Source organism: Gemmatimonadaceae bacterium (genome assembly GCA_036003045.1).
Lineage (GTDB): Bacteria > Gemmatimonadota > Gemmatimonadetes > Gemmatimonadales > Gemmatimonadaceae > JAQBQB01.
The window spans coordinates 1-114,138 of record DASYSS010000033.1 but is presented as its reverse complement, the minus strand read 5'-3'; the positions used below and the strand labels follow the sequence as shown (position 1 = coordinate 114,138).

The following is a 114,138-nucleotide window of genomic DNA, read 5'->3' as shown; positions in this document are numbered from 1 at the left end:
TCGACGCGCTCGCGCAGCGCGTCGGCGTCGTCGCGACGACGCTCCACCGCCTCGACGCCGACGTCTCGGGCGCGTCGCTCGGCGCGCTGGATCAGCGTCTCGCGTCGCTCCCGTCCGAGCCGGACACGCCCGAGCGCGAGCGGCGCCAATCGCTTCTCCAGCGCCAACGCAATTCGCTGGCAGACCTGCTCGAGCGTCGGCGATCGCTCGCCAGCCAACTGGAGAGCGCCAGCCTCATGTTACAGAACTTGAAGTTCGATCTGCTCAAGTTTCGTTCGTCGGGGCTCGGCTCGCAGATCGAAGACAACACGCACGCGACCCAGGAAGCGCGCGCCTTGTCGCGCGACATCGGGCACGCGGTCGAAGCGGCCGAAGAGCTGCGCAAGCTCTAGCGGCGCAGAAGCGAGGCGACCGCGTCCGCCACTTGACGCGGCGTCTCTTCCGGCGTGAAGTGCTGGGCGTCGGCGATCACGTCGAGGGTCGCGTGGGGAATCCGGCCGGCGAGCGTTTTGCCGGTGTCGAGCGGCAGCACGCGGTCGCGACGTCCCCACACGACGGCGGCCGGGATGTCGAGCGACGACAGCCGCGCGTGGACGTCGCGGTCCGGCGTTGAGAGTCCTTTTATGTGGGCCGCCGCCGCGGCGGCGCCGTCATGCCCGGCGAACGGCCGCAGGTAAATGTCGATCGAGCGCGACGCGCGAGCGCGGTCGCCGAAGCCGCGCTCGACTTCGCGTCTGAGCCGCGAGACGAGAAATGGCGGCGGAAGGATCGTCGCCAGCGGGAGCATCGCGCGCGAAACGCGCAGGCGCGCGATCGGCCAGCGGTCGAACGCGATGCTGTCGATCAGGGCGAGGTGCGAGACGCGCTGCGGATGCCGCACCGCGATGCACTGCGCGACGCCGCCGCCGAATCCGTGGCCGACGACGCACGCGCGATCGATGCGCAGCTCATCGAGCAGCGCGACGACGCGCTCGGCGTGCGCGCTCGCGTCGACGCCGCGCGACAACGGGCGGTCGCTGCGTCCGTAGCCGAGAAGGTCGAGCACGACGAGACGGTGTCCGGGCGGCATGAGCGAGACGACTTCGCTCCAGAGGTGTCCCGACGTCGGGAATCCGTGGATGAACACGACCGGATTTCCGGAGCCGCGTGTGCCGGCGGCGTAGTAGTAGAGACGCGCGCCCGACAGATCGATGAACTCGCCGCGCACGCGTCAACCGTCTTGCATAGGGGCGGGGAAGATGCGGGAGACGGTTCTCGAATGCCAGTGATATGATGATGTCGGCGTGAAAAAACGCGGGCCGTCGGAGGACGGCCCGCGTTTCAATCGGTGCGGCCAGCGCGACTAGCGCGTGCCGCCGCCGCGACGTCCTTGCGGCATCGCGGCCATGATCTTGTCGAACTGCGCGGCCTGGTCAGCCGTGAGCAGCGCCTTGATGTCGGCCGTCTGCTTGGTGCGAAGATCGTTGAGCTTCGTGCGCGCATCCTGGTCACCGCCGCGCATGGCCTGCATCAGCGGCGCCATGTCCGCGGAGTACTTCTTCTGGATGGAATCGGCCTTGGCGAGAATCGCGTCGGACACCTTGAGCGAATCCTTCAGAACGCCGTCGATGCGGTTTTGACCGCGGCCACCACCGCCACCACCCTGCGCCTGACCAACACTGGTCACGGCCAGGAACATCACGGCCACCATCATCGCCATCCGAGTCATCGTCTTCATGTTTCTGCCCCCAAAGAATTGTGGAGAGACCTTCGCCGTGCGTGCATCAGACCGCGATCCCGCGTGTACATCTCATGCAACAGGAATGCGACATCAGCGTCGGGTGCGCCACGATCCCGCGCATCGACAACCATTGTGAGCGCAACGTCTTAGTTGGCGCCCTCTAGCGCAAAAACTCAAAACTGCTATCCTTACCGCCCCAAACGCAGGATGATCCTCGTTCCCAGCGCCGACGCTGGTTGGGTACCGCAGGCTCGGACTGAGCGACCTTCGTGACTCTGCCGCCCCTTCCCCCCTCCAGCTCGCCTTCGTCGGGTCCTACTCCCGCGCTGTTGCCGTCTTCCGCAACGCCACTGACCTCGGCTGCGGCGCCACCGTCACCACCGATTTCGTTCCCGATCACGTGGCTGCTCGAGCACGCGTCGGCGCCGATCAAGTTCCGATCTGTGACGGAAGTCGCAAAACCTGCAGGCGCGATCACAGAGCAGATCGCATCACTCCCGTTTACGTACGAGCCGGCGTTGACGTTGGCTGTGATGCAGCAGGCAGATGGAACGTGGAATCACGCGATGCTCTCGATCCCATCTTCTCGCGGAGAGCACTTCGACGGCATCGGGACCATCACCGCCGTGCGTCGCCTCCTCGAGTACGGATGGGACAAGGACACGCCGCCGCTCACGCACGCGCGCCGAATTCTTTTTCGTCTCCTCGCCGAAGACAACGATCCCGAATACCTGTTCGAGTTCGGTAGCAAGGGAACCTTCGACGAAGATCTCGCGAAACGATCTCGCGCGATTCTGCGCGAAGCCGCCGCGGCCGCGCTCGCGCAGGCGGGCTACGAGGGAGATCCCCGGCTTCGCGGCGCCGCGCGCCGCATTCTCGAGCGCGTCGTTGCGTACATCCGATCGCCGCTCGCGCAGAAGCCGTTCGTGCGCATGGGCAACCAGCACGTGCTCGCCGCCGAGGCGGCGCCGCCGTCGATCCACCTGTTGTTCATGCTTGCGTACATGCCGCTCTTTCGCAACGAGCACCACGACGCGATGGAGGCGATCTACCAGCATGTGTCGCAGCCGCTCCCTCGACAGGAAGGCATGCAGCTGGTCGGCACAAAGGCGATCGCTCAGCCGCAGCTCGTCCTCGGCGACATGCTCCCGAATCGCAACGCCGCCGACGACGACGTCGCGTTCGCCATCACGTGGCTCGAGCTGATGGCGCGCCTCGGCTATCTCCGGCGCAACGACAACTGGAGCAAGCTGTACGATCGGTTCCTCGACGATCGCGACGAACACGGCGTCTGGCATCCGCACAAGGGCATGTCGGCGGTTCGAAGCTCGAACCCGTATCTCTGGCCGCTCTACCCGCTCGAGGATCACCTCGCGGGCGACGAGCGCTGGACCGACGTGACCTTCCGACTCGGCCTCATCGGCCGGCTCGCGGGAAGAACGATCGAGCTCGTGTGACGCGCCCGCTGTCCCCGGCCGAGATGTTTCCGGCCGGCCACGATGACATCACCGTGCGGTTTGTGACGCTCGTCACGCAAACGCGCGTTCGAATCCTCGAAAGCGGATTCTCGGGCGACATCGACGTCGTCATGCTGCACGGGTGGGTTGCGTCGGCATATTCGTTCCGCCACGAACTGGAGTCGCTTCCCGCGCTCGGCGTGCATTGCTTGGCGGTCGACCTGCGCGGTTTCGGACTGTCGGACAAACCGTCGGCACGAGACTCGTACGCGCTCGACGCGTACGTCGCCGATCTCGACGCATTGCTCGACGAAGTCGCGTCGACTCGCGTGGTTCTGATGGCTCACTCGATGGGCGCCGGGATCGCGCTGGCGTACGCCTTGGCGCGACCGGACCGAGTTCGTGGTCTCGTACTCGTCTCTCCGGTCGGGATCGTGCCTGTCGCCTTCCTGTCGCTTCCACGACTAATGCCGCGCGCGATCGCGGCCCGCGTCGAGGGGCTTCTCGTGCCTCGTTGGGAGGCGGGTTGGATCCTCCGGCACATCGCGTACGGTGATCCGTCGCGCGCCACGGAAAGAGATGTCGACGAGTACTGGGCCCCGACACAGCTCCCCGGTTTCACGTTGGCGGCCAGGGCGTCGGCCGAAGAATTCGACTGGCGGCCCTTGGGCGCATCGCAGCTCGAACGGTTGGCGGTGCCGAGTCTGGTGATACTCGGTCGGAAGGATCGTCTGATACGAGACGCCGGCGCCGCCGCGTCACAGATTCCACGAGCGGCAGTGCACGAACTGGATGCCGGCCATGTGGCGCACGAGGAATGTCCCGGCGAGACACATCAGCTCGTCGCATCGTTCTTGAATCAGGTGCGTCGCATTGGCTAGCGCCAAGTCTGATAAGGAGTTATATTGAAGGTCGAAGTGCTGCGGCAGGGCCTCTACGGAGGCGCCAGTACAGTCGCGGCGGCGGGGAGCGACGTGCATTTCGGTGCGCGGGCCGCAACGCCCCTCGTTTCGTGGAGCTGGCAGCTCTGCGATGTAGCGCCGGCGCGTGCCGGCACAGTAGAAAGCACCGATCCCGGGAAGGCCCCGGGTGCGCGGCCCCGGTGCGCGATCAATGGAACCCATGGCAATACACACAACTGAAGTAGAGCAGGCGGCAGCCGCAGAGACTCGCACGTTTGATGAGCTCGGGCTGTCGGCGGAAGCGCTGAGCGCGATCCGCGACGCGGGATATCAGCATCCGACGCCAATTCAGGCGCAGGCGATCCCGCTAGTCCTCCAAGGGCGCGACGTGATGGGACTCGCGCAAACAGGAACCGGCAAGACTGCCGCGTTCACCCTCCCCATCGTCGACCGTCTGCTCAATGGCCCGCGCCGAACGCGGGCCCTGGTGCTCACCCCGACGCGCGAGCTGTGCGTCCAGGTGGAAGAGAGCGTGCGGAAGTACGCCCGGCACGCGGAGCTCGGCGCGGCGTCGGTCTACGGCGGCGTTCCGATCGAGCCGCAACAAAAACGGCTACGCGCCGGCGTCGACATCGTCGTCGCCACTCCGGGGCGGCTCATCGACCATCTCGAGCGACAGAACGTCGTGTTCGACGACCTCGAGGTGCTCGTGCTCGACGAAGCGGATCGCATGCTCGACATGGGATTCGCGCCGCAGATCAACCGAATCGTCGCGCAGATTCCGAGCTACCGGCAAACGTTGTTGTTCAGCGCGACAATGCCCCCCGAGGTCGAGGCGCTGGCGCGGAAATACCTGCGTAAGCCGGTCGTCGTGCAGGTAGGACGCCGCTCGCAGGCCGCGAACACGGTGTCACACGCGGTGTACCCGGTGCCGCGCGAGCGAAAGAGCGCGTTGCTCGCGCGACTCCTGCGCGAGGATCGTCTCGATTCCGTGCTGGTCTTCACGCGCACGAAGCACGGCGCCGATCGCGTCGTGCGGCATCTCGAGCGCGACGGCATCGAATCGGCGGCACTGCACGCCGACAAGACGCAGCCGCAGCGCGCGCGAGCCCTCGAGGATTTCAGGAGCGGTCGCGTACGTGTGCTCGTCGCGACAGACATCGCGCAACGCGGTCTCGACATCTCCGGCATCTCGCACGTCATCAACTACGACGTGCCGCAGCAAGCCGAAGACTACGTCCACCGCATCGGGCGCACCGGCCGAGCCGCGAAGGAAGGCGACGCGTTCACGTTCATGTCTCCCGACGAGATCGCGATGGTGCGTCTCATCGAACGCGTGATCGGTCAGCCAATCCCACGGATTTCAGTTCCAGGATTCGATTTCGGGACCGAGGCCGCGGACTGATTCTTTCGGCCGGCGAGCTTGGCGGGTTTCGCGGAGTGCCGCGGGATACTGCAGAGCAAAGCGGGTTGAACTGAACAACGAACTGAAAACTCTTGGCGAACTGCGATCGGGATGTTACCGAGGCAGTTCCCCTAGTGGCTGCCCTTGTCGCGCGTGATGACGACGAGACCGACTTCGCCGTTGAACCCGTCGCGAATGATCGGGACGCCGGGAGGCGGCGACCACGGGCCGCCGTCGACCCGCACGTTGAAGCTGTGGACGCCCGACGAGATCGGCAGCGTGAGCTCCCAGAGGTCGCGGCCGCGGCGGGTGAGGGTGAGCGGGCTCCAGTCGCTGAAGTCGCCCATGACTTCTACGCCTTCGACGCCGCCGACCCGAACGACGATCTTTTCCATCCCGTTTGCCGCGGCGTGCGCCTCGAAGCTGCGCACCAGCACCGCGTGAGGAAGCGAGACCGGCACCGCCGTCTTTGAGATCGGCGAATACGCGATTTCGAGACCGGCCATGCCGAAGGTGCGCGCTGGGAGACCGCGCAGTGGCAGCGCCGGCTGCCGTCCGCCGCCCGCGATGATCGCCACGCGGTCGCTGAGCCACATCGTGGCGCTCGCCGAGCTCCAGCGACGCGAGTCGGGCGTGACGTCGTACGAGTCGCCGAACCGGTGCCCCATCTGGCCGGTGAACTCGACCGGCCCGACGTCCCAGCGGACCGACGCCTCGAGATCGCTGAAGCGCGACTGCCGGTCGCACGCGTCGGTGCTTGCGGGAGCGGTACTCAGCGCCCGCAACGTGGCTACCATGCCGACAGAGTTGGTGACCGGTGGTTCCGACGAGCAAGACACGGCCGCGCTGACCGTGTCGTGGACCGCGGCGATCTTGCTGAACGAAAAATTCGTGAAGGTCGTGGTAAAGGTGGCGATGCCGAATGTGTTCGTGATGTCGCCGACCTTGGTCCAGAGCCCCGCGTCCGCTACGTCGGCGCTGGAAACGACCGCGACGCGCCACGGACGAGCCACGCCGCCGCCGAACCACATGCCGCCGTAGTCGTGGAAGAGCACGTGCACGCGCGTCTGAACGTCGACCTGGTCGGTGCCCAGCGAGCGATCGTCGAGCGCGCGGCTGGCGTTGCCAAGCATCTCGGCGCGGACGCCGTAGACGGTCGGCGAAGTGAACGTACCGGAGACGATGCCGTCGGCGATCTGGAGTTGCTGGTCCGCGAGCAGCGCGGAACCCCGCGCGGTCAACTTCGCGTATGGCCGCATCCACTCGAAACTCGGAGCGAACCGGATCGCACTGAGCGGAAGAGCGCCGTCGTTCACCGTATACTGGCTCGCCTCCAGCTTGGAGACGATCTGCGCCGCCAGTCGCGGTCCCGTAGGAGCCGCAACGAGCAGCGCAGTGGTCAACGTGACGATGGCGACCTTCGGTTCGCGCATATCACTCCGTTCGGTTCACTCCGACCCTTCGCGCTCCTGCCCCTCTGGCGGCTTGCTGGGTGGTGCCCGACCGGAGGAGGGGGCTTCTCGAATCCGGTTCTGTAGCGCCGTGCCCGGATTGAGCCCTCTAAGGATGTCGGACTGCACGTTGTTCCACAAGCTCACGAACGTCGCGTCATCCGCCCCGTCCTGCCACAACTTGGATATGGCCGAGGACGCATCTTCGGTGGGAACGCCGCGGAACATCAAGCTTGCCCAGGTTGTGAACGCTTGAAGGTCGCTGCGGTTCTTGACGCGCGGACGGAATACCGCAAGCTGCACCGGCTTTGCGCCGGCTTCGATGACCGCCGCGGCAGCTGCCAATTCGTCGTCGTCCACGTCGCCGAGCTGGGCGCGGGCCACACGAAGCGCGATTAGCTCGCGGCGCACGGCGTCTGCGATCAGCCGCCCGTCGGCCTTCTTGGCGATTCCCTCGTACGCCTTGAGCCGGAGGAGCCGGGCGGGGAGTCCTTCGGTGTTCGCCGAGTCGATCAACATCGTGATCCTGAGTCGGCTGCCGACGTCCAGCTTGGCCAGGCGGTCGGGCTCTGCGTCCTGGGCGCGCAACACCATTGGGGCCGCGACGGCGAGCGCGAGCGCCGCCGCGGCACAGCGCGCAGGGCGCGCCGCGACGTTGGCCATGCCGAAGGCAATGCGTGAAGCCAGACCGCGAGCGAAGGTCACGAGGTGGATCCTCTCCCTACGATCTTTACGGAATTCGTGTGACCGAACCCGTCATCGGGCGCGGAGGGGGCGTTCGGATCGCTGCTCCACGATTTTCCGTCCACCACGTACGAGTACTGATGCCGCCCTGCGGCCATCGGTACGACGACGGTCCAAACGCCGCCCGACTCCGCCATGGGCGTCCGTGACACGTCCCAATCGTTGAAATCGCCGACCAGCGTGACCGCCTTGGCCGACGGCGCCACGAACGTGAACTTCACGAACGTGTCTGAAACCGGGAGCCTGGTGACAGGAGCAGCAACCTGAGGTTGCCCGGCCGTCGGGCGGCCGTCCCGGTTAGTCATCACCGCGCCGGCAAAGACACCGATACCGACGAGGCCCGCCGCGAGGAGCGTGCTCCGCGCAGGCGACACACTGAACGCGCGCGGTTCGGCGAACCGCTGGAACGCGTTACCGATCTGGCGAACAAAGCCGCGGTGTGGAACAGGCTCGGCGCGGACGGCCGCCATGACGCGATCACGAGCGCCCGCGTCCATGACGACGGGGCGGCGTGCCTCGCGGGCGATCCATTCCACGTACGGGCTCAGGTCCGGCTCAGTCATTCTTGATCCGCTCCCACCGCTCGCGCAGGCGATCGCATGCGCGCTTCGCTCGCATCTTCAACGCGGAGACCCCAACGCCAGTCAGCGCAGACATCTCCTCGTAGCTCATCTCTTCGATGTACTTCAGGAGAAACGCCTCTCGGAGCAACGGGTCCAACTCGTTCAACACCCGCTGGACGAATTCCTCGTCCTCACCAGTCCAACCCTGCGACCGATCGGGTGCATTGGCGAGGAGAGCTTCCTCTCGCACGAACACCCGCTCCCTATGGGCCCTGCGTGCAGCAACACTACGACATTGATTCACCAGAATCCGATACAACCAGGCGCTGAAACGGTCGCGTTCCTGATACCGATCCAGCGCGCGGTAGGCTCGGACGAACGTCGCCTGCAGCGCATCTTCCGCGTCGTCGCGGTTTCCCAGCATTCGGACTGCAAAACGCGCGCACCGGTCGTAGTATCGGTCGACCAACGCGGCGTAAGCGTCAACGTTGCCCGCCAGCACGCGTTGAACGTCGGCGGCATCGTCGCTCATGTCCTTGCCTATAACCCACCCCCATCCAGCGAACGTCACATCGCAAACTGCCCAGCCACAAAACTAAGGAGCGTCACCACTTGGTTCTTCCGAGCCGGGACATAGTCAACGTGTCAATCAACGTCCCGCGACGCACCGTGACTGTGAGATTTGTCACGCCGTAACCCAAACCGCGGGCGTCGTACACGGCTGAATCCCTGTTCGACGCCAAAACGATCCCGTACACGGCTCGGAGCTCTCGGCGGGAGACCCGGGCACCCCCGGTTCTGATCTCGACGACGCCGGCGGCCGCGTCGATCACGACGGCCGACGCGACCCGGCGGGCGATGGCGGTCTGGCGAGCCAAGGCGAACTGACCGCCCAACTCGGCCATGGCCCCTCGCACGGCGGACGCGTCACGCATCGCGGCGAACCGAGGGGCGGCGATGGCGAACAGGATGGCGACGACAGTGAGGACGACTGTGGCCTCCAGCAGCGAAAATCCTCGGCGGAGGTGAGCGGGTCTGCGGGGCGAGCGCCGGGCAAAGGGCGGAGGAGACATCCCGGGAATTCAGCCTCGCCCGCCGACGCGACCGTCACCAATTTGCTGCGCACTGCCCCGTTTCCTTCCCGACCCTCAGTCTCGCATCGATCCCATGCGTCTCCAGCACGAGCCTCGAGATTCGTCTCCGTCGTCGGCGGCCATCCTATGGCGCGTTCCTGTCGCCCTGCTCCTGCTGGCGGCGACGAGCTGCGTGAACCCGCGCTCGCAGGCTGCGCTCATCCAAGAGCTGAACGACGCGGCCTCCGAAATCAGCGCCGTGAAAGGCGACATCTCGCAGCTGCAAAGCGACGTCGATTCACTTCGCCAGGTCGTGGCGAAACAGGATACGGTCATCTCGAGGCTCGTCGAGGTCACGCATGTCCCTCGCTAAGAATTCTCTCATCTCGTCTCGAGGCCGAGACTGTCGTCTCCTCCCCGCCTCAGCGGGGAGCTCCTCGGCGGAAAAGTCCGGCGGCCCCCCTTCAGGCCGCCGGACTTTTTTCCGCGCTACGCCTCGCGCTATGCTTCAAGCTTGAATCGTGACGCAACCCGGACCCAAAGGAGTCGCGACGTGCGCGTGAGGATCGAATACTGCACGATGTGAAACTACGAGCCGCGGGCGACCGGTCTGGCCGCCGAGGTTCGCAAGCGATTTCCCGATGCCGACGTCGAGATGACCCCGTCCAGCGGTGGGCGGTTCGAGGTGTTTTACGAGGGTCATCCGATTTTCGAGAAATCGAAATTGAAGCGCCACGCCGCGCCCGGCGAAATCGTTCGGCTGTTGGAGGCCCGTCGCGCCGCCAACGGTTAGCGCGCGCATGAGAATCGCCATCTCGACCGGCGGCGGCGACGCGCCGGGTCTCAACGCGGTCATTCGCGCGGCCGTCCTCTCGGCTGTCGATCGGGGCTGGGAAGTCCTCGGCATCAAGCGGGGATTCGCCGGGTTGATGGGCGAAGACGAGGTGATCCCGATGACCCGCGAAACGGTGCGCGGCATCGCGCATCTCGGCGGGACGATCCTCCGCACGACGAACCGCGGCAATCCGTTTCACTATCCGCGGATGCAGCCGGACGGCACGATCCTCAGTGAGGATCGCTCCGACGAGCTGTTTCAAAACGCCGCGCGCCTCGGCATCGACGCGATCATCTCGATCGGTGGCGACGGGTCACTCTCCATCGCGCAGAAGCTCTGCGACAAAGGGATGAAGATCGTCGGCGTGCCGAAGACGATCGACAACGACGTGAGCGGCACGATCACGACGTTCGGATTCGACACCGCGGTCAACACGGCGATGGAGGCCATTGATAAGCTTCATACCACTGCGGAATCGCATGATCGTGTGATCGTCATGGAGGTAATGGGGCGCGACGCCGGATTCATCGCGCTGCACTCGGGAGTCGCCGGAACGGCCGACGTCATTCTGATTCCGGAGATCCCCTACGACATCGAAAAAGTCTGCGAGAAGATCGACGCGCGCGACCGCGGCGGCCGGCATTTCTCGATCGTGGTTGTGGCCGAAGGCGCGTTTCCGAAGGGAGGAACGACGTCCACGCTCGGCGAGTCGCTGCCCGGAGAAGCGAGACGGGTCGGCGGGTTGTGCGAACCGATCGCGCGCGAGATCCAGGCGCGCACCGGGAAGGAAACCCGCTCGCTCGTGCTCGGCCATCTTCAGCGCGGCGGCATGCCGACGGGATACGACCGTCTATTGGCGACGCGATTCGGGGGCGCCGCGGTGCGGGCCGTGGCCGAGGAGAAGTGGGGGCACATGGTCGCGCTGCAATCGCCGCACATCGTGACGATTCCGATCAAGGAAGCGTTGCGCGACTCCAAGCGTGTCGATCCGGCGCATGATCTAGTGCTGACCGCGCGGGCGACGGGGATCAGTTTTGGAGATTGAGATCGGGTGCGGACGAGCGGAGAGAAATGCCAAAGGCCGAGACTTCCGGACCCCGAGGCTTCCGAACTCCGAGACTTCCGAAGTCCGAAAGGGCGAGACTTCCGAACTCCGAGACTCCCGAACACCGAAACTGCCGGACGCCAAGAGCATTGAGACCACAGTTTCAGAGTCGGGTAGTTTCGGAGTCGGGTAGTTTCGGAGTCGGGCAGTGTCGCAGTCGGGCAGTCTCGGAGTCGGGCAGTCTCGGAGTACGTCAGTTTCGGTGTTCGGCAGTTTCGGAGTACGGCCGTTTCGGAGTACGGCCGTTTCGGACTGTGGCAGTCTCGGAGCCCGCCAGTCCTCTTTCCGCTTTCGCTCGTCACTCCCCACGGACACCGGTTTCCCGCTCCGGTGACACCGACCGGGTTCCACTGTATACAGTGTTTCCTCCAAGTCATTGCAATCGTTAGTGTTCCGCTGGCGAAGCCGTCGATGGAGGCTGGCACCAGGCGTGCCCAGTACGGTTATCGCCGCCCGGCTCTTCGGGCAGCGGATGGAGGCCTATGAAGCGGGTGTTCGCAGTACTCATCGTCGGATTCGCGGCGCACGCCGCGCCTCTCATGGCGCAGCGGACGCCGCAAAAGGACAGCGCGAAGAAGAACGAATCCGCGGTGCCGGTCGAGTCGCGTCCACCAAAGGGCATGTGCCGGATCTGGCTCGATGGAGTGCCCGCCGCGCAGCAGCCGGCCGTGACCGATTGTTCCACGGCGATCAAGAATCGGCCGTCGAACGGCAAGGTCCTGTTCGGTGACGACTACGCCGACTCGACCAAGGGCAAGCAGGGCGACAAGGCGAGACTGCCACCCGGGGCAAAGGGCTTCACCGGCGTGAAGCCACCGGCGATCCTTCCGGGGCACCCACCGGAGTAATCGGTCTCCACGCCGTCGCCGTCTCGCGCGATCCGAGCGGTCCGCGACAAGTACGTCCCCGAACACGACGCGTTCGTCGCGGCCGAGCCGCCGACGGGACGCGTGATCGTGATCGCGCCGACGCGCGCGGCGTGTGAGACGATCGAGCTCGCGGTTCACCTCCGCGTTCAGACTTTTCTCGAGAAGCACCACGGCGAGCGGGTGCGCGAGTTGGCGCGCGGCGGGAAGGGCTTCGGCATCGTCGCCGGCACGGGCACCGGGAAGACCCTCGCCATCCGCCCGATCGCCGAAGAGATCTTGTCTGCGCGGGACCTGAAGGTCGGCGTGGTGAATCGTGAGCGTGAAGCGACGCCCGAGACGCCGACATGGAACGTCATCATCGTCACGACAGGAATCGCGCGGCGCTGGTTCGAGGAAGGCGACATCCTCCGGCACGACACGATCATCGTCGACGAGATCCACCAGACGTCCGCCGAGCTCGAACTCTGCTTGGCGCTCGGCAAGCGCGTCGGCTGCCGATTCGTCTGGCTATCGGCGACGGTGAATCCGAATTTCTACGCGCGCTATCTGAATTCGGCCGACGTCCTCCAGGTGCACGACTTCGATCCGGCGCGCGCCGCGCAGGTGCGCGTCATTCGAAAGCGCGCGCTCGAATTCCTCGACGACCGTTTCCTCCGGCAGCTCGGCAAAGATCGCCGCGGCGTAGCGCTGTTCGTTCCGACGCGGCGCGGCGTGGAGGAGGCGGCCGAGCACGTGCGGCACGCGGCGCCGCGCATCAATACGGCATTTTATCACGGCGGCGAGCCGATCCGGACAATTCGGCCATTTCTCGAAGGGGGAGAGCGGAAGCCGTTTTTCCTCGCGATGACCGCGGCGGGTCAGAGCGCGCTCAACGTGCGCGGCCTCGACACCGTGATCATCGACGACGTGAAGTTCTTCAACGCGATCGACAAGGGTCGCAACGTGCTGACGCAGGAGCATCTCGGCGCGAACGAGATCCTGCAGATGGCCGGGCGCGTGCACGGCCGCGTCGAGGGCGGACGCGTTTTCATCCTTTCCGATCGGAACATCGAGTTCGATTCGCTCGAACCGACCGAGCCGGAATTTCAGTTGGCGGGCGATTCGGAGCGCGTCGCGATCACCTGCGCGGCGCTCGGCGTTCGGGCTGACGACCTCGAACTGCCGGTCCCGCTCGACAAGACGGCGTATCGCCGAGCGATCGCCCTGCTCGAAGCGCGTGGAATTGCCGAGAACGGTCGGCTCACGACGTACGGCCGTGCGGTGGAGGCGATGCCGGTCGAGCGGCAGTGGGCCGAGCTGCTCGTGCACGGCGGCGACGAGTTGCTGGCGCAGCTCGCCGTGATGGCGTCGATCGAGTCGCTGCACCGCATGACGCGCGACGAGCGGGATCTCGAGGGGCTCGTCGTGCCCGGAAGCGACCATCTCACCGCATACAACCTGTACGCCGACGCGTACCAACATGCGGGAAGCCTGGGGATGGTCTATGATCTCCCCCGCCACGTGTTCGATGAGCAGCGCATCGAGCGGTGGGCCGAACGCCGCGGCGCGCTGGTGAAAGCCATCGAGGATGCGGCGCTCGGTATGGCGAGCGTTTATCGCGCGGTCGGCGTTCCGTTACCGTCGCGCATGGTGCGAGCCGGCGACGACACCGTTCGCGCGTTTCGCAGACTCGTCGCCGACATCATGCCGTTCTCGCTCGTGATCGACGAGCAGACGGTGTGGGGCGAAGAGGCGCGCGTCTCGAAGACGAGTGTCTGCGGCAGCTGGGGCGCGATCGCCGGCGACTTGCGGTATTTCGCCGACCGGTTCGGCAACCCGCGCGCGTCGATCGAGGGAACGCAGCTGCCGGCCGATGTCGTGCGGGAATTCGCGACGACGGCTGATCCGGACGTCGTCTACGACGCGGATCACAAGCGGTCGCCGCTCACCGTGCGCCGGCGCGTGGAGTATCACGGGTTCGAGCTCGAGCGCGACATCGAACCAATCGACGCATTTCCGGCGTCGTTGGCAGATCGGGCGCGACGAGTGTTGGCGGAAGCGCTCGCGCGCGGCGAAGCGCGCCATCCCGGCGCGCGGGAGAACCAGGCCGCGATCGAGTCGATACGAGAGACATTCAGACGCTCGGGTGGCGCGACTCCGCGTTTGAGCTTCGCCGATTTGGCGACGCTGTACGAACGGCAACTCGCGAACGTGAATTCGTTCACCGAGTTTCGGCGCACGCCGCTGGCGATCGACGCCGACGCCGTCGTGCCGCCGTCGGTGCGCGAGCGCTATGCCGCGCTCCCGTCGACGACGTCGCTTCGCGACCGCGAGGTCGAAATTCACTACGACGTCGAGGAGTCGGCTGAGGGAAAACCCTTCGGTGTGGCACGCCTTCGAATCCCCGAGAAAGTCGCGCGCAACCTCACCGAGTCCGAGCTGCCCGTTCTCGACCGCCCGCTACGCTTCATCGTGACGCGCGGCGCCCGCGGCGCCGCCCGCGCGTCCACGCTCGAGGAGCTGCAAGAGGAGCTCGAGCGCCCGTTCACCGCGCAGGAGCTCGCCGAGATCGACCGCGCCGAGGACGAACGCCGCCGCGAACGCCACGACCGCCGGCGTGAGAAACACGCGAAGCGCACGCCGTCGAAGTTCGAGCAGCACCGCCGTGGCGGGGGCAAACGCCGCCGCCGGCGTTAGTCGTCTATGTTCGCCAGATAGGTCTCGGTTCGAAAGCGCGCGAACCCTCTGGCCTCGTAGTTGGGCAGCGCATGGGGCGAGTCGAGCGTGCACGTGTGCAGCCATACGCGGTTGGGCTGGAGTGCCCACGCCTCGCGCGCCGCCCGGGTCAGCATCGCCTTTCCGACGCCCTTACCGACGAACGCTTCGATCAGTCCGAAGTACGCGATCTCAACCGAACCGTCGTCGCGCCGCTCGAGCTCGAAGTAGCCGGCGCTTTCGCCCTCGACGAGGCACTCCCACACGGAGATCTCCGTTCGCGCCAGGTGCGCGGCGAGCCGCTCGTCGCTCCATGCGTTGCGATCCCGCCAGTACCAACGATATCCGACCGCGCGATACAACCGGCGGTACTCGTCGACGCCGATCGCCGGCCGATGCACGAACGCCACCGACGGATCGGTGGCGTCTACGGGGCGGAGTTGCTCGGGCGACCGCAGCTCGAGATACGTGCGGGCGACTTCGACCTCGCGGCTCAATGGGACTTGAGCTTCTCCCGATGGCGCGCGGCCTTCGCGCGGTTGCCGCACGTGGACATGTCGCACCAGCGGCGACGTCCGTTCTTCGTGTTGTCGAAGAACACGCGCTGGCAGCGCGGGTCGGCGCAGCGGCGCACGCGCGACAGCTCGCCGAGAATCAACGCGTCGGCGGCCGACTCGACGATCGGGATCACGAGGCCGGCGAACGCGTCGCCGACGGGGACGAACGACCGAATGAACGTGCCGTCGGCGCGTTGTTCGACGCGCCGCGTGCCGGCGCTGCGGCCGAGGACGCGGTTGATCTCCCCGAGTCCGTCGAAGCGCACGCGATCGCTGAGCGGGCCGCGCTCCGCCAGCGCGCGCAGCGCCGACCGCACGCGCCGCGCGTCGATGAGCGACGCGGCCGCGCCCGCCGGCTGCTGTTGCGCGCGGCGGCGAATGCCGCTCGCGCGTTCCGCGTCGAGCACCGCGGCCGCCTCGAGCCAGCGCACCATCGAATCGAAGTCGCGGAGCGCGTCGAAGCGTCGAATGCCGAACTCGGAGTTCACGAAGTCGAGCCAGAGCCGCTCACCGACAAAGACGAACGGCGACCGTTCGCCCATCGGGCGCGGCACGTAGGCCAGGGTTCCGGCGTCGGAGGTGGAAGTGAACGTGAGCATCGTCGCGGCGAGGGACGACAAGCATATCGCTTCGCGTTTCGCGCAGCAAGAACGAACAAAGCGTACACGGCTTGGCGGTTACTGATCACCACCACTTGACGAACGCGTCGCGATTTGTATTCGGGGCAAAGCGGCGATTTCAACCGTGATCGATTCGTGTCTCGCGCTAGATTTGTGAGCATGTCTCCATCGCCCGATCCGTCGACGTACTACCGGCGAGGATTCGGGCTGGCCGCCGAAGTCCGCGACGATCTCTCGGCCGACTACGACGGCCGCGTCGTGGATCTGCTCAAGTCGAACGACTACACGCTCGTGGTCGGCGACGTCACGATCCGCCTCGCGCGCGAGTTCGGGTTCTGCTACGGCGTCGAGCGCGCCGTCGAGTACGCGTACCAGACGCGTCGAAAATTTCCCGACCGTCGCATCGTGCTCGTCGGCGAGATCATCCACAACCCGCACGTCAACGACCGCCTGCGTGAGATGGGCATCGAGATCTTGTTGCCCGGGACGACGGGCTTCGATTTCTCGTCGATCAAGCCCGAGGACGTCGTGATCCTGCCGGCGTTCGGCGTGACGATCGACGATTTCGCCGCGTTGCGCGACGCCGGATGCATCCTCGTCGACACGACCTGCGGCTCGGTGCTCAACGTCTGGAAACGCGTGGAGAGCTACGCGAAGGACGGCTTCACCGCGCTCATCCACGGCAAGTACTATCACGAAGAGACCCGCGCGACGGCGTCGCAGGTGCGGAAGTACCCCGACGGCCACTACCTGATCGTGCGCAACATGGACGAAGCGCAGATCGTCTGCGGCTACATCGAGGGCCGGGTGTCCGCCGACTCGCTCATGGAGACGTTCGCGCGCGCCGTGTCGCCGGGGTTCGATCCCGCGCCCCACCTGCGCCGTATCGGCGTCGCCAACCAGACGACGATGCTCGCGCGCGAGTCGCTGGCGATCGCCGCCGAGGTCGGCGACGCGATCGCGCGCGCTCGCGGCGAAGACGCGCGCTCGAGCGACTTCCGCAGCTTCGACACGATTTGCAGCGCCACGCAGGAGCGGCAGGACGCCGTGCGCGAGCTGCTCGACGCCGGCGTCGACGCGATGGTCGTGATCGGCGGCTTCAACTCGAGCAACACGATCTCGCTCGCCGCGCTTTGCGCCGAGCGCGTTCCGTCGTATCACATCGAATCGTCGGCGGGCATCGACCCGGGCGCGCGGACGATCCACTATCGCGTCGCGCAGGTGAAGCACGCCGAGGCCGACGCACGGGACTGGCTTCCCGAAGGCCCGGTGCGAGTCGGAATTACCGCAGGAGCCAGCACCCCGAACAATAAAATCGGCGACGTCGTCGCGCGTATCCTGGCCACGCGCGGACTCCACGTCTCGGTCTGACTCCTCAGGTGATCGAGCTCGCGCGGTACATCGCCCTCGGCGACTCCGTGTCGATCGACCTCTACCCGGCGCTCGACGCGGGCGATGCCGACGTCGCCGTCGCGCTCGAGCGGGATCCGGACGCGGGTCGCGTGGCTCCGCTCGGCGCGGCCTCGCTGCTCCACCACAACGCCGACGACCGATGGCCCGAGTTCGCGGGCGACGATCTGTTGTCGCGGTTTCCGGGGATCGAGTTTCGCAATCTCGCCACTGACGGGGCGACGATCGGCGAGGTCTTCGGTGAACAGATGTCGCAGCTCGAGGAGACGGACGAACCCACGCTCGTCACGCTCACGGTAGGCGGCAATGATCTCTTGAGCGCCTACGGGGGCGGCGGCCGCGCGCGCCGCTCGCTCCTCGACCGCATCGAGAACGACATCGCCGACGCGTACGATTTTCTGCTCGACATGCTGCGCGCGAAGCTCCCTGCGGGGACGTTCGTCATCGCCACCGTGTACGACCCATCCGATCGCAGCGGACGGATCCCGGGAGTGTACGACGACGCGGGTCAGTTGCCGCTCGACATCCTCGACCGCTTCAACAAACACGTCCGCGGCCTCGGCAACGGAACGCCGCGCACCCTTCTCGCCGACGTCTACGCCGAATTCCTCGGCCACGGCGTGAGCGCCGCCGATTCCGACCAATGGTATTGGCGCCGCTCACTCATCGAGCCGAACGCGAAGGGCGCGAGTCAGGTGAGAAGCGTCTGGCTCGAGACGCTGCGGCGTGCGAAGGTCGTCGAATAGCGCGTTCGCCGTTTCCAAAAGGCAGTCCATCCGGCTTTGTCAGTTCAATCCGTTTGAGTCCGCGTCGCAATCGTTAGGGCTTGTCGCGGCGCTCGGGGCTCGACGCGCGAAGTGGCATCAACAATTGGAAGACGGACACAAATGGAGTTGACTGACGCAAACGGAGAAACCCTTTGGGGATTCTCGTTGGAGCGCCGCGTCCGTTGGTGGGGCAACGCCAAGGGGGCACGGCATAGCCGGTTGTCTCCACGCGTGTCCGGGCACAGACTATGAGACGATGCCCAATGCGTTTGGACTGATCGATCCGAATGACCCGGAGCTGCGCGACGAACAGGCGGTCGCGCTGGCGACGCTCGTCGGCGGGTCGGGCGGCGGATCTGGGAAGAAGATCGGCGCGAAGATGATCGTCGGCCGCAGCGGGCGAATCATCGGCGGCGTGACGATCGGCGGCTGTGTCGACGCCCAAGTCGTCGAGGCGGCGGACGCGCTGATGACGGACGGCGGAGCGGGGCAGCGGCTGCTGTCGATCTCGCTCGACGACGACGAAGCGTTCGAGATCGGCCTCACCTGCGGCGGAACGCTCGACGTGCTGCTGACGCGCGTGATTCCGTCGTCGGAGTCGGATCCGACGGTCGCGGCGCACCGGCGCGCGTTGGAGCTTCTCGAGGCCGGCGAGGCCGCGGTCATCGTCACGCCGCTCGACGCGCCGGCCGAAACGCAAACGTTGCCGGCGTCGGAGATCCCTGACGCGGGCACCGATTCGCGCGTTTTTCTCGACCGCGTCGCTCCTCCGCTCACGCTGGTGATCGTCGGCGCGGGTCAGATCGCGATGACGCTCACGCGGCTCGCGCGCGAGTTGGACATGCGCACCGTCGTCGTCGACGGACGGGATCGGTACGCGACCGCCGCGCGATTTCCCGACGCCGGCGAGATTCGCGTCGGCATGCCGTCGGAGATCGTCGCCGAGCTCGCGCCGGGAAAGAATGCCGCCGTCGTGCTCGTGGCGCACGACTATAAGTACGAGCTGCCCGTCCTCCGACAGGTGCTCCGCTCGCCCGTCGGCTACATCGGTCTGCTCGGCAGTCGAAAGCGCGGGGCCGCCGTGCGAGACCTGCTCGCCGCCGAAGGCTTCACGGCAAACGAGCTGGCGCGCGTGCACACGCCGATCGGTCTCGATCTGGGCGGCAAACGTCCGGAGGAGGTCGCGCTGTCGATCCTCGCCGAGGTCGTGGCGGTGCGCAATGGAAAGCGGCCGTGAGCGCGGTGCGCGCCGTCGTCCTCGAGCATTTTCGGCATCCTCGGAATCGAGGTCGGCTCGACGGCGCGGACGCCTCGGTCGAAGGGGCCAATCCGCTCTGCGGCGATCGCGTGCGCGTCGAGCTTCGCGCGGAGCAAGGCACGATCGCCGACGCGCGGTTCACCGCCGACGCGTGCGCGCTTTGCGTCGCCTCGGCGTCGCTGCTCACCGAGCGCGTGCGAGGAATGCGGCTCGACGCCGTTTCGAGTGTAGACGAGCGATGGCTCTTCGCATCGCTCGAGGGTGAGCCGCCCGCGCCTCGCCGAAAGTGCGCGACCCTGCCGCTCGACACCCTGCGCCGCGCGGCCGCCAGCCTTCACCCGTCGGCGCAATGATCATCGGCCTGCTGCTGGCTGCCGGCGGCGGGAGGCGATTCGGATCGCAGAAGCTCGCGGCGCGCGTGCACGGCGTTCCGATCGTCGCGAGCGCGGCCCGGTCGCTGGCGACGCTCGTCGACAAAATGATCGTCGTCGTCGGCTCCGAGTCTCGAGCCGTGATCGACGCGCTCGACGGCATCGACGCGACGTTCGTCGAGAACCCGCGATGGGCCGACGGTTTGTCGACGTCGCTCAGGCTCGGTGTCGCAGCGGCGCCCAACGAGACCAAGGCGATCGTCGTCGCGCTGGGTGATCAACCGGGGATCGACGCGGCCGTCATTCGGAAAGTCGTCGCGCGTTGGCGCGAAACCGGTTGCCCGATCGTTTCCACGCGTTATCGGGGAAGTCGCGGCCACCCGGTGCTGCTCGGCTGCAGCGTCTTCCCGGAGGTCGCGGCAATTTCCGGCGACGTCGGGGCGCGATCGCTCATCGAGCGCGATCCCTCCCGCGTCGAGGTCGTGGACATCGACGCCGACGCTCCGCCCGACGTCGACACACCGGGCGATCTCGCGGCGCTCGACGCGTGATTGACGGCGGAACGAGGCCGCACCGTCCCCTCGCTCCGCACGGCGTAGCGCGATATCGTTGAGCGCCGTGCCGACACACCGACTCTCCAGTCAGACAGCCGGAGACCCATTTCGATGCTCGCTTCGATTTCACGTGCACTCCTCTGCGTCCTCTTCGTGTCCGCGGTCCTGCTGGAACCCGCGAACGCACAAACTCCGCGCCCGGTGACGATGGCCGGACGATCTACCGTCTACGCGCCGAACGGCGTCGCCGCGACGAGCCAGCCGCTCGCCACGAGCGCGGCCATCGAAGTGATGGAACGCGGCGGCAACGCGATCGACGCCGCGGTCACGGCGGCCGCGGTGCTCGCCGTCGTCGAGCCGATGATGACGGGTCCCGGCGGCGACATGTTCGCCATCGTATGGAGCGCGAAGGAGAAGAAGCTCGTCGCGCTCAACGCGAGCGGGCGAGCCGGATCGTTGATGACGCGTGAGGAGTTGCTCAAGCGCGGACGCACGCGAATGCCGACGACCGGCGTCGAGACGATCACCGTGCCGGGCGCCGTCGGCGGCTGGGACGCGCTGCTCAAGAAATACGGAACGATCACGCTCGAGAAGGCCGTGCAGCCCGCGATCGGCTACGCCGAGAATGGATACGTCGTGACGCCCGTGATCTCGGGCGACTGGGCCGGTGCCACGAGGCGGCTCCAGAGCGATCCCGGTGCGACGGCGACGTTCATGCCCGGCGGCCGCACGCCGAAAGCCGGCGAATGGTTCCGCAACCCCGACATGGCGAACTCACTCCGGCTCATAGGCAAGGAAGGTCCGGCGGCGATCTACGGCGGCGAGCTCGGACAGAAGATCGTCGCGCGCATCAAGGAGCTCGGCGGCTTCGTCACGCTCGAGGATCTCAAGAAGAACCAGCCGACGTGGGTCACGCCCATCTCGACGACGTTCAAAGGCTACCGGGTCTGGGAGCTGCCGCCGAACAACCAGGGGATCGCGGTGCTCGAGATGCTGCGGATACTCGATTCCTATGACCTCAAGGCGATGGGCGCGAATACAACGCCTTATTTGCATCACCTGATCGAAGCCAAGAAGCTCGCCTACGCCGATCTCGTGCGCTACGACGGCGACGCAGACCACCTCACGATCCCGCCGAGCCAGATTCTCTCCGATCCGTTCATCGCCGAGCGGCGGAGTCATATCGACGAGCACAAAGCGCAGACGCACGTCGATCCGGGTCCGGCCCGCACGGCGAGCGAGACGGTGTACCTGACCGTCGCCGACAAAGACGGCAACATGGTGTCGTTCATCAACAGCTTGTTCGACGAGTTCGGTTCGGGCATCGTCGTGCCCGGGACCGGGTTCGCGCTTCACGATCGCGGCGCCGGGTTCACGATGGAGCCGAACCTCCCGAACACCGTCGCTCCGGGAAAGCGCCCCTTCCATACCCTCATTCCAGGATTCGTAACGAAGCCCGGTCCGACTTCCGCCCCCGACGGCACGGGCGACGAGCCGTTCATGAGCTTCGGGTTGATGGGCGGCGCGATGCAGGCGCAGGGGCACGCGCAGTTCCTGATCAACCTGCTCGTGTTCGGCATGGACTTGCAGGAGGCGATGGATCAGGGCCGCTTCCGCCATATGGACGCCGCGCGGGTCATCGTGGAGCCGGCGATTCCGGACGGCGTGATCGCCGGCCTCAAGGCACTGGGACACGAAGTGAGCATTGCCAAGCCGTCACAGTTCGGCGGTAGCCAGGCGATCATCAAGCTTTCCCACGGCTACGCCGCGGCCTCGGATCCGCGAAAGGATGGGCACGCCGCTGGATACTAGATCCCGGAATCCCGCGGCGGACTGAAGTGATGCAAGGATTTCGTAGACGTCGTGGCAAGTGACATGGCGATGCACCGCGGGGTCCGTCATATTCGGCAACTCACGCGAACAATCACTGACGGGAGGGGGCAATGCGATTCACGATGGCAATGACGGGCGTGCTGGCGCTGGCCACGGTCGCGCCGCTCGCGGCGCAGCAGCAACAGAGCAAGGAAAAGGATCCGACCAAAGCCGTCGCACCCACGGCTCTGCCGGCCGGCTGGACGATGCGTCTCGACGACAAGGACGCGTCGAAGAACGCCAAGTTCGAGGCGATGGGCCCTGGCTTCCACGTGACGTCGGGCGGCGCGGGCATCTACTACCGTGCGGCCGACGCGCAGAAGGACAACTTCACCGTCTCGGCGAACTTCCGCCAAGCGGAGAAGGGTCAGCATGCCGAGGCATACGGGTTGTTCACGGGCGGCCGCGAGCTCAACGACCCCGCAAAGGAGACGTACCTCTACTTCGAGGTGCGCCAGGACGGAATGTTCTACGTCGCCCACCGTTCGGGCACCAACGTGCACAAACTCGTCGATTGGGCCGCTAGCCCGGCGATCCACAAGTTCGATGACACGCCGAACACGAACGACCTCGCGATCAAGGTCGCCCCGGACTCGGTTCGCTTCTTCGTCAACAACACGCAGGTGAGCGCGGTGCCGCGCAGCGGCATGAGCGCCGACGAGAGCGGCGACGTCGGACTGCGGGTGAATCACAACCTGAGCGTGCACGTCGCCAACTTCGCGGTGAAGCCGGGCGCGAAGTAGTCCATTTCTCGGGCGCGCAAGCGCTAGCGAGGGCGGTGCCCCAGACGACATCTTGGGGCATCGCCCTCGCGGCGTTTTTTTACGCCGCGTTTTATCGCAGAACCTCGACCAATCGACATGACCGCTCCGCGAACGTCCGCGGCCGTAGCGAAGCCGACCGCATACACGCCTCCGGAGGTCACCGGCCACCGCGCCGCCGTGGCCGCGAGCTTCCTCGGCTGGACGCTCGACGCGTTCGACTTTTTTCTCGTCACCTACACGCTGACGGCGATCGCCAAGGATTTCGGGCGCCCCGACAAGGCAATCGCGCTGTCGTTGACGATTACGCTCGCCTTCCGGCCAGTCGGCGCGTTCATCTTCGGCCTCATGGCGGACCGCTTCGGTCGCAAAATTCCGCTGATGATCGACCTCGTGTTCTACTCGGTGGTCGAAGTGGCGACGGGACTCGTACACTCGTACGCGGCGTTCCTCGTGCTGCGCGCCCTCTTCGGCATCGGCATGGGCGGCGAGTGGGGGGTCGGAGCGTCGCTCGCGATGGAGAAGGCGCCTGCCCACCGGCGCGGCGTGCTGTCGGGATTGCTGCAAGAGGGCTACGCGGTCGGCAACCTGCTCGCCGCTCTCTGCTTCTTCTTCGTGTTCCCGCGCTGGGGCTGGCGGCCGATGTTCTTCATCGGCGGCATCCCGGCGTTGCTCGCCCTGTACGTGCGGTCGTTCGTGAAGGAGTCCGAGGTCTGGGAGCGAACGCGACATCGGGACTGGGGCGCGTATGGACGCGGCCTCGTGTCGCACCTGCCGCTTTTCTTCTATCTGTTCGTGCTCATGATGATGATGAACTTCATCTCGCACGGCACGCAGGACATGTATCCGACGTTCCTCAAGCGCGACTGGAGCTTCACCCCGCAGCGGATCGCGGTGATCTCGGCGATCGCCAACGTCGGCGCGATCACCGGCGGCATTCTCTTCGGCTACTACTCCGACCGGGTCGGCCGCCGGCGCGCGATCGTGAGCGCGCTGGTGCTCGCCATCGTCGTGATTCCGCTCTGGGCGTTCTCGAAGACGGTGCCGCTCCTCGTCGTCGGCGGGTTCACGATGCAGTTCATGGTTCAGGGCGCGTGGGGTGTGATCCCGGCGCACATCAACGAGCTGGCGCCGGACTCGGTGCGCGGTTTCCTGCCGGGATTCGCCTACCAGTGCGGCGTCGCGGTGGCCGGGACGGTCGCGTACATCGAGGCGATCTTCGCCGACCGAATGACCTACGCGACCGCGATGGCGTTCACAGCGGCTACCGTCTTCATCCTCGGCGCGATTGCGGCATGGGCCGGCAAGGAAAAACGCGGCGTCGCATTCGGAGAAGTGGCAGCAGTAACGATGGAATAGGCTCATCGGTCCACCGATCCACCGATCCACCGGTCCACCGGTCCACCGGTCCACCGGTAAACGCCCGCCCTAGGCGTGACGTCACATGGACGTGTTCACGCAATCATCGGTGATCGCGGGCGACGACGGCGACCTGCCGTCGCTCGTTGACGAGGTCCGGTCGGGGAAACCCGCGGCCCTCGAGCGGCTCATCACGCGCGTACAGTCGCGTGTGCGCGGCTGGGCCGTCCGCTTCACCGGCGACGAGGACACGGCGGACGACGTCGCCCAGCAGGTGTTGATCGGCCTCGACCGCCGAGTCAAACGCTTCGATGGTGCGAGCCGCTTCACGACCTGGCTGTTCGCGGTGACGAGGAACGCGGCTTTATCGGAGCGGCGCAGGACGGAACGACGCATCGCCCTGGCGAACGAACACCAGTCGCTCGCGCTCGACGAATCGAGTCGAGCGGGGGCCACGGATCCGGACGCCGCGCGCCTGGCCGCGCTCGTCGTCAAGTACTTCGACGCGCTTCCCGGCCGGCAGCGCCAGGTCTTCGAGCTCGCCGACCTGCGCGGGCTCACGCCGACCGAGATCGCCGCGAAGCTCGGCATGGAGGCCGTCACGGTACGCGGACATCTGTTCAAGGCCAGGCGCGCGATCCGCGCCAAGCTGTTGGAGCATCACGAGCGACTGCTGGAGGAGTACACCGAATGAATTGCATCCAGGCACGTGAAGCGATGCTCGTCGCCGAGCCGGGCGAGCTTCGCGCCGGCTATCCAGGCGAGTCGGAGCTCGCGGCGCATCTGCGCGACTGCGAGGCCTGCCGGACGCTCGCCCGCGCGCTCACGGGTGACCTGAATCGACTGTCGCTGCGGGTGCGAGCTCGATCCCGGCGCCGAACGCTGATGCTCGCCGCTCTACCGATCGCCGCGGTGCTCGTCGCGGCGGTCACGCGCACGAGACATCGAGCGGAGCCGAGCGCGGTGGCTTCGCTTCCGAGCAACGACCGTCCGGCTAGCGTCGTCTCAGTCGACGTTCAAGTCGGACAGCACGCGACGGTGATCAAAACGGCTGATCCGAAGATCACCCTCGTTTGGATTTCCTCCGGGAGCAACTGATGCGATTCGCTCGACTCTCAGTCGTGGCCCTGTTGGCGCTGGCGAGCACACAAGCGTCGGCGCAGCAGCAGTCGGATACCAGTCGAAAAGCTCCGGGATCGGCCGTCCGCCAGAATGATTTCATCGTGAAGACGGTGGCGCTCCGCCACCTCACGTCGGCCGAAGCGGTGAAGCTGCTGTCGCCATATTCGACCTCGCCCGGCGGCGGCGTGTTCGACGTGCCCAACGTTCGCGCCGTCACGATCCGCGAGTCACAGCGGATCTACAACGACATGATGAACGTGTTGGAGAAGTACGACCGCGAGCCCGCCTCCGTCGTCCTCAACTTCCAACTCGTGGCCGCCGAGCCGACGAACACACGCGACCCCGCCGTGGCGGGCATCGATTCTCTGCTGCGCAATGTGCTCAAGTTCAACGGCTATCGGCTGCTCGGCACCGCGTTGGCGACGACCGGTGAGAACCACATGGTCACGCAGACGATCGCCGGCGACAACGAGATGCTCTCGCTGACGGTGGAAGCCCGCGAGGTGCGCGTCGAAGGGAACGACGCGAGCGTGAATCTCTACGTGTCTCTCGTCAGACCCGCCGTTCCCGCGCAATCGAACGGGACGGTGTCGGTGGGCGGGCGGGCGGCCGTGACCCTGCTCACGACGGGCGTCACGGTGCCCATTGGGCAGACGGTCCTCCTGGGAACGTCCGCCATCGACAACGGGAAGAGCAGTGGGCTCATCCTCACCGTGCGCCCGCAACTTGCCAGGCGCTAATCAGTCGGACCGCAGCGCCTCCATCGGATCGACCCTGCTCGCTCGGCGAGCAGGCACGTAGCACGCGAGGATCGCCACCGACGCCAGGAGTGCCGTCACCGCGACGAACGTGAGCGCGTCGTGTGGTTGGACGCCGAACAACTGTGTTCTGAGCATTCGCGTCGCCGCGGACGCCCCGACGAGTCCGATCGCCACCGCGACGCCGACGAGCTTCGCGCCCTCGGCGACGACCATCCGCGTCACCCGTCGCGCGTCCGCGCCGAGCGCGAGGCGGATTCCGATCTCCTGAACGCGCTGGCTCATCGTGTAGCTCAGAACGCCGTAGATGCCGACGGCGGCGACGAGCACGGCGACGACCGAGAAGATCCCGACCAGCCACATCATGACGCGCGGCGACGCGACGACGGCGTCGAGATCTTCCTGCATCGAGCGGAAGCGCCAGATCGGCTGATCCTTGTCGACGCGCCACAGCGCTTGCCGCACGCCTAGGGCGACGGCCTTGAGATCGTCTCCCTTCGTCCGCACGACGATGCTGGTGAAGATCTGCGGACGCTGCGCGTGCGGCACGTACGCTTGAAGAAGCGGCGTTTCGTCGAGCGTGAAGTGTCGCGCGTCGCCGACCACGCCCACGATCGTCCACCAATCGTCGCCGGCGAACTTGATTCGCTTTCCAATCGGCGATTGTCCCGGCCACATCTTCTCGGCGAATGTCTTGTTGACGACGGCCACGGGGAGCGCGCCGGCGCGATCGCCGTCCTCGACGTCCCGGCCGGCGAGCACGGGGATCCGCATCGTCCGGAAATAGTCGGTCGTGATGCTGTTGACCTGCACCTGCGCCGCGTCGCTCGCGGCGACCTCGCCGCGCCCCTCGATCGCGGTCGGGTACTGCTCGCCGTTCCCGCTCAGCGGCGAGGCGCGAACGAGGGCGGCCGACTCCACGCCCGGAAGCGAGCGAAGCTCGTGCACGGTCCGGTCGAACATCGTCCAGATCTTTTCCGGCGTGTCGTACTTCGCGGCGGGCAAACGGAACTGCGCCGTGAGCAGACGATCGCCGTCGAAACCGGGATCGACATGCTGGAGCGCCATCAACGAACGCGCCAATAGGCCGGCCGACGCCAGCAACGAGAGTGAGAGCGCGAGCTGCACGACGACGAGCGCGTTGCGCGTCGAGACGTGGCTGAGCCCCGCGCCGATGCGCGAGCGCAGCATCGCCGTGAGGTCGGTGCGCGACGCCTTCCACGCGGGAACGAGGCCGAACAAAACGCCGCACGCCAACGACACGCTCAAAGCAAATGCCACGACTCCGCCGTCCACGGAAACGGTTTTCGGGTCGACCGGCAGCTGCGAACCGATGAGCGACACGAGGACTTTGGTCAGCCCGAACGCCACGCCGAGACCAATCACGCCCCCCATGAGCGAGAGAACGACGCTTTCCGTGAGGAGCTGGCGCGCCATACGCATCCGGCCGGCGCCAAGCGCCGCGCGAACCGACATCTCGCGTGTCCTCGACGCGCCGCGCGCCAGCTGCAGATTCGCGACGTTGGCGCACGCGATGAGCAACACGATCAGCGCGGCGCCGAGCATGAGCAGCAGTCGGACCTTGCTCTGCGCGACTCCGAATTCCTTGAGCGAGACGACGTCGGCGCTCGTCCCGGTGTTCGTGATCGGGAAATCGTTGGCGAGTTGCTTCTCGATCGCTTTCAAATCGCGGTCGGCCGCGGCCACGGTCACGTCAGGCTTCAGCCGGCCGACGACCGAGATGCCGCGAGTTCCGCGGTCGAGTCCATGCGCGTTGGGATAGTACCCGATCGGGACCATCACGTCCGGCGCGGTCGAGTACAGCGGCACCGGCATGTTCGGCGCGGTGATGCCGATGACGGTAAAGACGGTTCCGTTGATCGTCAGCGGCTTTCCCACGAGCGATGGATCCGAACCGAATCGACTGACCCAAGTCTCGTGCGACACGATCGCGACCGGTGCTTTGGTCGCGAGCTCGGTCTCAGCCTCGGAGAAAAGCCGGCCGCGTTCGAGCTTGGTGTTGATGACCTTGAGGAAGCTCGCCGACACGAAGGCGCCGATGAGCCGGTCGGGCGTGTCGCTTCCCGTGAGGTTCACGCTTTGGCCGCGGAATGCGCCGAGGTCGACGAACGTGCGATTGAGCCGGCGCCAGTCGACATAGTCGGCGTACACGACGCCCTGATTCGACTGCGTGCCCTGTGAACCCCAGATGATCGTGAGGCGGTCGGGGTGGTCGTACGGCAGCGGACGAATCAGCGACGCGTCCACCACCGAGAAGATGGCCGTGTTCGCGCCGATGCCGAGCGCGATCGTCGCAGCGGCGACGGCTGTGAACGCCGGACGCCGCATCAGGCCGCGTGCGGCGAACCGGAGGTCCTGAATGAGAATGTCCATGTTGTCCTCGGGCCGTTCATTGGAGAGAGGAGTTCGCGCGGCCAGCCACTCGCGCGGAATCGTGGCGCCGAGATCGGCGAACAGACGAAGGACCTCGCGAGCATAGACAGCCCGTCCGCCAACGCGCGCCTCGCGCAAGCGATCGTCGGCCAACTCGGCGATCTCGTCGCCGAACCGTTCGACAAAGTCGCGCGGCAAGAGCCGGAGAGCGCCGCGATAGAGACGCCCCGCGCGAGACCGCCGCGTCACGCGACCCCCGGGTCGCGCAGAATTCGCTTGCCCCGAGCCACCCGCACGACGCGCGTCAGCCTCGACAACTCCGCTTCGAGCAACCGCCGGCCCTGGGGAGTCATTCGGTAGTAGCGACGCCGCTCGTCGTCGTCGGGACGCCGACGCCGCGGCGACTCATCGATGAGCCCGGCGCTGAGCATGCGTCGAATGGATCCGTACAGCGTTCCCGGACCCATGTGAATGTCGCCCTCTGTCGCCGTTTCGATTTCCTGCGCGATCGCGTACCCGTGCCGTTCTCCCTCGGCGAGAGCGAGCAGGATGTGCAGCACGGCCGGCGTGAGCGGCGTCTGCGCGGCGTTCTCTCGTATGGTCATGCCGAGACTATATCCGCCGCGGATGTAGTTGGCAATGGCGAGGTGATGAGCGGGCTGACGTCGTTCGCGGTTTGACCGATCCACCGGTCCACCTGTCCACCTTCGAATTTCCTTTGCACCTTCACGTGACTCCTGAATCAGAGAATTCGCCATGCGGGCGTTCACGGTCGTCGTTGCCGCATTCGCGCTCTCACCATCGCTCGTGTTGTCTCAAACGAAGCCGCGTGAAAGCGAACTCAAGCTCCCGATCGGCGGCACGCCGGGGCCGCTCGACGCGATCACAGACGTCGCTGGTGTCGAAGTCGGACACGCCACGATCATCTCTGGCAACGGCAAGTTGGTGGTGGGACAAGGCCCTGTGCGCACCGGCGTGACGGTCGTCCACCCGCGCGGCAAAGCCAACCCGGATCCCGTGTTCGCCGCGTGGTTCACGCTCAACGGCAACGGCGAGATGACCGGAACGACTTGGGTGGAGGAGAGCGGTTATCTCGAGGGCCCGATCGCCATCACGAACACGCACAGCGTCGGCGTCGTACGCGACGCGATCATCAAATGGGAGGTCTCGCAAATGAACGTGCTGCAGCCGTGGTGGCTGCCCGTCGTCGCCGAGACCTACGACGGAAGTCTGAACGACATCAACGGATTTCACGTGAAGGAAGAGCACGCGATGACCGCGCTCAATTCCGCGACCGGCGGGTTGCCGAAAGAGGGTGTTGTCGGCGGCGGGACTGGGATGACTTGCTTGGGCTTCAAGGGTGGCATAGGCACCGCGTCGCGCAAACTGCCGGCGAATCAGGGGGGATACACCGTCGGCGTGCTCGTCCAATGCAACTTTGGCGCGCGTCGCGATCTGCGGATCGCCGGTGTGCCCGTTGGCGAGGAGATCACGGACCTCCAACCGTGCATCGCGAACAACGAACCCGATCCGCCGACCGTACGGCGTCGGCATTGCGACGCGCCAGGGCACGACGACAAGGTCGACGACAGGTCGGAGCAGGGATCGATTATCGTCGTCGTCGCGACGGACGCGCCGCTCCTTCCGCATGAACTCAAGCGCATCGCCAAGCGCGTGTCGCTCGGCGTGGGCCGACAGGGAGGATTCGGCGGCAACGGTTCGGGCGACATCTTCGTCGCCTTTTCCACCGCGAACCCGAAGGCGTGGTCGTCGGACAGCGTGGTGTCGGTCAGGATGCTGACGAACGATCGGATTTCTCCGCTCTTTCAGGCGACCGCGCAGGCCACCGAGGCAGCAATTACCAACGCACTTCTGGCCGCTGAGACGACCACCGGCGCGAACGACTACCGAGTGTACGCGATGCCGGTGGATCGGATGCTCGACGTGATGAGGAAGTACGGCCGCCTGAAGTAGGGTGCGGCGCCGGCGAAGAGCTCAGCCGTCTCCGCTGCCCGCCCGTCCACCGGTCCACCTGTCCACCTGTCCACCCGACACGTAGCTTCTCCTCTCCACCCCCCCGTCTCCCCACGGAGGCAACCATGCGCGTCGGCATCCTTCGTTCGCTCCTCGTTCTTTCACTCGGTCCCGTGGCGGTTCTCGCCGCGCAGCAACCGGCGCCGGCAAGCGGCTCGGCCAAGCAGATGCAGCCGGCGGACCTCAAGGCGTGGAAGACCATTCGCTCGCCGGTGTTGTCTCCCGACGGCAAATGGTTCGCGTACGTGCTGGCGCCGAACGAGGGCGACGCGAACGTGATCATTCGATCGACGGGAACGGACAACAAGGAATACACGTTCCCGATCGGCAGCTCCGACGGTGGTCGCGGCGGTGGCGGCGGGCGAGGCGGCGCCGCGCCGGATGCCGGCGGCGGTCCGCTCGCGATCAGCGCGGATTCGCGCTGGGTGGCGTTCATGGTTTACCCAGCGGCGGCCGGTGGCCGCGGAGGGCGGGGAGGTGCGGGTCGCGGCGGCCGCGGTGGCGGCGCGCAGACGACCGACGGCGCCGCGCAGACGCCCGCGCCGCAGAACAAACTGGCGCTGGTCAATCTCGCGACCGGCGAGAAAAAAGAATTCGATCGCGTGCGGCGCTACGCGTTCAACGGCGACAAGCCGACCTGGCTCGCGATTCAAGCTCCCGCTGAAGCGCCGTCCGCTCCCGCGGGGAACGCGGCGGGTGGCGCGGCCCGAGGCGGTGGCGCCGGAGGAAACGCGGCGGCCGGACGCGCCGAAGGCACCGATCTGCTGCTCTACAACCTCTCGAACGGCGAAGCGGTGAACGTCGGCAACGTCGCCGAATTCGGATTCGACGACAGCGGCGACTGGCTCGCATACACCATCGACGCGCGCGACGCGATCGGCAACGGCGTTCAGTTGCGCAACATGAAGAGCGACGTCGTTCGTCCGATCGACTCCGACCGCGCGCTGTATCGCCACCTCGTGTGGTCCGACAGTCTCGACGCGCTCGCCGTGCTTCGAGGCCGCATCGATTCGACGGCGCGCGACACCGTCTACTCGGTCGTCGCGTTCAGCAACATCGCGGCGCAGACTCCCACGAAGACGGTCTTCGACGCGTCGCAGCACGCCGAGTTCCCGAAGGACATGGCGGTCTCGGTGGATCGGGCGCCGCGACTGGCCGAAGATCTCTCGGCGGTGTTCTTCGGCGTTCACGCGGCCAAGAAGCCCGCCGCGCTGCTCGCGGGCCGAGGTGGCTCGGTGATTCAGGCAGGCGCTCCCGGCATGGGCGGCACGATCAACCAGCCGCGCGTCAACGAAGCGACCGAGGAGAACCCGTCGCTCATTCTCTGGAACGTGAAGGATCCGAGGCTCCAGTCGCAGCAGATCGTGCAGGAAGCGCAAGACCGCGCGTTCACCTTCCTGTCCGAGTATCGCTTGGCCGACAACAGGTTCGTGCAACTCGCCGACGAGGCGCTGCGCAACGTCAACGTCGCGCCGCACGACCATTTCGCGATTGGCACCGACACGCGCGAATACGAGAACAACGCGTCCTATACCGGCCGCACCTACGAGGACGATTTCACGGTCGACCTGCGGACCGGCAAGCGGGACCTCGTGCTCAAAAAGCACCGCCCGTCGATCCGCATCGCGTCGCCGAACGGGAAGGAAGAGCTGTACTGGGGCGACGACGGCAACTACTGGGTGCTCGACCTCGCGACCGGCGCCAAGCGGAACGTCACGAAGGGAACTGGCGTCAACTTCTCGAACACCGACGACGACCACAACTATCTGGTTCCTCCTCCGCGCGCGCCCTTCGGCTGGACGAGAGACGGCGCGTCGGTACTGCTCTCCGACGGCTGGGACGTGTGGAAGGTGCCGACGAACGGCACCGGCTCGGCGGTGAATCTCACCGTCAACGGGAAGCGCGATCAGATCCGCTACAACCGTGTCTACGCGTTCGAGCGGGGCGTGACGACGGGTGGCGGTCGCGGCGGCCGCGGTGGGCGCGGCGGCGGTGGCGCGAGCTTGGGGCTAGATCTCTCGCAGCCGTTGTACGTCGGCGCCTACGGCGAATGGACCAAGAAGGCCGGTCTCTCACGCGTCGATCCGGGAACGCCCGGCGCGAAGTCGCTCGTCTGGGACGACGCGACCTTCGACTTTCAGAAGGCGCGTGAAGGCGACGTTTTCCTGTACACGAAGCAGACGTCGCGCGACTTCCCGAACTACTTCGTCGCGAACGCGGATTTCAAGGGAGGCCGCCAGCTCACCGACGCCGATCCGCAGCAGAAGGATTTCGCCTGGACGAGCGGCGTGAAGCTGATCAACTACACGAGCGCCAAGGGCGACAAGCTCCAGGGCGCGCTCTACCTGCCCGCGAACTACGAGCCGGGCAAAAAATATCCGCTCCTCGTCACCATCTACGAGAAGCGGTCGAACCTCGCGAACACGTACGTGACGCCGAGTGAGACGAGCACGCCGAACCGCAGCATCTACACGAGCCGCGGCTACGCGGTGCTCGATCCGGACATCGTCTATCGCGTCAACGACCCCGGTATGTCGGCCGTGTGGTGCGTGATCCCGGCGGTGAAGGCCGCGATCGCGACCGGAATGATCGACTCGTCGAACGTCGGTCTCTGGGGCCACTCGTGGGGAGGCTACCAGACGGCGTTCCTCGTCACGCAGACCAACATCTTCAAGGCGGCGATCGCCGGCGCACCGCTCACGAACATGGTGAGCATGTACGCGTCGGTGTATTGGAACACCGGCAACTCCGACGCGTCGATCTTCGAGGACAGCCAGGGCCGGTTCAAGGGAAACGTCGCCGAGAACACCGAGGCCTACATCCGCAACTCGCCGGTCTTCCACGCCGAGAAGGTGAAGACGCCGCTCATCATCCTCGCCGACGACAAGGACGGCGCGGTCGACTTCAACCAAGGCATCACGTACTACAACACGCTCGCCCAGCTCAAGAAGGACGTGATCCTGCTCGAGTACGTCGGGGAGAACCACGGCCTGGCGCGTCCGATCAACCAGAAGGACTACGCGATGCGTCAGAAGGATTGGTTCGACCACTACCTCAAAGGCGTCCCGGCTCCCGACTGGATGACCAAGGGAATTCCGCGCATCAAGATGGACGAGTATTGGCAATCTCTAAAGGCGCAGCAAGCGGGGCCGATCGTTCCGTGACGATCGCGCCCCCGCAGCAACCCGACGTCGAAGAACCCAAGGACCTTGGGTTAGGCTCGATCGTCGGCGGCGCCAACGAAAAGCGGCTGCTCAACCGCGACGGCTCGTTCAACCCGCGCCGTCGCGGTCTGCCGTTCATGACCCGGTTGGCGCCGTACCATTTTCTGCTCACGATCAGCTGGCCCAAGTTCCTCGCGCTCGTCGGCGTGGGATTCTTCGCGGCCAACAGCCTGTTCGCGTTCTTGTATCTCGCGTGCGGCGCCGGGGCGCTCGAGGGAATTCCGTCGAGCCAGACCGGCGGGTCGTTCGGGCGGGCGTTCTTCTTCAGCGTCGAAACGCTGTCGACGATCGGCTACGGCAACATCGTTCCGAACGGCGTGGCCCCGCACCTCGTCATGACCTTCGAGTCCCTCACCGGGCTCCTCGTCTTCGCGCTCGGCACGGGAATCCTCTTCGCGCGATTCTCGCGCCCGACCGCGGCGATCGTGTTCAGCAACAGGTCGGTCGTCGCGCCGTACCGCGGGATCACGGCGTTCATGTTCCGCGTCACCAACGCCCGCAGCAACCAGATCGTCGAGATCGAGGCGAAGGTCCTGTTCAGCCGTATCGAGGGCTCGGTGCGTAAGTACGACGAGCTCAAACTCGAGCGCTCGCGCGTCACCTTCTTTCCGCTCAGCTGGACGGTCGTCCACCCGATCGACGAAAAAAGCCCGATGCGCGGCTACACGCACGCCGACTTCGTGGCAAAGGACGCCGAGTTCCTCATCCTCCTCGCCGGCATCGACGAAACGTTCTCGCAGACCGTCCACGCCCGCTCGTCCTACAAGCCTGAAGAGATCGTCGTGGGCGAGAAGTTCGTCAACATCTACAACGACGTCGACGCGGACGGTGTCATCAGCATCGACGTGCGCAGGCTGAGCGAGACCGAGCCGCCGCCCGAAGACGATTACTCACAGACTTCGACGTGGCACCACACGGGGCACTTCGCGGGGTACGCGCCCCGCAAGAAGTAGCGAGCGAATCGCGAGCGGTTCAGTTCGCTTCGGAGCTCGCGTCCTCGACGTTCGCCGGATAGGCGGAGCCGCCAGCCGATCCGTCTCCCGACGCCGGCACCTTCGGGCCTTTCTCCATCACTTCCCGGCAGCAGGCCGCGAGGACCGCTTCGAGCGCCTCGATGCCGTCGTCAGTCGCTTCCATGAACAGATCTTTCACGACGGACTCGGCGCGCTCGAGGGCGTTGATCAGCATCTTGGCGTGCACCCGACTCGGCATCACGCCGCAAACCTTTGCCGTGGCGCGATTTCCGATCGGCTTGCGGAGAACGACTACCGCGCCGCGTTTACCGGGCTGCGTGAAGTAGTCGGAGGTCCGGACCTTTCGATTCTTCCGCGGTCCTCGGCCTCCGCTCCCCCCTGCTCCCGCCCCTTTTCGCGGCTGTCGCGCCATGTTGCCCCGGTTTGAGCCCATCCTGCCGAAAAACATACATCAGGGCACGCTCACCTTCGAGTCGGGGCTGCGGTGGTCGTTGGCGCCGCTCGCCACCCCTTCGCGCACCACTATGGTATGCCCGTCCCCCTGGGTGTTGCCGAACTTGACCGCGTGGCCCATCGCCCGGAGCTGGGCGGCTACCGACTCGGGGATCGCGTCCTTTTCGAACGCAACCGTGTCCGGCAGCCATTGGTGGTGAAACCGCGGGTTGTCCACGGCCTGCCTGGCGTCGAGCCCGAAGTCGATGACCCCGAGGACGATCTCCATCACCGTGTTGATGATCGTGCGCCCGCCCGGCGATCCGGTGACCATGAACAGCTTCCCGTTCTTGGTCACGATCGTGGGGCTCATCGAACTGAGCATGCGCTTGCCCGGCGCGATGACGTTGGCGGGCGTGCCGATGTCGCCCGTGAGATTCGTCTCGCCGGGTTTCTTGTTGAAGTCGCCCATCTCGTTGTTGAGGATGAATCCCGCTCCATCCACGACGACGTGCGACCCGAATCCGCCCTCGAGCGTGAACGTGTTCGACACCGCGTTGCCCGACTTGTCGACGATCGAGAACTGCGTCGTCTCGTCGTCCTCGGCAGAGGCGACTTGCGTGACGATGTCGTGTCCGAGCTCCACGCTGCTCGACGCATGCGCCAGGTCGATCGATGCGGCGAGCGACTTCGCGTATGCCTTCGACGTGAGCCGCGCGATCGGCATCTTCACGAAATCCGGATCGCCGAGGTAGCGCGCGCGGTCGAGATACCCCCGCCGCATCGCTTCGATCTCCACGTGCAGCGCCGCCGGCGACATGCCGCCAAGCTTTGCGAGGTCGAACCGCTCGAGAATGTTGAGCATCTCGAGCATCGTCACGCCACCGCTGGTCGGAGGCGGCATCGTGATCAGGTCGTACCCGCGATACGTACCGTGCAGCGGTGCGCGTGATTTCGCCTGGTACGCCGCGAGATCGCGCTTGGAGATCAAGCCGCCGTTGCGCGACATGGACGCGGCGATGCTATCGGCGATCCATCCGGTATAGAACGCGTTCGGTCCCTTCGTCGCGATGGCGCGGAGCGTTCGGCCAAGATCGCGCAGGCGGATCGTGTCGCCGGCGACCCACTCGCCGCCGCCAGGCTTGCCGTACGCCGCGACCGAGGCGGGGTACGGCTTCATGTGCTCGGCCACCTCGCGGTTGAGCGAGCGCGCCAGGGCCGGTGAAAGGACGAATCCCTTTTCCGCGAGCTCCACGGCCGGCATGACGTCGTCCTTCCACGCGAGCTTGCCGTACGTCGAGTGCGCCAGCGCGAGACCGCGCACCGTGCCGGGAACGCCGGGCGCGAGATAACCGGTGGCCGTGCGCTGGCGCACGATTTTGCCGGTCGAATCCAGGTACATCGTCTGCGTCGAGCGCATCGGCGCGCGCTCGCGATAGTCCACCGTCGCCGACGAGCCGTCGGCCAGCCGGATCACCATGAACCCGCCGCCACCGATGTTCCCCGCGCTCGGGTGCGTCACCGCCAGCGCGAACGCGGTCGCGATGGCGGCATCGACCGCGTTGCCGCCCTTCTTCAGGATCGCCGCTCCGGCGTCCGAGGCCGGCGCCGATGTCGTGATGACCATTCCGCCGCGGGAGGTGACTGGCGGCGTCTCAGCCTGCTGCGCCAATGCGCCGGCGCCAAGTCCGACGAGCAGTGCCGCGGCTGGGGGGAACGCGCGAATCGCGAACTGGTTGGTTCGGAGCATGAAGACCTCGAGACGATGCGGTACCGGTCGGTTGCAAAGTACCGCGCGGTCGCGTGCCGGCCCAGGCGGTCGTGTCACAGAATCCGTACACGGGCGGGGCCCGGGCTGGCCTGTCCAAAGACCCGCCCGTCGCCCAACTTGGGACCAGTCACAATCGGCCGCCCAACCACCTGGAGCCCGCCGTGCCAACCGATCGCCGCAACTTCCTCAAGGCCTCAGCCGTCGCCGCGGGCGCTCTTGGGCTGGAGTCCCTTCCAGGCCTCAAATCCTCGCTTTCGGCGGAGACGCTGCCGGACGAGCGCCACTTCGAGCGCGCGGTGGCGCCGCTGAACATCCTGATTCTCGGCGGCACCGGGTTCACGGGTCCCGAGCAAGTCGAGTACGCGCTCGCCCGGGGCCACAAGGTCACGCTACTCAATCGAAACAAGACGCGCCCCGACTTCTTCAAGGGAAAAGTCGAGCAGTTGATCGGCGATCTGAACGACGACGTGAGCGCGCTCAAAGGGCTCAAGTTCGACGTGGTCATCGACAACCCGACGACGGCGCCCGCCTGGGTGCGCAACGCGGCGCAATACCTCAAGGGAAACACCAAGCACTACATCTTCATCTCGACGATATCCGCGTACGCGAGCGACAAGAACGCGTGGGCCGACGAAAGCGACCCGACGCACCCGCTTCCGGAGGGTCTCGACCCGTACACGCTCGACCGCCAGAACTTCGGCCGCTACTACGGGCAGTTGAAGGCGTATTCCGAGCGGGAAGTCGACAAGCAGTATCCAGGGATCAACACGATCATCCGGCCCGGCCTCATCGTCGGGCCGTTGGATCGTTCCGATCGATTCACGTACTGGCCGTATCGCATCGACAAGGGCGGTGAAGTCCTCGCGCCGGGCGACGGAAACGACCCGGTGCAGATCATCGACTCGCGCGATTTGGCCGAGTGGACGATTCGAGTCGCCGAGAACAACACGCTGGGCGTGTTCAACGCCACGGGCCCGGTCACGCCGCTCACGATGTCGCAGATGCTCTATGGGATCAAAGCGGTGACGACGGCCGGCGCACAGTTCGTGTGGGTGCCAGCCGACTTTTTGACCGAGCAGAAAGTTCGCGCGTGGGTGAGCAGTCCGACGCAGGCGAGCATGCCGGTGTGGGTGCCCGATCGGCCGAGCAACGTCGCGTTTTCGCGGCGAACGATCAAAAAGGCGCTCGCCGCGGGGCTCACCTTCCGCCCGCTCGCCGTCACGGCGAAAGAGACGCTGGACTGGAACAAGACGCGTCCGGCCGAGGAGCTCGACGCGTTGTCGCAGGGAAAGCTGGCGGGGATCTCGGCGCAGCGTGAGGCGGAAGTGATCGCCGCTTGGAAAGCGAAGCAGGCGGGGGGCGCGACGAAGTGAGCGACGCCGCGGCGGCGAACGAAAAACATCGGGCCGGGGCCGCGCTGCTACGGCGAGTGGTCGACGTGCGCGAAGGCGAGGTGCGCGCCATGCTCACGTCGGCGCTGTTCTTCTTCTTCTTGCTGTGCAGCTACTTCGTTTTGCGTCCGATGCGCGACGAAGTCGCCGCCGCGACGGGGGTCACCAAACTGCCGTGGCTGTTCGCCGCGACCCTCACGGTGACGGTGATCCTGAACCCGATGTTCTCGGCGCTCGTCGTGCGATTTCCGGTCCGGCGATTCATTCCGATCTCATATCAGTTTTTCGTCGCCAGCATGCTGTTGTTCTACGTCGTGCTGCGGTTCTTGGCGGTGAAGGAAGGGTCGGTGGTGGACGTGTGGACGGCTCGCGCGTTCTTCGTGTGGACGGCGGCCTTCGCGCTGTTCAATACGTCGATCTTCTGGTGCCTGATGGCCGACACGTTCAACAGCGAACAGGGCAAGCGCATGTTCGGCTTCATCGGCGTTGGGGGCACGCTCGGCTCGATCATCGGCTCGGCGACCGCCGCGCTGGCGACACGCATCGGCGCGATCACGCTGCTGCTCGTGTCGGCGGCGCTGTTGGAGCTCGCCGTGCTCACCGTGATGCGCTTCCCGATGCGCGATGGCGGCGCGGCGCCGCTCAGCGGGCGCAAGCGACCGCAGGGGGAGGAGAAGGGGGAGGTGATCGGCGGGAGCGTGTGGGCTGGTTTCACGCACGTCGCCAAGTCGCCCTACCTGCTCGGAACGTGCGGCTTCATGTTGATGTTCACGATCGGTTCGACCTTCTTGTATTTCGCGCAGGCCGATCTGGTGGGACGCGCGTACGCCGACCGTTCGACGCGCACCGCCGTTTCCGCTCAAATCGAGCTGGCCGTGCAGACGCTCACCGTGCTCACGCAGATCTTTCTCACGGGTCGGATCATTCGGTGGCTCGGTCTCGCCGTGGCGCTCGCGATTCTGCCTGTCGTGAGCATCCTCGGTTTCGCGGCGCTCGGCGCGTTTCCGATATTCGCGATCGTCGCCGTCTTCACGGTGCTGCGCCGCGCCGGGAATTTTGCCGTGACGAATCCCGCGATGGAGGTGTTGTTTACGGTTGTAAAACGTGAAGACAAGTACAAGGCAAAGAACGTGATCGAGACGGTGGTGTATCGCAGCGGCGATCAGATCGGCGGGTGGGCGTACAGCGGCCTGGCGGCTCTGGGTTTGGGTCTCTCCGGTATCTCCTACGTCGGCATCCCGGTCTCGGCCGTGTTTCTGGGGCTGGGGCTGTGGCTGGGGCGGCGGCAAGGCGAGTTGGCGCGGGGTGCTACTCCGGCCGAGTCTCCCGCCGTCGCTGTTCCTGCTACTACTTGAATGGGTCTCCGCCTCGTTCGATCGTCGTGTATAGCTTGATTTAGGTGTCCGTGACGTTCGCCGGTTTCGCGTTTTCGCAGCATCGTCGTTCGGTTTTTGTGTGGCCAACCGAATTTCCGGAGTGACGAACCGAAATGCCGCTCGCGACCAGTATTCCCCGACCAAATCCCGACGAGCACATTGCCTATTATGGCAGGTACATCACGCTCGTTCCTGACGGCGACCTGGTGACCCTTCTCGAAAGCGAGATCGGAGACACCGTCGCTCTGCTGCGGCGAACGCCGGTGAATCGCGCCGACTTCGCGTACGCGGCGGGCAAATGGACCGTGAAACAAGTCGTGGGCCATATGATCGACGTCGAGCGCGTCATGTCTTTTCGCGCGCTCTGGTTCGCCCGCCGCGACGTGCAGCCGCTGCCCGGATTCGACGAAAACGCGTGGGTGCCGAGCGGCCATTTCGCCGACCGCTCGCTGGCGGATCTCATCGACGAGTTCCAAGCGGTGCGCGCGGCGACGCTCGCTTTTGCGCGCGGTCTCGATCCTGAGGCGCTCACGCGCCGCGGAATCGCGAACGGCGCCGAGATCAGCGTGCGCGCGCTGCTGTACATCATCGCGGGCCACGAACGACACCACGTAGGCCTGTTCAAGGAACGGTACTCGCTGTCGTAGTCGGAGTTCGGGGGGGGGGAGGGGAGGAGCAGGAGGCACTATGAGCCGCTCGTGGGTGTACTCGGAAGGCACGCGGGCGCTGCGTTATTCCAGCGCGTCGTTCAGCACCGTGTTCCACGTCGTCGTGATCGCCGCGTGGGTGATCGCCACGCTGCCCCCCGACGGCCTGTTGACCAAAGGGTTTGAGAATCACTCGTTTCCGGTCTATCGTCCGCCGCCGGATCGCGTGCCGACGCAGGCCGGCTCCAAGGAGTCGGTCCGTTTCATCAAGCTCGCGCCGATCGGCGTCGGGCTCGGCGACGGAGCGCACACGTTTGGCAACGCCAAGCCGACGCCCGTCGTGAAGGACACGGTGGCGAACTCGGGAAAGGACTCCGTTACCACACCGCCCGCTCCGGTGACCAAGGGCCTGGACTCCGTCTACTCCGTGCTCGACGTCGACGTCGCGGTCGTTCGCTCGGCGAGCAGCGCGGCGCCGGCGTACCCGCTCAAGCTGCTCGAGAAGCACGTCCAGGGATTTGTGAACGCGCAGTACATCGTCGACACGACCGGCTTCGCGGACACGACGTCGTTCACCGTGCTGCAATCCACGAATGCCGAGTTCACCACGGCCGTGCGCGACGTGTTACCGTACATGCGTTTCCAGCCGGCGCGCATCGGAACGTCGAAGGTGCGTCAGGTCGTCCAGCAGCAGTTCACGTTCAAGATCAACGAACCCGTGGAAGCGACGAAGCCGGGACCGAAGAAGCCGTGAAGCATACCGTTCGTCTGAAAGACGTCATCGTCGGGCATTCGGACCTCGAGCATATCGAGCCGGGCACCGGCCGCGCCTGGGGACCGTTCCGCCCGGGACTCGGCTACGATCTCGTGCAGCCGGTGTTTCGCTTGTTCGCGCGCGCGGTTCCACATGATGGCTCGCCGCGCGACGACGCGATGTTGTCGCGTTATCACGACGCGCGCGACAAGCTCGACTTGTTGCTCGAGGACCAGAGCGGCAAACGGATTTCGACGAGTACGATTCACATCGCCGACTACACGGTCGAAGCGGGCGAGCGCGCCATTCAGCTCGACGTCTTGATCCGCGACGAGACCTACTGGCGCCATCGATTGTCGAGCGCGTGACGCGTCTCACATAGCGGACGCGGCGCGACCATTGCAACCAGACCCGGCAACGTTCACGGGAGGTTGCATGAAAAAGCTCAGCTCGCTGGCTGCCGCCGCGGCTCTCGGCGTCGCGTCGCAGGCGCCGGCTCAGACATTTGGGGACGCGTCCGCGTACGTGGCGCTGATGCGCACCGCGGTCGCCGGACTTCCACCGATCGCGACCAGCACGATCCTCGGCGAACGCCAGAACGGCGCCGCGTTTTCCGCCCGGTACGGGAACGTGTCGGGAGGCGAGATTACGAATTCTCTGAACAATTTCACCGCGACGGCCGTTCTTTCCGGCGGCGGCGCCTCGAGCGTCTCGCTCACGGCCGGCGCGTCGACTCCATCGCGAGGCTCGACGGCGCTCGTCCTCGGAATCGGCGGCGACACCCGGCTGAGCGACATCCCGATGAGCGACTCGCGAAACGGGATGCTCCTGCGCGTCGGACTGAACGGCGAGTTCGGCTACTCGAAACCGACGAACGCGACCCTGCTCGCCGGATCGGTCGGACTTCCCCTGTCGCTCATCTCACGCGGGGGGCGCAACGAAATGCACGTCGTCCCGTTTCTCACGCCGGCCTTCGGCTTCGGGGACTTCAACCCGGAAAACGGCGACAGCGGGAGCGGGAGCAAATTCATGCTCGGCGGCGGCGTCGGGATCTTCAACCCGACGAGCTCCGTCGCTCTGAACCTCGCCTTCCAACACGTGTTCGTGGACGGCGGCCAGACGGAGTTCGGCCTCGGCCTCGTTCTCGGCGGCCGATAAACGGTCTTCTTCGTAATCAAGTTGGCGCTCGCGGCGCCCTATGAAGCTGTACCAAACGATACTGCTACGAATTTCGCGGATCGGGCGGATTTCGCGGAACAAACGCTCTGTTCTTTTCACCAAGCTTTGGGCTTGCCCCGGCTCGGTGGACACGGACCTAGGCGATACGTAAGCGAGCGAGTTGTCGTTCGTAGTCGACCGGACTGAGAAAGCCCAGCGCCGAGTGCCGACGTTGGTGATTGTACCATCGATCGATGAATTCCGTGAGCGCGCGGTACGCGTCGGCACGGGTCGCCCAGCGGGCCGAGCGCACCAGGTCGCGTTTCAGGGTCGCAAAGAAACTTTCGACGACGGCGTTGTCCCAACAGTCGCCCGCGCGGCTCATGCTCGCGATGATCCCGTGCGCGCTGAGCCGCGCTTGATAGGCGGCACTCGCGTACTGGACGCCGCGATCAGAGTGATGAAAGAGCCCGGGCGGCGGCCGGCGGAGCACCAGCGCCTGGTTCAGGGCGCGCAGCGTGAACGACTGCTCGAGCGTGCGATCCGCACACCACCCGAGCACCCGCCGCGAGGCGAGATCCAAGACGACGGCGAGATAGAGCCAGCCTTCGCGCGTCGGCAGGTACGTGATGTCGGCGACCCAGACCCGATCGCGCTCGCCATACGCGCTGGGCGCAAAGCGCCGCGCCAGCAGATTCGCCGCGACCGGCTCGCGATGCCCCGACCGGGTGGTGACGCGAAAGCGCCGCGGGGCGATCCCCCGCAGTCCCGCGGCGCGCATCAAGCCGGCAACGCGATTGTGACCGCACCGCACGCCCTGCGCGCGCAGCTCGGCATGGCCCCTCGGCGCGCCGTAGCGCTGGCGACTCGCCGTGTGCACACCACGAATCGCCAGGAGCAACCGCTGATTGGCCCGGGTGCGCGCGCTCACCGGCCGATCGCCGCGCCGCTGCTGCGCCGCCGCGTAAAACCCGGCCGACGACACCCCGAGCACCCGACACATGAGTCGCACGTCGAACGCGCCCTGGTGGCGCGCGATGCAGGCGGACTTCACCGCGACTCCTTCGCGAAGAACGCCGCCGCTTTTTTTAGGAAGTCGCGCTCTTGCCGCAGCCGCTCATTCTCGCGGCGCAATCGGCGACGCTCGGCTTCGGGCGACTCACTGCTCGGCGGCGGCAACGTCTCCACCACCGGATACCGGCGTCGCGTCCCCCCGCCCGGAAAAATCTCTTCCGGACTCGCGCCGGTCGGCGCACCCGCGACCTGCTTCGCCCAACTCCGCAACGCATCCGCCCCGACGTCGAGTTCGTCACTGACGCGTTGCAGCGTGAGCCCAGCCGCGAGCCGCTCGTGCATCACCCGCACGGCTTCCACCTTGAACGCCGGCGGATGGCGTCGACGCGCTCCCTGTCCCATGAACACCTCCCATGATGAGATTGAGGTGTCCACTCAAACGGGGCAACTTCAACCAGCTGTTCAAGATCTGACGGGAGCAGAACCAAGCGAGTACGCCAACCAGTGCCCGTCACCGCAGCGAAAGAACTTCAAACGCGCGACTTGCTCTCCGAAAGCGCGGATTCCAACCGATCGATCAACTCGGCTTGCGCGGAGTTGATTTTCTGCCTGGCGGTCGTGGCGTCGAACCAGGCGCAGCGGTCGATCTCCGGGTAGGTCACCCACTCGCCCGAACCGCGCGGCCACTCGGTTTTGGTGGTGTTGCTCGTGATCGTGCGCGGATCGGCGTCGCCTTCCCAGGCCCACGCGTTCACCGTCTTGCCGGCCTTCTGTTTTACGAAGCCGAGCGGGATGAAGGGCGGGGCCGGAGTGATGCCGGTCTCCTCGACGAACTCGCGCTTCGCCGCGTCGAGAACGTCCTCGCCGGATTCCACGGCGCCCTTGGGGATCGTCCAGGCGCCGCCATCGCGCCCGGCCCAGAACGGTCCGCCGGGGTGGGCGAGAAACACCTCGAGCCCTCTCGGCGTGCGCCGAAAGAGCAAAAGTCCGGAGCTCACCGCCGGTTTGGCGCTCACCGCTCGAAGGTCAACTCGAGTGAGTCGCCGGGCTGTACGGCGTGCCAGCGCGAGAACAGGTCAGCGCGCAGCGCGCGGATTCGGGCGAGTTGGTCGTCGGTCATGCGGAACGTCGGCGTCGGCGTCGCGTGTTGGTCGTAGTACGTCTCGATCTTCCAATTGAAGTCGTCGGCCGTCGCGCGCGTTCCCGTCGCGCGCTCGACGTCGAAGAACCCGACCAAAACTTCAGCCAGCCCCGCCTCTTCCGGCAACTGCCTGCCCATGCCCGGTTCGGCGAACCGCGTGATGTCCCAGCCTTCGGCGAGAAGGCCGTAGAATGCGCGTTTGAACCCGAGCACCGTCTCGACAGCGTAGTGCGTCAAGTCGTGCAAGGGGAAAAAGCCGCCAAGCTGACCGTCCTGGCGCTGCCATGTCGTGGATCCGTCCGCGCGTACACAGCTGAGCGCGGCGGCCCCATCCGTTTTCTTCTTGATGCGGATCGACAGGTCAGGCATTGGCGGACATTCGGCCGGCACGGGCTCGGCGGTGACTCGTCTCCCACCGATGACCGATGGCCAATCCGATCACCGATCCGACGATCCCACCTGTGAGCGCCCCGACGGCCGTCGCCACCTCGAAATCGATCAGTCCTTTGGTCACCACGCCGCGACGCATACCGAACAATACGACGCTCCACGTCGCCGCGCCCCACCAGAGCCCGCAAAAAACGGCGGTGCCGATTGCCCAGCCGTGAATCAGGGAAGCCCGTCGCGGCTCGTAGAAGTTGTTCGCGAGGGTGCCGAGTTGTCGTTGTGCTTCGCGCCAACCGGAATCACGACCCCAACCCGATCGCAGGATGATCAGGGACACGATCGTCGCTCCTTCGGCGAGCCAGAGCGTCTTGGTCTCACTCGCCGGAAGGAGCGCGTGCGTTTTCGTTTTCTGGAGCGCGAGGACGAGCGTGTTCGCCGCCAGCACGACGAACGGGAGAATTCCTCCCGTCCAGCCGCGCTGGCGGTCGTCGGTCACTTCCCGTTCGTCGTCATCACTGGCGGCGCCTGCTTGTCCCACACGAAGCGGTGCAGGAAGTCGCTGCTGCGGCTGAAAATGTCGATCCAGCGGCTGTGGATCAGCGACTCGTGGACGTCGTCCGGAATGACGGTGAGCTCGTAATACACGCCGCGCGCGCGCAACAAATCAACGAGACCGACCATCTGCGCGAAATCGACGTTGCGGTCGTCGTCACCCTGCTCGAGAAACACCGGTGATTTCCAGCCGTTGATGGCGCCCACGGCGGACGATCTGAATGCGAGGCTCGTCGTGTCCTGCGCATTACCATAGATGTGCACGCCCGCGAGATCGACGCCAGCCACGAACATGTCGGAGTTGCGGGCGAGCGCCTCCGCGGTGAGCAGACCGCCGTACGAGAGACCCCAGATGCCGACGCGGTTCGGATCGACGTCGGGGCGGCTCTGCAAATACTTGCCGCCGGCGACGACATCTTGGTACTCGGAGTTACCGCGTCCCTCTGTGTTCGGCGCGCGCTGGAACGAGCGTCCGTAGCCGACGCCGCTCCGGTAGTTGATCGACATCACGATGTAGCCCTGCGACGCGAGCCACTGGTTGTACGCGTACGCCCAGTGATAGAACTGCATGTAGTGGTACGCGGGGAGCATCTCGCGCGACGGACCGCCGTGCACGAACACGATCGCCGGCCGCTTTTCACCCGGCTTGAGGTCTTTCGGGAGGAAGAGCTGGTTGTGGATCTCGAGGCCGTCGGCTGCCTTCGTGAGCACGATCTGGGGCGTCACGTGCGCGGCTTGCGGGAAATCCTTCATCAGCGTCGGGAAGACGATCTTCGTGCTGCCGCCCGCCGTCGGCACGATGCCGATTGACGCCGGCTGCGCGGCGTTGAAGTACAGCACTGCCATTTGTTTTCCGGATGCGAGCGGCGTCGGCGAAACCTCGACGCCATCGTCGGTCGAGATCTGCACCGGCGTGCCGCCGGACGTCGGCACGGCCCAGATGTGCCGCTTCTCGATGTCCTTGGCGTTCGTGCAGTAATAGAAGGTCTTACCGTCCTTCGAGAACGCAGTGGTCACGAACGTACGATCGGCGACGCTGTCGTTGATCAGGCCGTCGGTCGTCGTGAGGAGCACCGGCTCGGGCTGCGGATTGTCGATGCTGACCGAGAAGTAGCGATCCCACTCGTCGTTCGGGCGCTGCGACGTGAACACGACGTGGTCGTCGGCCCACTGGAACGAGTTGATTCCGTTGAACGTCCGGTCGTTCGGCTGGTTGTGCCAGAATTCCTTCGCCTTTCCGGTCGCGACGTCGGCGATCATGAACGAGATCGTGTAGCCGCCGGGAAACGCCGCTCGGCATAGGCCGTCGATGTGCACTACCGAATCCGGTTCGCCGCCTCGACCGCCCGCGAATCCCGCCGCGGCGCCGCCGCGTCCACCGCCGCCCGCAGCCGGAGCCGGACATCCGCTCGGACCGGCCGGCGCCTCACCACCCGCGTTACCGGCGCCGCCTCGACCACCGCGCCGCCCGCCGCCGCCACCGCCAGGCGCGGGAACCGCTGCCTGACCGAAAGGCGTGTTCGCCGCCACCTGCTGGCCGAACGGCGTGCCCGGTCGGCGAATGAACGCGATCCGCTTGCTGTCCGGCGACCACACCGGCCCGCCGTCCATGTCCGTGCTCGGCGCGAGGAAATCGACCTTTCGAGTTTTCGCATCGTACACGGCGATGAACGCGTGGTTTTCACGCGTGCTCACGAACGCGAGCTTCGCTCCATCGGGCGACCACACCGGATCGCTCTGACGTCCCCATTCCTTGATGAACGGAACGCCTGCTGTGTCCATCGCCGACGTGACCGGGCGCGAAGTCTTGGCGCGATACAGCTGGCCGTCGCGCGCGAACACGACGTACCTGCCGTCGGGCGAAAGCGTCGGCGAGCCGCCGCGACCGCCGCCGCGGCCGCCCGTCGCGGTCTCGGTGTTCTCGATCGAGGCCAAGCGCCAAGCGCCCGTGCCGTCGGTCTTCGCGGCCCAAACCGATCGGTCTGGTCCGCTTGGGTCGTGCGACGGGTTCGCGACCCAACCCACGCGGTTCTGACCCGAGCCCCGGACGAAGATCGCCATCGTTCCGTCGTCCGAGAGACGCACGGAGCTGACGTCGACGCCGTCGTCGTCGAGGAACTTTGTGATTCGCACCCCTTTGAAATCCGGCGCCGCGGCCGTGTAGACGTTGCGCATGCCGCGCTCGTACACGACGTACGCGATGCGGTCGGCCTTGCGCGCCGCGCCCAACTCGAGCGGCGACGCCGGCGACAGAAACTGATCGATCGTGTAGCCCGTCGCCTTGGCGGGAGCCGCGGCGGTCGCCGCTGCCTTCGCCGGCGACTTCTTCGCCGCGGCACCGTTGGCGGGGGGGGCGGGTGAGTCGAGCTCCGTCGCCAAGGCGCCTAACCCTTTGCCGAGTTTCGAGCCGATTCCTTTCATCGGCTTGATCGGGTTCTGCGCGCCGAGCGGCATCGCGAGTGCGAGCGCGGCGACGGCGATGATCGAGTTCCTGCGAGCGGTCAGCGACATAGGGGCTCCGGAGTGCGGAGTGCAGGGAACTGAGCGGAGTTCGGGGTGCGGGGACCGGGGCGTCGTGCGCGAGTCAGCCCCCCCATGCAAGCAAACGTGCAAAAGTTCTGTCTCGTTGCGTCTAACCCATGATTCTGCGGCCGGAAACCGCCGGCCGCCAGTTTCGATACATACTATGGCGTTGCCCGGTCCGCCGCCGATCCGTCAACCTAAGCCAACCCGCTCGGAACAACGCACGTGCGTCCTGGACATCGATTGCTCGGCTGGGGCTACGCTTTCACCTGCGCGGCTTTGGTCGCGCGCGCCCGGGTCGCGCGAATGACCGTGGGAAGCTCCGTCTACGCGGCGCCCAGCACGAGCGAGGTCGAGTGGTTCCGGCAGGTGAAGCCGTACTGCAACGCGGTCGAGGTTCAGACCGTCGCCGCGCGCATGTCGCCTCCGGCGACGGTCGCCGGCGCCGGATACCACGCGGCCTGCTTCGCGCTCGCCGGCCGCATCGACGATGCGCGCCGCATCATCGACAGGCTCCCGGCGAACGACCGTTACAAGGCTGCCGGGATCGTGTTCGACGTCGGTCACCCGGTCGCCGACGCGGGCGATGACCGCTCGGCGGGCCCGATCATGGAGATGGTGGTCGACTATTGGCCGAACCACTACATGGCGCTCTATCACGCGGGGATGGCCGAGTACATGCTCGGCCAGCGCGACCTGTCGAAACACAACCTTCAGGAATTTCTAAAGTACTACCACGACCACGACGGCTGGACGGACAACGCTGTCCAGGTGCTGAAGCGTCTCGATGATCCCAACGCGGCACCGATGAAGCGTCCGATGGAGCCACCGGGATGACGGTAATCATGAATTCTCGACCGGCACGCCCGACCTGGACGAAGGCGACGACCCTGATGTTTCTCGCGGTGGTGCTTGCCGGGATGGCCGCCTCAGTCACCGTGTCACAGGTCTTCTTCCTGACGACCGTACTCGTAGTGGGCATTCTCACGCGCGCGGCTCGGGCGGAGGCCGCGGCGATTGCTCCCCCGGCGGCGAAATCGGAGTTCGTCGACTTTCCCGACGACCTCAGGCCCGTGGTCGCCCGCGCGATGTCCGCGCTGCCAGACGGTGACGCTCGACGCCTCCTGCTCGGCGTCATCGTACAGGCGCGCCCGATCCTCGCGTCGCGCTCGACGACATTTGACCCAGCGGCCGAGTCGGCGTCGCGCACCAACGTCGAAGCTCTCGTTGCCGCTTGCTGCGGCACAGCGATCGACCTCGCTCGCCTGGACGCCGCGTCGTCGACCAAGCGGTCGACGCCGTCGGATTCGACGCTCGATGCCCGCTTCGCGTCAGCGCGCGACATGCTCGTGAAGCGAATGTCCGACGCGACCGCCGCGCTGACCGCGCTCTACGCCGCCGGGCTCGAGCACGGAACGCCCGCCTCGAATCGCGTCGCCGAGCTGGCGAGTGAGGTCGGTGCCGACGCGAAGGCTCGCGGTGCCGCCGCGACGGAGATTGCGGAGCTGTTGGGGAACGGGTAGGCCGGTGGGCGGGGGGCCGGGGACGGACAACAACGACTACGGGCGGACGCTTCCGGCGCTCAAACGTTGGAGCAAGATCGCCGCGCGTTTGGTGAGCGGAGCGAGCATGCGCAGATCTGCCGTCTCCTTCTCCGTGTGGTCGTCGTGGCCCGACAACCCGACGCCGTCGATGATCATCGGCACCTTTGACGCGACGAACGACACGTCCGCCGCGCCGGCGCGTGACGGATCGACCGCAACTACGGGCCCGAACCCGAGGTCGCGGCTCGCCTGGTCGTAAAGCGCGAGAAGCCGCTTGTTGCCCGCCGTCGGGGCCATCGGCGGATAGCCCTCGTCGAAGTCGATCGTGGCCGACGTCTTCGGCAGATGCTTGGCGACGATCTCGCGCATCGTGCGCTCGGCTTTCGTCTGTTGTTCCGGCGACAGTGTGCGAAGGTCGCCCGTCACCTCCATGTGCTCGGCAACGACGTTGCGCTTGCCGGCGATGCTCCCCTCGGTGCCCGTGGTATCGACTTTCACGAGCGTGCCGCCCGCGGCGAGACCCGGGTTGAACGTGAGATACGCCTCCTTCGACAAACGGGTGTAAAACTCGGAAAGAATTCTCGACGCTTCGTACACCGCGCCGGCGCCGACCTCCGGCTTGAAGATCTGCGACGAGTGAGCGGGGTTACCCGTCGTGTGCAGGTTCCACGAGCCGGCGCTGCGTCGAGAGATGACCGCGGTCTTCGGATCCGCTGCGCCGTCCTCGAAGCCGAGGGCGTATCGCGCGCCGGTCGAGGCGTCGACGAGCGCGCGACGCGCCGCCTCGAGCGGACGACCCGCTTCTTCTTCGTCGCCGTCGAACACGACGGCCACGTTTGCCTTGTCCAACTGCCCCGCGTCGGCGAGCGCGCGCAGCGCGTAGAGGAGTATGACGTCGCCGCCCTTCATGTCGATCACGCCGGGACCGCGGGCCGTCGAGTCGTTGATGCGCTCGAACTTCTGGAACGGGCTCGAGGGCTCGAACACCGTGTCGAGGTGTCCGATGAGCAGGATCTTGGGTCCCGGACCCGGGTGCTCGGCTACCAGATGTCCGGCGCGATTGAACCCGGCGCCCTCGACCCAGCGCGTTTTGAATCCCAGCGCGTCGAACTGCGCCCGAAGCGCGTCGCCGACCTGACGTACGCCCGCGAAGTTCATCGTGCCGCTGTTTATGTTCACGATTCGCTCGAGCAACGCGAGCGATTCGTCGCGATGGGCATCGACGGCGCGGGCAATGGCGCGTTCGGTCGCCGAGAGCGACGATTGTCCGTCGGCCGAACCGCCGGAGGGAGCCAACGGCGACACGGCGATCGCGGTAGACCAGAGCAGGGCCAGACGCACGGTGAAGGGGCGCATGACGGGCAATTTATCGAAGACTCTCGTTCATCGTATGCGACCCTTCGCCCTCGTTGTGGCGGCGGTCGTCTCCGCGTGCGACCGCGCGGCGAACGGAGGCACCGAACGGAACGCGTACGTCGACACCGACTCGATGGGGGTGCAGCCGACGGCGATTGCGACGGTCCCGCTTCACGCCCGCCCCGAGTTGCTCGAGAACTCGGTCGCAGTGATGAGTCGAAGCCAGCCCGGCGTGTTCTACTCGATGAACGACTCCGACAACGAGCCGCTCGTCTTCGCCCTCGATACCGCGGGCAACGATCGCGGACTCTGGCGTGTGAGCAACGCGTCGAACATCGATTGGGAGTCTGCGTCACTCGGTCCGTGCGGCGACACGGCGCACGCGTCGACCTGTCTCTACATCGGCGACACGGGCGACAACGAATCTGTCTACCCGACGCGCGCCGTCTACCGCGCGGCCGAGCCGACCGCCGCGCAGTCCGCGGGATTCAATGGAGCTTTCGCCGCCGACAAGCTGACCTACGTCTACGCGGACGGTCCGCACAACGTCGAAGCGATGTACGTCGCGCCGAATGGCGACATGTTCCTCATCGCGAAGTCGCCGCTGCGCGCCCGCGACGGCCATCTCCGCCCCGCGCTCGTGTACCGATTGTCCGCGCAGGCGTGGAGCTCGACGAAAGCGATCGCCGAGCTCACCGACAGCCTCTCGATCGTTCCCGGCTCCGCCCCGCTCCGCGTGGTCACCGACGCGGCGCTGTCACCCAACGGCCGTCACCTCGCCGTGCGCACATACGAACAAGTCTTCGTCTACGCGACTGATTCCGCCACGGGCCGCGTCAACCACTCCGTTCCTCCGTCGATCTGCAACATCGTCGCACTCGGCGAAGCGCAGGGCGAAGGCATCAGCTGGGTCGACGACGACGGCCGTTTCATTTTCACCAGCGAGGGCGGAGCGTCGCCGCTGGTGATCGCGAACTGTCCGGTGCCGGCTGGGAGGTAGACAGGTGGACGGGTTGACAGGTGGACGGGAACGACACGACGAATATCACGCCTTGTGACCTAGGCTTTACCGGCCCACCGGCCCACCGGCCCAGCGGTCAATGCGGCCACGCCCCCAACAGCCGCCTGACCGCAATGATCTGCCCGACGTGATACGATGTATGATCGACGGCGACGATTACGGTACGCAGATACGTCTGCCCGGTGCCGTGGGGAATTCTGGTGGTGAGATCGCGGGGATCGTTGATCGTGAAATCGGCGAGGGCTTTGGTTTCGCGATGGATAGCCGCCACGCAGGCAGCCCACGCGGCGTCGTCCTTCGGCGCGGGTGACTTCGGCCAGTAGTCGTCCGGCCACTTGGGCTCTTCGTACCTCTCGTTCGTGCAGAACTCCAGCAAATCGTGCTGCGTCGCTCGAATGTGGTCGAGGAGCTCCCACGCCGAGTGCGGGAAGTTCGGCGGACGTGTGCCGCGAAGTTCCGGCGCGAGCCCCTCGATCGCGTGGTCGAGCGACGCATGCGCCTGCTCCCAGTCGAGCGACGACGCGACGATACGGCGCCATGCTTCGGTTGATGCCACCGTTCCTCCTTGCCAGAGCGGAAAATGACCTACGGCAGCCGAATCGGATCGTGGACCGCTACCGCGGATCCGTCGGCGAAAAACGCGGACGCTGGTTGAGCGGCGAAAGTCTCCGCGAACGTCGCACCGAACGCGCGCGCGACGTTGCCCACGAGTGCACCCCGTTCGATTCGACCGACCTGCCACACCGGATGAGCGACGTGATACTCCACAGTTGATCCGTCCCGCTGCTTCGTGTAACCCCAATGTCGCTGGGTCATGAAGGCCTCATCGGAGCCCGCGGCGGGTATTTGCGTGCGGCCGAGCCCTTCCGCGACGACGGCTCCGCTCGCGCGCGCGTGGCGTCCCCACCGGTACTCGGCGCGCCGCTGTCCGGGATTCAGCTCGAGAGAATGCGACATCGAGACCGTTCGGTACGGCTCGTTGTAGATCGCCCGCGCCGCGACCGCGATTTGGATTCGCGGCACCAGCTCGCGAATGAAGGTCACGGCGTGGCGCTCCTCGCCGTGGACGACTCGCTGCACGTAGAAGCGAAGATTCACTTCCTCGAACGTGCGATGAAATGGAATCGCGATTCCGCGCACGCGCGTGTTCGCGAACATGAAGCCGACTACGCTCACGTACGCCTCTCCCCGCAAGAGATGGAGCTCCGTTCCTTTCGGAACGAGGGACTCGAGAACGCCCCGCGGCACCACGTAGTTGAGCAGCACGAGATTCAGCCACTCGGCCGTGAGAAATACCGGGGCCTCCTTCACATCGCGTTGAGCGGTCGGCATGTGTATCAACAATCATCTCATCCGTTTGTGTTCGTCAAATCCGTTCTGGTCCGCGTACACCCTGTTGATGCCTGCGCGGCGGTTTGGACTTGCCCGCCAAGGCGGGCATCAACAATTGAAACACGGACACAAACGGATCCAACGGAAACAAACGGAGACTGCACTTCAGAATTGAAACGGCGCGCAAAGAGCAGACCTCAACAGGGACGCCGTCACAAGCGTATTTTTGCACAGTCGCTCACTTCCAGCTCCGTCCGAGGCATCAATGTCGACTCGCTTCCCGCCGTTGGCGGTTCTCTTCCTTACATCCTTCTCCGTCGCGGCGGCCGCCCAGCAGGCAGAGCGCATCGATTCCGCGATGAACGCAAAGATCAGGGCGGAAGGGATGGATCGCTCGAAGATCATGTGGATCGAGCACTTTTTGACCGACGTCTACGGCCCGCGTCCGATCGGATCGCCGAATCAAGAGGCGGCGGCGAAGTGGGCGGTCAAGACGATGACGAGTTGGGGCATGCAGAACGCGCATCTCGAGCCGTTCACCTGGCGGGGCGTCGGCTGGCTGCCGGGACGCGCCGAGGGATTCATCACGTCGCCCGTGCACGCGAACCTCAAGTTCGAGGCCGTGCCGTGGTCGCCGTCGACGAAAGGCACCGTGAAGGGAGAGGTCGTGAGCCTCGTGCCGCCGGAGACGCCGACCGAGCAGGAGCTGGCCGGCTATCTCGCGCCGTTCGCGCACAGGGTGAAAGGCGGCATCGTCATGGTCGGAGCTCCGCCGGCCGTTCCCGTGAACTTCAACGAACGCGCGAAGCGCACCCCCGACGACCAGGTGCGCGAGCGCTACGCGCCTCAGGATCCGACGCAACAGGGCCGCGGTGGTCGTGGCGGCGGCGGTCGCGGCGGCCGCGGCAACCAGGCGCCTCCACCCGAAGGGCATCTCTCGGCCCAACAGGTCAATCAGCGGATCGGCCAGTTCTTGCGCGACAATCCTCCCGCGCTTCGCCTCACCGCGCAGGGCCCCGGCCGAATTCCAGGTGTGATCGTGGCGCAGAACGGCTCGGGGCAAATCTACGACGACACGACGCCGCAGCCGCCCGCCGTCATTCTTCGCACCGACGACTACGGCCGGATCTTCCGCATCATCGCCGACGGGGGGGGCACTCCGGTCACCGTCGAGTTCACCGTGTCGAACCAGTACTTCCCGCAGGGAAAGACGTCGTACGTGACCGTCGCCGAGATTCCGGGAACCGACAAGGCCGACGAAGTGGTGATGATGGGCGGCCACCTCGACTCGTGGACGAGCGCGACCGGCGCCACCGACAACGCCATCGGCTGCGCGATCATGATGGAGGCGGCCCGGATCCTCGAGGCGGTCGGCGCCAAGCCGCGCCGCACGATCCGCGTCGCCCTGTGGAGCGGCGAAGAGGAAGGGCTGCTCGGCTCATTCGCCTACGTGAAAGACCATTTTGGAAGCGCCGAGTCGCCGGGCAAGGACTTCGGCAAGATCGACGCGTACTGGAACATCGACGACGGCACAGGTCGCGTGCGCGGCGCGTCGATCTTCGGGCCGCCGCAAGCGGCGGTGATCCTCGCGCAGTATCTCAAGCCGTTCGAGGACTGGGGCGTCTACGGCGCGACGCCGTCGACGGCGCGCGTCGAGGGCGGCAGCGACAACGGTGCGTTCGCCGTGGCCGGGCTCCCCGGCATCGGTACGCAGCAGGATCCGATCGAGTACAACAGCACGACGTGGCACACGAACCTCGACACGTACGAACGCATCGTGCCCGAGGACGTAATGCACAACGCCGTCGTAAGCGCCTCGGTGATGTGGGGTCTCGCCAATCGTGACGAGATGCTGCCGCGGTTCGCGCCGAGCGAAATGCCTGCCGTTCCAGCAGGAAGAGGAGGAGGACGGGGTGCGGGGACCAACGGCCCCTCCGCGGTGCCGCACGTCTACGCGCTCGTGAAGGGGAAGCCGCTCACCGTGCGCGCACCGGGACTCGTCGAGATTGAAGGACGTGGCGGCGCCAACGCTTTGGCGTTGACCGCGGCGATCGTCACGAAACCGGCGCACGGAAAACTTGCCGTGAATCCGGACGGCGGCTTCACCTACATGCCGAGCCCCGGGTTCACGGGAACAGACTCGTTTACCTACACAGTCACGACCGGCGGTGCAACGAGCGAGCCGGCGACGGTCATGTTGGTGATCAAGTAGCGCCGGTCTCCGACTGGCGAGTTGACCGTCGCGTCCAATTTGTTGATGCCGTCCTGGCGCTACCGGCCACACCTCTGAAAGCGGTCGGCTACAGCGCACTCGCCGCGGCTTCGGCACGCTTGAGCACGCGTTGATCCTCGAGTCGTTTTCCAAACTCCGCAAACTGCGGCGTCGGTCCTCGCCATTGTAGGGCCGACACGTTGCTGAATAGCGGTGCATCGGTTCGAAGCGTCGCGAGGGTCTTGAACAGCAGCGCCAGCTCACGCTTCTCGCCTTCGAGCACGTCGGCCGGAAAATCCTCGAGCGGTCCGTGGCGATTGATCAAGCGCGCGGCGGTCACGGCGCCGATTCCCGGGAGACCCGGATAACCGTCCGCGCTGTCGCCGACGAGCGCGAGATAGTCGGGAATGAAACGAGGCTCGACGCCGAACTTCTCACGCACGCCGGCTTCGTCGCGAATCTTCTGCGACTTGCGGTCGACCTGCACGACGCGGTCGCCGACCACGCACTGCGCGAGATCCTTGTCGGGCGTCCAAATGGAGACCTTCAGCACCGTCGGAGCTTTCGCCGCGATGTGCGCCGCCGATGCGAGTGCGTCGTCGGCCTCCAGCTCGACCATCGGCCACGTCGCGACGCCCATCGCCTCGAGCGCGTCTTCCAGCGGACGAAACTGGGTCCACAGCGCGCGGTCGATTCCGGCACCTGTCTTGTAGCCGGGCCAGAGATCGTTGCGGAACGACTCGATCACGCGGTCGGTCGCCACGCCGATGTGCGTTGCGCCTCCCTCGATCATCTGCAGCACGGTATTCAACACGCCGACGGCCGCGCCGTACTTCGGATCTTTTCCCTCGGCGAATCTCCGCAACCCGTAAAAGTGGCGGAACAGCTCATACGTGCCGTCGATGAGATGGACGATCATCTAGGACGGCAACTTCATCAGGCGGAGCGTGACGAGCAGCGGAATGACGACGGCCACGAGCGCCTCGCCCGCGATCAAACCCGACGCGATCGGAATCGAGTAGCGCTCGTGGCTCTCCGGCCTAACCAGCTTCCAGATTCGATCCGCGACAGCGCCGACAAAAATCATCGTCACCGCGCTGAAGGGAATCAACATCGCGATGCCCATGCCCGTCGGCGACGGCAGGAACTTGTGCCATTCCTTTCTCAGCTCGAGGATCGTGAGAATCGTGCCGACGACCACGCCCGCGCCGAATGACTCCTTCATCCACGTCCAACGCATCGCCGCCGCCGGCGTGAGCGTCGCCGCCCCGAGATCCTGCGTCACGATCTTCGCGAAGCCGACCCACCGCTGCGACGTCGGACTCAAGAGCTGCGCGTGCTCGCCGATGATTCCGTAGGTGTCGCGCAGCAGCGGATACATGTACGCCAGCGCGATCGCGCCGAACGGCACCGCCAGCAGCTGCATGTAGGTGAGGATGCGCGGCGTCGAGTTGATCATCTGACCGGCGCGGAAGTCCTGCATCAACCCCTCGGACTCGGCCGCGACGGCGCCGGTGATGCCGCTCGACACCATGCTGGCCCGCAGATCCCCCGGCGCAAGACCGCCGAAGATCGCTTGTACGAGATTGACCATCGTGCTGATCGGCCCCCAGTTCGTCTCGCCGAGCACGCGTAGGGCGACGAGACCGAGCGGCACGGAGAGCGCGATCGCGACGACGGATTGCCACACGGGCGTGTGAAAGAACGCGCTCTGCACGAGGATGAGGAACACCGTGGACGCGCCGGCACCGATGAGCACCCATCGCAGCGGGAGATCGCCGCTCGTGCCTTTCGCGGTGAGCCCCTTGAACGACTTCGCGAGCACGCGCCAACGGAGCGCGAGTCCCGCGATGCCGCCGGCGATGAGCATTCCCACCGCGAACCACATCACAGTGAGCAGAATGTCCACGCGCTTCGCGTCCGGTGCGATGAGGCCGTGCGACAACAGCCACGGCGGCGCGAGAATCCAGCCGATCACGCCGCCGATGAACATGCTCGTGCTGATTCGCAGTCCGATGATGATCCCGGACCCGATGTTCAGGAACGAAATGCCGAACCCGATGCCGACGCGCGCCGAAAACGCGTTGACCGTTACGGGAATCGTGTCGACGATCCACTGAAGCTGCGTCGCGAGGAACGTGAATCCCGAGACGAGCAGCGCGCCGACCATCGCGAACGCCGACTTGCGCGCTTGCGGGCCGTGCGAGTCGAGCATGATCAGCGTCTCGCCCGCGGCGACGCCATCCGGGAACGGTAGGTCTTCGTCTTCAATAAAGTGCTTGCGCAGCGGCACGGCGAGAAAGACACCGAGCAAGCCTGACGCCGACAGCCAAACAAAGGTCTGCATGCGCGACAGGTGCACGTCGAAGCCGCTCGTCGGGTCGGCGCCCATGATGTCGAAGGCGGCGAGTAGCCAGCATAGAAACGCGATCTGCCCCGCCGTCGTGCCCGCTGTCTGCACGACGTTGTTCTCCCAGCGGTTGTAGTTCCGCGTGAACAGTCCCAGCGCGAGGAAGCCGAAGAACGCCGAGACGACGGAGATGTTGGGACCGAACCCGAACTTGAGGACGACGTACGGATACGACGCCCCGATGACGAGCGCGACGACCAATCCGACGATGATCGAGCGCGGCGAAAACTCTCGAACGTCTGCGGGTTTCTGCTGAGTCGAAGCGGGCACGTATCAGCTCGGCGTCGAGTGTTTGGGAAATGCCGCGAAGAAGTCCGGCGACGTTATCGGTGGCAGCCCATCGGCGCTAGCGAGCGGGCTCGTCCAGTGTTCGCCCACCAAGCGCAAGAATATGCAAAAATTTCGGGGCAAATTAGTTGTCGCGTGCATGATCGGCACGTCATCTGCCTGCCGGGCCTTTCCGTAACTACCCCAAACCAAAGGCGGAGGCAACCATGGATACGAAGATGCGAGCTCTACCGGTCATGCTCGCGACGCTGGCGCTCACCGTTGGCTGCTCGGAGCGACGCACACCGGTCGAGCCGGGCCACGCATCGCAGGAAGCGCATCAAGGAGCACCGACCGGATTCACCGACGGATGGGAGAACGGCAAGACCGTTTCGTTCTTCTACAGCAAACCGTTCTTCTGCGCCGAGCCGCCCGAGAGCGGCGCGCCGAGCGAATGCGAGATCGGTGAAGACGGCACGATCGATCCGCGTCCCGGAAAGATTCCCGTGCTCTACGTGATGACGCCGATGGGCTTCTCGCCTCCCGTGTCCACGCTGCAGTGCCCGATCGCGGGAAACTGCATCAACCATCCGTCGACGATCGATTTGTCGCGTGTGCTCGGGCCCGGCTTCGCGGACGTTCTGCTGCCGCCGCACAGCCACATCATCGATTCGGATCTCGCCGAGTCGCAGGCCGACGGCGGTCAAGCGGGGTGGTGGGAGATCCACGTCATCGGCGTGAAGACGCTCGCCGCGTGGAACGCGATCGTCGCCGGGAAGAGCCTCGCGACCGTGCGCGCGCTCCAAGCGTCGGGAAGCGATCTGACAACCGACATCGAGTCGAACTCATACCTGTTCTTCAACGTTCGGCCGAAGACATGAACAACCAGCCAACGTCATCGCGCGACCGGCGTGCGGCGCTGGTCGCGCTCGTGGGCGGCATGCTCGTTTCCCTTGGTTCGCTGTTGCCATGGATGTCGCTCTTCGCCGGGCTGCAGCGATTCCCAGGCATCCATGGGTTGTACGGCCGACTCGTGTTCGCCGGGGGCGTGCTCGCGGCGCTGGGGGGTCTCGCGATGCTCGCGCGAAACGAGTGGTTCATCCGGCCGCTGGTCGCGTGCATCGGCGTGTCGCTCTCGTTGTTCGCGGCGTGGATTCTCCTCGGCCTGCGCGAGACCACGCGGCGCCTCGAGGATCATCCGATGATCGTCGCGCGGCCGGGACCGGGCTTGTTCGTCGTTCTCGCCGGCGGGCTGACGATCGCCGCGCTGGCATTTCCGAGATCTCGCGCGACGGCGCGTGGAGGGGGGACGTGAAATGAAAATCGGATTCCTTGTCGCCGGCGCCGTTGTGCTGGCGGCGTGTACCGGCGATCGCACGACGGCGTCGAACGCGCCGGCCGTGCCGTTGGAGAGCGCGGGCCCGCTGGATCCGGCCGCGATCGCGGCTGGCCAGGCGATCTTCCGCAACGAGACCTACGGCGACGAAACGTTTTGGACGGATACGCTCGGACTGCACGAGGTGATTCGCACGTCGGTTAGTCCGAACACGGCGCTCGGCGTCGGTCTCAAGGTGGACGTCGACGCCCTGCCGCCCGACGTCAAGGCCGCGATCGCCGGGAAAACCATCGACCTCGACGACCCGGCCACCACCGTCGTGCTGCTCAAGCTCGGCGCGGTACTCGGCGTCATTGGAAAGGTCGATTCGCACAATACACTCACGAGCGTCGGCATTACGTGCGCGTTCTGCCATTCGACCGTCGACAACTCGTTCGCCGCGGGCATCGGTCATCGTCTCGACGGATGGCCCAATCGCGATCTCAACGTCGGCAAGATCATCGCGCTGTCGCCGGTGATCACCGGCGCGAAGCGAGACGCGTACTTGTCGTGGGGACCGGGACGGTACGATCCACGCTTCAACCTCGACGGGATCAACATGCCGGTCTTCATACCGCCGGCCTTCGGTCTTCGCCACGTGAAACGCGAGATCTTCACCGGCGACGACACTATCTCGTACTGGAACGCCTATGTCGCGATCACGCAGATGCACGGACACGGGCATTTCGTCGACGCGCGCATCGGCGTGGACGTCAACAACCCGCCCGACCTCGTATCGTCGAAGCTCGCGGCGCTCCGCACCTATCAGTTCAGTCTCGAAACCCCGAGCGCCATTCCCGGGACGTTCGACGACGACGCTGCAAAGCGCGGGCGAATGGTCTTCAACGGCGTCGCCAGATGTCAGAGCTGCCACGTCGGCTCGGCGCTCACCGATGTGAACCAAGGCGTGTTGCACACACCGGCCGAAGACGGGCAGGATCCGGCGTACGCGCTGCGCAGCGCGACGAAGCTGTATCGAACCACGCCGCTCCGCGCGCTCTGGCATCCGCCGCAGCTCACGGGACCGTATTTCCACGACGGAAGCGCAGCCGATCTCGGCGCCGTCGTCGATCACTATGTGAAGCTGCAGGGGATCGCGCTCACGGCGCGACAACGGGCCGACCTCATCGAGTATCTCAAAACGCTCTGAGCGGTCGTGTCATGCAGGTGGGCGACAGGTACAGCCTGTCGCCCACCCCGCCGAGTCTTTCACTCGATTCGGAGGGCTGCTTTCTTTCTCGAATGCACCCACGACTCTCCGAATTACTCGACTACATCGATCGCCAGGCCGCGGTTCTGCAAGCCGCTTATTCGGCCATTCCCGCCGACCAGCGGACGGTTCGGCCGACCCCGGATCGCTGGTCACCCGCCGAGGTGGTGCATCACGTAGTGATCGTGGAGCAGCGACTGGTCAAACGGCTGCAACAGCTCGCCGAGCAGGCGCGCGCGCTTCCGCCGGAAACGGACACGTCGTCGGTCTTCACGCTGCTCGACCCGAATCGCATCGAGATCCGGAACAACCGATTCAAGACGTCGGAGCTCGGCGAACCGCGCGACACCGACGCAACTCGCGTCTGGTCCGACTTCGAGGCGACGCGCGGCGAGTTGAAGAACGTGATCCGCGCCGCGGACGGCCTCGCGTTGAACGAGGTCTCGGCGCCCCATCCGGCCCTCGGTCCGCTGACCGGTTACGGATGGATCGCGTTCGCGGGCGCGCACGCCGCGCGACACGCGGCGCAGATCACGGAAGACGCGGCGATCGCCTGACCGGCCGCGCTACGGCACCTGTTCGGCGAGCGGCTTGCCCTTCTCGACGATGTAGACGGTGAGGATCTTCACCGGCGTCGTACCGCGATTCGTCGCCGTGTGAATTCCGCCGAGCGTGTTCATCGTCGCCTCGCCCGCCTTGATGGTCACGGGCGGTTTTCCTGCGTGCGTGAGCTCCACCGAGCCGTCGAGAACGTAGGAGAGCTCGATGCCCGGATGCCGGTGCTTTCCGGACGTTCCGCCCGGCGGAATCTCCGAGATTCCCATCACGGCTTCGTACTTCGACGAGGCGGGATCGTCCTGCCGCTGGAGGATCGTTCGCTTGATCGTCGGCTGCTGCTGCGCGGCGAACGCGAGGTGGTCGACCGTCAAGCCGAGCGCGAACGCGGCGACGATCGTGGAGGCAGTGACGAGAGTGCGTCGGGTCATTGGTTGGCTCGATTGGAAGAAGGCTAGCCGATCGTCACGGTGACCGGTGGCCGGTGACCGGAGTTACCGGTACGTAATCGTGATGTTGTCGATGTTCTCACGCAAATGCCGCTCGAGATATCCGACGAACGCGCGCAGCAGTAGCCACTCCGACGATTCGTCCCTCGTGTGAATCTCGGCGACGAGAATGCCGCCCATCGTCTCATCCCACCGAATCCAACCTGGGTATTTGACGTGCGCCAGCTTTCCCTCGGCCTTGCGGCGAAACGCCGTCGGACGCGCGCGCAGCTCGCGGAGCTTCGCCTTGAGCAGCGACTTGAGACTCGCCTCACTGTCAGCCCGCGGCACGACCTGAAGAATCTTCATCGGTCCTCCCGGTGACCCGTTTGACGGACGACGCCGGAACCGCGAGAAATCTGACCTCGGACTCGGAGGTCCGATCGGATTTCTCCCCAGGTGTTCGTCTTAATTAGGGTCGCTGCCGGGCGGCGCGCAAATCAGCCGGGGGCAATCCGCCGCCTATTCTCCGCGCATCGCCACCAACGGGTCGACGCGCGCCGCACGGCGAGCCGGCAGCCAACTCGCGAGCATCGCGACCGCCGCCAGCACGACGACGACTCCGGCGAGCGTGACCGGGTCACGTGCCGTCACGCCGAACAAGAGCGACGCGACGACGCTCCCCGCGGCGAGGGCCGCGATGACGCCGAGCATCGCGCCGGCCGCCGTGAGCGCGAGCCCTTCGCGGATCACCATCGCCGAGATGCGCTGCGTCGTCGCGCCGAGCGCGACGCGGATCCCCAACTCGTGCGTGCGCTGGCTGACGGCGTACGCGATCACGCCGTACAGCCCGACGGCCGCCAGCGCCAACGCCACGAGGGCGAACAACGCGACGAGCGTGGTGAAGAAGCGCGGGCGTCCGACCGCCGACGCGACCCGCTCGGCCATCGTCTGCACCGAGAACACCGGCACCTCGCGATCGAGGTCGTGCACGATCGCGCGCAACGGCGTGGCGAGCGACGCGGCCGACGCGCTCGTGCGCACGACGAGCGCGAGCGAGGAGAACGGGTGTTGGGCCAGCGACGCATACACGGTCGGCAAGGGCGCGCTCTCGAGCCCCTCCCCGTGCACGTCGCCAACGATGCCCACGATCTCGCAGTACGGCTCGTCGTCCCCTTGGCCCCATCCGAGTTTGATGAACTGGCCGATCGGATTGTCGTTCGGGAAGAATCGCTTCACGAACGCCTTGTTGACGAGGTACACCGACGGTGCACCGGGCGCGTCGCCGTCTTGAATCGCGCGGCCCTGCACGACCGGAACGCCGAGCGTCGTGAAGAACGCCGGCGTGACCTGCCGCACTTCGGCGTCGGGCTGGTCGCTCGGCCGCGCGTACGAACGTCCGCGAATTGTGAACGTGAACCCGAAGCCGCCGCCGTCGAGCGGGACGAAGTTCGTCATCGCGGCGCTTCCCACTCCGGGCACGGCGGCGGCGCGCTCGAGCAGCTGTCGGACGAAGATCCGGTCGCCCGTCGAATCGTACTTTGCGACGGGCAGCGTCATCTTCATCGAGAGCACGTTCTCCGTGCGGAATCCCGGGTCGACGGCCATGAGCCGGTTGAAGCTCCGCAGCAGCAGACCCGCGCCGCTCAGCAGCGTGACCGCGAGCGCCAGCTCGCCGATGACGATGACCCGCTTCGCCCGGCTCGTGATCGCGCGGCCTTGCGCACCGCGCCCGCCGCTGCGCAGGGCGTCGGCGACACCGCGTCCGGCGACCTGCATCGCCGGCAACGATCCGAAAACCAGTCCGGCCCCGACGGCAAGGAGCGTGGTCACGGCGAGCGTCCGTCCATCGATCGACGCCTTCTGCACGAGCACGAGGCCGGGCGGAACGTGTCCGAGCAGCACCGTCATTCCGATTTTCGCCAACCCGATCCCGATCGCCGCGCCGAGGAGCGACAGCATGACGCTCTCGGTCATGAGTTGGCGGACGAGCCGTCCGCGTCCCGCGCCGAGCGCGCTGCGGATGGCCATCTCGGTCTCGCGAGCGGATGCGCGGACCAACAGTAGGTTCGCGACGTTGGCGCACGCGATGAGCAGGACCAGCACGACCGCGCCCAGAATGATGTACAGCGGCTTCTCGAGATCGCCGACGGTGTACGCTTGAACGCTCAGGATTTGTGCGCGACGCTCGCGATACATCTCGGGGAACCGGTGCTCCATCGTCTGCGAGATCAGCCGCACCTCGTTGTTCGCGGCTTCGATCGACGCGTCGTCCTTCACGCGCGCGAGGACGCTCATCCACCGCGCTCCGCGGGAGTCGTCGCTCAACTCCTGCGCCGTGAACACTCGCGGCGCCCACACTTCGACGGTGAACGGATACCGCTCCGCCGCGGGCGCGACGCCGATCACGGTGAACGGACGCGAGTTGATGCGCACCGTCTTCCCGATCAGCCGCTCGTCGCCGCCGAAATCGCGGCGCCAGAGCTGTTCGCTCAACACCACGACGTTCGGCGCGCCGTTCTTGTCCTCGCCGTCGCGGAAAAAGCGGCCGAGGAGCGGCTTGACGCGCAGCAGATCGAACATGTTGGCGCCGACTCGTACGCCCTGCACGCGCTCGGCGTCGCCGTGCTCGAGCACGACGTTGGCGGTCCAGCTGTCGATGATCGAGAATCCGACGAAGCTCTTGGCCTGCGTGGGATAGTCGACGATGTCCATCGGCGTCGCCACGTCGCCGTGCCCCTGTTGCGTGAACTTCAGCCGGACGAGGCGGTTCGCCTGCGGGAACGGCGGCGCTTGCAGCAGCACGTGGTCGACGACGGAAAAGATCGCCGTGTTCGCGCCGATGCCGAGTGCCAACGTGATGATCGCGGCGGCGGTAAAGGCGGGTGCGGCGCGAAGCGTTCGCGCGGCGTAGGTGACGTCCTGCCAGAGATCGCGCATGTACTCGCTCCGCCGCTGCGCGGCTTCGGTGTCGGTGTCTACGGCGCCGATGTAGCGGCGCGCGTCGTCGATGTCGCCGAACTCGCGCATCGCTTGCGCGCGGGCGGCGTCGTACGGCAGGCCGGCCGCGACGAGCGCGTCGACCCGCATGTCGAGATGAAACGCGAGTTCCGTCTCGAGGTCGGCGCGGATCTGCCGTCTCGTGCGCCAGGGCAGACGGAAAAACCGGCGGCGCCCTCCTCCCCCCTGCGTCACGTCGGCTCCAGCACCTTGAACACGGCCGCCGCGTAGCGCCGCCACACCGCTTCCTCGGCGCGCAGATGCCGCCGGCCCGCCGCCGTCAGCTCGTAGTAGCGCGCCTTCCGGTTGTTCTCCGAGAGCCCCCACTCGGCGGCGACGAACCCCGCGTGCTCGAGACGATGGAGCGCTTTGTACAACGGCGCGTCCTCGATGTCGATGACCCCGTCCGTGCGCTGCCGAATCGAGCGCGACACCGCGTACCCGTGCATCGGTCCGACGATGAGCGTGCGCAGCACGAGCACGTCGAGCGTGCCTTGAAGAAGGTCCAGCGGTCGCGTTGCCACGTTCGGTTCATCTCCCCGTACCAGGTAATGGGAAGATGAATTCGGGGATGAGCCGCGGCAAGAGCAGCAGGGCGACCCGGCCGAAAATCGCGTCGGGAGGCTGTAGACGCGACCTAGCGCCGGCGCTCGACTGACGCTGCCGCCTGTCCCTGACGCCGAGAGTGGTCGTCCCGCGCAGCGATCCCGTTGAAGCCGATTCCGAACTACGTCTCGGTCGTGAGCCCCAGGTCCTGCAGCAGTCCGTCGCGCAGGTCATAGACCCAGCCGTGGATCGCGAGCGGTTGTCCGCGCGCCCAGGCGTCGCGCACGACCGTCGTCTGGCATACGTTGATCACCTGCTCGGCGACGTTCAACTCGCACAGGCGGTCCTCGCGCGTCTTCTCGTCGATGATCGGGTCCAGCTCCGCGCGGTGCTTGTTGCGAACGTCCTGCACGTGCCGTAGCCAGTTGTCCGCCAGACCGATGCGGTCGTTGCGCAGCGCGGCGCGGACGCCGCCGCAGCCGTGGTGGCCGCAAACGATGATGTGCTTTACCTGGAGCACGTCTACCGCGAACTGGATGACGGAGAGACAGTTGAGGTCCGCGTGGACGACCACGTTCGCCACGTTGCGGTGGACGAACAGCTCACCTGGCGCGAGCCCGACGATCTCGTTCGCCGGGACGCGGCTGTCGGAGCAGCCGATCCACAAGTACTCGGGTGCTTGCTGCTTCGACAAACGCTCAAAGAAGTCTGGATCTCGCCGCGTCACCTCGGCGGACCACGCGCGATTGTTGTCGAAGAGGTGCTGTAGGAGCGGCGTCATCGGACCCAAAGGTATCAGGGTCGCGGTGCGGCGGCCGAGACGGCGGTCATGCGCTCGAGCATCTCCGATTCAGGCGTCGGCCAAAAGACGTTCATCGCGGCGAATTCCTTCGCCTGCGGATAGCGCGAAGCTTCGATGACGCGAGCCGCGGCGTCGAAATCGTAGGTCGTTCGTCGCAGCTCGATAGTTGGGCCGAGGAGGAGCCAGTACGCGCCGCGCTCGCCGAACGGCATGCCGACGCTTCCGGCGTTCACGACGCGCGTCGAACCGAATCGGCGGTCGAACTGCATGTGGGTGTGTCCGCACACGACGATCGGCGTGCCCGCGCCCGCCATCATGGGAAGCACGATGTCGTCCGGCGTGAGGCGCGTGAAGATCTCGACGTCGTTGCGCGGGGTCGCGTGGCAAAAGAGGACGTCGCCGAGTCCGTCGATGGCGACACGGGTCGTGGCCGGCCAGGACGAGATGTGCTCGACGTCGGCCGGTCGCAGTTGCTTACCGGTCCACGCGATGAGGTGCCGGAAGGAATCGGGAAGCAGGCTTTCCGTTCCGCGCAGATGCGCGAGGACTTCCCGGTCGCCGTTGCCCATGATGTAATCCGCCGGCAGGTCGACGCTCGCCAGCGCGTCGAGGCACTCGCGTGGCATTGGTCCCGGAAGCACGTCGCCGCCGACGACGATGCGGTCGACGCGTGCGCGCCGAACGTCGTCGAGCACCGCGCCGAGCGCCGGCGCGTTGCCGTGGATGTCGTACAGCGCCGCGACGCGCACGTCGGCGCTCCGATTATTGGTAAGTGCGACCGTCGTACTTCACGAACCCGGTCTTGTGCCGGCCCGACGGGTCATGATGCGTCCAGTGAACGACGCCGCCCTGAGCGTTCCAGACGTACTCGCCCTCGAAGATGATCGGCGCGCCGGCTTTCAACCCTTCGATCCTCGGCGCGATGTCGATGTTGTGCGCGATGAGCACCGTGGTGCCCGACGGCAATCGCACGATGAAGCGTTGGTGTCGCTCGCCCGCACGGTCGTCGGGCAGGATCCGCGCTACGACGCCGGCCGCGTTGACGGTGACGTCATGTGCGTGCTCCGTGATCGCGCGCGAGATGGTCGGCGCATCGACGATCAGCGAGGCGGCGGCGGCAGGAGGGCCGTCCGTCGAGGGCGTCGAAGCGGGCGATGTCGGTACTGGCGCCGGTGTCGCCGCCGGTGACACTGCGGGCGCGGAGTGCGTGGGACGCGCCCGGTAGATCGCCAGGTAGCCGCACAGGAGCAGGACGGCGAATGCGATCGCCCTTTTCAATCGGCCTCCGCCGCGCTCACGGCCATCCCCGAGGCGACGGTCGATCGTGGGCCGGTCATCGTCAGTGGGCCCGGCCGACAGCCACGGTGACCCCGAAGAAGAACAAGGCTAAGCCGATTACGAAGACACCAATAATGATTGCCATCCGTCGTCGCCGTCGCCCCAACGCCTCCCACGACGGTTCATCGAGGTAGTACGCGCCGGCGGCCCCCTCTCGAATCACCGCGCGCTCGACGAGGATGCGCCAAATCAAGTTGTCGTCCTCGACCCCGAGTGCGCCCGGAGATTGCGCCCGCGGCGGACTCGTCGCGCCGGCGTTGCGAAAATGCTCGACGAGATCCTTCTCACGCTTGATAATGATCGCGGCCGCGGCTGCACCCATGTGTTCACCCGATGAAGAGTCGAAAGAGAAACCCGCAAGTCACTCCCAGCGCGATCGAGCCGCCCTTCAAGGCCCACATCTGCGCCGAGTGCGAAATCTCGCGAAGCGAAGGGGCGAGCGCGTTCAGGACCATGGCGATGCCGACTGCGATGCTGAGCGAGTGATTCAGGCTTCGATGCGAGACACCCGATGATGCGAAAAAGGTGATGACGCCGACCGCGACCGCCGCGATCCTCGCCCAACGATACGGCGCGACGCGGCGCCGTGGCTCGAGAGCGTGATCCACTCGGCTATCTTCCGCCCGGAGCTTTGGGCATTTCCATCTTCTTGAAGCCGTCCACCTTGAACTGGTCGTCGCTCGGGCCTTTCCGCGAGACCGTCGCCAAGGTGAGCTCGAGCGTCATCTTGCCGTTAGCGAAGCAGCGCGTGAGCACGGGATATCCGTCGGTCTTCGTATCCCACGCGAACGCGCGCACCGACTGGTCGTCGCTCTTCACCATGATGAGGAAATTGCGCAGGTACCCCTGCATGTCGAGCACCGTCTGATGCTCGCTGTCCTTCAGCTTGAAGTCGTCCGACGGTGACCCGCAGTACTCGGTGACCTTCTCCTGCCCGCGAATTCCCTCGACGCGCGTGCAGTCGTAGCCGGAGATCTTGAGCTTGTCGGTCGTCCAGTTGTACACCAACTGATCCTGTGACTTGGCCATGCCGGCCATCGCCTGCTGCATCATGGACTCGGCCATCGCGCGCTGTTCCTTCGGCATCGCCTCGAGCTGCTTCTGCATCTGCGCGAGCTGGCCGCTCGGGTCCATGCTCGCCCGCGAGTCCTTCGTGAGATCGACGTATTGTTTGCTGTCTTCATCGACGAGGCGAAGTATCTGGGCCTTGTCGTCGAAGAGCATCCGAGCGTGCCTCGCGCCCGTGAGGATCATCGCGATGCGTCCGTTCTCGATCGCGAAGACCGCCGTCGCCGGATATTCCTTGTCGCCGACGCGTTGAATCCCGGTGTACGTGGTCGTGAACTGCGCGCCGGCCGGCGCGGCTGCGGCGCAGAGGGCCAGAGGCATCAACATGTTTCTCATGACGTTGTCCTCACGAGGTGAGCCCGCCGCGGGGGGGGCCGCTGGCCGGGCGACGCCTTCAGACTTACCGCCGACGACGCGGAAGAGCAACGACAGGGACCCAACGCGGCACGCGCCCTCGGTATTCCGAGTAGTCGCCGCCGAACAACTCGTTGAGCTTGGGTTCTTCGTACATGACGACTCTGAGATGGAACGCCACCGCGACGATGACCGCGTACCACAGGACGTCGCTCGACCGGTACATCGCCGCCTGGCCAAGCAGGGAGATCACGATGGCCACGTACATCGGGTTGCGAACGAAGCGGTAGAGTCCGTCGACGACGAGCGCGCGAGGCGGGTCGGCCGGATTCGGCGTGCCGCTGCCTCGCACCGCGAAATCGCGCGCGCACCAGAGCAGCACGAGCCAGCCGAACACGGCGACGGCCAGCCCGACGATGCCGAGCGCGTCGTCGAGGCGGGGACGTCGCCAGCCGCTGATGTACCACGGCAGCCATCCGGCGATCGTCCCCGGCACAATCAGAAGGAAGAGCGCCGCGCGGACCACGAGCGAGCGGAGCATGAGGCCCAAGAAACGCTCTCTTGTTCGAATCGGCAATCGGGGGTAGCGTTCCGCCATGGCCGACAGGGCGGCCGACGGTCCGCGTAAAGGGTTCAACCCGCCCCACGGTTTTTCGAGAATCGGCCTTCTATTCCTCGCCCTTAACGCGGACGCCGGGCGGCACGAAAGGACTCGCTCCTTTCACAGGAATGGAGGTGTACGATGTCCGACGAGACCCCGACCCAGGGGCCGGCGCCAAGGGCGTTGCCCGGCGCGCCCAACCTCGAGTGGCTTCGCAAGGAAGCCAAGCGCCGGCTGACCCGACTGCGCGAGACGCGGTCCGACGCACAGCTCTCCGACGCGCAGTTCGAAATCGCGAAAGAGTACGGCTTCCCCAGTTGGCGCGGGCTCAAGGCGCATGTCGACTCGCTGAGCCTCGACGGCCAGCTCTTCGACGCGGCGAAAAAGGGCGACGTCGCACGACTGCGAGCCCTGCTCGACGAGCACCCTGACAGGCGCTTCATCCGCGACACGCCGTACGAGTGGACACTACTCCACGCCGCGGCGTCGAGAGACCAGAACTCCACCGCACCGAAAGACGCGTTGGGCGCGGTGAATCTGCTGTTGGATCGCGGGCTCGATCCGAACGCACGCGAGCGCGGCGACAACACTTACGCCATGCACTGGGCCGCGGCCGCGGGCGATCTTCCCGTCGTGCGTCGGCTCGCCGACGCCGGCGGCGACGTCGTCGGCCATGGCGACGACCATGAGCTCGAGGTGATCGGGTGGGCCACGTGTTGGGAAGGCGGCGACGACGCTGCGCACCGCGCGGTCGCGGACTTCCTCGTCAGTCGCGGCGCCAACCATCACATCTTCTCGGCGATCGCGATGAATCTCGGCGACGAAGTCCGCCGCATCGTCGCGGCGAATCCCGGGGCGCTGAATCAGCGACTGAGCCGCAACGAGAATCACCAGTCGCCGCTGCATTTCGCCATCCGCATGAACAAACCGGCGATGGTCGATCTGCTCATCGAGCTCGGCGCGGATCCACTCGCCGTCGACGGGTCGGGCAATCCACCCACAGCCTACGCACACCACGAGGGAATCGATCGGCCGATCGTCGAAAAGATCCGCGCCATGACGGTCGCGGAGCTCGACAGTGCGGAGCGGGGACATCGCCAAGCGAACGTGTCGATGGTCGACCTCGTCGCCGCGTTGTCGCTCGCCGATTTCGCGATGGCTGAGCGGCTGGTCAAGGCGAACCCCGGTCTGGTCGCCGCCCAAGGTGCCAGCTCGGGCGCGCTTCACATGTTGTCCATGCGTAACGACGCACGGGGCGTCCGCTGGCTGCTCGACCATGGCGCGGACGTCAATGGTCTCTGGACTCAGTGGGACTCGCGTGTCACCGCGCTGCACCTCGCCGCCGGCGGCGGCCACGTCGAAACCGTTCGCGCGCTTCTCGCTGCCGGCGCCAGCACGACGATCCTCGACAGCCGCTTCGAGGGCGACGCTCTTGGTTGGGCGCGGCATTTCGACATGAAGGAAGTGATCCGTTTGCTCGAGCCACTTCCGCACGTCACCTGAGACAGGAAACTCCGCGCGCCGAATGACCGCCCTCGCGCATGGCTGGCCTTTATCGTTTGGTACCCGCGCGGAGGGCGCGACGAACGTCGGGTGCTAGAGATAGCCGAGCCACGCTGACCGGTTGCGTGCCTTGACTCGAGCGAACCAGGCGCAGAGGGGATAGAGCAGAATCACAACCCCGGCCCATAGAGCATAGATGGCCGGCAGCGAGGAGCCCCAGCCGGGTGGCATCTCGAACGGATATTTATCGAGCGAGGGCGAGTTGAAGAACCAGTGGACGGCGCCGTAGCGCACATAGCCAAAGGCGACGACGACCAGGTGAATGAGCGCGAGGTGTGTGAGGAAGTAGAAGAGCGGAACGCGGCCGAACGTGAGTGCGGGCGACAGCCATTTTGGAACGCCGGCGTCGAACGCGTAGAGGCCGAGCATCGTGAAGCCGAGCGTCATCAGCAGGAAGAGCAGCGACGGCGGATACTTGGTCGCGTCGAGAAAGGCGATGAGCGTATGTGTGGCGCTCGGCTGTACGGACCAGCGGAACGGATCGCCGTACACGTTGACGAACCTGATAGCGACGAACGCGCACGGCAGCGCGACGGCGAGACGCAGCAGGAACGCTCGTCGGCGCGCCACGTGCCAGGTGTAAATCTGGCCGAGCAGAAAGCCCATCGCCGTGACGCCGATCCACGGGATGATCGGATAGGCGACGAACACGACATGGTCCGGTGGGGGATGCAGGAAACCGGGGCGGTGCAGGAACACCCACCAGGGATTCGGCGAACGCACGCCGTCGAACAAATTGTGCCCGACGATCATCGCGAGACCGGCGGCGGCGATCGCCGTCCGCGGAAGCCAGACGAGCGCGCCAAGCGCGATCATCGACCAGCCGAGCGCCCAGATCACTTCGAGGAGTGTGACGCGGTAGTCGAAGTTGAACTGCATGGCGAGACATCGCACGACCACGAGCTCGAGAAAAACCAGCCACACGCCGCGCGTCACGAGGAAGCGCGAAAGCTCGGCGGTCGTCTTGCGGCCGAGCGACAGCGCCGCGCCGGCGCCGGTGAGCAGAAAGAACGTCGGCGCACAGACGTGCGTGACCCATCGCGTGAAGAAAAGCGCGGCCGTCGTGGTCGCGACGTTGGTGGGATCCGCGCGCGAGCCGAAGAAATCGCGCGTGTGGTCCAGCGCCATGAGAATCATGACGAGCCCGCGCACGACGTCGACGGAGTCGATTCGGGTCCGCGGCGACCGTGGGCCCGCGCCTGCCGGGGCAGCCGTGCGCTCGCGTGTCAGCGTGGCGGGAGTCGTCATGCTGGGATAGTATCCGCCGCGGCCCGGACTACAGCCGCCCCCGGTTACACTCTGACGGAGTTCTGACGAACTGACGAGGTTCGATGCGCGTCCGGATGGTCGTCGCCGTCGTCGTTGGTGTGTTTTCGGCCGTCGCATCGTTGCGAGGGCAGGGCGTCACCGTCCGCGGCGTCGCGTTCGACAGTCTGCGATCGGCTCCGCTCGAGGGAGCGTTCGTGCGGATGACGGGGGGACGCGGGCCGGCACGCACCGCCACGAGCGACGCGCGTGGCGAGTTCGTCTTCGATAGTGTGCCACCAGGCACGTACGCGTTCTCGATGCTTCACGCCGCGCTCGATTCGCTCGGCTTTTCGGGAATCTCGACGCGCGCGACCGTCGGCGACAACTCCGTGGCGACGCCGCGCGTCACGCTCGCCGTCCCGTCGTTCGAATCTCTCTGGCACGCGGCCTGTGGTCGTGGTCCGGCGCCCCGCGATACGGGCTTCGTGTTCGGAACGATTCGCGACGCCGAGCGTGGGACGCCGTTGGCTGGCGCGACGGTGCTCGTCCGCTGGATCGCGTTTGGCGTCGACTCCGCTTCAAATCGCGAAGCGAAGCCGGCGATAGCAGCGCAAGCCTGGGGCGGTGAAGTTCGATCCGACTCGGCGGGCGGCTACACGCTGTGCGGAGTTCCATCCGATGCCACGCTTCGCTTGCTCGCGCGAAAGGATTCGTCTTCGAGCGGACTCGTGGAGCTGCTGCCGCGAGCCGGCGCGCGCATCGAGCGTCACGACCTGTCGCTCGGACCCGCGGTCGATTCGGCGATGACGAAACGAGGAGTCGTGGCGGGGCTGGTCCGTGACGCGGACGGAAATCCTGTCGCTGACGCTCGAGTGGTGGCGAGCGGAACGCAGGAAGTTCGCACGAGCGTCGACGGCCGATTCGTGATGCCCGGCATCCCGATCGGAACACGAGAGATCAACGTGCTGGCGATCGGCGCGCAGCCGGTGGGTGTGGATGCAGACGTACCGCTCCGTGACACCGCATTCGTGACCGTCGAGCTACGAAAGATCGTCGAGCTACCAGCGGTCGTCGTGACGGCCAAGACGGCTCGTCAACGAATGCTCGCGGAACTGGAAGAGCGAAGGGCGTTGGGTCTTGGTCATTTCATGGACTCCGCACAGGTCGCTCCGCTTCACAACCTTCAGTACGCGACGCGCATGATGCTGCCCGCTGACCGCCCGCCCTGCCTTCTTTTCGTCGACGGAGTCGCGTTCACGGAGCAACGGGACATCGCCAGTGAGCTGTACCTGCGCAATCCGCTGTCGATCGCGACGATGGAGGCGCACCGCGGAACCGACGCGAGTTTGCCATACCGGTACAAGGCCTCAGGCAAACGACTCTGCGACGGGCCGCTTGCTTGGGTCGTTCTGGTGTGGACAAAGAGCTGGCTACCGTGACCGTGCTGGCGCTCGCCAACGGCCCCGAGATTTGCAACTAGTGCGGTCGCCGCTGGCTCTGACGCCGTTCGCGGAGCAGCACGAGGTTCTGCACGACGTCGCCGACGACGCTCGCGCCCCATGACAGGGCGATCGCGGACGACATGTGCAGCAGGAACGCGAGGCTGATCGCCGATCCGACGATCGTCGCGGCGACCAGCGTGCGTGTCGGACCGCCGTGGCTTGCGATGTACGCGGCCGCCGCCGAGCCTGCCGCGACCAGGACCGCGAGCGGCAGGTTCGGCTTGGCGAGATCGGCGATCCACGCAAAGGAGCCGAGTCGCATCGAGCGCAGCGCGCCATAGATGCCGCCGATTACGGGCAGCCGTGCCAGCCCGCCGAGGAGCGACTGCGAGTCGACCGGTTGAATCCCCTCGCGCAAGTGAGCCGCGTGAACGGCCTCGATCAGCTTCTCGGGTTGGTTGGCGTACCGCTTCTTGAGTCGTTCGATCTCCGGCTTGAGGCCGTCGACAATCCGTTGTCGTGCGTGCGCGCGGCGCGCCAACCAGAGCGTGAGCGGCATGAACACGAATCGCGCGGCCAGCGAGACGCCGAAAATGCCGGCTCCCAAGCTGCCGCCGACCAGGTGGGCCACCGCGAAGATGAGCGCGCGCATCGGATCGGCGAAGAGAGAGCTGAACATAGGGCGGGTCCCAGGCTGTCGAGGTGGACGCTTGACCCCTACGGAGACAGGACGGCGGTGGTGTCACACGCCCCCCTCCCGGCGGCGGCTCACTCCAGAAGCGTCGACTGGTACTTGGCGTACACGCCAGCTTGGAGGGCTGGGTCGCGTGTCGACTGCAGCTCGGCGATCAGGGCTTCGAGCCGCGGTGTGAGCACGATCAGGTAGCGCGCGTCGGTCGCCCAGTACGTGTGCGCTATTCCGGCAGGCACGAAGACCGTTCCGCCGGCGGGGACGTCGACTTCTCCGTCGGCGAAGCGGAAGTGCAAAATCCCTTCGAGCACGTGCCACGCCTCATCGTCGGCGTGATGCACGTGAAGCGTTGCGGGTCCGCTGCCTCGCCACTCCTTCACCGAGAACGAGCTGCCCGTCGCCGCGAATCGAACCGGTGGTTGTCCGCCGCCCGATTCTGGCAGCCGGATGATCGGTGTCGCGTTTGCGTGTTGGTCTCTCATCGAACCACCTCAGCATGCTGTGACGGCCGAAGACTTCGACCTCTCGAATCACTCGTGGCCTCCATGCGCGGCGATCGCGCGCATCGCCGGTTCGCTGACTACGATCTTTATGGGGAACGCCTTCCCCCAAGCGAGCGGCGTCACGTCGCGGAAGTCGTGGAACTCGTCCCGCCCGCGCACTCGAAGCGACGCGCGCGCGTTCGGATCGGCGCCGTGCTCCAAGAATAAGTCACCGAATGGCGTCTCTTGCGGCTTTTGAGACCCCGGCCATCCGCCCGTGAAGTTCATCCAGAAGTTTGGATAGCCGACGACTGCGTTGAATAGAGCCGTGTGTCCGCCGAACCCATTCTCGTCGACCGCGGCGCGGACGTCCACGTCCATGCCGCGCTCCGCCACGAGCCAGCGCGCGATCTCGATCTCCTCGAACTCTACGCACACGTGGAGCAGCGTCGAGTTGGCGACCGGAGTGCGCGGGAACGCTTCGTCGTAGGGTCCGGGCTGCGGTTGGCATTTTAGCTCTGGCGGATAGATCTCCTCGAACCTGAACATTCGCTTCAGCAGGTCGGGATCGCGCCCCAGATGCTTCTCGAGCAGATCGATCCGGCCGCGGTGCACCGCCATCATCGGCGTGTCGGGAAGAGGAAAGCCGTGGTCGGCGTACATCTCGAGGATCCGGTGCTTCGCTTCCCGATTGCGACTGTCGGTTTGTAGGACGACGTCCACCGGGGCGTCGGGATTTCCCTTCGCGTCGACAAGTTCCGCGCCGATCTCGAAGAGAAACGCAGTGCCGGCGACGTTGAGCGTGTACGCAGCGCCGCCGAACGCACCCGCCGGCGGACGGGGCGAGCCGATCATTCGATGGAGCATCCGGGCCGTCTCGACTCGTCCCTGGAGTACCGCGCGTCCGATCCCGTACTCCATGTCGGTCGCACCGAGCTCGCGGAGCAGGTTGATGACGCGATCGCGGCCGACGTTGGCGGCGTAGCTGAGCGGCGGACCCCAGTTCTTGTTTCCGATGCCGGCGTTCTCGGCCAGGAGATTTGGATACTTCATGACGAGCGAGCGCACGGTGCCGACGTCGTCGTTCCAGATCGCGTCGATCAGGTCGCACGAGAGGACCAGACGCGGCCAACTCGATGCGCCGTAACTGCGCGCGAGTGTGAGCTGCGCGTCGGCGAGCTTGGCGCTCGCCGGATCGGGCGGCTCCGGATGGAACTCCTCAAGATCGCGGAGGGCTTCGGATTCACCGTTGTGAATCGCGCGAAGCAGAGCTTTCGCCTGGTGCCTCAGATGCTCGAGGTCGGGGCGGACAGGCAGGTGACGAGCGGGCATGACGAGCCTCCGTGGAGATGCCCGCGTCCGCTCGTCGGGCGTGTCGGAGGTTCGTGAGAACCGGTCGTCGACGCTGTGCTGCGATCAGGTGGACTAAGTCCTGTCCGCGGACGGGAGGCGCCCTGCGCGCCCACGTCCAGAATATGCTCTGAACGTGGGCGAGTCAAACGTCAGGTACACGCGGCCGGGCTCGCACGGCAACGCGCCGCCGAGAGGAGCCGCTCATCACTCTTGTCGAAGTAAGGTTTTGGTCTTCTCGTCCGGCGCGCCGTCGAAGAAGCGCTCCAGCACCCGCTCGAACACCGACCCGCCGTCCGACACCGATGCGAAGAGCGTCGCGCACGATCGAAGCTTGAGGTCGTCTGGCGATCCGAAGATGTCCATCGCCGACCCGGCGTTCACGCCCATCAATGCCTCGCAGCACTGGATCAATCGCGGACCGAGAATCGGATGCGCGAGATACGCCCGCGCCTCGGCCGGACCGCTGATCGCGAATCGCTGTGAGACGGGGCTCGACCCCAGCCCGTGGAGCTGCGGGAAGATGAACCACATCCAATGCGTCCGCTTGCGCCCGCCGCGGATTTCGGCCAGCGCCGCGTCGTACACACCGTCTTGCGCCGCGACGAAGCGGTTCAGACCGAACGGGTCGCGTGAGGCCATGGTCGGTCACCTCGTAGTACGGCAGTTTCGGCGTTCGGCCGTTTCGGAGTTCAGCCGTTTCGGCGTTCGGCAGTTTCGCAGTCTCGGAGTTTCGGCAGTCTTGGAGTTCGGCAGTCTCGGAGTCCGGCAGTCTCGGAGTCCGGCAGTCTCGGAAGTCGGGCGTTCCTCAGCGCGCTACCTCCAACTCGTCCGCGTGCCGGTGGATCAGCTTCCACTCGCCCTTTTCCCGGCGAAAGAGCTCCGTCACCCGCAGCACGATGTGCCGTGGCGCATCGCTGTCCGCCACGTGCACCGTCGAATGCTGAAGGCCGACCCAATACGCCAAGCCGTCACTCGCCGCACTCTGGAGGACCTCGAAGTGCGTCTCGCCGTCGCGCGTCACGCCGCGGTCGTATGCCTCGAGCACTCGGTCCGGCCCGAGCCTGGTGGCTCCGTCCGCGCCAAACAACGTGGCGGGCGGGTGACTGGTCGCGATGCGATGCAGCGGCTCCGCGTCCCCCGTTTCGTACTCCCTCGCGGCGGCTTCGCGGAGTTCCATGAACGTCCCGAAGTCGAGGAACGACGGATAAGTACCCGGTTCTCCAATAGTGTGTAGCGACATCTCGCTTCTATTAAGAACACCGATGCTGCCGACCCGTTTCGGCTCACTCATCGTCCTTCGACGCCGCAAACCGCCTGCCGGAAGCGTTGTTTTCCGGAGAATTCACGTTGGAATCCTCTTCCCTAGCCGCGTCGCTTGAAGAACTGAACGGCCCTTTCGTGGCGTTCCGCCGCGCCTCTCGAGCGAAAGGTCCCGAGGTTCCGCCGACGACCCGTTTTCGGATCGGTCTTGCGCGAGTACAGTCGGTAGCGGCCGTCCTTGAGCTTGCGGATCATGTCCATCTCCTGTCACCTAATGAGCGCACCATCAACGCCTGAGCTACCGAAAGCGACAATCGGGCCAAAGGGTTAGGTCGAACTCGACCATTCGTGGGTTGGCTCGCGGCGTGCACGAAACTCTTCGATCGCGACGGCCCTGGGCGATGCACAACGAACCCGATCCATTGGCGCTCTCGGCCGCTCGCGGCGCGAGGCTCATCGCCCTCGATCGCCTGGATCAAGCGGGCGATCAAGCTGATCGCTTGGCGAACAATCCCCATTCTCTCGATGCGCTCCACGACCTGAGAGTCGCGCTCCGCCGCGTGCGGAGCTGGATACGAGCGTTCCGGTTGGACCTCAACGACAGCGTGTCCCGCAAGGATCGCCATCGTCTTCGCGACATCGTCGACGCAACCAATCGGGGTCGCGACGCAGACGTCCAGGTCGAGTGGCTGCGCAGGGCGTCGTCGCGCGGCGATGAACCGCTCAAACGGGGCGCAAAGCGCCTAATCGACCTGATCCGCGACGAGCGTGACCGCGGCGGCGCACCGCTGAACGGCAGTTCGTTGGACAAGTTCGAAGAGGAACGCTCTCGACTGACCAAGCGTCTATCGACCGTCAGCGAACCGGTACGCCGGCCTAAGGCTCCGCCGCCCACCCTGGCCGCCGCCATTGGGGCTCGACTTCCCGCCCATTTCGAGATTCTTCGCAAAGCGCTCGAGCTAGTGCACACGGCCGACGACGACCGCCAGGCGCACGCCGCCAGAATCGCGGCCAAGCGACTTCGCTATCTGCTCGAGCCCGCCGAGGACGTACGAGGCTCCAAGTCCATCATCAAGCAACTGAAGCGGCTGCAAGACGACCTGGGCGAGCTACACGACGCGCACCTCCTGGGACAACGCGTGAAGGACGCAGTCTTGAATGATCCGGGCACGGAAACGCTCGCCCTCGAAGCAGTCGCCAGAGCGCTTGCGGCGGATCGCGCCGAAGCGTTCGGCCGCATCGATCGACGCTGGCTGAGCGACGCGGCGGCGATCGAAAAGCTCGGCCACGGCGTCGAGTCGGTTGCGCACCGACTTGCCGCGATGCCCCGCGAGGTCTAGCGGCGCTGAAAATCCGACGAGCCGATCGCCACGCCGACCAGGTTGGCCACGTAGGCGAGTCGCTGCTGTGGCGTCGCAGCCGGAGCCGGACGCGAAACGCCGAGGAGCACCTCGCGCGTCGTCGGCGACGGATCACCGGCGAGCGCCGCGCGAATGACGGCGTCCACGGTCTCGTCGGGTGACGCATTGGCGAGCTGCCGGCTCGCCGCCCATCGAGCGACGACCACGTTCGGCACTTGGCCCGCGCCGGTCTGCGCCCCGAGGTTCACGCGGTTCAGCAGCGCGCCTGTGTTCATCCACGCGTCGCCGCGATCGGGCCATCCGTCGGGCGTCGCACGGCCGAAGATCGGCTGACCGAGTCGCGCGACGATCTGCACGGCGCGTTGTGTCGTGTCGGGCGCCGCGTCCATCACGCGAAGAATGCTGGCTACGAGCTCGAACGGCGTCTTCACCTTGGCGCGATACGCCGCCCGGCTGTTGAACTCCGGCGACTCGACGATCGTGCGCAACACCTCGCGGATGTCGCCGTCGGTCCGCAGGTACGTCTGCGCCGCGCGGTCGACGAGGGCTTGAGGCGGCGTGTCGCTCACGAAATGCGTAACGAGCTTCTTCGCGATGAAATGTGCGGTGCTCGGATGACGCGCGAGGATGTCGAGCACTTGCTCGCCGTCTTCGATACCACGTCCGCCGGCGATGCGCACCCCGAGCACCGTCTTCACGCCCGCGTCGTGCTGGTCCGCGTGAAACGCGAACTCCGGACTCACGATGAAGTTGTCGATCCCCCAACCGGTCAGGCAGCGCGCGACTTCCTGCACGTCCTTCTGCGTATAGCCGCCGTCCACGCCGAGCGTGTGCAGCTCCATCAGCTCGCGCGCGTAATTCTCGTTCACGCCGACGCGACGGCGTTTGGCCGTGCGGGCCAGCAGCGTGTCGCCGAGCGGCGGATGCTCTCGGCGGCGCTGTTCGACGCGCCATTCGATCGGGTTCGGATGGAGGCTGTCGACGACGCTCTGATAATTGTCGAGGTACACGAGCATCACGGGGCTCTTGGCGACGGCGCCCAGCAGATCGCGGAACTTGCCAAGCGCGTGCGCGCGGATCGTCCGATCGTACTCGACCAGGGCGAACGGGCTGGGGACCTTCTCCGAGCTGACGGAGAAGTGATTCTCCCAGAAGTCGGTCATCACCTCGAGCAGCTGACGATTGCTCGCGACGGCGCGGAGCAGGATCGAGGGCTGAAGCTCGCGGATCGCCGCGGCGCGCGCCGGCAGGAGCTTCGGAAGATCCTTCATCAGCATCGTCGCTTCGGCCATCTTCGCTTGCAGCGTCACCGCGTCGAGCGGCGGCGTAACCGAATCGCCGGCGGCCTTGCGTCGAATCTCCGCCGTATCGGGCTGCCTGCCGAGTGGGTAGCCATATTCGTTCGGCTGCGGATGATCGGCGTAGAGCTCGAACTCCGTTTTATGCGTGATCTCGAGCAGGCCGAGCACGCTGTCGGCGACCGGATCGGGGAGTCGCTCGGGATGCAGTTGGCGTTCGATCCAGGTCGAAACGCCGACGCGCTGAATCTCCGCGACGTCGTTGTCGCGCGCGCCGAAGGTAAGGCGGTTCAGCACCTGGCGGGCTCGGCCCGCGTCGTCCAGCTGTCCGTCGGCCGGCGAGGCGGCGGCCGCGGGGGTCGTCCGGGGTTTGGGCCCGGCACACGCCGCGATGACGCAGGCGAAGACGGGCAACAACTGGCGATCGATGCGCATCTGCCGGAACCACCTCGGATTCCGGCGCCGCGTCACACGTCGGCGCTGGTCGGGAGCACTAAGGTAAACTCAGATCCCACGTCGACCGTGCTCGTCACGAGGATGTCGCCTCGCATTCCCCGCGCGAGATCCCGGCTGATCGCCAACCCCAGCCCCGTGCCCTCCCGGGTATCGGTCAGCGATCGTCCGACTTGGACGAAGGGCTCGAAGATCGAGGTGAGCTGCTGCGAGGGAATGCCGCAGCCGTTGTCCCGGACGCGGATCGCGACCTGCGTCGGTCCATACGCGGTGCAGGAGATCACGATTTCTCCGCCGCGCGCGGTGAATTTGACCGCGTTCGACACGAGGTTGAGCAGAATCTGGTCGACCTTCGCGCGATCCCCCCACACCGTGAGCGGATCCTCGCACGGTTCGTCCGAAAGCCGGATCCCCTTCGTCTGGGCCTGTGGCGAAATCATGAGCAGGACCGTGTGCACGACGTCGCGCACGGCCAGGGGACCGAGCTCGTAGGTCAGCTGGCCCGCCTCCACCCGGCTGAAATTCAAGATGTCGTTGATGATGCCCAGCAGATGCTCCTGGCTTCGCTTGATCCGGTTCAGATGTTCTTGCTGCTGGGTCGTCACAGGGCCGTCGAGGCCCATCGAGATCAGGTCCGTATAGCCGCCGATGGCGTTGAGCGGCGTCCGCAGTTCGTGCGACATCGCCGCCAGGAACTGGCTCTTTGCCGAATTGGCCTCGTCCGCGCGGCTACGCGCTTCGTCCGCGGCGCGCCGCGCCGCTTCCTCGGCCCGCGCCTTGGCGGCGGCGTCGCTCGCGCGTCGCTCGGCGGCGCGTCGTTCGGTGAGATCCCGCGTGACCTTCACGAAGCCGATCAACTTTCCGCTGCGGTCGTGCAGCGCGGTGATCAGCACGTTCGCCCAGAACGTCGTCCGGTCCTTCCGGATGCGCCAACCGTCTTCCTCGTACTTTCCGACGAGCGACGCGATCTCGAGCTCGCGCTCCGGCTTGCGCGACGCGACGTCGGCCGGCGGATAGAACTTCGAGAAGTTCGAGCCGATGATCTCCTTCGCACGATAGCCCTCGATCCGCTCCGCGCCGGCGTTCCAGGTCGCGACGCGGCCGGTCGGATCGAGCATGAAGATCGCGTACTCGCGCACCCCTTCGACGATGAGTCGGAGACGCTCTTCGCTTTCGCGCAGCGCCTCTTCGGACTCGCGTCGCTCGGTGAGATCTCGCGTGACCTTGGCGAATCCCGTGAGCTCGCCCCGTTCGTTGCGGAGCGCGGTGATCACGACGTTCGCCCAGAATCTCGAGCCGTCCTTGCGGATGCGCCAGCCCTCGTCCTCGAACCGTCCGGTGTTCGCCGCGGTCCGCAGCTCGAACTCGGGAAATCCTCCGGCGACCAGCTCCCGAGGATAAAAGATCGAGAAGTGTTTTCCGATGATCTCGGACGCCTTGTAGCCCTTGAAACGTTCAGCCCCCGCGTTCCAGCTCAGGATGTACCCGTCGGGATCCAGCGCGAAGATGGCGTAGTCGCGCACGCTCTCGACGAGCAGGCGATAGAGATCGCCCTGCTCGAGGATGGCACGCCGACGCGGTCGATCTTGCTCACCACCATCGCCATCCGCGGCGAGGGGCGCCTTACGAGGAGGCTGCACGATACCTGATTATCTATGACAGCATTGCTTCCTGCAACCGACGTGCCTCGTGGCTGAGTCCGTAACCGTCGAGCCCTACCATCGGCGCGGTCCGGGTCCATATTATCGCCAAGCTCGACCCGTTCGACCCGCTCTCGGAGCATCCGGCATGACCCGATTCGTTCTTCTTTCCGCGGCCGCAACCGCCTTGCTCGGCGTCGCGCGGCCCGGTTTCGCGCGCGCGCAAGCGCAGGCTGGGCAGCCCGTCTCGGCGATCGAGCAAGCCCGCATCGATAGTATCCGTCGTCCGTACACGGCCGCCGACATCGAGTTCATGTCGGGAATGATCGGCCACCACGCGCAGGCGGTGAAGATGGCCGGTTGGGCCGAGTCGCATGGTGCGAGCAAGTCGCTCCAGATCTTCTGCGGACGCGTGGCGATGGCGCAAACCGCGGAGATCGGCTTGATGAGCGCGTGGCTCAAGGACCGCAACCAGCCCGTGCCCGACCCCGATCCGCGCGGCATGAAGATGAAGATGAACGGGCAGGACATGTTCATGATGATGCCCGGCATGCTCACCGAAGAGCAGATGAAGCAGCTCGACGCGGCGCGCGGCGTCGACTTCGACCGGCTCTTTCTCACGTTCATGATCCAGCACCACAGGGGCGCGATCACGATGGTCGACACCCTGTTCAACACGCCCGGCGCCGGCCAGGACGAAATCGTTTTCAAGTTCGCGAACGACGTGCAGGCCGATCAGAGCACGGAGATCGACCGCATGCAGCAGATGCTCGACGCGCTGCCCGCCTCCGGCGCGCGTCACGAATAGTCGTCGTCTCTCTCCGCCCCCCGTTCGGTTTCACACAACACTCACCGGACCTTCGCCATGGTCGCAGTTCGCAAGACCCAGTACGCCGCCCTCTCCGCGCTGATCGCGTCGATCATCGCCGCGGGGTGCGGTTCGACCCAATCCGGTTCGACATCCGCGTCGCCGATGCAGCAGGGCACGCCGGACATGTCGGCGCCGCTCGTCAACGTTCCGTCGCCCGATCCGCGCGTCGGCTTAAAAGCAGGACTCCAGGACGCCGGTGAGGCGATCTGGAACCTGCAGAAGGTCTCGCATACGCCGTCGCCGGAAGGATTCGTCGGCGTCACGAACTCGGACCTCGCGTTCTACGGACAGAACGTGATCCAGGGCAACTACAACGGCTTCCAGGTGTGGGACGTCTCGAATCCGGCCGCGCCGCGCCTTCGCGAAGGAAAGCTCTGTCCGGCGTCGCAGAGCGACGTGTCCGTGTGGAAGAATCTGCTCTTCGTCTCGGCCGAAGCGCCGACCGCTCGACTGGATTGCGGCAAAGACGCGCCGCGTGAAGTCGTGAGCCGGGACCGGATCCGCGGTCTCCGCATCTTCGACATCACGGACATCAACAATCCGAAGTATCTGGCGAACGTGCAGACGTGCCGTGGCTCGCACACGCACACGGTCGTCGACGATCCGCGCGACAAGGACAACATCTACGTCTACATCTCGGGCACCTCGGGCATTCGTCCGTCGGAAGAATTGGCGCGTTGCAACGACAACCCCTGGGACCCGCAAAACTCGAATTTCCGCATCGAAGTCATCAAGATCCCGCTCGCGCACCCGGAACAGGCGGCCGTCGTGAGCTCGCCGGCGATCTTCGCCGATCCGACGAACGGCGTCGCCAACGCGCTGCTCTATCCGACCGCCCACGCCGCGTCGCCGCTCGACACGGCGAACAATCGCCGTCGCGCGGAGTTCGATTCCGCTCGCGTGAGACTCGCTCCCGTCCAGCCGACCGCGGCGGACACCGCTCGATGCATCGCCGAGGTCGAGGCGCTGGCGAAACAGCACGACGTCAATCTCGCGGCGGGCCGTGGTGGTGGCCGCGGCGGGCTGCCGGGTGGGGGCTGCGGACGCGCCGCCGGCGGCGGTCGCGGCGGTCGAGGACGTGGAGGCGCGGCCGACTCGATTCCCGTGACGCGCGAAGACACGGCGCGCGTCGAGTTCAACCGTGCCGTCGGCGCGTTGACGAAGCTGTCCGCGACATCGAGCAAGGCCGACACGACCTCGTATCGCGCCCAAGTCAACGATCTCGCGAAGAAGTACGGCGTCGCGTCGCCGTTCGCGCCGCGTACGCTGACGCAGTGCCACGACATCACGGTGTACCCGTCGGTCGGTATGGCCGGCGGCGCGTGCGCCGGCATGGGCTTACTCCTCGACATCAAGGACACGCCGCATCCGACGCGTCTCGCCCAGGTAGCGGACTCCAACTTCTCGTTCTGGCACTCGGCCACGTTCAGCAACGACGGCTCGATGGTGCTGTTCAGCGACGAGTGGGGCGGCGGCGGCGCGGCGTACTGCCGCGCGGGCGATCCGAAAAACTGGGGCGCCGACGCGATCTTCAAGATTGTCGAAGGGCAGATGGTGTTTCAGAGCTACTACAAGCTGTCGGCGCCGCAGACGCAGTACGAGAACTGCGTCGCGCACAACGGCTCGCTGATTCCGATCCCCGGCCGCACGATCATGGTGCAGGCGTGGTATCAGGGCGGACTGTCCATCTTCGAGTGGACCGATCCGAAGCACCCGCACGAGCTGGCGTTCTTCGACCGCGGTCCGAACGACGGGACGCGCCTGGTCGGCGGCGGTTTCTGGTCGGTGTACTGGTACAACGGGCACATCTATGGGTCGGAGATGGAACGTGGACTCGATGTGTTCGACCTGACGCCCAGCGCCGCGATCTCGCAGAACGAGATCGACGCGGCCAAGACGATCCATCAGGATTTCCTGAACGTACAGGACCAGCCGAAGTTTGTCTGGCCGGCGTCGTTCGCGCTGTCCCGCGCGTACACGGACCAGCTGGAGCGATGGAAGGGTCTGAGCGCCGACAAGGTCTCCGCCGTGCGCACTGCGCTCTCGAGCGCTCAGTCGGCGAGCGGAGCGGGGCGGCGCGACGCGCTCAACGCATTGGCCGGCCAGGTGCGCGGCTACGTAAGCGGCTCGAGCGATCCGCAGCGCGTGCAGTGGCTCGCGACGTCGATCAGCGATTTAGCGAAGGCCAACTGATCGCGTCCTGTCGACGAGCAACGCGACACCCAAACGGCGCCAGTCTTCGGACTGGCGCCGTTTTTTTTGCGTTCAACCGGAACCAAGGATCCGACAGAAATCGTCCGTATCGGCGACGACCTCCTCGTCCCATCCTGGATCTCGGAACGGCTCGCCTCGAGCTCGCGCTAGGACGCCGTCGTGGCCGCCTCGTGCCGGATCTTGAGGTCGCCCTTGCGAATCGCGTAGGATTTTTCGCAGCCAACGTGGATGCAGCGGATCGTTGCGCCGCGAAATTGCTTGGTAAGGGCGGCGTCCGAGAGCGACGTCTCCGATCGCATCAAGGGCTCGGTGCCGCCGCAATACGGACACGTGGTCGAAACGATGACAACGTCCACTGGTATACCTCCCGACTTCTGCATCGGCACATCTTTATCGATGCTCACTGGGACGCGCCCGCGCAGGTCGCGTCAGGTAACGGTTTCGTCAAAGTGACGGCCGCGAGCGCGAACGGGAGATGCAACACAAAAACGGAGCATCACATGAATGATACCGGATCCTCTCCCATCCCTCCCGACGACGTCGACGAGACCTCCCGCGAGTCCTTTCCGGCAAGCGACGCGCCGAGCTGGACGGCGGTGACCGGTGCGCACGGCGCGGTCGATCCGCCGGCCGCGTCGGAGACCGTCGAGGTCGTCAACAACGAAAAGGAATCGCGTTTCGAGGTGTCGACGCTCGATGGGCTCGCCTATCTCACGTATCGCGTCACTCGTGACGGCACCTTCATCCTGGTTCACACGGAAGTGCCCGCCGAGCTCGCCGGCAAGGGGCTCGCGTCGCGCCTGGCGCGCACAGCGCTCGATCTAGCGCGAGCGCGCGGTGCCAAGGTGATCGTGCGGTGTCCGTTCGTGACCGAGTACATCGCGCGCCACCCTGAATACCAAGATCTGGTGCGCGACCGCCCGGAGGCGCGGTCGTCCTGACGACTCAGTAGGTCTTCGTGTCGGGGTGGAACGTCCGCCAGCTGTGCCAGAACTCCTGCGACGCGAAGATCGGTTTGAGAGCGATCGACCCGGTGCCGGCGAGTGAGTAGATGCCGCCGCGCGAGACGAGCGAGTCGCCGCGGAGTTTGAAGCGGTTCGTGTCCGGGCGCTGAAACGCGAAGAAGTTGGTGCTGTCGCGCGAGAGAGCGACGACGATCGGCTGTCCGCCCACGACGTCATTCACCACACCCTCGCGGCGGAGACGATTCCAGTCGTACGCTTTGCTCTCGCCCTTCATCGTGACGCCGACGACCCACGCCTTGTCGTGCCATGACACCGTGTCCGTTCCGGTGAGCGGCGAACGGCTCAATCCTTTCTCGTAGTCGAAGCTTTCCGCGTAGCGGTCGATGAACGCGGAGTCGGGCTGCATGATGAGCGACCGCGGATGCATCGCGAGCCACCGCGACAGCGTGACCTGCATGCTCGGGATCTGACGGAGCGCGCGCCCTTTTCGCGGCCCCGCCACGGCTTCGCCGGTCGCCTGCCGCCACCAGCTGCCCGTCGTCCGGTCCTCGAACATCGCATTGAAGTGGTCCATGCCGACCAGACGGAACGACTCGCTCTTTCCATCGATCGTCGGGCTGAACACGCGGCCCGTCCGGCAGACCGTACAGAAGGTCACGAGAATCGGAATGCCGTCGACCGTGTCGCGCACCTGATGGTGATAGCCGACGAAACGCACGGGATACGCGCGCGCCTCGCCGCCCAAGTCAACTCCGACGACCAGCCGGCCGGGTTCGACGGTGTTCTTGTCGAGCCGCGCCAGCGCGACGTGGTTCGGCGGGAGAAAGATGTGGTCGGCCGACATCACGAAATTCGTCACGTAGGCGACGTATCCCGCCGCACCGAGCGCCGGGATTGCCAGCCATCGCCGCCATCCGGGAGTCCGGGCTACGCTGAACAGTCCGACCAGCATAACAAGACCGAGTCCGCCGCGAATCCACCAGCGCCGTTGGTAGAGGAAATAGGCGACGTCGATGCTGCGCACGCGCTGGCTGTAGGGGAGCGGCATGATGAAGTACACGTTCGCCAGCTCGAACAGCACCAGCAGCAGCAATCCGGCGTAGAACAGCTTCTTCACCTAGTGCGCTCCCGGAGCGTGTGGTGGGGGGACGGGGGCGTACCCGCTCGCCGTAAGAAAACGATCGAAGTCCCGGATGGTCAGAATATCATGGATTGCACGGGGCTTGTCGGCGGCGCGGTCGTAGTACGACTTCGTGATTCGATATCCGATCCAATATCCGAGATCCGCGGGGCGATCGCCCCGCCGCGGATTGCCGCCGTTCCAGAGCCACCTGCTGTAGTCCTTGCCGTGCATCTCGCGCGAGAACTCGGACCAAAGCTCTGCCTCGTGCGCCTCCGCGTACTCGTTCCGGTTGGGAACGCCGGTCACCAACTCGGCGACCAGATTGGCCGACCCCTCCATGATCGATTGGCGGAGCAGGGTGCCCCGCAAAAATGACGGCCCGCCCGTGAGGATGCCGATCCACGGATAGTCCTGCTGGGTGTGCACGAACTCGTGCGCGACGACCGACGCGAGGCGCGCCGGATCTCCCGCGCGCTCCACGCCGATGAGGACGACCGGATCGCTGGTGTGCGTCGTCGTGCCCAGCGCCATGCCCGCGCCGACGACGAAGTACACGCCGGGCTGTCGCCCCGCCGGGTAAATCTCTCGAAAGCGCGCGAAGATCGAATCGACCCGCGTCACCGCGGAGTCGAGCGTGCTCACTTTCCCTTCGATCGACGCGTACCGAGCCGGCGACCGCCGGATCGCCGCGCACAGCGTTTTCCGGTTCAGTCCCAACTTGCTCTCGTACGCCCGCAACCCCCGCGACGCCCCCCTGAAATAATCTTCGAGCGCGGCACACGCCGAATCGCTCGCCGATATCCGATGCATCGCGCCGACGAAGCGGTGCACGTCGGCATCGCTCACCTCGCCCGGTATGACGCCGCGCGACCGGTAGGCCTGGTACGAAACCAGGCCCCCGATCACGAGAAGCATCGCAAGTGTAAGGAATCGGCGCACACGCGGAGTTTACGCGCGCGCATCTCGATTTGGCCACCCGTGGGGAGCGAACTGAAACTGCAACTACCCACCGCAGCGGACGCAGAGGACGCAAAGGTCCGCAGAGGACAACCTCCCAAGTTGAGTTCCTCGCGCAACGAGCCGGATTTCTTGGGGACAGCCGCTCGGGATACCACTCATGAGAACCGAGCTCACGCGCGCCCAATCGAAGTCTCCCGAGCGGCAGTCAACCGAAAAAATTCGCTCGTTGAGCGAAGATTCCGGTCGTTAGGGCAGTCCTCTGCGGCCCGCTGCGGTCCGCGGCGTCTCTGCGGTGAGCAGTTCGGAGGTCCAGCTCGACATCGACACAGGAGCCAACCTTTATTTCCCCGGCATTGTCTAACAAACCAAAATGGAACCCCTCGGCGACCTCGAGCAGATCGTTCTCCTTGCCGTCCTCCAATCGGGTGACGAGGCCTATGGCGTGCCGGTGCAGCGGGAGGTCCGGCTGCGCGCACGGCGTGATCTCACGCTTGGCACGATCTACAAGGCGCTCTCTCGTCTCGAGGCGAAGGGGCTCGTCGGGTCGCGCGTCGGTGAGCCGACCTCCGAGCGCGGGGGCCGCGCGAAGAGGTACTACTCGGTGACCGCGGCGGGTAGACGTGCGCTGAAGGACAATCTGTTCGCGCTTCGTCGTATGGCAGCAGGACTCGATGTGGGACTCGATACCCCATGACGAACAGCGATCGCGACCCGCCTGCCCTCGGCATTTGGCTCCTCGACCGCGTCATCCGTCCAGACGCGCGGAATGCGATCGTCGGTGACCTGGTCGAGCGGTATCGCGAGGACGTCGCGCGCCGCTCGGCGTTCGCCCGATCGCGCTTCTGGTGGGAGGCACTCGTCGCCATTCGTCATTTCGGTTCTCTCTCCGCTCTTCGGCGCGCACGACACCACGAGGATCTCATGTCATCGTTCTTCGCCGACCTCCGTCATGGCGCCCGCCTGCTGCGTCGCGCACCGGCGTTCGCGACACTCTGCGCGGTCACGCTCGCGCTCGCGATCGGCCCGACGACGGCAATCTTCAGCGTCGTCGACCCGTTGCTCATACGGTCGCTTCCGTACGCCCATCCGGACCGGCTCGTCTACGTCTGGGAGCGCGACCAAACCGGGCGCCAGCTCACCACCGGCTTCGCGACGGTGCAAGACATTCGCGCCAACGCGACGACGCTCGAATCGTTGGCCGCGGTCTCGTCGTGGATCCCGACCCTCTCCGACCCGACCGCTCCCGAGCGCCTCAGTGGCTCGCGCGTCACCTGGAACTACTTCCATACGCTCGGCGTGCGTCCGATGCTCGGCCGCGACTTCGCGAGCGACGAGGACAAACCCACTCAACTGAACGCGTTCGGCGGCGCAAAGGTAGTCCTCCTTTCCTATGGATTGTGGATGCGACGCTTCGCGGCGGATTCAGCGATCGTCGGGCGCACGATTCAGCTGGGCGGAACGCCGTGGACGGTGATCGGCGTCCTCCCGAAGTCCTACGAGGACGTTCACCAATCGGGCGCGCAGATCTACTCGCCGCTGGGTTACGCCGTAGGCCAGCCGTGGGCCTGCCGCTCGTGCCGGCATCTCACAGCGATCGCGCGCATTCGCGCCGGTGTGTCCCGCGAACGCGCGAACGTCGAGCTCGATCAAGTCTCGGCGCGGATCGTCGCTGCGAACCCTAAAGAGTATTCGGCCGCCGGAGTCTTCTTGAAGCCGATGCAGGAACAGGTGACGCGAGCCGTCCGTCCGGCGCTTTACGCGATCGCCGGTGCGGTGGTGTTGGTGCTGCTCATCGCCATCGCGAACGTCGTCAACTTGCAACTCGCGCGAGCAGTGCGACGCGACGCCGAGTTCGGCGTGCGGTTGGCGCTTGGTGCGGGAACGGGTCGATTGGCGCAGCAGCTCGCGGCCGAAGGACTCGTCATCGCGGCGGCCGGCGGACTGTTGGGCGTCGCGCTTGGCTGGGCCACGCTTCCCGTCCTCGTCGCCAAGCTGCCGCGTTCGTTCCCGAGGATCGACGCGATCCATTTCGATCCGGCGGCTCTCGCGTTGGTCGCGGCGATCGTCATCCCGTTGGCGATCGTGCTCGGCATCGTGCCCGCGCGAGGCGCGCGCCGGCGCGTGCTCTACTCCGGCGCGCTGCGCGGCGCGAGCCGAGTGCGCGGCGGGGACCATCACCGCACGCGCTCGACACTCGTGGTCGCGGAGATGGCGCTCGCACTGTTGTTGCTCGCCAGCGCGGGGCTCTTGGCGCGCAGCCTCGTTCGTTTGCTCGCCGTCGATCCCGGGTTCGACCCGAGCGACTTGATCACGATGCAGATCGAGGCGTCGGGACCTCGGTACGCCGCGAACGAAGCGGTGATCGACTTCCGGCAGCGTACGATCGACGCGGCCTTGGCCGTGCCGGGCGTGATCGGCGCAGCGGTGACCACGTCGGTCCCGTTGGGCGGCAACTTCGACATGTACGGCATCATCGCGCAGGACAGACCCCTCACGAACCCTGAGTTGTCGCCGTACGCGACCGGATATCGCGTCGTCGGCGACTACTTGAAGACGATGCGCATTCATCTCGTCGCCGGCCGCGATTTCACCGATCAGGATGCGCGGGACACATCGTCATCGGTCGCCGTCATCAGCGCGTCGCTTGCCAAAGCGTTGTGGGGCGCGGCCGATCGGAACGTTCTCGGAAGACAGATCTTCATTCCGAACGCGCGACACCACTGGTCCACGGTCATCGGTGTGTCCGCCGACGTGCATCACCAGTCGCTCGACGCCGACGATCGCCGAGCGTTTTACGTCCCCGAGTCGGCCTGGGGGTGGGCGAATGGCAGCGGCGTGCTCGTCGTGCGTACGCGCTCGTCGTCCGGGGCGCTTGTGCGCCAGGTACGCGCCGCGGTGTCGGCGGTCGATCCATCGCAGCCGGTCACCGACGTCCGTACGATGGACGTCGTCGTAGCATCGTCCGCCGCGCAACGTTCGCTTGCGCTCACGCTGTTCGGCACGTTCGCCGCGCTGGCGCTGCTGCTCTCGGCCGCGGGCATTTATGGTGTGTTGGCGGGCAGCGTCGCCGAACGAACGCGCGAGATCGGTTTGCGCAGCGCCCTCGGCGCGACGCCCGGCAACCTGCTGCGCATGGTGCTCTCTCGCGGGCTTGGCTTGGCCGCGATCGGAGTGATCCTCGGTTTGGTCGGCGCGCTTGCCACGACGCGCTACTTGCGCGCGCTGTTGTTCGGCGTCGGCCCCATGGATCCGCTCATGCTGGGCGGCGCGGCCGCAATTCTGCTCGTCGTTGCGGCGGCGGCGTGTCTCGTCCCGGCACGTCGAGCGATTCGCGTCGACCCGATGGAGGCGCTTCGCGAGTGAAGAATGATCTGCTAACGCGGACCGGAATCAACGCTTGGTCTTCGCCTTGAGATCGTCGAAGAGGTTTTCGACGAGGATCACCTCGTCCCGGGTTCCGGAGCCTATTCCCGGCACGCGCGCGACAAGAAATCGGCCGTCGGCGGCGATGTCGAACGGAACTCCGCTTGTCGGCGTGTATCCCATCGAGACATCGAACAACTGTTTCGGCTCGCCGGCGATGAACGTCGGACCGGGCGTGACGGGAACCGCCACCATGTGACGCGACTCGTCGACGAAGTACAGCTCGCGTCCGGTGCGCGACCAATGCGGTGAGATTCCGCCGGCAACCGAGACTTGCTGCTTGGATGCCTTCGCGTCGGGGAGCGGTCGAACGTAGATCTCCTCTCTTCCGCTCTCGTCGGACGAATACGCGAGCCAGCGGCCATCGGGGGAAATGGCCGGGGCGCTCTGATGTAGACCCGAGACGAGAAGTTTCGTCGCCGAGTCCCCCGGCACCGCGCTCCGCGCATAGATGGCACCCTGCTGGATGTAGATGAACCATTTTCCGTCGGGTGAAACGACGGGCGTCGCCGGCGCCACGTGCCCCACGTCGATCTCGCGCGGAGGGCTGCTGCCGTCCGCCGGGCCGAGGGCGAGCTTCGAATTGGTCGTGGCGATCAGCGTCTTCCCATCGGGCGACCATGCGGGCGACCCGGCGTTCATCACTCGGGTCGCGGGCCCGTGATCGAGCTGCTTCACCCAAACGCTGCGCTGCGCATCGAGGTCGAGGGTCGTGACGGCGGCCTGGCGTCCGTCCGGTGACAGGTGGAGCGGGCCGATGAAGTAACGCGCGAACTGTGAATCGACCGGCGTGATCTTCCCGTCGCGGGTGACCCACGCCAAATCGCCCAGTCCTCCGCCCGTCGATCCCGCCGCATACACCATCGTGCCGCTGGCCGAGATCGAAACGTCGCCGCGGGATAGGGCGCGAACCGCCACGCCCTGCGCGAGCGAAAATGCTTCGCCGGTGATTCGGAGATGCTCGAGGTCGAACGGCGCCGCCATCATGGTCCCGTCGGCCGTGACGTAGATCAGGTGTCCGGACTCGGCGTAGCGGCCAATCGCTCCGCGCACCAGGACTTTGTACTTTCCAGTTCTTGAATCGAGGACGCCGATGTCGTACGTGGGCAGGCCGCTGGGACGAGCGATCGTGAAGAGCACTCCACGCGCGTTCGGCAGGGCCGACGGATTCATGTGAAATCGTTCGCTGGTCGAGTCGCTGCTCGTCGCCGCCTCCGCCTTTCCGCCGGTCTCGGGGACCCGCGCCAGTCCGTCTCCGGGAAGGTGCCCGTCGTAATAGATGTAGCCGTCCGTGCCCCACGAGACGCCGCCGCGATCCACCAGGGAGTCGACGAGTACGGTCGTCGCTCCTCCACTCACCGCGACGACGCGCAGCGCCATGTCGTTCGAGCTCACGAACGCGAGGCGCCTTCCATCCGGCGAAAACGAGGGATTGATGGCGCCGTCGGTGCCCGCGAGCGGCGTGGCCGTCAGCTCATCGAGGTGTCTAATCCAGAGTCTCGAAGCCGACAGCGTGGTGCCGGCCCCCACGTAGACCAAGGTCCGTCCATCGGGTGACAACGACACGCGAAAGAACGACGCGAGGTCCGTGAGACGCTGGTTGTCGGGAAAACCCATGCTCACGCGTGTGACGGCGTGCGGGGGTGTTGGGCGACGCCAACTCCAGGCGGCGCCGGCGAGGGACACCAACGCGATCGCCGCCGCGGACCAGAACAAAGCGGGCGATACGCCGGCCGCACGCGGCGCGTTTCCGCGCGCCGCCATGACGGTCGTGAACGCCGGGTTGGCCAGTGCATCGGCGAACGCTTTCGCGTTCTCGAATCGGTCCGCCGGAACCTTTTCGATCGCCCTGGCGACGGCCGCCGCGACGTTCGGAGGAACGGACCGACGCAATTCCTGCACGGGCCGCGCCTCGTCGGCGATGATCTTCATGATCACGGCCTGCGCCGATCCGCCGACGTGCGGCGGCTCGCCGGCGAGCATCTCGTAGAGCACTGTGCCGAGCGAGTAGATGTCGGACCGCGGTGTGATATCCTTGTCCGCGGTCGCCTGCTCGGGACTCATGTAGTGCGGCGTGCCGAGCGACAGCCCCGTCTCGGTCATTCGGCCGCCCGCCGCCGCGCTCACGGCGAGCGCGATGCCGAAGTCCATCACCATGGCGCGGCCGTCGTGCAGCAAGACGTTTTCCGGCTTGATGTCGCGGTGGATCACGCCATGCCGGTGTGCGTAGTCGAGGGCGTCGGCGACCTCGCGCGCGATTCGAACCGAGTCGTCGATCCCGAACTGCGTTTCGCGGTTGAGCTTCTGGCGAATCGTCTCGCCTTCGACGTACGGCATGACATAGTACAGGAATCCGTCGGCCGTTCCGGAGTCGAAGAGCGGGAGGATGTGTGGATGCTGAAGCGCCGCCGTCGTCTTGATCTCGACGACAAAGCGTTCGGCGCCGAGCACCGCCGCGAGCTCCGGCTTCAAGACCTTGATGGCGACGCCGCGGTCGTGCTTGAGATCGCGCGCGAGGTAAACGGTTGCCATCCCGCCCTGGCCCAACGCGTGCTCGATCGCATAGCGGTCGGCGAGCGCCGCGGAGAGGCGTTCCGTGTCGGCTGGCACGAACCTAAGATGCGGCGGGCTCGGCCGCGCCGCGAGAGTCAGTCCGAGCGCTCGTTGCGCTTCGCGATGAGCGTCGGAAGGAAGGACAGGATCAGCACCCCGGCCATGACCAGACCGGCCACCAGAAACGGATGTCCACCGCCCCCTCGTACCCCCGCGCGCAACCGGTCCCCGACGTACACCGCCGCGATGGTGGACGGGATGATTCCGACCCCGCTGCCGAGCCAATACGGAACGAAGTTCAGTCGCGCCGTTCCGGCCGCGTACGTGAGCAGCCCGAACGGGACGACAGGCAAGAGTTGAATGCGGAGCACCGTCAAAAACGTATTTCCATCCCGGAGTTTCCGAAGCCTGGCTTCGTGCCGCCCGAGCAAGCGGCGCGCGGACTCCGACCATACGGTTCGCGCGAGCGTGTATCCCGCCGCGCTTCCGATCATCGACGCCGTCCACACGAGGATCGATCCCTCGACGACTCCGAAGACGGCGCCCGCGCCGTAGGCGAGCGGCGACACCGGTGCCGCCAGCGCAGCCAATCCCGCGTAGACGGCAACGAACATTGGCGCGAGCCATGGAATTCCGCTCGCTCGCGTCGCCGCTTCATGCAGGGCGTCGTGTTCGGTGAGATCGAAATAGCCGAGTTGCCATCCGGCGACGACGAGGCCCGCGAGCAGCACGACGGGGATCGCGAGCCGAACCCAGTCTCGCCAAGTCGCTCGTTGTCTGCGGGGCGGCAACGCCGACACACGGCGAAGGTCTGCCGAAGTCATGGAGCCACTAAGGTCAAGCCGCGTGCCGCCCCGCTCGGCACGCTCTACTCCGGCAGAGCCTGTCCCGTCGTCTCGATGGCCAGCGGAATGATCAGGATCCCGAGCCCGAACGCGATGGCCGTGAGCGCGACCGGCGTGCCAAGTGTGCCCATGCGCAGCACCATCGACGCGATCAGGAAGTTCACGCCCGCGCCGACGAACCGGCCGACGCTCGTTGAGAATGCGAACGCGGTCGCGCGTACGCGCGTGTCGTACTGCTCCGGCAGCCACAGGCTGAACGCGGCGAAGCTCCCCCCCGCGAATCCCATGAAGAACAGGATGACGATGAACGGTGAAAGCCCGTTGTCCAGATAAAACGCCCAGCCGAAGGCGAGCGGAATGGTCAGCATCATGCCCGCGAAGTACAGCGCGACCGTCGTCTTGCGGCCCCACCGTTCGGCGAAGACGGGCAGGCAGATGCAGCCGAGGATCGTGCCGATCGACAGAACGCCGGTGCCGACTGAGACGCGTTTCGCCGCGGCCGCTCCGACGATGCCCGCCTTCTTCGCGAGCGTCGTGATCGCCGCCGGCTCGTAGACCGCTCCCGCCCACAGGCCGATGATCGCGACCGTGAGCAGCGCCGAGTTCACGAGCGTGCGCTTCCGATACTTCGCGTTAAAGATCTCGGCGAGTGGATGCGTGCGTTTCGCTTCGGACTCGTGCCGCCTCCAACGTTCGGGCTCTTTCACGCGGCGCAACGTGAGCACGGAGACGACGACCGGGATGAATCCGCACAGGAACATCGCGCGCCAACCGAAGCGCGCGCCGACCGTATAGTTGAGCGCCGCGGCGAAGAAGAAGCCGAAGTAGTAGCCCGTCTGCAGGTAGCCCGCGCCCATCTTTCGACGGTCCTCCGGCCAGGCCTCGGCGACGTACGTTCCCGCCATCGCCCATTCGCCGCCCACGCCGATCCCGGCGAGCAGACGAAACACGCCCAGCTGCCACACGTTCTGCGCGAACGCGGCGGCGCCCGTGAAGAGCGCATAGACCGCGATCGTCGCGGCCAGCGATCGAGTACGACCAAAACGGTCGGCGATCGGTCCCCAGATGAACGACAGTCCCCAACCGGCGAGAAACATCGCGAACAGAATCGATCCGACGAATCCGATCTTCGCGGGCGTCGCCTCGATCCCCGAACGCGGAAGCAACTCGGTGAGCGCCGGCGCGAGCACGAGCGCGTAGATCACCGAATCCATGCCGTCGAGCAGCCATCCAGTCCACGCGGCCCAAAAGCCGACGATCTGCTGGCGGTTCAGTTTCGTTCTGGTCGCGGTTGCGTCGATCGCGACGCTTTGGGTAGCCATCGGGGCGGCGGGGGGGGGCGTCAGGGAACGACTGGCAGCGTGACGTGCGAGGGGAACGTGGCCGAGCTGTAGACGCGTTGCGACGCTTTCACAAAATCGCTCGCCTTCGCGTCGAAAATGCTCGGCATGAACTTCTGCGGGTTGCGATCGATGATCGGGAACCACGACGACTGCACCTGCACCATGATGCGATGTCCTTTGAGGAACACGTGGTCGTGCTCGCGGAGCGGGATCGACCACTCGGTCGCCTGGTTCGCGACGAGCGGGCGCGGCGTCTCGAAGCTTTGCAGGAAGCGCCCACGCCGAACTTCCATCGCGATCGGCAGCTCGTAGCCGTTGAGCGAACGCGCATACGCGTTCGGTGCGGGACCGAAATCAGGGTTCCACGCGTTGCTCTGCGCGCTGTCCGGGTAGACGTCGATCAGTTTCACGACGAAGTCGGCGTCCGTGCCCGACGTCGACGCGAACAGCGTCGCGGAAAGCGCGCCCGTGACGGTAACGTCGTGTTCGAGCCGCGCGCTCGTGTAGGTGAGGACGTCCGGTCGTCCGTCGACAAAGCGCTGGTCGGCCACCTCCCAGAGACGCCAGTCGCCGCCCGGATACGTCGGTGAGATTGGGCGCTGGCGGTAGGGCACCGGATTCGCCGGATCGGAGATGTATTCGCGGTACGTCGCTCCACTCGTCGGCTTGTCGAATGAGAGCGTGCCGTCGGCGTGGAGATACAGGTCCGTGGGCTTCGCGACGCGCGGCGGCCACGCATCGTACGTCTTCCATGAATTCGAGCCCGTTTGAAACGTCGTCGCGCGCCAGCCGGGCTTCGTACCCTTTCCCTGGAGGTAATAGCGGAAGAACGGCGCTTCGATGTTGTCGCGGAACTCGCGCGCCGTCGCGTGGCCACCGAGCGGAATGATGCCGATGCTGTCGTTCTTCGGGGAGTGCCACGAGCCGTGGTACCAGGGTCCTGCCACGATGAAGTTGGTGTGATCGGGGTCGTTCTTCTCCGCTTGGTGGAAGATCGCCCACGGGCCCCTCGGATCCTCCTGATCCCAGAAGCCGGCGACGTTCAGGTTCGGGACCGTCGAGCCTCTGATCTGCGTATACCACGCCTCGCGTTTGTTGTAGGCGTCGTAGTTCGGATGCTCGGCGATCTCGTTCCACGCGGGAATGGAGTTGTGCAGATACTTCGCGTTGATGTTCGAGAGCGGGCCGAGCTTCAGATACCACTCATAGGAGTCGTACGTGCCGAAGTCGAAGTGCGTGTTGGCGGTCTTGCTCGCCTGCTCCATCACCGAGTACTCGAACGTGTAACTCTCGCGCAGCGCGCCGTAGCGATGGTTGTCGTCGTTCATCCACTGGTCGGCCGGCGACGCCTGCTCGCTGATCGCCTTGAGCGCCGGATGCGGCATGAGCAAGGTCATCGCGGAGGTCAGTCCGTCGTACGACACGCCGAGCATCCCGACCTTGCCGCTGTTGTTGGGCACGTTCTTCACGAGCCAGTCGATGGTGTCGTACGCGTCGGTCGTCTCATTGACGTTCTTCGGCGACTTGTCCGCCAAGTTGACCGCCGACGAGAGCAGGAACGTGCCCTCCGACTTGAAACGGCCGCGAAGGTTCTGAATGACGATGATGTATCCGTCGGTCCAGATCCAGTTCTGACTGACTGCCACGGCGGGCGGCGGCCCGTTCGGCACGCCGTACGGCGTGCGCCTGAGCAGGATCGGCAGCGGCTCGGAGTGGCCCATTGGGCGCATGATCACCGTTTGGAGATGCGCACCATCGCGCACCGGGATCATCACCTCTTCGAAACTGAACAATGGACCGGACGCTTCCTGCGATCGGACCGGCGACGGCAGGATGATCGCCAGCGGGAGGACGAGCGCCCATCGAAGACGTCGCATATGGCGGAGGGTTGTTCGAGGCGCTGAGAACATAGATCGGGCGCCGCCGATCAGCTACCGTCCTTCCACGCCGGGAGCAGGTGTTTCTGCACCTTCCCGAGAGCCGTGCGCGGCAGGGCATCGATCCGCACGAACGCACGCGGCACCTTGAACGACGCGAGCTGGGCGCGGCATACCGCCTCGAGCGCGGGGACATCCGGTTCTTCGTCGCTCACGATGTACGCGACCGGTACCTCGCCGCGCAGCGCGTCGGGGGCGCCGACCACCGCGGCTTCGCGCACGCCGGAATTCTCGAGCAGCACGTCCTCGATCTCACGCGGGTAAATGTTGAACCCGCCGCTGATGATCAGGTCGCCGCGCCTGCCGCGCAGCGTGTAGTAGCCGTCGGTGGAGCGCACGCCGACGTCGCCGGTGCGAAACCATCCGTCGTGGAACGCCGCGGCGGTCGCGTCGGGGCGCCGCCAATACTCGGCGAACAGGTGCGGCGATCGCATCTCGACTTCGCCCACCTCGTCGTCACCGAGCGATTCGCCGTCCTCGGCGACGATGCGGACCGAGACACCGGGAAGCGGCGGGCCGACCGACCCGGGGCGCCGCTCGCCATCGAGGGGGTTGCTGGTAATCATGAGCGCCTCGCTCATGCCGTAGCGCTCGAGAATCGTGTGCCCGAATCGCGCGCGAAACGCCTCGTGGACGTGAGCCGGGAGCGGCGCCGAACCCGACACGAAAAGCCGCGCCGCCGCTCCGATGGCTCGAGCCGCGTCGTCGCTCACGACCGCGGGATCGAGCAGCCGGACGTACACCGTCGGCACGCCGAACACCAGCGTCGGCTTGAACTCCGTCATCACGCGCGGCGTCGCGCGATGGTCGAATCGCTCGAGCAACCGCATTCGACATCCGCTGATGAGCCAACTGTGAAGCCCGTTCGCCAGGCCGTGCACGTGGAACAGCGGCAACATCGCCAGATAGCGGTCGGCGTCGGTGATTCGCCACGCCGAGACGAGCGTGTTTCCGTTGGCGGCGAGGTTGTCGTGCGAGAGTACCGCACCCTTGGCCGTCCCGGTGGTGCCCGACGTGTACACGATGAGCGCCGGATCTCTCCCGTTCAACGCGATCTCCGGCCGCCCGGCGTCGCGCGATGCGGCCGACGCGCTCAACTCGGCAACGTTCCAGAGAGTCGCTGCCTCCGGATACGCAGCGTCCGCGTTGGACTCGACGACGATCGCCCTCGGTTCGGCGTCCGTCGCGATGTGACGCAGTTCGCGCTCGCGATAGAGAATGTTGATTGGCACGAGAACGACGCCGAGCCGCGCGCACGCGAGGAACACGTCGATGAAGTCGACGCGATTCGCGAGATGAAGGCAGAGGCGGTCGCCACGCGTGAGCCCGCGCGCCGCCAATTCGTTCGCCATGCGATTCGCGCGCGCGTCGATTTCGCCAAAGGTCAACGTGCGGAGCGCGGCGCCGCCGTCGGCGTAGTCGAGCGCGACGCGATCGGCCCGCCCGCGCAGCGATTGGTCGAACAGCGCGGTGAGCGTCATGCGTCGCGTGCCGGAGGGGAAGTCGAACCGTCGCCGGGTTCCACCGGGCGAAAGTGGAGATCGAACGCGAGCCAGATCGTTCGTGAGAATGGAAAGAAGAGAAGTGGCATGAGCAGCGCGAGCGCGATGCCGACGAGCATGCCCGGCACGACGTTCGGCCACCAGACGGCCAGAACGACAATCGCTACGACCGCCGCGATCCCCTCACCGGCGACCCAATTGATCGCGAAGGCGCCGAGCCAGTGGTCGGGTTCGCCCCGATCGAAGGCGAGACCGCACGAGGCGCAGCGCGGGGCCATCTTCAACCAGGAGACCCACATGCCCGGCGCGCCGCATCGCGGGCACCGAAGGCGCAGTGCTCGGTGGAGCTTCAGGCCGAGCGAGCTCACGATGGATTCGGCGCTCGACGGTTTTCGTGCAGGGGCGGCGCTCCGAAACGGGTCGAGAATCTTGCGGCACGCCGGACGCCCGGTCCAGACGGACCGCGCGGAGTGGCGCGACGCGAGCACCCCGTCGGGCGACGCGACTTGGCCCATTACGCACTTTCCCCCCGAATGCGGACACGAGCGATGCAAGTCACGGTGCCCGTTCGGTTTCTGTAAGTCTGAGGTTGGAAAGCGGGGGATGGAGTGGTTTTTTGCGGCCGACCCATCTACAATGATGGTCGACGCAGCAACTATTCATTTATGACGGACGCCGTTTCAGTGCTCGGTTCGACCTCCACTTCGTCGCGACTCACGACCGCTCCGGCATAATCGAGCGACGCGCGACAGACGCCGGCGACGCATGCCGGCGCGGTCTCCCCGGATCCAGGACACGCAACCACCCGTCAGCAGTGAACGAACCGCCGAAGTCGGCGGATAGGCTGTTATTGTCAACTCTTTGATAGCGATACTGTGATCAGGCCGAAGCAGTCCCCCCAGTGGTCGCCGCCGGCGACCGTTTCCCAGCTTCGGGATGAGCTGCGTGCCGGGCGCACCGAGGCGCTCGACGAAATACTCCCGCTCGTCTACGACGAGCTCCGCCGAACCGCGCGCCGCGAGCTCGCGGTCCGCCCGAGCGACACGCTCTCCGCGACGGGACTCGTCCACGAGTTGTACCTCAAGTTCTCGCGCTCCGACGGGTCGGGCTGGCAGAACCGCGCGCACTTTCTGAGCGTCGCGGCGATCGCCATGCGCCACATCCTCGTCGATCGCGCGCGGCGTCGCACCGCTGAAAAGCGCGGCGGGACGCAGCGTCCGATCACGCTCGACGACGGACTCGTCGACGGCGCGAACAATCCGGAGTCGCTGCTCGAGCTCGACGAGGCGCTGAACGACCTCGCGAAGATCGACGAGCGTCTCGCGCGCGTCGTCGAGTGCCGGTTCTTCGGCGGCATGACGGAAGAGGAGACCGCCGAGAGCCTCGGCATCACCGCGCGCACCGTTCGGCGCGACTGGACCAAGGCGCGCGCGATCCTCTATCGAGCGCTGAACGATCCCCCGTCGCACACCGGACAACATCGGAGCTTCGCGACCGCCGGACGATGAGCCGTCCACCGCTGTCCCGTGAGCAATGGAACCAGCTCGATCCGTTGCTCGATGCGGCGCTCGAGATTTGTCCGGACGAGCGGGAAGAGTGGGTCGAACGCGCGTGCGGCGGCGACGCCGATCTCGCCGCCGAGCTCATGTCGTTGCTCGCGGCGTGCGAGCTGACCGACGACTTCCTCGAGGCGCCGGCCGCCGTCGCCTACGCGCCGCTGCTCGCCGAACCGGAGCTGCCGAGGGAATTGGCGGGGCGCTACCGCATCGTCCGCGAGATCGGCCGCGGCGGGATGGGAACCGTCTATCTCGCCGACGATCTCCGCCACGGGCGCCAGGTCGCGGTCAAGGCCATCCACTCGAGTGTGGCGCGCGCGATCGACCGCGCCCGATTCGAGCGCGAGATCGAGATCGCGGCGAGCTTGTCGCACCCGCACATCCTTCCGCTGCACGATTCGGGCGAAGTCTGCGTCGACGGCGAGCGCGATCCGGCCTTCGTCTACTTCGTGTCGCCGTTGGCGACCGGAGAATCGCTTCGCGAGCGCTTGAAGCGCGACCGCCGGTTGCTGCGTGAAGAGGCCGTGCGTCTGGGCCGCGAGGTGGCGATGGCGCTCGACTACGCGCATCGCCGGGGCGTCGTCCATCTCGACATCAAGCCCGCCAACATCCTTCTCCAGGAAGGGCATGCGCTCGTCGCCGACTTCGGCATCGCGCGCGCGATCTCGAACGGCGACGAGGAGACGACCGGCAACACGCCGGTCGCCGGCACTCCGTCGTACATGAGCCCGGAGCAGGTCGTCGGACTGCCCGACATCGACGGACGCAGCGACGTCTACTCGCTCGGCTGCGTCCTTTATGAAATGCTCACGGGGCAGCGTCCCATGATGCGCGCCGCCGACGGTCGGGACCCCGGCCGCGTCGGCGTCGATCCGGCAGTCCTGTCCCGATTCGTCTCGCGGCGGCTGGCGGCCGTGGTCACGCGGGCGATGTCGCCGCTGCGCGAGGAGCGATTCGCCACGGCCGGCGAGCTTGCCTCGGCGTTGAAGGACGCGGGGCGCATCAATAAGGCGCCGATCGTCGTCGGCCTTCTCGTCGCGGGCCTCACGGCCGGCCTCATCGCCTTTGCCGCGATGAAAGCGGGCAAGACGTCGATGCTGGATCAGGATCTCGTCGCGGTTGCGCCGCTGGACGTCGCGTCGCCGTCGCTGTCAATATGGAAGGAGGGCCTCGTCGACGTCCTGTCGCGCGGCCTCGACGGTGCGGGGCCGATCCGCGCCGTGCCCGCGTCGCAGGTGATTCACCGGTGGCACGGACGCGCCGACCCGAAGTCGGCGCAAGAGCTCGGACGCGCGACGGGAGCGCGGTTCGTCATCTTCGGCGGACTGCTCGCGGCGGGCGACTCCGCGCGGGTGACGCTCAGCATGCTCGACGTCGCCTCCGGCCGCACGGTCGCCGACATCCAGTACGTGGACGCCGCGGACCGGATGGATCGTCTCTCGGATTCCCTGACCGTCGCCGTTCTTCGCGAGATCGGCCGATCCCGCAACATCGATCTCGCGCACGCGACGTCATCGCCGACGGTCTCGCTCTCGGCGCTCAAGGAATACCTGCGCGGCGAGCAGTTCTACCGCGCGGCGCAATGGGATTCCGCGCAAACGCACTTCGAGAACGCCCTGACCGGCGATTCGACGTTCGCGCTGGCCTACCATCGTCTCGCGACCGTTCGCTTCTGGCGCGATCAAAAGGGCATCCCCGACTCGACGACGTTCGAGCTGCTGCTCCAAGCCAGCCGGTTTCAGCGCGGGCTCGGTCCCCGTGAGCGTCTGTTCGCGACCGCCGACTCGCTGTTCGGCGCCGGCTACTTCGCGTGGCGCAGCGCGATCCAGACCGGCAACTACGGTCAGGAGGAAGCGATCGCGCGGCGCCTGCTCGCGCTGTTGGGCGACGCATTCACGCGCTATCCGAACGACGCCGAAGTCTGCTTCCTGTACGCGGAAGCGATGATGCGGTATCAGGGCGACATCGCGCTCGGCGAAGTGGACGAGCGGTCGATCCTCGAGCACTACGAGCACGCCATCGAGCTCGATTCCTCGTTCGCGCCCGCCTACCTCACGCCGATCCGCCTCGCGACGTATCTCGACGGCGCGCACATGGGACGCCGGTACGCGCGCGCGTACCTCTCGCTCGCGCCGTCGGGCCCACGCTCGGACTTCATCCGTCTCGCCGACGTGCTGCTCGACCCGGATCGCGCGGCGACGCTCGACGTTCCGCGACTGGTGGATACGCTGCCGGCGAACCAATTGTGCGTCGCGTCGCGCCTCCTAGGGCACGTCACCGATTCGGCCGAGACGATCGTGCGCATCGCGCGCGCGTTGTACAACCGGCCGCCGGAGACACTGACCGAGGGACAGCATCCGTCGTGCGCCGTCGAGCAAGCGGTGCAGGGACTCCAGTTCCGCGGGCACCTGCGCGAAGCGGAAGCGATGACGACGACGCACGCGCATTGGCAGCGATCGACCGTTCGTTACAACATGGCCCGCGCCGGTATGGTGTCGGCCGATAGCGCCCGCGTCGAGTTCAAGCGCGTTCTCGACCTGTTGCCCGGCACGCAGTTCACGAAGCTCTACGGCTGGTGGGCGAGCGACGGTGACACGGCTTCGATCCAGCGCTACATCGATTTCTACGAGAACCGGCTCACGCGTCCCGCCACGCCGTCGACGGCTGCCAACATCCGCGCCAACATCACCGCGGGCAACGCGTATCTCTCACTTGCCAGGCGCGACACGATGGCCGCGCTCCGCCAGCTCATGTTCGCGAGCGACACGCTCCACGAGTGCTGGTACGACAGCCGTCTTCAACTCGTCCAGTTGCTCATCGCCAAGCGCCGGTTCAAGGATGCGTCGGCGCGGCTCGAGCGGCACTGGCCGGGGACGAGCGGCTGCAGCAACGGGTTCGACGATGTGATGTGGACGCTCGCTCGCGCGCGTGTCGCGTCGCAGTTGGGCCGCACCGACGAAGCGATGGCGAATTACGCGGTGGTCGCCGCCGCGTGGCGCAACGCCGATCCCGAGCTCCAGCCCATCGTGCGCGAAGCGCGCAAGGCGCTCGCCACGCGGCGCGGTCCACGCGATCCGAGATCCCATTGATGTTCGTGTCAATGATGTCCGCTTGCACGCGGCGGATTCGTTTTCAAAGAGCCCTGAAGTTCGGGGCTCTTCGTTTTTCCGTGGGAGGGGTAGTGGATTGGGGAGACGGAAAGGCGAAGGAAGTTGCAAGAGCGGAGTAGGGTCGGGTATGCGTCCGGGTGTTGGGGCGCATGCCCGATTCTTCCGCGTTCACGCCGTACGCACGCGAACGCGCGGCGCCGCTGAGCGGCGTCCGCGCGTAACGCATCTTCGAGCCGAGCGACCGCGTTATGGACGCGGGCTCGACGGAATTGCGACCGATCCGCCTGCGCTGTCGGGTGTCCGCGCGCTCCCCTGCGGCCGAGGGCTCGTGTGAGACGTGTCCAACGTCGGCGGCGTGACCTTGACGTCGGCGCGATACGTCGTCGTTCGATTCAGTCCGCCGCCGAACACGAACCACGCGACGACGGCCAGCAAAATGATTACTGCCACGGCCCATCCGGCGGCCGAGCCGCCGCCGCCACCGGTATTGGTCGGGCCCGGTGTCTGAATGATGTCAGCCAATTGTCCCCCCGGTTCATGTATGGGCATTCGGTAATGCGGGCGGCGTGCCAACGGTCGAATCTGCCGGCGGATTCTTGACGCGCTGTGCGGCCAGGCGCGCCTGGCGAGCTCTAGGAATCACCCACCGCGGCCATTTCGCGGAGAAACGGGTTTTGTAGGTCCGACCTCCAGTTGACTCCCTACCAGAGTCGCCATACCATCTGGTAGAATGCCTACTAGAAAAGCCTCCGAGTCCTCCGACCGCGCCGCGCTCCTTCAGGGGACGCTCGACCTTCTCGTGCTGCGAACGCTGTCGCTCGGACCGCACCACGGACATGGCATCGCGCTCGCGATCCAGCATTCGTCGCAGGGTGCGCTTCTCGTCGATCACGGTTCGCTCTATCCCGCGCTCCAACGCCTCGAGGCGTCCGGCTGGGTGCGCGGCGAGTGGGGCGTCTCCGACAACAATCGTCGCGCGCGCTTCTACGACCTCACGGCCGCGGGACGCAAACAGTTGGCGAGGGAAGTCGGCGAATGGCGGCGGCTCGCCGACGCGGTGCGGCTCGTCCTCGGACCGGAGCTCAGCGGAGGGTAGCGCAATGCCGTGGAGTTGGTGGGAGCGATGGATGCGTCGCCGCTCCGACAACTGCATCGGCATCGGCGCCAACACGACGACGTTCGGCGCGATCGACACGCTCCTCCTCCGCACGCCGGCGCACGTCGTAGACGCATCTCGAATTCGCCGCGTCTATTTCGCGACACCCGGGCCCGACGGCGTCGCGAGCCGTACTCCACCGTCGGCTACAGCACCTACGCGATCCTCCGCGATCGGGTGGAGGCCTTCGAATCCGTCGGCGCGTTCTGGAAGCAAACTGTGTCGTTCACATCGGCGTCATCTGTGCGTCAATTTCTCCGATTCGGGAGTGGGCAGAATTGGCGCCCGATTGGCCGGCGGCGGATTCCGGCGCGACGTTCGGAGCATCCAGCCGTAGAGCCACACGATCGCCCCCACGAACAACAGCAAGCCAAGCCATGGTGCGGGCGCGAAGTCCTCGGGCACGAGCCCGATCGGCGCGTCCTTCGAGAACGCGACGATCAACCCCGCGTTGATCACGCCCCAAATGCTTTCGCCGACGATCAAGCCCGACGCCACCAGCGTGCCCAATCGCTCGGCGCGTTCCGGATTCGGCGTCGCGCGCGCGCGCCTGTCGTACCAATGGCCCAGGATCGAGCCGACGACCACCGCGAACGTGGCCGACATCGGCAGGTAGATGCCGATGCCCACGGCGAGCGGCGGAATGCGCAGCTTGCCCGCGGCGCCGAGCGCTTCGTCGAGCAGGATGAGTCCGACGCCGACCAGCGCGCCGATGCCGAGCATCTTCCACGCGAGATTCCCGCCGATCACGCCCTGCGCGAGTGCCGAGATGAGCGTCGCTTGCGGCGCCGGCAGCGGATTCGGCGCGACGACACCGACGTTTGCCGCGCCCGCGAACCCGTACGCCTTCGCGAGCAGGTTGAGAACGAACGGAATGACCGACGCGCCGGCGCCCACGCCGACGATGAGGGCGATCTGCTGCCGCATCGGCGACGCGCCGACGAGCTGGCCGGTCTTGAGGTCCTGCAAGTTGTCGTTCGAAATCGTCGCGCACGCGAACACGATCGCCGTGATGAAGAGCGCGAACGCGACGAGCGGCGGTCGCAGGTCTTGATTCGGATGCAGCGCGACGACCAGCGCCGACGCGCAGAGCACGATCGACAGAATGCCGACACCCGAAATCGGGCTGTTCGACGCCCCGATCAGTCCGGCCATGTAGCCGCAAATGCCGGCGATGAGAAAGCCACCGAGTAGAACGAACGGCACCGCGATCGCCGTGAGCATCGCCGCGTTGGGCGCGAGCGCCGTCGACTTGGCGAACGTGTACGCCAAATACGCGGCGATGACCAGACAGCCCGCGGTGAGCATGTAAATCCAGCCCGGCGACAGATCGCGATCGAGGTCGTCTCCGGCGCCTCGCGCTTTCGACGCCGCCAGCGTGCTCACGAGTCCACCGACCACCGGCTTCGCCAGCTTGGCCAGCGTGTAGATCGCCGCGATCGCGATCGCGCCGGCGCCGATGAACCGCACCTCCGTACGCCAGATGGTCGAGGTGTGCGCGGCGAGTGCGACGCCCGCCGCCGCCGGCGTGATCGAAGTCAAAATCGGTACGGCGATCACCCACGCGATGATGAGTCCCGTGAGCATCGCCATCCCGACGGACAATCCGACGAGGTGCCCCGCGCCGAGCAGGGCGAGCGACCACGCGACGTTGTATCCGCTCGACGCCATCGTGCCGAGCCGGAAAAACCCGGTCACTTCCGCCGCCGCGATACGCGTCGCCGCGATGATCGCCAACCCGGCCGAAGCCACCGACCCGAGGATCACGGCGACGAGTCCTTCGCGTGCTTCGCCCGTATCGTCCTTCGTCTCGCCGCGCGTGCCGGATCCGACACGCAACACTTCCGCGGCGGCGACGCCCTCGGGATAAGGAAGGTCGGAGGTCGTGACGAGCGCGCGGCGCAGTGGAATCGTGAACAGCACGCCGAGCACGCCTCCAGACACGCAAATCAAGAACGATTGCCAGAAGGGAAACCCGGTCCACCACCCGATGATCACGAGTCCCGGCAGCACGAAGATGATCGCCGAGAGCGTGCCCGCCGCCGACGCGACGGTCTGCACGATGTTGTTCTCGAGAATCGACGAGTCCTTGACCGCGCTCAGCACGGCCATCGAGATCACCGCGGCGGGAATCGAGGACGCGAACGTGAGCCCGACCTTGAGGCCGAGATAAACGTTCGCGGCGGTGAAGACGGTCGTGATCAGCGCGCCGAGAATCAGGCCGCGGATCGTAAGTTCTTTGGGTTTCATGCGCCCAATTCTACCGCCTCAACTCTGGAGCGATAGCGGGCGGCGAGGCGCGCAACAGGCTCAGGGCCGACCCGTCAACGCAGGACGCCGTACACCACGACGTGGCTCGACTGCGACCCGCCTGGCCAAATCGGCGAGCGCATCCCGGACGCCACGCCGATACGCTGGTGTCCGCCGGCGACGTAGCTCACGACACCGCCGCCGATCGATTGCCCGGCCGACACCTGCCACCGGGCCTGTCCGTTGTCGGCGTCGAACGCGTAGACGTCGCCTCCGAGATCCGCCGTGAACACGAGCCCGCCCGCGGTGGGAGTGACGCCGGCGAGGACAGGCTTCGGCGCCTGGAATTTCCAGCGCACGTTGCCGTTCTCGGCGTCGAACGCCGTGAGCCAACCCTTCGCCGCGGTCGCCGAGTCCATTCGCTGGCCGCCCTGCGCATTGCCGAACCACGCCGCTCCGATTCGCGGCACGGGCGAGTTCTCGCGCTGAAGCTGCACGGTGGAACACCAGTCGTTCGCGCCCACGAAGAACGTGTTTCGCGTAGGGTCGTACGCCGCTCCATTCCATTCGGCGCCCCCGAGGATGCCTGGGCAGAAGCGAGTCGCGCGGTCGCGCGACAGGGGAACGTCGACGTTCTCGCGCGTCGTCGTGGCTACCTGGTACAGCACGGGAAGCTGCGACGGCGCGCCGGAGATCCCGTTGGCCGCGGCGCGCGAAGCGACACGGGTGCGGTCGACGACCGACAACAGACCGTCCTTGTTGGCCGACGCGACGACGGCGCGCCCCGATCGAATCGTGACGGCCGGCGACGGGCTGTCGACGTCCCAGTCGTGGAAGTCGTGCTTGACGAGCTGGTTGAACGCCAGCATCCGCCCCGACGTCGCGTCGAGCGCGATGAGAGAATTGGCATAGAGGTTCTCACCGTCACGCATCGCGCTGTCGAAGTCCGGCGCCGGATTGCCCGACGAGACGAACAGAACCCCGGCCGTCTCGTCCAGCGTGAATGACGTCCAGAACGCGCCGCCGGAAATCGGGTAGGTCGCGGCCGCGCCGTGTCCCCACGTGTCGTGCGCCGGCCCGCTCGCCGGTATGACGTCGAACTTCCATGTGACCTGGCCGGTCGCCGCGTCGAGCGCGTACACGTGGCCGATCACTCCCGCGCGATCGCCCCCGGCGTTGCCGATGAACACCATTCCTTTCCATGCAATCGGCGCCATCGGCAATTGGACTCCAGGCCCGGCGACGTCGAGTGGCACATCCCAAACCGTGTGGCCGTCGGCGGCGTCGAGCGCGAGCACGTGCGTGTCGGAGGTGCCGCGAAAGACTCGTCCGTCGAGATACGCCACGCCGCGATTCACCGCCGGTCCGCCGCCCGGCGTCGCGACGTGTCGCGATCGCTTCCACTTCTCGGCACACGTCGCCGCGTCGATCGCGTACGTCATCGTGTCGGTCGAGAAGTACATCGCGCCGCCGATCACGACCGGGCCGGCCTGCAACGCGGCCACCTCCGGCAGCGTGTACGTACACACCTCGCGCATCGACGCCACGTTCGACCGGTCGATCTCGGCGAGCGGCGAGAAGCGATCGCCGGCGAGCGTACGATTGTAACTCGGCCAGTCGCCGGCGGGCACGCCCGACGCCGGGGTGCTCGACACGGACGCGGTGCTGGCGCCACCGCAAGCGACGAGCGCGGCCGCTCCCGACGCACGGATGATTGCGCGCGAAGCCCGGATCATTCACTCAAGCTGCGTCGCTTCGGAGCGTGCAGCTAGAGGCCTTCAATTTGGGAGCGTCAGGACAGAGCTGTTCGTGAGAAACCCGGCTCGCAGATGGAGCATGTTGAGGGCGGCAGCGAGCATGAACGCCGCGAACAGCACCCAGGAGGATGATCCGCCACGCCTGCGCCCTCGAACCGGCCGATCGCATTCTCGCTCGTGCTTATGGAGTGTACGTGACCGCCTGGCCGGGTCGCATGGAGAAGCGCCGAGGTGCGGAGCAGGGAAGTCTACATCCCAAATACGACGTGTCGCGCACGAGCAGGACGCGGTAAGTCCCCGCGGTCACGGCAAAGGACCGCAGTGCAGCGGTGTCGGTCAAGGCGACCAGCGAGGCCGGCGCGATCACGACTTTCGACGAGGGTTTCCCGGTGATCGTGAGCGTCGCCGATTTGCCGACGGGCCGCGACGCGCCCCTCGCGATGACCGGCGCGACGCGGAGGTCGTACTCGATGGGATCGTCCGATTGTATGCCGACGGTGAACACGTACGCCCCACGGTGCGCAAAACGTGGACGTATCCACGAGGCGTCGACGCCGCGCGAATGCTCCGCGCCATAGTGGCCGGCGCTGGGCGGGTCCATGTCCAGATAGCTTCCGTCCGGATATAAGAACAGCTGCATAGAGTCGCCGGCCGCCGCGAACACCAGCCATCGCGTTTCGCGCTGATCGGCCATGCAGCACTCGACGGATCGAACCGTCGTCGCGGTGTCGGTCACGCAAAGCGCGATGCCGCCGGGGCGGCAATCCGGCGCCGCCACTTCTCTCGGCGCCTCGTGCTTGCCGTATCGCGTACCAAGTGTGTCGTCGCGGTCGGTCGGAACGCCGAGTCCGCGAACGACGTCCGTGTCGCCGGCGTTGGCGGCAGCCAGTGCTACGGAGTCAACCGCGGGCAGACCCGCTTGGCGAGCTCCCTCGCCCCCGCTCGCGCACGCCGTGAGGCACGCGGCGATGAGAAGCGCCGTTCCGCCTTTAGCCTCTAGCATGGCACACACAACTGTTCGCGAACGTCACACGTGAAATCGCTCGATGTAGATCACGAGGCCGAAGACAGCTTGCACCGCGCCGACGATGAGGATCGTCAGATCGCGGCGGCCCTTCCAGAAGCGCCACTGCAGCAGCCCGACGACGACCAACGACGCGAGCGTGAGAATCAAGAATCCTTCGATGTGATCCTTGTACGCGACGTATCTGCCGCCGATGGCTTGGGCCGCGAAGAGGTGGCCCGAGAGCCCGGCGGCAAGAAGCAGAAGCCCGAGCCAGATACGCGAGCGTCGATTCGAGTCCACGACGGCTGTTGCAGCCTGAGAGCCCATTGAGGCCTCCGCGTTCGTGAGCGGTACGCTCTTACGAGACCATGCCTGGCGCCAGCTCGCAAGCTCGCGGGCACCAACGCAGCAGCCGTGCATGCGTCGCGGTCTTCGGCTCCCGACCCCACGGCACGCGATCGCGAAGATCCGAACCGGTCCACCGGTCACCGGTCTCCCGGCCCAACCGTCAGTGCACCGTCCCCACCGGCGTCGCCAAACGCGTCGCCGCAACGAACTTCACAGGATCCACGGCCGTTCCCTTGAGCCACACCTCGAAGTGCAGATGCGGTGCCGTCGCGAGTCCGCTTTCACCGACTCGGGCGATCTGCTGTCCCATCGTCACGGAATCGCCCGCATGTACGAGCGACGATTGCAAGTGGGCAAAGCGAGTCACCACGCCGCCGGAGTGAACGACTTCGACGACCAATCCATAGCCGAGGCGCCGGCCGACCGACGCGACGCGGCCCGCGGCGGGCGCGCTGACCGGGGTGCCCTCCGGCGCGGCGAGGTCCACGCCGCGGTGCGCGCGGAAGACCTCGAGGATCGGGTGAAAGCGCGAGCGTGAGAAGCGGCTCGTGATCTCTCCGTTGATCGGCATCATCATGCCGACCGGCGGAAGCTTCGCCACCTCCGCGGCGAGCGCCGCCATCCGCATCGACTGCACCGTGTCGTCGAGTGCCGCGGTGAGCCGCTGCTCTTCGGCGAGTCGGTCGGCGAGGCCTACAGCCGTGTCAGAAGTCGCGAGCATCCAGCTCGCGAGCACGGCGAAGAGGCCGGCCGTCAGCATCGCGAACATGCGCACGGTGCGCATCTTCACGCCGACGCGGCGGGGCGCTGCCCTCGGCGACGGCGGGACGAGAATCAGCGTCCACGCCGGCGTCGCGTTGTTCTGCATTGGTCAGCCGCCGCGGCTAGCCTTGCGCCGCCATCGAGCGGCTGGGGGTGAGCATGAGGCGCCGTTCGCCGATCACCGGCACGTCGGTGTCGAGCGCGTGCACGACGACGTGACCGTGGATCGTGCCGCCCTCTTCGAGGCCGACCGCCGCGGCGCGAATGTCGCCGCGCACCGTCGCGGTCTTCTGAATTTCCACGCGGCCGCGCACCGAGAGGTCGCCGGTCAGCTCGCCGCCGATCACGACCTCACGCGCTTCGATGTTGCCGATCACGGCGCCGCCGGCGCCGATGATGAGCGTGTCCGCTCGGTGCAGCGTGCCGTCGATGCGGCCGTCCACGCGGACGGTGCCGTCGGTCGAGATGTCGCCTTGAATCGACAGACGGGCATCGATCACTGAGTAGCCGTCTGATACGGCGGGCGCCACAGGGGCGCGGCGGCGGCGGGCGAATAGACTCATCGAAGCTTCTCCAGATTGGTGTGCGGCTCGTGCCAATCACGTTTGTCAATCAAAGACGCTTCAGAATGCGTCGCGCCACGGTCTCTCGCCTGTGCGAGACGACACAGCGAGAACTCTCATATAGAAGGGCGTGGATCTGTAAAAAAACTTTCCAATCGCCTGGCACGCCACGGAAAATCGCGCGCCTGAACGCACGAATCATCTCCGGTTGTCGAACCGGTGCGACGGTCCCAACTTCAGGGCATGCCTCGTCTTGCCGAGCTTGGGTGGTCGCTTCGCGTCTCGTGCCTTCTCGCGGCGCTGGCGCTGCCCGCCGCCGCGCCATCACAGACATCCGGTAACCCGATTCTTCCGGGCTGGTACGCCGACCCCGAAGCGCACGTCTTCGACGGACAGTACTGGATCTTCCCGACGTACTCCGCGCCGTACGATCAGCAGACGTTCCTCGACGCGTTCTCCTCGCGCGATCTCATCACGTGGGCCAAGCACCCGCGCGTGCTCGACGTCGCGAACGTGTCGTGGGCGAAACGAGCGGTGTGGGCACCGTCGATCGTCGAGAAGGACGGCTGGTACTACCTCTTCTTCGGCGCCAACGACATCCAGAACGACCAGCAGGTCGGCGGCATCGGCGTCGCGCGTTCGCGAACGCCGGAAGGGCCGTTCACGGATTACCTCGGCAAGCCACTCATCGACCGGTTCCACAATGGCGCGCAGCCGATCGACCAGATGGTGTTCAAGGATCGCGACGGGTCGTACTACATCGTCTACGGCGGTTGGCGTCACTGCAACATCGCGAAGCTGAACGCCGACTTCACCGGATTCGTCCCGCTTCCCGACGGAAGCACGTTCAAGGAGATCACGCCGGCGGGATACGTCGAGGGGGCGTTCATGCTCCTCAAGAACGACAAGTACTACTTCATGTGGTCCGAAGGCGGATGGACCGGACCAAACTACGCCGTCGCGTACGCCGTTGGCTCATCGCCGTTCGGGCCATTCGAGCGTGTGGGTAAGATCCTTCAGCAGGACTCCACCGTCGCGACGGGCGCCGGGCACCACTCGGTGGTTCAGTCGCCGGCGTCGGGAAAGTGGTACATCGTCTACCATCGTCGGCCGCTCGGAGAAACGGATCGCAACCATCGTGTGGTGAGCATCGACGAGCTGCGGTTCGACGATCGCGGGATGATTCAACCCGTGAAGATCACCACGGGCGGTGTCAGCGCGGATCCGATCGGTGCGAAGACGCCAGACACCGGCCGGCGCAGTCCATAGAGTCGTGCGCGCTCGCGGTCGTCGTGCTGCACTCGATCAAACTATCGACGTTCCTTGGTCGGGACTCGCCACCGGTCGCCGGGATCCGCTAACGGAGCTCGACCCGGCCTTGATCGCCATCTATCGTTGCGATCAACGCCGCTCGGGGCCCGGAAGTGACGCGCAACCCGATCCCGAGCGACTCCAACTGATCACGCATCGCCGCCGCGTTCGGATGTTCGGCGCGCAGCTCGACGAGTCTCGCACCCTGCGGTGCATTCGCAGCCGGATTCGGCGACTGTCCCCAGTCGATGAAGAATGGAATCAACCCGTCCGCGACGACTGTCGCGGGATCGGTGTAGCGCCATGAGAGCATCACGCCGTCGGGACGCTGCCGACGGCCGTCCTGGACGCGCCCGAGGCGTATGCCGCTCGCT

108 protein-coding genes and 1 pseudogene (1 of these 109 only partly in view) are annotated in these 114,138 nt (G+C 66.1%); 49 read left to right on the top strand and 60 right to left on the bottom strand.

The window, feature by feature from the left end:
- Positions 1-392 carry the 3' end of a serine/threonine-protein kinase gene (locus tag VGQ44_08120; protein ID HEV8446771.1) on the top strand. Its footprint begins 1,624 nt before the window's first position, so only the last 392 of its 2,016 coding nucleotides appear in the window; its start codon lies off the left edge, out of view; it ends in the stop codon at positions 390-392.
- Here VGQ44_08120 and VGQ44_08115 read toward each other — a convergent pair.
- Positions 389-1,207, bottom strand: coding sequence for an alpha/beta hydrolase (locus VGQ44_08115; GenBank protein HEV8446770.1), 819 nt, complete (start codon positions 1,205-1,207; stop codon positions 389-391). The two genes, VGQ44_08120 and VGQ44_08115, sit on opposite strands and share 4 nt — an antisense overlap.
- Positions 1,208-1,342: 135 nt before the next feature.
- Positions 1,343-1,717, bottom strand: a complete 375-nt coding sequence (locus tag VGQ44_08110; GenBank protein ID HEV8446769.1) for a hypothetical protein — start codon at positions 1,715-1,717, stop codon at positions 1,343-1,345.
- Between the two features lie 332 nt (positions 1,718-2,049).
- Here VGQ44_08110 and VGQ44_08105 point away from each other — a divergent pair, with 332 nt between their 5' ends.
- The 3 genes from VGQ44_08105 (at position 2,050) to VGQ44_08095 (ending at position 5,484) form a co-directional block, all read left to right on the top strand.
- Entirely contained in the window at positions 2,050-3,177 is a 1,128-nt protein-coding gene (locus tag VGQ44_08105) for a hypothetical protein (GenBank protein HEV8446768.1), read from the top strand.
- The gene (locus VGQ44_08100) at positions 3,174-4,058 is read left to right on the top strand and encodes an alpha/beta hydrolase (protein HEV8446767.1); all 885 of its coding nucleotides are present in this window, start codon (positions 3,174-3,176) and stop codon (positions 4,056-4,058) included. The genes VGQ44_08105 and VGQ44_08100 overlap by 4 nt, the downstream gene beginning before the upstream one ends.
- 241 nt (positions 4,059-4,299) lie before the next feature.
- Positions 4,300-5,484, top strand: coding sequence for a DEAD/DEAH box helicase (locus VGQ44_08095; GenBank protein HEV8446766.1), 1,185 nt, complete (start codon positions 4,300-4,302; stop codon positions 5,482-5,484).
- Positions 5,485-5,615: 131 nt separating this feature from the next.
- On the opposite strand, the gene VGQ44_08090 is transcribed toward VGQ44_08095, so the two are convergent.
- The 5 genes from VGQ44_08090 to VGQ44_08070 all read right to left on the bottom strand — a co-directional run bounded on the left by VGQ44_08090 (position 5,616) and on the right by VGQ44_08070 (position 9,177).
- Positions 5,616-6,917, bottom strand: coding sequence for a hypothetical protein (locus VGQ44_08090; GenBank protein ID HEV8446765.1), 1,302 nt, complete (start codon positions 6,915-6,917; stop codon positions 5,616-5,618).
- A 15-nt stretch (positions 6,918-6,932) separates the two neighbouring features.
- Complete coding sequence (locus VGQ44_08085) at positions 6,933-7,598, bottom strand: hypothetical protein (protein HEV8446764.1); 666 nt, start codon at positions 7,596-7,598, stop codon at positions 6,933-6,935.
- Between the two features lie 38 nt (positions 7,599-7,636).
- Entirely contained in the window at positions 7,637-8,242 is a 606-nt protein-coding gene (locus VGQ44_08080; protein ID HEV8446763.1) for an isoamylase early set domain-containing protein, read from the bottom strand.
- Positions 8,235-8,774 carry an RNA polymerase sigma factor gene (locus tag VGQ44_08075; protein ID HEV8446762.1) on the bottom strand — a complete coding sequence of 180 codons (540 nt, stop codon included), beginning with the start codon at positions 8,772-8,774 and terminating at the stop codon, positions 8,235-8,237. The genes VGQ44_08080 and VGQ44_08075 overlap by 8 nt, the downstream gene beginning before the upstream one ends.
- Positions 8,775-8,847: 73 nt before the next feature.
- A complete protein-coding gene (locus VGQ44_08070) occupies positions 8,848-9,177 on the bottom strand; it encodes a hypothetical protein (protein HEV8446761.1) in 330 nt (109 codons plus the stop codon).
- A 232-nt stretch (positions 9,178-9,409) separates the two neighbouring features.
- Between VGQ44_08070 and VGQ44_08065 the strand changes: the two genes are divergently transcribed.
- From VGQ44_08065 to VGQ44_08045, 5 genes are all read left to right on the top strand, one after another.
- Positions 9,410-9,688 (top strand): hypothetical protein, encoded by a 279-nt coding sequence (locus tag VGQ44_08065; GenBank protein ID HEV8446760.1) that lies wholly within the window; start codon positions 9,410-9,412, stop codon positions 9,686-9,688.
- Positions 9,689-9,868: 180 nt separating this feature from the next.
- Entirely contained in the window at positions 9,869-10,108 is a 240-nt protein-coding gene (locus VGQ44_08060) for a SelT/SelW/SelH family (seleno)protein (GenBank protein ID HEV8446759.1), read from the top strand.
- A gap of 7 nt (positions 10,109-10,115) precedes the next feature.
- Positions 10,116-11,195 (top strand): ATP-dependent 6-phosphofructokinase, encoded by a 1,080-nt coding sequence (locus VGQ44_08055; GenBank protein HEV8446758.1) that lies wholly within the window; start codon positions 10,116-10,118, stop codon positions 11,193-11,195.
- A 542-nt stretch (positions 11,196-11,737) separates the two neighbouring features.
- The gene (locus tag VGQ44_08050) at positions 11,738-12,103 is read left to right on the top strand and encodes a hypothetical protein (protein HEV8446757.1); all 366 of its coding nucleotides are present in this window, start codon (positions 11,738-11,740) and stop codon (positions 12,101-12,103) included.
- A 108-nt stretch (positions 12,104-12,211) separates the two neighbouring features.
- Complete coding sequence (locus VGQ44_08045) at positions 12,212-14,800, top strand: DEAD/DEAH box helicase (GenBank protein HEV8446756.1); 2,589 nt, start codon at positions 12,212-12,214, stop codon at positions 14,798-14,800.
- Here the strand turns inward: VGQ44_08045 and VGQ44_08040 are convergent.
- Together VGQ44_08040 and VGQ44_08035 are read right to left on the bottom strand one after the other, a co-directional pair.
- Positions 14,797-15,315 carry a GNAT family N-acetyltransferase gene (locus VGQ44_08040; GenBank protein ID HEV8446755.1) on the bottom strand — a complete coding sequence of 173 codons (519 nt, stop codon included), beginning with the start codon at positions 15,313-15,315 and terminating at the stop codon, positions 14,797-14,799. The two genes, VGQ44_08045 and VGQ44_08040, sit on opposite strands and share 4 nt — an antisense overlap.
- Entirely contained in the window at positions 15,312-15,974 is a 663-nt protein-coding gene (locus VGQ44_08035; protein ID HEV8446754.1) for a CGNR zinc finger domain-containing protein, read from the bottom strand. Before VGQ44_08035 ends, VGQ44_08040 begins: the two co-directional genes overlap by 4 nt.
- 180 nt (positions 15,975-16,154) lie before the next feature.
- Between VGQ44_08035 and VGQ44_08030 the strand changes: the two genes are divergently transcribed.
- The 11 genes from VGQ44_08030 to VGQ44_07980 all read left to right on the top strand — a co-directional run bounded on the left by VGQ44_08030 (position 16,155) and on the right by VGQ44_07980 (position 26,209).
- Entirely contained in the window at positions 16,155-17,366 is a 1,212-nt protein-coding gene (locus tag VGQ44_08030) for a 4-hydroxy-3-methylbut-2-enyl diphosphate reductase (protein HEV8446753.1), read from the top strand.
- An 8-nt stretch (positions 17,367-17,374) separates the two neighbouring features.
- Positions 17,375-18,151 carry an SGNH/GDSL hydrolase family protein gene (locus VGQ44_08025; GenBank protein HEV8446752.1) on the top strand — a complete coding sequence of 259 codons (777 nt, stop codon included), beginning with the start codon at positions 17,375-17,377 and terminating at the stop codon, positions 18,149-18,151.
- A gap of 277 nt (positions 18,152-18,428) precedes the next feature.
- Positions 18,429-19,409, top strand: coding sequence for an XdhC family protein (locus tag VGQ44_08020; GenBank protein HEV8446751.1), 981 nt, complete (start codon positions 18,429-18,431; stop codon positions 19,407-19,409).
- Positions 19,406-19,783: an iron-sulfur cluster assembly scaffold protein gene (locus tag VGQ44_08015; protein ID HEV8446750.1), complete on the top strand. Its 378-nt coding sequence runs from the start codon at positions 19,406-19,408 to the stop codon at positions 19,781-19,783. Before VGQ44_08020 ends, VGQ44_08015 begins: the two co-directional genes overlap by 4 nt.
- On the top strand, positions 19,780-20,352 hold the full coding sequence (locus VGQ44_08010; GenBank protein ID HEV8446749.1) for a nucleotidyltransferase family protein: 573 nt from the start codon (positions 19,780-19,782) through the stop codon (positions 20,350-20,352). Before VGQ44_08015 ends, VGQ44_08010 begins: the two co-directional genes overlap by 4 nt.
- A 210-nt stretch (positions 20,353-20,562) precedes the next feature.
- Entirely contained in the window at positions 20,563-22,167 is a 1,605-nt protein-coding gene (gene ggt, locus VGQ44_08005; protein ID HEV8446748.1) for a gamma-glutamyltransferase, read from the top strand.
- 131 nt (positions 22,168-22,298) lie between these two features.
- The gene (locus tag VGQ44_08000; GenBank protein ID HEV8446747.1) at positions 22,299-22,970 is read left to right on the top strand and encodes a hypothetical protein; all 672 of its coding nucleotides are present in this window, start codon (positions 22,299-22,301) and stop codon (positions 22,968-22,970) included.
- Between the two features lie 117 nt (positions 22,971-23,087).
- On the top strand, positions 23,088-24,347 hold the full coding sequence (locus VGQ44_07995; GenBank protein ID HEV8446746.1) for an MFS transporter: 1,260 nt from the start codon (positions 23,088-23,090) through the stop codon (positions 24,345-24,347).
- 85 nt (positions 24,348-24,432) lie between these two features.
- Positions 24,433-25,041: a sigma-70 family RNA polymerase sigma factor gene (locus VGQ44_07990; GenBank protein HEV8446745.1), complete on the top strand. Its 609-nt coding sequence runs from the start codon at positions 24,433-24,435 to the stop codon at positions 25,039-25,041.
- Entirely contained in the window at positions 25,038-25,445 is a 408-nt protein-coding gene (locus VGQ44_07985; protein ID HEV8446744.1) for a hypothetical protein, read from the top strand. The genes VGQ44_07990 and VGQ44_07985 overlap by 4 nt, the downstream gene beginning before the upstream one ends.
- Positions 25,445-26,209 carry a hypothetical protein gene (locus VGQ44_07980; protein HEV8446743.1) on the top strand — a complete coding sequence of 255 codons (765 nt, stop codon included), beginning with the start codon at positions 25,445-25,447 and terminating at the stop codon, positions 26,207-26,209. Before VGQ44_07985 ends, VGQ44_07980 begins: the two co-directional genes overlap by 1 nt.
- Here VGQ44_07980 and VGQ44_07975 read toward each other — a convergent pair whose 3' ends face one another.
- Together VGQ44_07975 and VGQ44_07970 are read right to left on the bottom strand one after the other, a co-directional pair.
- Positions 26,210-28,870, bottom strand: coding sequence for an ABC transporter permease (locus VGQ44_07975; GenBank protein ID HEV8446742.1), 2,661 nt, complete (start codon positions 28,868-28,870; stop codon positions 26,210-26,212).
- A complete protein-coding gene (locus VGQ44_07970) occupies positions 28,867-29,226 on the bottom strand; it encodes a PadR family transcriptional regulator (protein HEV8446741.1) in 360 nt (119 codons plus the stop codon). Before VGQ44_07970 ends, VGQ44_07975 begins: the two co-directional genes overlap by 4 nt.
- 151 nt (positions 29,227-29,377) lie before the next feature.
- On the opposite strand from VGQ44_07970, the gene VGQ44_07965 reads away from it, so the two are divergent.
- The 3 genes from VGQ44_07965 (at position 29,378) to VGQ44_07955 (ending at position 34,832) form a co-directional block, all read left to right on the top strand.
- Positions 29,378-30,595, top strand: a complete 1,218-nt coding sequence (locus VGQ44_07965; protein ID HEV8446740.1) for a P1 family peptidase — start codon at positions 29,378-29,380, stop codon at positions 30,593-30,595.
- Positions 30,596-30,720: 125 nt separating this feature from the next.
- Positions 30,721-33,819 carry a prolyl oligopeptidase family serine peptidase gene (locus tag VGQ44_07960; protein ID HEV8446739.1) on the top strand — a complete coding sequence of 1,033 codons (3,099 nt, stop codon included), beginning with the start codon at positions 30,721-30,723 and terminating at the stop codon, positions 33,817-33,819.
- Complete coding sequence (locus tag VGQ44_07955; protein HEV8446738.1) at positions 33,816-34,832, top strand: ion channel; 1,017 nt, start codon at positions 33,816-33,818, stop codon at positions 34,830-34,832. The genes VGQ44_07960 and VGQ44_07955 overlap by 4 nt, the downstream gene beginning before the upstream one ends.
- A gap of 19 nt (positions 34,833-34,851) precedes the next feature.
- Here the strand turns inward: VGQ44_07955 and VGQ44_07950 are convergent, their stop codons facing one another.
- Both VGQ44_07950 and ggt (VGQ44_07945) read right to left on the bottom strand, forming a co-directional pair.
- Positions 34,852-35,286 carry a hypothetical protein gene (locus tag VGQ44_07950; protein HEV8446737.1) on the bottom strand — a complete coding sequence of 145 codons (435 nt, stop codon included), beginning with the start codon at positions 35,284-35,286 and terminating at the stop codon, positions 34,852-34,854.
- An 18-nt stretch (positions 35,287-35,304) separates the two neighbouring features.
- Entirely contained in the window at positions 35,305-37,035 is a 1,731-nt protein-coding gene (gene ggt / locus VGQ44_07945) for a gamma-glutamyltransferase (GenBank protein ID HEV8446736.1), read from the bottom strand.
- A gap of 182 nt (positions 37,036-37,217) precedes the next feature.
- On the opposite strand from ggt (VGQ44_07945), the gene VGQ44_07940 reads away from it, so the two are divergent.
- The 6 genes from VGQ44_07940 (at position 37,218) to VGQ44_07915 (ending at position 42,382) form a co-directional block, all read left to right on the top strand.
- Entirely contained in the window at positions 37,218-38,429 is a 1,212-nt protein-coding gene (locus VGQ44_07940) for an NAD-dependent epimerase/dehydratase family protein (GenBank protein HEV8446735.1), read from the top strand.
- The gene (locus tag VGQ44_07935; GenBank protein HEV8446734.1) at positions 38,393-39,802 is read left to right on the top strand and encodes an MFS transporter; all 1,410 of its coding nucleotides are present in this window, start codon (positions 38,393-38,395) and stop codon (positions 39,800-39,802) included. Before VGQ44_07940 ends, VGQ44_07935 begins: the two co-directional genes overlap by 37 nt.
- 134 nt (positions 39,803-39,936) lie before the next feature.
- Positions 39,937-40,470, top strand: a complete 534-nt coding sequence (locus VGQ44_07930) for a DinB family protein (protein ID HEV8446733.1) — start codon at positions 39,937-39,939, stop codon at positions 40,468-40,470.
- Positions 40,471-40,510: 40 nt separating this feature from the next.
- Positions 40,511-41,224 carry a hypothetical protein gene (locus VGQ44_07925; protein HEV8446732.1) on the top strand — a complete coding sequence of 238 codons (714 nt, stop codon included), beginning with the start codon at positions 40,511-40,513 and terminating at the stop codon, positions 41,222-41,224.
- Positions 41,221-41,592: a hypothetical protein gene (locus tag VGQ44_07920; GenBank protein ID HEV8446731.1), complete on the top strand. Its 372-nt coding sequence runs from the start codon at positions 41,221-41,223 to the stop codon at positions 41,590-41,592. Before VGQ44_07925 ends, VGQ44_07920 begins: the two co-directional genes overlap by 4 nt.
- A 67-nt stretch (positions 41,593-41,659) precedes the next feature.
- Positions 41,660-42,382, top strand: a complete 723-nt coding sequence (locus VGQ44_07915; GenBank protein ID HEV8446730.1) for a hypothetical protein — start codon at positions 41,660-41,662, stop codon at positions 42,380-42,382.
- A gap of 157 nt (positions 42,383-42,539) precedes the next feature.
- On the opposite strand, the gene VGQ44_07910 is transcribed toward VGQ44_07915, so the two are convergent.
- From VGQ44_07910 to VGQ44_07890, 5 genes are all read right to left on the bottom strand, one after another.
- A protein-coding gene (locus VGQ44_07910) for an IS3 family transposase (protein ID HEV8446729.1) occupies positions 42,540-43,798 on the bottom strand; the annotation gives its coding sequence in 2 pieces (ribosomal slippage) (positions 42,540-43,456 and positions 43,456-43,798; 1,260 coding nt in all).
- Positions 43,799-43,926: 128 nt separating this feature from the next.
- Complete coding sequence (locus VGQ44_07905; protein HEV8446728.1) at positions 43,927-44,412, bottom strand: NUDIX domain-containing protein; 486 nt, start codon at positions 44,410-44,412, stop codon at positions 43,927-43,929.
- Positions 44,409-44,906, bottom strand: coding sequence for a hypothetical protein (locus tag VGQ44_07900; GenBank protein ID HEV8446727.1), 498 nt, complete (start codon positions 44,904-44,906; stop codon positions 44,409-44,411). The genes VGQ44_07905 and VGQ44_07900 overlap by 4 nt, the downstream gene beginning before the upstream one ends.
- On the bottom strand, positions 44,899-45,420 hold the full coding sequence (locus VGQ44_07895) for a hypothetical protein (protein ID HEV8446726.1): 522 nt from the start codon (positions 45,418-45,420) through the stop codon (positions 44,899-44,901). The genes VGQ44_07900 and VGQ44_07895 overlap by 8 nt, the downstream gene beginning before the upstream one ends.
- On the bottom strand, positions 45,417-47,987 hold the full coding sequence (locus VGQ44_07890; protein HEV8446725.1) for a prolyl oligopeptidase family serine peptidase: 2,571 nt from the start codon (positions 47,985-47,987) through the stop codon (positions 45,417-45,419). Before VGQ44_07890 ends, VGQ44_07895 begins: the two co-directional genes overlap by 4 nt.
- Before the next feature lie 237 nt (positions 47,988-48,224).
- On the opposite strand from VGQ44_07890, the gene VGQ44_07885 reads away from it, so the two are divergent.
- Both VGQ44_07885 and VGQ44_07880 read left to right on the top strand, forming a co-directional pair.
- Complete coding sequence (locus VGQ44_07885) at positions 48,225-48,836, top strand: hypothetical protein (protein ID HEV8446724.1); 612 nt, start codon at positions 48,225-48,227, stop codon at positions 48,834-48,836.
- An 8-nt stretch (positions 48,837-48,844) separates the two neighbouring features.
- On the top strand, positions 48,845-49,522 hold the full coding sequence (locus VGQ44_07880) for a hypothetical protein (protein ID HEV8446723.1): 678 nt from the start codon (positions 48,845-48,847) through the stop codon (positions 49,520-49,522).
- Positions 49,523-49,558: 36 nt separating this feature from the next.
- On the opposite strand, the gene VGQ44_07875 is transcribed toward VGQ44_07880, so the two are convergent.
- On the bottom strand, positions 49,559-50,899 hold the full coding sequence (locus tag VGQ44_07875) for a M20/M25/M40 family metallo-hydrolase (GenBank protein HEV8446722.1): 1,341 nt from the start codon (positions 50,897-50,899) through the stop codon (positions 49,559-49,561).
- A gap of 34 nt (positions 50,900-50,933) precedes the next feature.
- Between VGQ44_07875 and VGQ44_07870 the strand changes: the two genes are divergently transcribed.
- Positions 50,934-51,899 carry a hypothetical protein gene (locus VGQ44_07870; GenBank protein ID HEV8446721.1) on the top strand — a complete coding sequence of 322 codons (966 nt, stop codon included), beginning with the start codon at positions 50,934-50,936 and terminating at the stop codon, positions 51,897-51,899.
- Between the two features lie 97 nt (positions 51,900-51,996).
- Here VGQ44_07870 and VGQ44_07865 read toward each other — a convergent pair whose 3' ends face one another.
- Complete coding sequence (locus VGQ44_07865) at positions 51,997-52,476, bottom strand: DinB family protein (protein HEV8446720.1); 480 nt, start codon at positions 52,474-52,476, stop codon at positions 51,997-51,999.
- Positions 52,477-52,505: 29 nt separating this feature from the next.
- A complete protein-coding gene (locus tag VGQ44_07860; GenBank protein ID HEV8446719.1) occupies positions 52,506-53,252 on the bottom strand; it encodes a DUF2071 domain-containing protein in 747 nt (248 codons plus the stop codon).
- 265 nt (positions 53,253-53,517) lie between these two features.
- Here VGQ44_07860 and VGQ44_07855 point away from each other — a divergent pair, with 265 nt between their 5' ends.
- Positions 53,518-55,464: a M20/M25/M40 family metallo-hydrolase gene (locus VGQ44_07855; GenBank protein HEV8446718.1), complete on the top strand. Its 1,947-nt coding sequence runs from the start codon at positions 53,518-53,520 to the stop codon at positions 55,462-55,464.
- An 88-nt stretch (positions 55,465-55,552) separates the two neighbouring features.
- Here VGQ44_07855 and VGQ44_07850 read toward each other — a convergent pair whose 3' ends face one another.
- Both VGQ44_07850 and VGQ44_07845 read right to left on the bottom strand, forming a co-directional pair.
- A complete protein-coding gene (locus VGQ44_07850) occupies positions 55,553-56,383 on the bottom strand; it encodes a 5'-3' exonuclease H3TH domain-containing protein (GenBank protein HEV8446717.1) in 831 nt (276 codons plus the stop codon).
- Complete coding sequence (locus tag VGQ44_07845; GenBank protein ID HEV8446716.1) at positions 56,384-58,144, bottom strand: OPT/YSL family transporter; 1,761 nt, start codon at positions 58,142-58,144, stop codon at positions 56,384-56,386.
- Between the two features lie 224 nt (positions 58,145-58,368).
- On the opposite strand from VGQ44_07845, the gene VGQ44_07840 reads away from it, so the two are divergent.
- The 4 genes from VGQ44_07840 (at position 58,369) to VGQ44_07825 (ending at position 61,283) form a co-directional block, all read left to right on the top strand.
- A complete protein-coding gene (locus VGQ44_07840; protein HEV8446715.1) occupies positions 58,369-59,022 on the top strand; it encodes a hypothetical protein in 654 nt (217 codons plus the stop codon).
- On the top strand, positions 59,019-59,456 hold the full coding sequence (locus VGQ44_07835; protein ID HEV8446714.1) for a hypothetical protein: 438 nt from the start codon (positions 59,019-59,021) through the stop codon (positions 59,454-59,456). The genes VGQ44_07840 and VGQ44_07835 overlap by 4 nt, the downstream gene beginning before the upstream one ends.
- 1 nt (position 59,457) lies before the next feature.
- Positions 59,458-60,666: a hypothetical protein gene (locus VGQ44_07830; protein HEV8446713.1), complete on the top strand. Its 1,209-nt coding sequence runs from the start codon at positions 59,458-59,460 to the stop codon at positions 60,664-60,666.
- A 92-nt stretch (positions 60,667-60,758) separates the two neighbouring features.
- Positions 60,759-61,283 (top strand): DinB family protein, encoded by a 525-nt coding sequence (locus tag VGQ44_07825; protein ID HEV8446712.1) that lies wholly within the window; start codon positions 60,759-60,761, stop codon positions 61,281-61,283.
- A gap of 9 nt (positions 61,284-61,292) precedes the next feature.
- On the opposite strand, the gene VGQ44_07820 is transcribed toward VGQ44_07825, so the two are convergent.
- The 11 genes and pseudogenes from VGQ44_07820 to VGQ44_07770 all read right to left on the bottom strand — a co-directional run bounded on the left by VGQ44_07820 (position 61,293) and on the right by VGQ44_07770 (position 69,358).
- Positions 61,293-61,712 carry a cupin domain-containing protein gene (locus VGQ44_07820; GenBank protein HEV8446711.1) on the bottom strand — a complete coding sequence of 140 codons (420 nt, stop codon included), beginning with the start codon at positions 61,710-61,712 and terminating at the stop codon, positions 61,293-61,295.
- A 63-nt stretch (positions 61,713-61,775) separates the two neighbouring features.
- Entirely contained in the window at positions 61,776-62,078 is a 303-nt protein-coding gene (locus tag VGQ44_07815; protein HEV8446710.1) for a hypothetical protein, read from the bottom strand.
- A gap of 153 nt (positions 62,079-62,231) precedes the next feature.
- Positions 62,232-64,904, bottom strand: a complete 2,673-nt coding sequence (locus VGQ44_07810) for an ABC transporter permease (GenBank protein ID HEV8446709.1) — start codon at positions 64,902-64,904, stop codon at positions 62,232-62,234.
- Entirely contained in the window at positions 64,901-65,233 is a 333-nt protein-coding gene (locus VGQ44_07805) for a PadR family transcriptional regulator (GenBank protein HEV8446708.1), read from the bottom strand. The genes VGQ44_07810 and VGQ44_07805 overlap by 4 nt, the downstream gene beginning before the upstream one ends.
- Positions 65,234-65,448: 215 nt before the next feature.
- Positions 65,449-66,036, bottom strand: a pseudogene (can, locus tag VGQ44_07800) (carbonate dehydratase).
- A 14-nt stretch (positions 66,037-66,050) separates the two neighbouring features.
- The gene (locus VGQ44_07795) at positions 66,051-66,806 is read right to left on the bottom strand and encodes a metallophosphoesterase family protein (protein ID HEV8446707.1); all 756 of its coding nucleotides are present in this window, start codon (positions 66,804-66,806) and stop codon (positions 66,051-66,053) included.
- A gap of 13 nt (positions 66,807-66,819) precedes the next feature.
- A complete protein-coding gene (locus VGQ44_07790; GenBank protein HEV8446706.1) occupies positions 66,820-67,335 on the bottom strand; it encodes a DUF3465 domain-containing protein in 516 nt (171 codons plus the stop codon).
- Positions 67,336-67,396: 61 nt separating this feature from the next.
- Positions 67,397-67,717, bottom strand: a complete 321-nt coding sequence (locus VGQ44_07785; protein ID HEV8446705.1) for a hypothetical protein — start codon at positions 67,715-67,717, stop codon at positions 67,397-67,399.
- 4 nt (positions 67,718-67,721) lie between these two features.
- Positions 67,722-68,003 carry a hypothetical protein gene (locus VGQ44_07780; GenBank protein ID HEV8446704.1) on the bottom strand — a complete coding sequence of 94 codons (282 nt, stop codon included), beginning with the start codon at positions 68,001-68,003 and terminating at the stop codon, positions 67,722-67,724.
- Positions 68,004-68,007: 4 nt separating this feature from the next.
- Entirely contained in the window at positions 68,008-68,799 is a 792-nt protein-coding gene (locus VGQ44_07775) for a hypothetical protein (GenBank protein HEV8446703.1), read from the bottom strand.
- A 64-nt stretch (positions 68,800-68,863) separates the two neighbouring features.
- Positions 68,864-69,358 (bottom strand): isoprenylcysteine carboxylmethyltransferase family protein, encoded by a 495-nt coding sequence (locus tag VGQ44_07770; GenBank protein HEV8446702.1) that lies wholly within the window; start codon positions 69,356-69,358, stop codon positions 68,864-68,866.
- 201 nt (positions 69,359-69,559) lie between these two features.
- Between VGQ44_07770 and VGQ44_07765 the strand changes: the two genes are divergently transcribed.
- Positions 69,560-70,921, top strand: a complete 1,362-nt coding sequence (locus tag VGQ44_07765) for an ankyrin repeat domain-containing protein (GenBank protein ID HEV8446701.1) — start codon at positions 69,560-69,562, stop codon at positions 70,919-70,921.
- 93 nt (positions 70,922-71,014) lie between these two features.
- Here VGQ44_07765 and VGQ44_07760 read toward each other — a convergent pair whose 3' ends face one another.
- Positions 71,015-72,229 carry a heparan-alpha-glucosaminide N-acetyltransferase domain-containing protein gene (locus tag VGQ44_07760; protein HEV8446700.1) on the bottom strand — a complete coding sequence of 405 codons (1,215 nt, stop codon included), beginning with the start codon at positions 72,227-72,229 and terminating at the stop codon, positions 71,015-71,017.
- Positions 72,230-72,312: 83 nt separating this feature from the next.
- On the opposite strand from VGQ44_07760, the gene VGQ44_07755 reads away from it, so the two are divergent.
- Positions 72,313-73,668 (top strand): carboxypeptidase-like regulatory domain-containing protein, encoded by a 1,356-nt coding sequence (locus tag VGQ44_07755; protein ID HEV8446699.1) that lies wholly within the window; start codon positions 72,313-72,315, stop codon positions 73,666-73,668.
- 37 nt (positions 73,669-73,705) lie between these two features.
- On the opposite strand, the gene VGQ44_07750 is transcribed toward VGQ44_07755, so the two are convergent.
- The 6 genes from VGQ44_07750 to VGQ44_07725 all read right to left on the bottom strand — a co-directional run bounded on the left by VGQ44_07750 (position 73,706) and on the right by VGQ44_07725 (position 77,712).
- Positions 73,706-74,350, bottom strand: a complete 645-nt coding sequence (locus VGQ44_07750) for a YidC/Oxa1 family membrane protein insertase (protein HEV8446698.1) — start codon at positions 74,348-74,350, stop codon at positions 73,706-73,708.
- 89 nt (positions 74,351-74,439) lie between these two features.
- Positions 74,440-74,844: a cupin domain-containing protein gene (locus VGQ44_07745; GenBank protein HEV8446697.1), complete on the bottom strand. Its 405-nt coding sequence runs from the start codon at positions 74,842-74,844 to the stop codon at positions 74,440-74,442.
- A 48-nt stretch (positions 74,845-74,892) separates the two neighbouring features.
- The gene (locus VGQ44_07740; protein HEV8446696.1) at positions 74,893-76,176 is read right to left on the bottom strand and encodes an ankyrin repeat domain-containing protein; all 1,284 of its coding nucleotides are present in this window, start codon (positions 76,174-76,176) and stop codon (positions 74,893-74,895) included.
- Positions 76,177-76,401: 225 nt separating this feature from the next.
- Positions 76,402-76,836 carry a DUF1810 domain-containing protein gene (locus VGQ44_07735; protein ID HEV8446695.1) on the bottom strand — a complete coding sequence of 145 codons (435 nt, stop codon included), beginning with the start codon at positions 76,834-76,836 and terminating at the stop codon, positions 76,402-76,404.
- A 166-nt stretch (positions 76,837-77,002) separates the two neighbouring features.
- Positions 77,003-77,437 carry a DUF4440 domain-containing protein gene (locus VGQ44_07730; GenBank protein ID HEV8446694.1) on the bottom strand — a complete coding sequence of 145 codons (435 nt, stop codon included), beginning with the start codon at positions 77,435-77,437 and terminating at the stop codon, positions 77,003-77,005.
- 122 nt (positions 77,438-77,559) lie between these two features.
- Entirely contained in the window at positions 77,560-77,712 is a 153-nt protein-coding gene (locus VGQ44_07725) for a hypothetical protein (GenBank protein ID HEV8446693.1), read from the bottom strand.
- Between the two features lie 146 nt (positions 77,713-77,858).
- Here VGQ44_07725 and VGQ44_07720 point away from each other — a divergent pair, with 146 nt between their 5' ends.
- Entirely contained in the window at positions 77,859-78,797 is a 939-nt protein-coding gene (locus tag VGQ44_07720; protein HEV8446692.1) for a CHAD domain-containing protein, read from the top strand.
- Here VGQ44_07720 and VGQ44_07715 read toward each other — a convergent pair.
- Both VGQ44_07715 and VGQ44_07710 read right to left on the bottom strand, forming a co-directional pair.
- Positions 78,794-80,551: a DUF1800 domain-containing protein gene (locus tag VGQ44_07715; protein HEV8446691.1), complete on the bottom strand. Its 1,758-nt coding sequence runs from the start codon at positions 80,549-80,551 to the stop codon at positions 78,794-78,796. The two genes, VGQ44_07720 and VGQ44_07715, sit on opposite strands and share 4 nt — an antisense overlap.
- Positions 80,552-80,583: 32 nt before the next feature.
- Positions 80,584-82,209 (bottom strand): PAS domain S-box protein, encoded by a 1,626-nt coding sequence (locus tag VGQ44_07710; GenBank protein HEV8446690.1) that lies wholly within the window; start codon positions 82,207-82,209, stop codon positions 80,584-80,586.
- A gap of 148 nt (positions 82,210-82,357) precedes the next feature.
- Between VGQ44_07710 and VGQ44_07705 the strand changes: the two genes are divergently transcribed.
- Positions 82,358-83,017, top strand: a complete 660-nt coding sequence (locus VGQ44_07705) for a DUF305 domain-containing protein (protein HEV8446689.1) — start codon at positions 82,358-82,360, stop codon at positions 83,015-83,017.
- 57 nt (positions 83,018-83,074) lie between these two features.
- Positions 83,075-85,273: a hypothetical protein gene (locus tag VGQ44_07700; GenBank protein ID HEV8446688.1), complete on the top strand. Its 2,199-nt coding sequence runs from the start codon at positions 83,075-83,077 to the stop codon at positions 85,271-85,273.
- A 167-nt stretch (positions 85,274-85,440) separates the two neighbouring features.
- On the opposite strand, the gene VGQ44_07695 is transcribed toward VGQ44_07700, so the two are convergent.
- Entirely contained in the window at positions 85,441-85,593 is a 153-nt protein-coding gene (locus tag VGQ44_07695) for a hypothetical protein (protein ID HEV8446687.1), read from the bottom strand.
- Positions 85,594-85,794: 201 nt separating this feature from the next.
- Here VGQ44_07695 and VGQ44_07690 point away from each other — a divergent pair, with 201 nt between their 5' ends.
- The gene (locus VGQ44_07690; GenBank protein ID HEV8446686.1) at positions 85,795-86,235 is read left to right on the top strand and encodes a GNAT family N-acetyltransferase; all 441 of its coding nucleotides are present in this window, start codon (positions 85,795-85,797) and stop codon (positions 86,233-86,235) included.
- Positions 86,236-86,239: 4 nt separating this feature from the next.
- On the opposite strand, the gene VGQ44_07685 is transcribed toward VGQ44_07690, so the two are convergent.
- Together VGQ44_07685 and VGQ44_07680 are read right to left on the bottom strand one after the other, a co-directional pair.
- On the bottom strand, positions 86,240-87,376 hold the full coding sequence (locus VGQ44_07685; GenBank protein ID HEV8446685.1) for a DUF3179 domain-containing (seleno)protein: 1,137 nt from the start codon (positions 87,374-87,376) through the stop codon (positions 86,240-86,242).
- A complete protein-coding gene (locus VGQ44_07680) occupies positions 87,377-88,321 on the bottom strand; it encodes a DUF2268 domain-containing putative Zn-dependent protease (protein ID HEV8446684.1) in 945 nt (314 codons plus the stop codon).
- A 391-nt stretch (positions 88,322-88,712) separates the two neighbouring features.
- Here VGQ44_07680 and VGQ44_07675 point away from each other — a divergent pair, with 391 nt between their 5' ends.
- Complete coding sequence (locus VGQ44_07675; protein HEV8446683.1) at positions 88,713-89,036, top strand: PadR family transcriptional regulator; 324 nt, start codon at positions 88,713-88,715, stop codon at positions 89,034-89,036.
- Complete coding sequence (locus VGQ44_07670) at positions 89,033-91,705, top strand: ADOP family duplicated permease (GenBank protein ID HEV8446682.1); 2,673 nt, start codon at positions 89,033-89,035, stop codon at positions 91,703-91,705. The genes VGQ44_07675 and VGQ44_07670 overlap by 4 nt, the downstream gene beginning before the upstream one ends.
- A 27-nt stretch (positions 91,706-91,732) precedes the next feature.
- Here the strand turns inward: VGQ44_07670 and VGQ44_07665 are convergent, their stop codons facing one another.
- Genes VGQ44_07665 through VGQ44_07640 form a run of 6 tightly spaced genes read right to left on the bottom strand, consistent with a single transcriptional unit; the run spans position 91,733 to position 100,460 of the window.
- Positions 91,733-94,375, bottom strand: coding sequence for a protein kinase (locus VGQ44_07665; protein ID HEV8446681.1), 2,643 nt, complete (start codon positions 94,373-94,375; stop codon positions 91,733-91,735).
- A gap of 38 nt (positions 94,376-94,413) precedes the next feature.
- Entirely contained in the window at positions 94,414-95,142 is a 729-nt protein-coding gene (locus tag VGQ44_07660; GenBank protein HEV8446680.1) for a TVP38/TMEM64 family protein, read from the bottom strand.
- A 44-nt stretch (positions 95,143-95,186) separates the two neighbouring features.
- Positions 95,187-96,485: an MFS transporter gene (locus VGQ44_07655; protein HEV8446679.1), complete on the bottom strand. Its 1,299-nt coding sequence runs from the start codon at positions 96,483-96,485 to the stop codon at positions 95,187-95,189.
- 20 nt (positions 96,486-96,505) lie between these two features.
- The gene (locus VGQ44_07650) at positions 96,506-98,383 is read right to left on the bottom strand and encodes a CocE/NonD family hydrolase (GenBank protein ID HEV8446678.1); all 1,878 of its coding nucleotides are present in this window, start codon (positions 98,381-98,383) and stop codon (positions 96,506-96,508) included.
- A 50-nt stretch (positions 98,384-98,433) separates the two neighbouring features.
- Positions 98,434-99,924 carry an AMP-binding protein gene (locus VGQ44_07645; protein ID HEV8446677.1) on the bottom strand — a complete coding sequence of 497 codons (1,491 nt, stop codon included), beginning with the start codon at positions 99,922-99,924 and terminating at the stop codon, positions 98,434-98,436.
- Entirely contained in the window at positions 99,921-100,460 is a 540-nt protein-coding gene (locus VGQ44_07640) for a DUF983 domain-containing protein (GenBank protein ID HEV8446676.1), read from the bottom strand. The genes VGQ44_07645 and VGQ44_07640 overlap by 4 nt, the downstream gene beginning before the upstream one ends.
- A 360-nt stretch (positions 100,461-100,820) precedes the next feature.
- On the opposite strand from VGQ44_07640, the gene VGQ44_07635 reads away from it, so the two are divergent.
- Both VGQ44_07635 and VGQ44_07630 read left to right on the top strand, forming a co-directional pair.
- Positions 100,821-101,453 (top strand): sigma-70 family RNA polymerase sigma factor, encoded by a 633-nt coding sequence (locus tag VGQ44_07635; protein HEV8446675.1) that lies wholly within the window; start codon positions 100,821-100,823, stop codon positions 101,451-101,453.
- Entirely contained in the window at positions 101,450-104,590 is a 3,141-nt protein-coding gene (locus VGQ44_07630; GenBank protein ID HEV8446674.1) for a serine/threonine-protein kinase, read from the top strand. The genes VGQ44_07635 and VGQ44_07630 overlap by 4 nt, the downstream gene beginning before the upstream one ends.
- Before the next feature lie 267 nt (positions 104,591-104,857).
- Here the strand turns inward: VGQ44_07630 and VGQ44_07625 are convergent, their stop codons facing one another.
- A complete protein-coding gene (locus tag VGQ44_07625; protein HEV8446673.1) occupies positions 104,858-105,133 on the bottom strand; it encodes a hypothetical protein in 276 nt (91 codons plus the stop codon).
- 208 nt (positions 105,134-105,341) lie between these two features.
- Here VGQ44_07625 and VGQ44_07620 point away from each other — a divergent pair, with 208 nt between their 5' ends.
- The gene (locus VGQ44_07620; GenBank protein HEV8446672.1) at positions 105,342-105,707 is read left to right on the top strand and encodes a PadR family transcriptional regulator; all 366 of its coding nucleotides are present in this window, start codon (positions 105,342-105,344) and stop codon (positions 105,705-105,707) included.
- Between the two features lie 297 nt (positions 105,708-106,004).
- Here VGQ44_07620 and VGQ44_07615 read toward each other — a convergent pair whose 3' ends face one another.
- The 6 genes from VGQ44_07615 to VGQ44_07590 all read right to left on the bottom strand — a co-directional run bounded on the left by VGQ44_07615 (position 106,005) and on the right by VGQ44_07590 (position 112,453).
- Positions 106,005-108,017: an oligopeptide transporter, OPT family gene (locus VGQ44_07615; protein ID HEV8446671.1), complete on the bottom strand. Its 2,013-nt coding sequence runs from the start codon at positions 108,015-108,017 to the stop codon at positions 106,005-106,007.
- A 74-nt stretch (positions 108,018-108,091) separates the two neighbouring features.
- Positions 108,092-109,753, bottom strand: a complete 1,662-nt coding sequence (locus VGQ44_07610) for a PQQ-binding-like beta-propeller repeat protein (GenBank protein ID HEV8446670.1) — start codon at positions 109,751-109,753, stop codon at positions 108,092-108,094.
- A gap of 202 nt (positions 109,754-109,955) precedes the next feature.
- Positions 109,956-110,777 (bottom strand): hypothetical protein, encoded by an 822-nt coding sequence (locus tag VGQ44_07605; GenBank protein ID HEV8446669.1) that lies wholly within the window; start codon positions 110,775-110,777, stop codon positions 109,956-109,958.
- Positions 110,778-110,801: 24 nt separating this feature from the next.
- The gene (locus VGQ44_07600; protein HEV8446668.1) at positions 110,802-111,107 is read right to left on the bottom strand and encodes a hypothetical protein; all 306 of its coding nucleotides are present in this window, start codon (positions 111,105-111,107) and stop codon (positions 110,802-110,804) included.
- A gap of 181 nt (positions 111,108-111,288) precedes the next feature.
- On the bottom strand, positions 111,289-111,996 hold the full coding sequence (locus tag VGQ44_07595) for a M23 family metallopeptidase (protein HEV8446667.1): 708 nt from the start codon (positions 111,994-111,996) through the stop codon (positions 111,289-111,291).
- 16 nt (positions 111,997-112,012) lie between these two features.
- The gene (locus VGQ44_07590) at positions 112,013-112,453 is read right to left on the bottom strand and encodes a polymer-forming cytoskeletal protein (protein ID HEV8446666.1); all 441 of its coding nucleotides are present in this window, start codon (positions 112,451-112,453) and stop codon (positions 112,013-112,015) included.
- 243 nt (positions 112,454-112,696) lie between these two features.
- Between VGQ44_07590 and VGQ44_07585 the strand changes: the two genes are divergently transcribed.
- Positions 112,697-113,722, top strand: coding sequence for a glycoside hydrolase family 43 protein (locus VGQ44_07585; GenBank protein HEV8446665.1), 1,026 nt, complete (start codon positions 112,697-112,699; stop codon positions 113,720-113,722).
- Between the two features lie 88 nt (positions 113,723-113,810).
- Here VGQ44_07585 and VGQ44_07580 read toward each other — a convergent pair.
- On the bottom strand, positions 113,811-114,138 hold a 328-nt coding region (locus tag VGQ44_07580), incomplete at its 5' end, for a VOC family protein (GenBank protein HEV8446664.1).

What these genes read in the sequence shown, in the direction of transcription:
- VGQ44_07705 (HEV8446689.1), top strand. Translation starts at nt 82,358, where the DNA reads ATGACCCGATTCGTTCTTCTTTCCGCGGCCGCAACCGCCTTGCTCGGC.
- VGQ44_07970 (HEV8446741.1), bottom strand. Translation starts at nt 29,226, where the DNA reads ATGACCATACGAGAGAACGCCGCGCAGACGCCGCTCACGCCGGCCGTG.
- VGQ44_08000 (HEV8446747.1), top strand. Translation starts at nt 22,299, where the DNA reads ATGCGATTCACGATGGCAATGACGGGCGTGCTGGCGCTGGCCACGGTC.
- VGQ44_07850 (HEV8446717.1), bottom strand. Translation starts at nt 56,383, where the DNA reads ATGATCGTCCATCTCATCGACGGCACGTATGAGCTGTTCCGCCACTTT.
- VGQ44_07830 (HEV8446713.1), top strand. Translation starts at nt 59,458, where the DNA reads ATGAAAATCGGATTCCTTGTCGCCGGCGCCGTTGTGCTGGCGGCGTGT.
- VGQ44_07650 (HEV8446678.1), bottom strand. Translation starts at nt 98,383, where the DNA reads ATGCGACGTCTTCGATGGGCGCTCGTCCTCCCGCTGGCGATCATCCTG.
- VGQ44_07960 (HEV8446739.1), top strand. Translation starts at nt 30,721, where the DNA reads ATGCGCGTCGGCATCCTTCGTTCGCTCCTCGTTCTTTCACTCGGTCCC.
- VGQ44_07915 (HEV8446730.1), top strand. Translation starts at nt 41,660, where the DNA reads ATGAAAAAGCTCAGCTCGCTGGCTGCCGCCGCGGCTCTCGGCGTCGCG.
- VGQ44_07925 (HEV8446732.1), top strand. Translation starts at nt 40,511, where the DNA reads ATGAGCCGCTCGTGGGTGTACTCGGAAGGCACGCGGGCGCTGCGTTAT.
- ggt (HEV8446748.1), top strand. Translation starts at nt 20,563, where the DNA reads ATGGCCGGACGATCTACCGTCTACGCGCCGAACGGCGTCGCCGCGACG.
- VGQ44_07860 (HEV8446719.1), bottom strand. Translation starts at nt 53,252, where the DNA reads ATGCCGACCGCTCAACGCGATGTGAAGGAGGCCCCGGTATTTCTCACG.
- VGQ44_07730 (HEV8446694.1), bottom strand. Translation starts at nt 77,437, where the DNA reads ATGTCGCTACACACTATTGGAGAACCGGGTACTTATCCGTCGTTCCTC.
- VGQ44_08075 (HEV8446762.1), bottom strand. Translation starts at nt 8,774, where the DNA reads ATGAGCGACGATGCCGCCGACGTTCAACGCGTGCTGGCGGGCAACGTT.
- VGQ44_07840 (HEV8446715.1), top strand. Translation starts at nt 58,369, where the DNA reads ATGGATACGAAGATGCGAGCTCTACCGGTCATGCTCGCGACGCTGGCG.
- ggt (HEV8446736.1), bottom strand. Translation starts at nt 37,035, where the DNA reads ATGCTCCGAACCAACCAGTTCGCGATTCGCGCGTTCCCCCCAGCCGCG.
- VGQ44_07640 (HEV8446676.1), bottom strand. Translation starts at nt 100,460, where the DNA reads ATGGGCCAAGTCGCGTCGCCCGACGGGGTGCTCGCGTCGCGCCACTCC.
- VGQ44_07930 (HEV8446733.1), top strand. Translation starts at nt 39,937, where the DNA reads ATGCCGCTCGCGACCAGTATTCCCCGACCAAATCCCGACGAGCACATT.
- VGQ44_08030 (HEV8446753.1), top strand. Translation starts at nt 16,155, where the DNA reads ATGTCTCCATCGCCCGATCCGTCGACGTACTACCGGCGAGGATTCGGG.
- VGQ44_07750 (HEV8446698.1), bottom strand. Translation starts at nt 74,350, where the DNA reads ATGTTCAGCTCTCTCTTCGCCGATCCGATGCGCGCGCTCATCTTCGCG.
- VGQ44_07590 (HEV8446666.1), bottom strand. Translation starts at nt 112,453, where the DNA reads ATGAGTCTATTCGCCCGCCGCCGCCGCGCCCCTGTGGCGCCCGCCGTA.
- VGQ44_07770 (HEV8446702.1), bottom strand. Translation starts at nt 69,358, where the DNA reads ATGCTCCGCTCGCTCGTGGTCCGCGCGGCGCTCTTCCTTCTGATTGTG.
- VGQ44_08070 (HEV8446761.1), bottom strand. Translation starts at nt 9,177, where the DNA reads ATGCGTGACGCGTCCGCCGTGCGAGGGGCCATGGCCGAGTTGGGCGGT.
- VGQ44_07655 (HEV8446679.1), bottom strand. Translation starts at nt 96,485, where the DNA reads ATGGCTACCCAAAGCGTCGCGATCGACGCAACCGCGACCAGAACGAAA.
- VGQ44_08080 (HEV8446763.1), bottom strand. Translation starts at nt 8,242, where the DNA reads ATGACTGAGCCGGACCTGAGCCCGTACGTGGAATGGATCGCCCGCGAG.
- VGQ44_07630 (HEV8446674.1), top strand. Translation starts at nt 101,450, where the DNA reads ATGAGCCGTCCACCGCTGTCCCGTGAGCAATGGAACCAGCTCGATCCG.
- VGQ44_07725 (HEV8446693.1), bottom strand. Translation starts at nt 77,712, where the DNA reads ATGATCCGCAAGCTCAAGGACGGCCGCTACCGACTGTACTCGCGCAAG.
- VGQ44_07690 (HEV8446686.1), top strand. Translation starts at nt 85,795, where the DNA reads ATGAATGATACCGGATCCTCTCCCATCCCTCCCGACGACGTCGACGAG.
- VGQ44_07995 (HEV8446746.1), top strand. Translation starts at nt 23,088, where the DNA reads ATGACCGCTCCGCGAACGTCCGCGGCCGTAGCGAAGCCGACCGCATAC.
- VGQ44_07900 (HEV8446727.1), bottom strand. Translation starts at nt 44,906, where the DNA reads ATGCCTGACCTGTCGATCCGCATCAAGAAGAAAACGGATGGGGCCGCC.
- VGQ44_08095 (HEV8446766.1), top strand. Translation starts at nt 4,300, where the DNA reads ATGGCAATACACACAACTGAAGTAGAGCAGGCGGCAGCCGCAGAGACT.
- VGQ44_07825 (HEV8446712.1), top strand. Translation starts at nt 60,759, where the DNA reads ATGCACCCACGACTCTCCGAATTACTCGACTACATCGATCGCCAGGCC.
- VGQ44_07735 (HEV8446695.1), bottom strand. Translation starts at nt 76,836, where the DNA reads ATGGCCTCACGCGACCCGTTCGGTCTGAACCGCTTCGTCGCGGCGCAA.
- VGQ44_07835 (HEV8446714.1), top strand. Translation starts at nt 59,019, where the DNA reads ATGAACAACCAGCCAACGTCATCGCGCGACCGGCGTGCGGCGCTGGTC.
- VGQ44_08035 (HEV8446754.1), bottom strand. Translation starts at nt 15,974, where the DNA reads ATGCTCACGTTCACTTCCACCTCCGACGCCGGAACCCTGGCCTACGTG.
- VGQ44_08010 (HEV8446749.1), top strand. Translation starts at nt 19,780, where the DNA reads ATGATCATCGGCCTGCTGCTGGCTGCCGGCGGCGGGAGGCGATTCGGA.
- VGQ44_07595 (HEV8446667.1), bottom strand. Translation starts at nt 111,996, where the DNA reads ATGCAGAACAACGCGACGCCGGCGTGGACGCTGATTCTCGTCCCGCCG.
- VGQ44_07950 (HEV8446737.1), bottom strand. Translation starts at nt 35,286, where the DNA reads ATGGGCTCAAACCGGGGCAACATGGCGCGACAGCCGCGAAAAGGGGCG.
- VGQ44_07785 (HEV8446705.1), bottom strand. Translation starts at nt 67,717, where the DNA reads ATGGGTGCAGCCGCGGCCGCGATCATTATCAAGCGTGAGAAGGATCTC.
- VGQ44_07890 (HEV8446725.1), bottom strand. Translation starts at nt 47,987, where the DNA reads ATGTCGCTGACCGCTCGCAGGAACTCGATCATCGCCGTCGCCGCGCTC.
- VGQ44_07740 (HEV8446696.1), bottom strand. Translation starts at nt 76,176, where the DNA reads ATGCCCGCTCGTCACCTGCCTGTCCGCCCCGACCTCGAGCATCTGAGG.
- VGQ44_08050 (HEV8446757.1), top strand. Translation starts at nt 11,738, where the DNA reads ATGAAGCGGGTGTTCGCAGTACTCATCGTCGGATTCGCGGCGCACGCC.
- VGQ44_07990 (HEV8446745.1), top strand. Translation starts at nt 24,433, where the DNA reads ATGGACGTGTTCACGCAATCATCGGTGATCGCGGGCGACGACGGCGAC.
- VGQ44_07700 (HEV8446688.1), top strand. Translation starts at nt 83,075, where the DNA reads ATGGTCGCAGTTCGCAAGACCCAGTACGCCGCCCTCTCCGCGCTGATC.
- VGQ44_07745 (HEV8446697.1), bottom strand. Translation starts at nt 74,844, where the DNA reads ATGAGAGACCAACACGCAAACGCGACACCGATCATCCGGCTGCCAGAA.
- VGQ44_07765 (HEV8446701.1), top strand. Translation starts at nt 69,560, where the DNA reads ATGTCCGACGAGACCCCGACCCAGGGGCCGGCGCCAAGGGCGTTGCCC.
- VGQ44_07775 (HEV8446703.1), bottom strand. Translation starts at nt 68,799, where the DNA reads ATGAGAAACATGTTGATGCCTCTGGCCCTCTGCGCCGCAGCCGCGCCG.
- VGQ44_08020 (HEV8446751.1), top strand. Translation starts at nt 18,429, where the DNA reads ATGCCCAATGCGTTTGGACTGATCGATCCGAATGACCCGGAGCTGCGC.
- VGQ44_08090 (HEV8446765.1), bottom strand. Translation starts at nt 6,917, where the DNA reads ATGCGCGAACCGAAGGTCGCCATCGTCACGTTGACCACTGCGCTGCTC.
- VGQ44_07660 (HEV8446680.1), bottom strand. Translation starts at nt 95,142, where the DNA reads ATGACTTCGGCAGACCTTCGCCGTGTGTCGGCGTTGCCGCCCCGCAGA.
- VGQ44_07600 (HEV8446668.1), bottom strand. Translation starts at nt 111,107, where the DNA reads ATGGGCTCTCAGGCTGCAACAGCCGTCGTGGACTCGAATCGACGCTCG.
- VGQ44_07980 (HEV8446743.1), top strand. Translation starts at nt 25,445, where the DNA reads ATGCGATTCGCTCGACTCTCAGTCGTGGCCCTGTTGGCGCTGGCGAGC.
- VGQ44_07870 (HEV8446721.1), top strand. Translation starts at nt 50,934, where the DNA reads ATGCGACCCTTCGCCCTCGTTGTGGCGGCGGTCGTCTCCGCGTGCGAC.
- VGQ44_07755 (HEV8446699.1), top strand. Translation starts at nt 72,313, where the DNA reads ATGCGCGTCCGGATGGTCGTCGCCGTCGTCGTTGGTGTGTTTTCGGCC.
- VGQ44_07720 (HEV8446692.1), top strand. Translation starts at nt 77,859, where the DNA reads ATGCACAACGAACCCGATCCATTGGCGCTCTCGGCCGCTCGCGGCGCG.
- VGQ44_07880 (HEV8446723.1), top strand. Translation starts at nt 48,845, where the DNA reads ATGAATTCTCGACCGGCACGCCCGACCTGGACGAAGGCGACGACCCTG.
- VGQ44_07815 (HEV8446710.1), bottom strand. Translation starts at nt 62,078, where the DNA reads ATGAAGATTCTTCAGGTCGTGCCGCGGGCTGACAGTGAGGCGAGTCTC.
- VGQ44_07855 (HEV8446718.1), top strand. Translation starts at nt 53,518, where the DNA reads ATGTCGACTCGCTTCCCGCCGTTGGCGGTTCTCTTCCTTACATCCTTC.
- VGQ44_07675 (HEV8446683.1), top strand. Translation starts at nt 88,713, where the DNA reads ATGGAACCCCTCGGCGACCTCGAGCAGATCGTTCTCCTTGCCGTCCTC.
- VGQ44_07670 (HEV8446682.1), top strand. Translation starts at nt 89,033, where the DNA reads ATGACGAACAGCGATCGCGACCCGCCTGCCCTCGGCATTTGGCTCCTC.
- VGQ44_07985 (HEV8446744.1), top strand. Translation starts at nt 25,038, where the DNA reads ATGAATTGCATCCAGGCACGTGAAGCGATGCTCGTCGCCGAGCCGGGC.
- VGQ44_08055 (HEV8446758.1), top strand. Translation starts at nt 10,116, where the DNA reads ATGAGAATCGCCATCTCGACCGGCGGCGGCGACGCGCCGGGTCTCAAC.
- VGQ44_08085 (HEV8446764.1), bottom strand. Translation starts at nt 7,598, where the DNA reads ATGGCCAACGTCGCGGCGCGCCCTGCGCGCTGTGCCGCGGCGGCGCTC.
- VGQ44_07715 (HEV8446691.1), bottom strand. Translation starts at nt 80,551, where the DNA reads ATGCGCATCGATCGCCAGTTGTTGCCCGTCTTCGCCTGCGTCATCGCG.
- VGQ44_07610 (HEV8446670.1), bottom strand. Translation starts at nt 109,753, where the DNA reads ATGATCCGGGCTTCGCGCGCAATCATCCGTGCGTCGGGAGCGGCCGCG.
- VGQ44_07605 (HEV8446669.1), bottom strand. Translation starts at nt 110,777, where the DNA reads ATGCTAGAGGCTAAAGGCGGAACGGCGCTTCTCATCGCCGCGTGCCTC.
- VGQ44_07760 (HEV8446700.1), bottom strand. Translation starts at nt 72,229, where the DNA reads ATGACGACTCCCGCCACGCTGACACGCGAGCGCACGGCTGCCCCGGCA.
- VGQ44_08065 (HEV8446760.1), top strand. Translation starts at nt 9,410, where the DNA reads ATGCGTCTCCAGCACGAGCCTCGAGATTCGTCTCCGTCGTCGGCGGCC.
- VGQ44_07585 (HEV8446665.1), top strand. Translation starts at nt 112,697, where the DNA reads ATGCCTCGTCTTGCCGAGCTTGGGTGGTCGCTTCGCGTCTCGTGCCTT.
- VGQ44_07645 (HEV8446677.1), bottom strand. Translation starts at nt 99,924, where the DNA reads ATGACGCTCACCGCGCTGTTCGACCAATCGCTGCGCGGGCGGGCCGAT.
- VGQ44_07875 (HEV8446722.1), bottom strand. Translation starts at nt 50,899, where the DNA reads ATGCGCCCCTTCACCGTGCGTCTGGCCCTGCTCTGGTCTACCGCGATC.
- VGQ44_08110 (HEV8446769.1), bottom strand. Translation starts at nt 1,717, where the DNA reads ATGAAGACGATGACTCGGATGGCGATGATGGTGGCCGTGATGTTCCTG.
- VGQ44_07615 (HEV8446671.1), bottom strand. Translation starts at nt 108,017, where the DNA reads ATGAAACCCAAAGAACTTACGATCCGCGGCCTGATTCTCGGCGCGCTG.
- VGQ44_07820 (HEV8446711.1), bottom strand. Translation starts at nt 61,712, where the DNA reads ATGACCCGACGCACTCTCGTCACTGCCTCCACGATCGTCGCCGCGTTC.
- VGQ44_07620 (HEV8446672.1), top strand. Translation starts at nt 105,342, where the DNA reads ATGCCTACTAGAAAAGCCTCCGAGTCCTCCGACCGCGCCGCGCTCCTT.
- VGQ44_07695 (HEV8446687.1), bottom strand. Translation starts at nt 85,593, where the DNA reads ATGCGATCGGAGACGTCGCTCTCGGACGCCGCCCTTACCAAGCAATTT.
- VGQ44_07965 (HEV8446740.1), top strand. Translation starts at nt 29,378, where the DNA reads ATGCGGGCGTTCACGGTCGTCGTTGCCGCATTCGCGCTCTCACCATCG.